The sequence below is a fragment of the Pseudarthrobacter sp. TAF60_1 genome, assembly GCF_052113505.1.
GTDB lineage: Bacteria > Actinomycetota > Actinomycetes > Actinomycetales > Micrococcaceae > Arthrobacter.
Map to the genome: position 1 here is coordinate 111,287 of NZ_JBFRDI010000007.1, position 115,343 is coordinate 226,629.

Sequence of the window (115,343 nt, forward strand, 5' to 3'; positions counted from 1 at the left end):
CCTGACGGATTCGGCCGTGGCGGCCAAGATCCACTTTGGCGCATTGGACGACGGCGCGGGCTACGGTCTCGCCGCAGAGCTGGAGATCGCCGTTCCCGCCCTGGACTTCGCGACGGCGGAGGCCCTTGTGGCCAAGGCACACCAAATCTGCCCCTATTCCAACGCCACCCGCGGAAACATGACCGTAGACATCAAGATCCTGGAGTTCGCCGCATGAGCACAGCAACAACACTTCCAACATCCACCCGTGAAATCCGCCTCGCGTCGCGTCCGGTAGGGCGCCCGGTTCCGGAGAACTTCCGCGTGGCCGAGTCACCGCTGCCCGAGCTCGGCGACGGCCAGATCCTGGTCCGCAACCTCTACATCTCGGTGGACCCCTACATGCGCGGCCGCATGAATGACGTGAAATCGTACTCAGCGCCGTTCGCGCTGGATGCAGCGCTCGACGGCGGCGCCGTGGGTGAGGTCATCGCGTCCAGGTCCGAGGCACGGACGGTGGGGGACGTCGTCGTGCACCAGCTGGGGTGGCGCGAATACGCCGTTCTGGACGCGGACGCAACGTCGGTTGCCCGCACGGACCTCGCACCGGCGTCGGCCTTTCTTGGCGCGCTGGGCATGACCGGCCTGACGGCATATGCCGGATTGCTCAAGGTGGCCGAATTCAAGCCCGGTGATGCCGTGTTCGTTTCAGGTGCCGCCGGCGCCGTGGGTTCGCTGGTGGGCCAGATAGCCAAAGCGATGGGCGCTTCCCGCGTTATCGGCAGTGCCGGAACGCCCGAGAAGGTGGCACGGCTCCTCGAGCTGGGCTTTGACGCCGCCTTCAACTACCGCGACGCGCCGGTCCGTGACCAGCTCAAGGCGGCGACCGGAGGCAAGGGGATTGACGTTTACTTCGACAACGTCGGCGGCGACCACCTGGAAGCGGCCCTGGCGGAGCTCAACGTGGGCGGACACGTGGCCATGTGCGGTGCCATCGCACAGTACAACTCAACCGATGCCACGCCGGCTCCGCGGAACCTCGCGCTCGCCATCGGCAAGCAGCTCACGCTCCGCGGCTTCCTGGTGGGCGGACAGCGCCAGCACCGTGCGGAATTTTTCGAGAAGATGTCGGCCTGGCTTGCGGACGGTTCAGTCCGGTACGACGAGACCGTGGTGGACGGGCTGGAGAACGCACCGCAGGCGTTCATGGATCTGCTTGAAGGTGCCAACACTGGCAAGATGCTGGTGCGCCTCTGACCGCACTCCGTCAGTGACCTTTGAGGACCCGATGTCTGCGATTTCGGGGCCTCGGGCGTGCCCGGACGGGATGGCGTACCGCTTGGTAACAAGTTCTCAACAATCTGGGAAATGGCTGTGAAGTGTGTTACTAGACGTGTTCCGGGCCACTAAAGTGGCTTCCATCCGTGCGCCTCGGCGCAGTGCTGCGGATCCGTCAGTGACAACAGTGTTTCGGAGGAAAACCGGAAGCAGGCTCATTGGACGCGTCGCGGCGCTTATCTCTTTCTTCCTGGAGGAACTTTGAAGAACTCACTGCGCGCAACCCTCAAGCGCGGTTCACTGGCCGGCGTCGCCACCGCGGGTGCGGCTGCCCTGCTCCTCACCGGTTGCGGGGCCGCCCCGACCTCGCCGAGTGGTTCCGGTTCGGCGACGAAATCGGACTACACCGCGTGCATGGTGTCCGACTCCGGCGGATTCGACGACAAGTCGTTCAACCAGTCCGGCTATGAAGGTTTGCAGCAGTCCGTCAAGGACCTCGGCATCCAGGAGAAGCACGTCCAGTCCAAGGCTGACACGGACTACGACCCCAACCTGCGCTCCATGGTGCAGCAGGGCTGCAAGCTCACCGTCACTGTCGGGTTCCTGCTCGGCGACGCCACGAAGTCCATTGCGACGGCCAACCCGGACAGCCACTTCGCGATCATCGACTACAACGACCCCACGTTCCCCAAGAACGTCAAGCCGATCGTTTACGACACGGCCCAGGCTGCGTTCCTGGCCGGCTACCTGGCCGCCGGCACAACCAAGACCGGCAAGGTCGCCACCTTCGGCGGCATCAACATCCCCACCGTCACCATCTTCATGGACGGCTTCGCCGACGGCGTGAAGTACTACAACCAGAAGAAGAGCAAGAACGTCCAGCTCCTCGGCTGGGACAAGGACAAGCAGGACGGCACCTTCGTCGGTGACTTCAAGCAGGTTGACAAGGGCAAGGTCCTGACCCAGGGCTTCCTGGACCAGGGCGCCGACATTGTCCTTCCGGTGGCCGGCCCCGTCGGGTCGGGCGCAGGCAGCGCCATTCTCGAGGCCAAGTCCAAGGGCAAGGATGCGAAGCTGATCTGGGTTGACTCGGACGGCTACCTGACTGCTGCGGATTACAAGTCCGTGATCCTCTCCTCCGTCCAGAAGACTATGTCCACCGCTGTGGAGACGGTCATCAAGGACGACAAGGATGGCAAGTTCGACGCCACACCGTACATCGGAACCCTCGAAAACGGCGGCGTGGCACTGGCTCCGTTCCACGATCTGGATTCCGCTGTGCCGGCAGACCTGAAGAGCGAACTGGACCAGCTCAAGAAGGACATCATCTCCGGCAACGTCAAGGTCGAGTCGAAGTCCAGCCCGACCAAGTAATCCCTAAATCACGGGGCGCGCTGCCCTTCCGCCGTTAGCTCGGCCGAAGGGCGGCGCGTTCTGTTTTGCTGGCAGCGTCCGCCAGCGACTTGCCGGCACTTTTTTCCGGCAGCCTGCCCTGCCCAGGAAGCACCCGTGACACTAGGCTGGGTTTACCCGCTGCCCTGCCGCCACCAGCGTGCCGGTGCAGATCCATACACACACAGATTGGTTGGGGTTTTGAAACTCGAACTGAAAGGGATCACGAAGCGATTCGGGTCCCTGGTAGCCAATGACCACATCGATTTGGTCGTCGAACCGGGGCAGGTGCACTGCCTGCTGGGAGAAAACGGCGCAGGGAAATCCACCCTGATGAACGTGCTCTACGGCCTGTACGACCCGACCGAGGGTGAAATCCTGGTCGACGACAAGCCCGTCGTCTTCAAGGACCCCGGCGAGGCGATGGCTGCCGGGATCGGCATGGTCCACCAGCACTTCATGCTCATCCCGGTTTTCACCGTGGCCGAGAACGTGGCGCTGGGGAACGAGACCACCAAAGCCGGCGGCCTGCTCAACCTGGAAGCCACGCGTGAGAAGATCCGCCGGATCTCGGACCAGTACGGGTTCGACGTCGCCCCCGACGCCATGGTGGAGGATTTGCCCGTCGGCGTCCAGCAGCGCGTCGAGATCATCAAGGCCCTGGTTCGTGATGCCGAGGTGCTCATCCTGGACGAACCCACCGCGGTGCTGACGCCGCAGGAGACCGATGAACTCCTCGACATCATCCGGCAGTTGAAGCGGGACGGTAAGTCGATCGTCTTCATCTCCCACAAACTGCGTGAAGTCAAAGCCATTTCCGACACCATCACGGTCATCCGCCGCGGCAAGGTCGTCGGCCAGGCCGACCCTACGGCCTCTCCCACCGAACTGGCCTCCGCCATGGTGGGCCGCACGGTGAGCCTGACGCTGGACAAGGCGCCGGCGAAAACCGGCGACGTGACCTTCAAGGTCTGCAACCTGACCGTGACGGACCACAATGGCCAGCACGTCGTCGATGACCTGTCATTCGACATCGCCAAGGGTGAAGTGCTCGCCATCGCCGGCGTGCAGGGCAACGGCCAGACGGAACTGACCGAGGCGATCCTGGGTGTGCAGCCGCACGTTGCCGGATCCATCACCCTCGACGGGGAGGAACTGCTGGGCAAGAGCGTCAAGCACGTGCTCGGCGCCGGCGTGGGCTTCGTCCCCGAGGACCGTACCCTCGACGGGCTTGTCGGGACGTTCACCATTTCCGAAAACATGATCCTGGACCTCTACGACAAGGCGCCCTTCGCGCGCGGCGTGGGCATGAAGCCCGGCTTGATTGCGGAGAACGCCGCCAAAAAGGTCGAGGAATTCGACGTCCGCACCCCGTCGGTCTCGGCCGCGGTGGGCACCCTCTCCGGCGGCAACCAGCAAAAGGTCGTCCTGGCCCGCGAGCTCTCGCGTCCCCTGCGCCTGTTCATCGCTTCGCAGCCCACCCGCGGGCTCGACGTCGGCTCGATCGAGTTTGTGCACAAGCGCGTCATCGCCGAACGTGACCATGGAACGCCCGTCATGATCGTCTCGACCGAACTGGACGAAGTGATGCAGTTGGCCGACCGGATCGCGGTGCTCTACCGCGGACGGCTGGTGGGCATCGTTCCCGCCACCACGTCCCGCGACGTGCTGGGCCTGATGATGGCTGGCGTCCCGGCCGCAGAAGCCGAAGCCAGCGCCTCCGCCCACGCCCACAGCGGCACGACGACGGCGGCCGTATCGGAGCCTGCCGGCCACGAAGGAGAAACCCATGTCTGAGAAGGCGACCCCCGAGCCACAGGCCCCGGGCCACCACGACGCGGCAGACCCCGCAGACATCCAGGTACCCGGCGGCAGCACGCCGGAGGCTGTGGCCTCCGACGTCGCTCTCGACACTGCAGGTGGCCAGATGCCGCCGTCCGCCGTCCCGGCAGCGACCCAGCGGCGTAGCCGGGACCGGGACAGCAGCGGTTCAGTGCTGCACCAGATCTTCACCGGCAACGCCATGGTGTCCCTGCTCTCCGTGCTGCTCGCCATCGTGCTAGGCGGCATCCTGATGGCAGTGACCAACCCCAAGGTCGCTGCCGCAGCCGGCTACTTCTTCGCGCAGCCCGGGGACCTGCTGACAGAAGTCATCCGCCCCTACACCGCGCTGGTGCAGGGTTCCATCTTCAACTGGGCCGGCGCCGGCCTGGCCGCACAGCTGTACCCGATCACCGAGACCCTCACCGTCTCCACCCCGCTGATCTGCGCCGGGCTGGGCGTCGCCCTGGCGTTCCGCGCCGGCCTGTTCAACATCGGTGCGCAGGGGCAGATCATCTTCGGCGCGCTCTTCGGCGCCTACGCCGGATTTGCCTGGCACCTGCCGATCGGCCTGCACCTGCTGGTCGTCATCGTGGCCGGCCTTGTCGGCGGCGCGGTCTGGGGCGGCGTCGTCGGGCTGCTGAAGGCACGGACCGGAGCGCATGAGGTGATCGTGACGATCATGCTCAACTACATTGCCAATTTCCTTCTGCTGTTCCTGCTTACCACCCCGGCTTTCCAGCGCAAGGGTTCCACCAACCCGATCTCCCCCTTCCTGGACTCCACCGCGTTGTTCCCCGAAATGCTCGGACCGCAGTTCCGCCTGCATGCAGGTTTCCTGGCCGCGATCGTGGCCACCGCCTTCGTCTGGTGGCTGTTGAACCGCTCCACGATCGGCTTCGAGTTCCGGGCCGTCGGCGCCAACCCTCACGCGGCCCGCACCGCCGGCATCAACGTCGCCCGCAGCACCATCCTGGTGATGGCGGTCGCCGGTGCGCTCGCAGGGCTGGCCGGTGTGGCGCAGGTGTCCGGCACGGAGAAGTACCTTTCCGGCGGCGTCGCCGCCTCCATCGGCTTCGATGCCATTACGGTCGCACTGCTGGGACGCTCGACGCCGTGGGGAACCTTCTTCGCGGGCTTGCTGTTCGGCGCCTTCCGCGCCGGCGGCGTGGCCATGCAGGCCCAGACACAGACGCCGATCGACATTGTGCTGGTCATCCAGTCCCTGATCGTGCTGTTCATCGCGGCACCGCCGCTGGTCCGGGCGATATTCGGACTCAACCCCCGTAAGAAGAAAACCACCACGAGTGGGACCGCCGGTTCGCATACTGGCGGCGTGAAGAGCGGAGCGGCAGTATGAGCGCCACGACACAATCTCCCGCCAGCAAGCAGCCGGGCGCCGGAAAGGGAACCGGCAACACTCCCCGCGACGGTCGGACCGGCGCGCCGGCGGGCACAACGGAACTGGTGAGCTGGAAGGCTGGAATCGGACTGGGCCTGCTGGCAATCCTCGGCACCGTCCTGTTCGGGTTCCTGGCCAACACCAAATCGGCCGGGTTCCGGATCGCCGAGGCACGGGACCCCAACGCCTCCTCCGCGGCGGCCTGGATCACCCTGGCCGTCGCGCTGGCTGCCGCCGCCTACGTGGGTTACCGGTGGATCAACCAGCGGCGCGAGGGTGCGGCAGTGGACCGCTGGATTCCCGCCACCACGATCGCCGCCGTCGTGGTGCTGGGCCTGGCCGCCCTGGGCGTAGCCCGGGTGGAGAAGATCACTGTGCCTTCGACAGCGCTGGGCTGGATCTGCTCCATCGTGCTGCTCGCCCTGGCCGGGTACGCCTGCTTCCTCACCCTGCAGCGGCGGCGCACACCGGGATGGCTGGGCGGCAGCTTCGCCGTGGTCTTCCTGATCGGGTTCATGATCTGGATCGTCGCGGGCGGCCGGGACCCCGAGCCGTCCATTTCCCTCGGCGGGCTCATGGCCGGTGCCGTGACGCTCGCCGTTCCGTTGGTGTTCGGATCGCTCTCCGGCGTGCTCTGCGAACGGGCCGGCGTGGTCAACATCGCCATCGAGGGCCAGCTCCTGCTCGGCGCGTTCTCCGCCGCCGTCGTCGCCACCGTGACGGGCAACGTCTACGTGGGGCTCATCTCCGCGGCCGTCGCCGGGGCCCTCGTGTCCCTGGTCCTGGCCGTGGTGAGCATCAAGTACCTCGTCAACCAGATCATCGTCGGCGTGGTGCTCAACGTCCTGATCAGCGGCCTCACCAGTTTCCTGTTCTCCACCCTGCTCACGGCCGATCCCGAGCACCTCAACAAGCCCGGCCGGCTTCAGGCGGTAGACATCCCCTTCCTCGCCGACATTCCGATCATCGGACCCATCCTGTTCCACCAGTCCCTGGTCGGCTACCTCATGTATGTGGCCGTGATCGTGGTCTACGTCGGGCTGTTCCACACGAAGTGGGGCCTGCGGGTGCGTGCCGTCGGCGAACACCCGCAGGCGGCGGACACCGTGGGCATCAACGTCAACCGGACCCGTTTCATCAACGTCCTCATGGGCGGGGCGATCGCCGGGATCGGCGGTTCATTCTTCACTCTGGTGTCCGTGGACGCGTTCAGTAAGGACATGTCCGGCGGCCGCGGCTACATCGCCCTCGCGGCCATGATCTTCGGCCGCTGGAACCCCATTGGGGCGTTCCTGGCCGCGCTGCTGTTCGGCTTTGCCGACAACCTGCAGAGCATCATCACCATCATCGGCTCGCCCGTACCCAGCCAGTTCATGGCGATGCTGCCCTACGCCCTGACCGTCATCGCGGTGGCAGGGCTGGTGGGACGGTCCAGGCCGCCCGCGGCCGACGGCATACCGTATGTCAAGGGGTGACGAAGGTGACCGAAACCAGTGTTCCCGGCGCTTCCGGTGCTGCCGCAGATGGTAGTTCCGGCGTCGACTGGGCGGCCTTGGAGGCCGCCGCCGTCGCTGCGATGAAAAAGGCCTATGCCCCCTATTCGAAGTTCCCGGTCGGGGCCGCGGCAATCACCGCCGACGGACGGCTGGTCAGCGGCTGCAACGTGGAGAACGCCAGCTATGGGCTCACGCTGTGCGCCGAATGCGCGCTGGTGGGGAACCTGCAGATGACCGGCGGCGGGCAACTGCGGGCCTTCTACTGCGTTGATGGTGCCGGCAATGTGCTGATGCCGTGCGGCCGCTGCCGGCAACTGCTCTACGAGTTCCGTGCTCCGGTCATGGAACTCATGACCACCCAAGGCATTAAGACGATGGACCAGGTGCTGCCCGACGCATTTGGTCCCCAACATCTGGAGGACTCCGGTGACACAGGCAACTGAAGCGTTCGACGCCGTCGACATCATCCGTACCAAGCGGGACCGTGGAGTCCTTAGCCCGGAGCAGATCGACTGGACCATCGACGCCTATACCCGCGGTGCCATCGCGGACGAGCAGATGGCCGCCCTGAACATGGCCATCCTGCTCAACGGGATGGACCGTGCGGAGATTTCCCGTTGGACCGCCGCCATGATCGCCTCCGGCGAGCGGATGGACTTCAGCGGCCTGCGGCGGTCCGACGGCGGCCGGAAGGCTACCAGCGACAAGCATTCCACCGGGGGAGTCGGGGACAAGATCACCCTCCCGCTGGCCCCGCTGGTAGCGGTGTTCGGCGTTGCCGTGCCGCAGCTGTCCGGCCGCGGGCTCGGCCACACCGGCGGCACCCTGGACAAGCTGGAATCGATCCCCGGCTGGCGGGCCGACCTGAGCAACGACGAAATGATGGCACAGCTCCAGGACGTCGGTGCCGTGATTTGCGCCGCCGGCGCCGGACTGGCGCCCGCGGATAAAAAGCTCTACGCCCTGCGGGACGTCACCGGCACGGTGGAGGCCATCCCACTCATTGCCTCCTCGATCATGAGCAAGAAAATTGCCGAAGGGACGGGCTCACTGGTCCTGGACGTCAAAGTTGGCAGCGGGGCGTTCATGAAGGACGAAGCCCGGGCTCGGGAACTGGCGGAAACCATGGTGGCTCTGGGTAAGGATGCGGGAGTCAACACCGTTGCTTTGCTGACCAACATGAGCACGCCGCTCGGCCTGACGGCCGGCAACGCGATCGAGGTCGGGGAGTCGGTGGAAGTCCTGGCCGGCGGCGGCCCGGAGGACGTGGTGGAGCTGACGGTTCGCCTGGCCGAGGAGATGCTGGCCTGCGCCGGCGTCCACGATGCCGATCCCGGCGCCGCATTGAAGGACGGCCGCGCCATGGATGTCTGGAACAGGATGATTGAGGCGCAGGGAGGCGATCCGCGGGCGAAGCTGCCGGTTGCCAGGGAGTCGGAAGTCATTTACGCGCCCGCCGACGGAGTGCTCGTGGAACTCGATGCCCTGGCCGTCGGGGTCGCCGCATGGCGCCTCGGGGCCGGCCGCGCACGCAAGGAGGACGCCGTGCAGCCAGGGGCCGGGATCCGTATGCACGCGAAGCCCGGCGCGGAGGTCCGGGCCGGTGAACCGCTCATGACATTGCTCACCGATACGCCGGAAAAGTTCGCGCGCGCCAAGGAATCCCTGGAACATGCGGTCACGATTGCACCCGAAGGGTCACGACCGGCACAACGGCTCATCATCGACCGAATAGCATAGGGAGAATGCAGGCCATCAATGACTTCATCCTCGCTGCCGCCGGGCAACCGTGGGTGCTATTCCTCGTTTTGGCATGCTGCTTTATTGACGGTTTCTTCCCGCCGATCCCCAGCGAATCCGTGGTGGTGGGCCTGGCTGCCGTTGCGGCCACTGCGGATGTTCCCAACCCGTGGCTGCTGACGGCCATGGCGGCCCTGGGCGCATTCGCGGGCGACAACTTTGCGTACCTCATCGGACGCAGGGTGGGAACCAGGCGCTGGCAATGGATGCGGGGACCGCGGATGCAAAGCGCGTTCCGGTGGGCTGGCAGGGAGCTCAGGAAGCGGCCGGCGTCGTTGATCCTTGTGGCGCGGTTTATCCCCATCGGCCGGGTGGCGGTCAATCTCACGGCCGGTGTGACGCATTATCCGCACCTGCGCTTTGTTGGCCTGACCGTCCTCTCCGCCACCATTTGGGCGGCGTATTCGGTCGGGATCGGGCTGTTTTTCGGCCAGTGGTTTGAGAACAACCATTTCCTCGGCGCGGTCATAGCCATTGTTTGTGCCGTTGGCCTGGGAATCGTGGTGGACCTGGTCATCAACCGCATCCGCGGCAAGGTTCCGGTGGTGGAGCGTCTGAAGGATCCCGACCTGCAGGAATGAAGCCCTGCGGGCGTAGCGGAGGGCATCTCGGCCATGGGACACTAAAGAGCGATTTATCTCACTTTCGGCTGCAGCATTTTCGTCTAGGAGCAACACCCGCGTGGAGTTTATTAATGAGGCCGTGCTCCATGCGGCGGGCCAATGGTGGATCTATCCCGTCCTGCTGGTTTTTTTCTTTGTCGACGGCTTCGCCATGGTGGTTCCCAGCGAGACCCTCATCGTGGCGCTCGCAGCGTTTTCCAGGCACAGTGGGGAACCTAACCTGTGGTTCCTCGGCGTGACAGCACTGGTGGGCGCCATCGCTGGTGACAACATGGCCTTCATGCTGGGCCGGAGGATCGGCCTGGAACGCTGGAAATGGATGCGCCGGCCCAAAATCCAAAAAGCTTTCGGCTGGGCTCGATATGAACTCGACAAGCGCGGCGCCGTCCTGATTTTCACCGCCCGCTACATCCCGTGGGGGCGTGTGGCGGTCAACTACGTGGCCGGCAGCACAGGTTTCGGGCACCGCCGCTTCTTCCTGCTGGATTCCGTTGCCTGCCTCACCTGGGTCGGGTATTCCATCGGCATCGGCCTGCTCGCCAGCTCCTTCCCCTGGCTCCACCACAACCCGCTGCTCAGCGCCGGCATCGCCGTGGTGTTCGCCATTGTGCTGGGCGTCCTCATTGACCACCTGCTGCGGTGGTGGCACAACCATCTGGCCAGCAAGGACGCTAACACAGTGGACGAATGGCTCGACGGCGGCGCGGAAGGGTCCGTGCCCCCACACGCCGGAGCTTCGCCGCTGCTGGCGCCCGCGCCGGCGGAGGCAGAGCCCGGAAAGTAGCGGCTGGCATAAGGCGCCTGCCGACCCTAAGGTTGGAAGGTGACTGAGCCCATTGTTGACGCTGCCCCTGCCATCGATTTCGACCTGAAGAGCCTGCCCAAGGTCTCCCTTCACGACCACCTGGACGGTGGCCTCCGCCCCGCCACCATCATTGAACTGGCCCAGGCTGTTGGCCACACGCTCCCGTCCACAGACCCTGTGGCACTGGGGGAGTGGTTCCGCGAATCGGCCGATTCGGGTTCGCTGGTCCGGTACCTGGAGACCTTCGACCACACTGTTGCCGTGATGCAGACCAAGGAAGGCCTGTTCCGGGTCGCCAAGGAATTCGTGGAGGACCTGGCTGACGACGGCGTGGTGTACGGCGAGGTGCGCTGGGCGCCGGAGCAGCACCTCCAGCAGGGCCTGTCCCTGGACGAGGCAGTGGAGGCAGTGCAGGAAGGCCTCGACGCCGGCGTGGACGCTGTCGCGGAAAGCGGCCGTGAAATCCAGGTGGGCCAGCTGATCACGGCCATGCGCCATGCCGACCGCGGCCAGGAGATCGCCGAACTGGCCGTCCGCCACCGCAACAAGGGCGCCGTGGGCTTTGACATCGCCGGCGCTGAGGACGGCTTCCTGCCGTCCCGGTTCAAGGACGCTTTCACGTACCTGGCAGAGAACAACTTTCCTGCAACCGTTCACGCCGGCGAAGCGGCCGGGCTCGAAAGCATCCAGTCCGCTTTGGTGGACGGCCGGGCCCTGCGCCTGGGCCATGGCGTCCGCATCGCCGAGGACATCCTGGTGGAGTTCGACGACGAAGACGACGCCGAGGGTGCCGAAGGCGGGGAGGACAGCATTGGCCTGGTCACCCTGGGCGACCTCTCCAGCTGGATTCGTGACCGCGGGATCGCCTTGGAGATCTGCCCCTCCTCGAACCTCCAGACCGGGGCCATCGCAGGGTTCGGCGAAGGCATCGAGAGCCACCCGCTGGACATGCTCTACCAACTGGGCTTCAACGTCACCATCAACACGGACAACCGCCTGATGAGCGGCGTGACCCTGACGGACGAATTCGAGCTCCTCGTCGAAACCTTCGACTACGACCTCGATGACCTGCTCGAGCTCACGCTGAATGCCGCCGAGGCATCATTCCTGCCGCTGGAGGAAAAGGAAGCGCTGGTGGAGTACATCAACGACACCTACGCCAACCTTGGCTGACGAGGGTCCCGTCGAACGCTTGGTCACGGTCATAGCCGAGTTGCGGGAGCACTGCCCATGGATGGGTGAGCTGACCCACGCCTCACTGGTGGAGTACCTCCTGGAGGAAGCCTTCGAGGTTGCCGAGACCATCGAGACCGGTGCCGATGACACCGAACTCCGCGGCGAGCTGGGCGACGTGCTGCTCCAGGTGGTGCTGCACGCCCGGCTCGCCGAGGAACGCGGCTCGTTTACGTTCGACGACGTCGCGCGTGGCCTGAGCGCCAAAATGGTCCGCCGCAACCCGCACGTCTTCCGGCCGGACGGAACGCTGCAGGACAGTTTCCCCGCCACGGTGGAGGAGATCGTCCAGAAGTGGGATGCAGTCAAGACCGCGGAGCGGCCCGAACGCAAAACCCCCTTCGAAGGGATCCCGGACGCCCTGCCTGCCTTGGCTAAGGCGCAGAAGTTCCTCGACCGGGCAGATCGCGCAGGCCTGGCGGTTGAACCTGCCGAATCCCATGCGCAGGAGACGTTCAGAACCGAAGAAGACCTCGGCGACCTGCTGCTCGCCGTCGTCGGCTCTGCCCGGGCCCGGGGATTCGACGCAGAGCGCGCACTGCGCGGAGCCATTCGGCGGCGGTTCGGGACGCCATCATGACGTCCGGGTGACGGATAGCGTTCCGTAACGTCCACCACTCTCGACTACGCTAGTCCCTGACGACGACGTCCCAGAGATTCCGCCAATTTTCAGCTGTTAGATCCACCAAAAAATCGCCCCCAAGGAGCAAATCCATGGCGCTTATCGATGCCATCCACGCCCGCGAGATCCTCGATTCCCGAGGCAACCCGACCGTAGAAGTTGAAGTACTGCTCTCCGACGGCCAGATCGGCCGTGCAGCAGTTCCCTCCGGTGCCTCCACCGGCGAGCATGAGGCCGTTGAGCTTCGTGATGGCGACAAGGGCCGTTACCTCGGCAAGGGTGTCCAGAAGGCCGTTGACGCCGTCATCGACCAGATCGCTCCGGCCCTGATCGGCTTCGACGCCACGGACCAGCGCAGCATCGACCAGGCCATGCTGGACCTGGACGGTACCCCCAACAAGGGCAAGCTCGGCGCCAACGCCATCCTGGGTGTTTCCCTCGCCGTGGCCAACGCTGCTGCCGCCTCCGCGGACCTGCCGCTCTACAAGTACCTCGGCGGGCCGAACGCACACGTCCTCCCCGTTCCGCTGATGAACATCCTCAACGGCGGCTCCCACGCGGATTCCGACGTCGACATCCAGGAATTCATGATCGTCCCGATCGGCGCGGAGACCTTCTCCGAGGGCCTGCGCTGGGGCGTTGAGGTCTACCACAACCTCAAGTCCGTCCTGCAGGCCAAGGGCCTTTCCACCGGCCTGGGCGATGAAGGCGGCTTCGCGCCGAACCTGCCGTCCAACCGCGCCGCGCTGGACCTGATCCAGGAAGCCATCAAGAACGCCGGCTACACCCCGGGCAAGGACATCGCCCTGGCCCTGGACGTTGCCTCCTCCGAGTTCTTCAAGGACGGCGCCTACCAGTTCGAGGGCAAGGCCCTCTCCGCCTCCGAGATGAGCGCCTACTACGCCGAGCTCGTTGCCGACTACCCGCTGGTCTCCATCGAGGACCCGCTGGACGAAAACGACTGGGACGGCTGGAAGACCCTCACCGACGCCATCGGCGACAAAGTCCAGCTCGTGGGCGATGACCTCTTTGTCACCAACCCGTCCATCCTGCAGCGCGGCATCGACACCAAGACCGCCAACTCGCTGCTGGTCAAGGTCAACCAGATCGGTTCGCTGACCGAGACGCTGGATGCGGTTTCCCTGGCCCAGCGCGCCGGTTACACCACCATCACCTCGCACCGCTCCGGCGAAACCGAGGACACCACCATCGCTGACATCTCCGTTGCCACCAACGCGGGACAGATCAAGACCGGTGCCCCCGCCCGCTCCGAGCGCGTTGCCAAGTACAACCAGCTGCTGCGCATCGAAGAGGAACTCGACGACGCCGCACGCTACGCCGGCCGCAGCGCGTTCCCGCGTTTCAAGGGCTAGTAGCCGCGTAAACCACTGACCGGTGGCTATGGTTGAAAGACCATAGCCACCGGTTTTTGTTTCGGCCTGCTGCTGGCAGGGCACTTGTACCAGCGCAGGCATATGTACCAGCGCAGAGTTGCCGGCCGAGGCAGGCCGCACGTTTCAGGAGTGTCATGGCTACCCGCCGTCCCAAAGTTCCCAAGGCCGCTTCCACGCATCGCGGCGCAACGGATCGTCCCCAGGAAGCCGCTGCCGACACCGCCGATGTCATCCGCGCCCATTTTGGCGGGACAAAGGACGGCACCGCCCACGGCAAAGCCGGGAAGCCGGCGGGCCCCGCCGCAAAAACGGCAGACTCCCCACAAGCCCCCGCCGCCACTAAGGGCGCCCCTGCAAAAGGCACACCCGGCACGAAAATGCGAGGGAGCGGCGCGTCCGCTGCGGCCGGAACGCCCAAGGGCGAGACGCCGGATGAAACGCAGCCCGTACCGGCCAAGGCCTTTTCCGGGCGCATGCTGGCACTCGCCGTCGTGATGATTGCCATCACCATTATGCTTGCGCCCACGGTCAAGATCTTCTTCGACAAACGTGCCGAACTTACCGCCCTGAACGACGATATCGCCGCCCGCCAGGCCGAGGGGGACAGGCTGCGACAGCAGATCTCGCGCTGGCAGGATCCCAACTACGTGAAACAGCAGGCCCGCGACCGCATTAACATGGTTATGCCGGGCGAAACCGGCTACTGGGTCTTTGGCAGTGATTTGCCCGCAGGATCACGCAGTAGCCAGAACGCCGCAGCAGCGCAAGACCCCGCCGATCTGCCGTGGGTGGATTCCCTGTGGGAGTCCGTCAGGCGTGCGGCCACAGACTGAACCACCAGAGGAAGGATGGCCGCGCCAGTGGAAGCACACACGGCACCTGAGCCGGAGAAATCCCGCCAGCCATCAGCACATGATCTTGAAGTACTCAGCAGGCAACTTGGACGGCCGGTGCGCGACGTCGTCGAAATCCCGGCCCGTTGCGTGTGCGGCAATCCCCTGGTGGCTGCCACGGCACCACGCCTGGGGAACGGCACACCATTCCCCTCCACCTTCTACCTGACGCACCCCGTCATCACCTCGGCAGTCTCCCGGCTCGAAGCTGCCGGACTGATGAACGAGATGAATGAGCGGCTCACCGCGGACGAGCCTCTTGCGGCCGCCTACCGTGCGGCCCACGAGGACTACCTCGCTTCCCGGGCCGGCATCGGCGAACGGGCAGGCATCGGTGCCGTCCCGGAAATTGACGGAATCTCCGCCGGCGGCATGCCCACCCGCGTGAAATGCCTGCACGTGCTGGTGGGACATTCCCTGGCCGCCGGGCCCGGCGTGAACCCGCTGGGAGACGAAGCCATCGCCGGCATCAGCGAATGGTGGACCGCGGACCGCTGCTACTGCGACGGCGCCTGGGACACTGCCGGGGAAGCCCCGTCGCGGGACCTGAGCCGCCACGGACCCCAGGGCCTGCCGGAGCTCGTTGGCCGGCCTGCCCCGGTCCGGAAAACCGCGGGTACCCCGGAAGCCACCCCGTGACCCGCGTCGCTGCGATCGACTGCGGAACCAACTCCATCCGCCTGCTGATTGCGGATGTGGACAGCAGTAACGGCACCCCCCGGCTCACGGACGTGGTCCGGGAGATGCGCGTGGTCCGCCTCGGCCAGGGTGTGGATGCCACCGGCGAACTTGCCCCCGAAGCGCTGGAGCGCACCTTTGCGGCCACTGCGGATTACGCCGCCCTGATCCGCGAACACGGGGCCACGTCGGTGCGCTTTGTGGCCACCTCCGCCAGCCGGGACGCCCGCAACCGCCAGGTGTTCGTGGACGGAGTCCGTGACCTGCTCGGTGTTGCGCCCGAGGTCATCTCGGGGGACGAAGAGGCGGCCCTGTCCTTCGCCGGGGCCAGCAGCGTCCTGCCCATCCGTGACGGGGACCAGGTCCTGGTGGTTGACCTCGGTGGCGGCAGCACTGAATTTGTCCTGGGCACGGCAAACGGCGTCACGGCCGCCAAGTCCGTGGACATCGGCTGCGTCCGCCTGACCGAACGGCACCTTCGCGATGACCCGCCCACGGCGGAACAGATCGCCGCCGCGGAAGCCGACGTCGACGCCGCCATCACCCGTGCAGGCCTCGACGTTCCGCTGGAACGCGCCACCGCCGTCGTCGGCGTTGCCGGTTCGATCACCACTATCACGGCGCACGCCCTGCGGCTGCCGGAATATTCGCCGGCGGCCATCCACGGAGCTGAACTGCCCCTCGGCACAATTACCGAGGCCGCCGCGGACCTCCTGGCGATGACCAGGGCAGCCCGTGCTGAACTGCCCTACATGCACCCGGGCCGGGTGGATGTTATGGGCGCCGGCGGACTGGTGTGGGCCCGGATCCTGGAGCGGCTCCATGACCTCAGCGGCGGCCGGATCGTCACAGCCACTGCCAGCGAACACGATATTCTTGATGGAATTGCCCTGAGCCTCAACTGACGCCGGGCATCAGTGCACCAAGCAGGGGAATCCACATGACCAGAGCAACAGCCCGGCTCCGCCGGACCGCCTCAGCGCTCCTGGCGATGACCCTCGCAGGCGTCAGCCTTGGTGCAGGCCTGGTATTGGCGCCCGCCGCGCAGGCGGACGAGGTGCGGGACAAAGAGTATTGGCTGGGCGAGTCCGGGATCACCAAGGCCTGGGAAGTCTCCAAGGGCGCGGGCGTGAAGGTCGCGGTGATCGACAGCGGCGTGGACGCGGGCCACCCGGACCTGAAGGGTGCAGTGACCGGGGGGTATGACGTCTCGGGGGCAGGCACCGCCAACGGACAGAAGACACTCGGTATCAAACCCGAACACGGCACCCTGGTAGCCACAATGCTTGCCGGCCGCGGCCACCAGCCTGCCACGGCGTCACCGTCACCCAGCGCCGCCCCGTCACCAGGCGCCGCCCCGTCAACGGTGGGCCCGGACGGCATCGTGGGGGTGGCGCCGGAGGCAGAAATCCTCTCGGTTTCCACCTGGCTGGGTTCAGCAAACCCGGCAGGCAAGACCGATCAGGACCAGATCCCCGAGGCCGTCCGCTGGGCCGTGGACAACGGCGCAGGGGTCATCAATATTTCCCTGGGCAGCACCACCCCGCAGTGGCCCCAGAGTTGGGACGCGGCCTTCCTTTATGCCGAGCAGAAAGACGTCGTGATCGTAGCCGCGGCCGGAAACAGGATAGGCGGCAACCTGCAGGTGGGGGCTCCTGCAACCATCCCCGGTGTCCTGACCGTTGCCGGTCTGGACCGCAGGGGGGTTGCGAGTGTCGACTCGTCCTCGCAGGGGATCAGCATCGGCGTGGCCGCGCCCGCGGAGAACCTCCTCGGCGGTCTGCCCGGCAGCGGTTACGCCGAGTGGGCAGGCACCTCAGGCGCCGCTCCGATCGTGGCCGGCGTGGCCGCCTTGGTCAGGTCCAAGTGGCCGGAGATGAGCGCGAAGCAGGTCATTAACCGGATCGTCAGTACGGCAAAGGATGCCGGTCCGCCCGGGAAGGATCCGCTGTACGGTTTTGGCGTGCTGAACGCGGAGGGCGCCCTGAAGGATTCGGTGCCTGAAGCCGCGGCCAACCCCTTGGGTTCCATTTCGGACTGGATCCGGGTGCACCGCCGCGGGAACCTGGCCACGCCGGCCCCGGCTCCCAGCCCTGACGTGGCCAGCGCCGTCCCCACCCTGCCCGATCCGACTGTGCCCGCCGCGGTGGCTCCCTCCCAGCGTGACAGTGCCATCGGCGCCGCCGTCGTGATCGGTTCAGCCTTGCTCTTCGTGGTGATCATCGCCGTGGCCGGCTTCCAGTTGCGCAGGGCCGCCCGCGACCCGCGCCTTGCGCGCGAAGATCCGGACACCGGCGTCTTCGATGCCGTGGATTCGGGTGGCAAGCACAGTTAGTGAAGATTTTCACAAACTACGGTATCCTTGAGCCATGGCAACCACCCCAGAGCTCCAGGACCGTCCCAGGGTACTCGTCGTCGGCGGCGGGTACGTCGGCCTGTACGTAGCACTCAAACTGCAGAAGAAGATCGCGAATGCCGGTGGCATCGTCACCCTCGTGGATCCACTGCCCTACATGACCTACCAGCCTTTCCTGCCCGAAGTTGCCGGCGGCAACATCGAGGCCCGCCACGCAGTGGTCTCCCACCGCCAGCACCTGAAGCAGACTGAACTTATCCAAGGCAGCGTCACCTCGATCGACCACACCAACCGCACCGCCGTCGTGGCACCCGCGGACGGCGGCGCCCACATTGAGGTTCCGTACTTCGACATCGTGGTCGCCGCAGGCGCCATCACCCGCACGTTCCCCATCAAGGGCCTCGCGGACAAGGGCATCGGCCTGAAGACCATCGAAGAGGCCGTGGCCCTGCGCAACAAGGTGCTGGAGCGGATCGAAGCTGCCTCCACCATCACGGACCCCGCCGCCCGCGCCAAGGCCCTGACCTTCGTTGTAGTCGGTGGCGGTTTTGCCGGCATCGAGTGCATCACCGAAATGGAAGACCTGGCCCGCGCCGCAGTCCGGAACAACCCGCGCATTAAGCAGGAGGAAGTCCGCTTCGTCCTGGTTGAGGCCATGGGCCGCATCATGCCCGAGGTCACCGCACCCCAGGCTGAATGGGTTGTGGAGCACCTCCGCAGCCGCGGCATCGAGGTCCTGCTGAACACCTCGCTGGACAGCGCCGAAGGCGCCCTGAAGCTGATCAACCTCCCGGACAAGACCCTGGCCCAGGAATTCGAAGCAGACACGCTGGTCTGGACTGCCGGCGTGCAGGCCAACCCGATGATCCGCTCATCCGACTTCCCACTGGAGCCCCGCGGCCGCGTCCGCGTACTCCCGGACCTCCGCATTTCCGGTGACGAGGGCATCATTGAGAACGCCTGGGCCGCCGGCGACATCGCCGCAGTGCCTGACCTCACCGGCAGCGGCCTGCCGGACGGTACCTGCGTCCCGAACGCCCAGCACGCACTGCGCCAGGCCAAGCGCCTCGCCAAGAACCTGTGGGCTTCCCGCTGGGACAAGCCGCTGAAGGACTACAAGCACAAGAACCTTGGTGCTGTGGCCGGCTTCGGTGAGTGGAAGGGTGTTGCCAACATCAACCTCATCGGCCGCATCGGACTCAAGGGCCCGCTGGCCTGGCTGGCACACCGCGGCTACCACGGCATGGCCATGCCCACGGTGGAGCGCAAGATCCGCGTGATCATGGGCTGGATCCTGGCATTCTTCATGGGCCGTGATACCACGCAGCTGATCGACCTGGACAACCCGCGCGGCGCGTTCGTTGCGGCTGCCACCCCGGCACCCAAGCCGGCTGCAGCGCCCGCCGCCCCTCCGGCAGCCCCCGAGGCCGCAGCCGCCAAGCCTGGCTCCGCGGCTGCCACCAGTGTGGATCCCAAGCAGTCAGTCACAGCGGACGCCAAATAGCGCCTTCTGCGCCGCACTGCAATAACGCCCGACGGCGGCTGTTCCCTCAGGGGGATGGCCGCCGTTTGCGTGTCCCGGCAGGGCGTCCTTTTCGCGCGCGTCTGCCGCATCGGGAGGCATGCCCTTTTAGACTGGCAGGATGACTGGCGAAATGAACCTCCAGGCCCTGCTCGCAACCCTGAACCCGGTGCTCAGGGACGGCGAATACGTCTATGTCCTGTGGCCGCACGGCAGGCCACTGGAGCCGGGAATAGAAGCTGCGGTGCGCGAAGCCGAGGGCCTCACGGTGGTGCTACCCCGGGAATCAGCAGACAGCCTGGGGCTGCACTACGACTTTGTGGCCGCCTGGATTACCTTGCACGTGCACTCGGAACTGGAGGCTGTCGGCCTGACCGCCGCCGTCGGGAAAGCCCTCACTGATGCCAGGATCAGCTGCAACGTGCTGGCGGGCTTCCACCATGACCATATTCTGGTGCCTGTCGCCGATGCACCGCGTGCCCTCGAAGTCCTCCATGAACTGTCGGCTGCAAGCCTGCACCAGCCACGGCCTGAGCTGGTGCTTCGGAATGAGACAACCGCGGACAGGGACAGGATCCTCGCGCTGACAGCCGAGGCGTTCGCCATTTCTCCAGTGACAGGTCTGGCGGTGGAGGGCGAGCCGACTGAAGTTGAGGTGCTCCGGCGGCTCTTCGAATGCGAGGAATACCTGCCTGAATTCAGTGTGGTGGCGGAACTGGGGGGTGAAATCGTAGGCCATGTGATCAGCACCCGGGGCTGGGCGGGCGATTACGGGCTGCTGGGGCTGGGACCTATCGGCGTCACGCCGCGGCTGCAGCGGCACGGGATCGGCACCGCACTGATGAAGGAGACCATCGCCCGGGCCAACGCGGCGGGGGAGGGCGGCATTGCCCTATTGGGCAGCACCGAGTACTACCCCCGGTTCGGGTTCGTCCCGGCGGCCTCTTTCGGCGTGCTGCCGCCTGAAGAGGCCTGGGGCGACAATTTCCAGCTGCTTCCGCTGGCACTCTGGCCCGGCGGGGTCCACGGCACGTTCCGGTATGCCGCACCACTGGCAGGCTGATCACGGGATACCATTGACCGGGCGCCCCAGTAGCCCAATTGGCAGAGGCAGCGGACTTAAAATCCGCGTGTTGTGGGTTCGAGTCCCACCTGGGGTACACATTCCCTCTATCGGTGCGCCTTCCGGGCGTTCTCACCTGCGCTGACCTCGCACTTCTCCACTTGCCGGCATCTCTGCGCCGGGTTGATTCCGTATATGCAACGACTGTTATAAGGATGTGACCTCAGTCACTTATATCCGCGGCGTATATGGATTATTTTGAAGCTAAATCAGGAGCCCCTGATCCATGTTTTCGCCACACCCCAGGGAAGTGTGTTTCACAACACACTTTGGGGGTAGTCTCAGGAAACAATTTCGGAAGTACGCGTAAGCTGCCTCGGTCATCCGCAGCAGTCGAGATTATCCGGTTCGGAAGGTAAATAAATGTACCGAAAGAAAGTCATGACGGCGTGGGCCGCGGCGGCCACCCTCACCCTGGCCCTCTCGGGCTGTGCCAATCAGGCAGGCCCGACCACCACCGAAACCACCTCCGGAACGTCCGGGAAGGTGAACATCCCGGCTATCTCCAAGGTCGATGTGCCCAAGGGCGCTGTCCTGCCGAAGGGCGACGGCAAGGCTACCTGCGCCGCAACAACGACGTTGGCTTATGCAGGGGCCCAGACGGGAGCGAACGCCCAGCTCGGTGTCAACATCTTCAACGGCATCCAGCTCGCCATCAACCAGCACAATGCCGCAAATCCCGGCTGCCAGGTCCAGTTCAAGAAGTTTGACACGGAAGGGGACCCGAACAAGGCCACCGGGCCCGTCACCCAGCTGGTCAGCGAAGCGGAAATTGTAGGCGTCATCGGGCTCCCGTTCTCGGGTGAATCGAAGGCAACCGGCAACATTTTCGAACAAAAGGGCCTGGTTCACATCACGCCTTCGGCTACCAACCCAGGCCTGACGGGGAACGGCTGGACCACCTTCTTCCGCGGTCTGGGTAACGACGCCGTGCAGGGTCCGGCTGCCGCCAAGTTCCTGACCGGAAAGCTGGGCGCCAAAAAGGTTTACCTCGTCCAGGACGACTCCGATTACGGCATCGGACTTGGTACGTCGACCTCCGCAGGGCTCGGCAGCGCACTGGTCGGGACGGAGAAGGTCACCACCGGCCAGAAGGACTTCTCTGCAGTGATCTCCAAGATCATGAACGCGAAGGCCGACGCCGTGTTCTACTCGGGCTACTACGCCGAGGGTGCACCCTTCGACCAGCAGCTCTCAGGCAAGGGCTTCACCGGCACGTTCGTCGCACCTGACGGCGTCAAGGATGACCAGTTCATCAAGCAGGCCGGCGACGCGTCCAACAACGCGTACTTCACCTGCCCGTGCATCCCCGGCGAACTCATTCCTGATTTTGCGACAGCGTACAAAGACGTTTCAAAGGGCACCGAGCCCGGAACCTATTCCATCGAGGGCTACGACGCAGCTACGGTGCTCCTCTCGGGTATCGACGCTGGAAAGCAGTCCCGCGCGGACCTGCTGTCCTGGGTCAAGGCCTACGACAAGGACGGCCTGAGCAAGCATTACAAGTGGGACGCCAAGGGCGAACTGCAGGCACCGACTGTTTACGGTTACAAAGTCGAGAACGGCAAGATCGTTCCGATCGGACCAATCGGCGAGTAACCGTCGCCTTAGAACAACCGGCTGTGGGGGCCAGCAATCGCCGGCCCCCGCAGCCTTTTTCCTGACCTAACGCCTGACAGGAAGTCCCGATGCTCCCACTGCTCGTCCACCTGCCGCTGGAAAATGATTGGATTTCCTTCGACGTCCCGTCCCTCATGGAAAACTTCTGGAGCGCGACGTTTGACGGCCTGACCTTCGGTGCCATCTACGCGCTGGTCGCGCTCGGTTACACCCTCGTCTACGGCGTCCTGAACCTCATTAACTTTGCCCACTCCGAAGTATTCATCGTGGGCTGCTACGCCGTCTTTTTCACGCTCAGCGGACTGGGCTTCGGCCCTTCGGTCCCACGGTTGGACATCTGGGCCATCATCCTGAACCTGATTCTGGCGCTGGTGGTGGCCATGGTCGCCTCCGCACTGACGGCCTTCGTCCTGGAACGCGTGGCCTACAAACCCCTCCGGAAGCGAAATGCTCCCCGCCTCGTCTTCCTGATCACCGCCATCGGCGCATCCTTCACCATCCAGTACCTGATCTACCTGTGGCGCGGTCCCAGCCCGGAACTGGCCCTGACCATGTTCCGGCCGACCCCCATCTTCGATGTCTTCGGAACCATCGTGGATTCCCAGCAGCTGGTCATCATCATCGCCGCGGTGATCATGATGGTTGCCACTGAACGGTTCATCCGAAAATCGCGGACCGGCCGCGGCATCCGTGCGGTGGCCCAGGACCCGGACACGGCCACGCTGATGGGCGTCAACAAAGAACGCATCATCATCACCACCTTTGTCATCGGAGGCCTGCTGGCCGGAGCGGCAGCCCTCTTCTACGTCATGAAGATACCGTCCGGAGTCCAATACAGCGGCGGTTTCGTGCTGGGCATCAAAGCGTTTGCGGCCGCGGTACTCGGCGGCATCGGCAACGTCCGCGGTGCACTCCTGGGCGGCCTCCTCCTGGGTCTCATTGGCAACTATGGCCAGATCCTGCTCGGAAATTCGCAATGGACTGACGTTGTTGCCTTCGTGGTCCTGGTCCTGGTTCTGCTGCTGCGGCCGCAGGGTATTCTCGGCACTGCCTTGGGAAGGAGCAAAGCATGAGCATGACAGATGGACCCACCCCGCTTCCGGAGGCGGCATCTGCCCAGGCTGCGGCCGACCGCGAGGCGTTAGCCACCGGACCGGGGAGCAGCGTTACCCCGGAAAAGCGCGGGCGGGGGATCTTTGGATCATGGAGTGAGCGGTGGAACGCACTCTCCCGCCAGCAGCAGTGGGCCTTCCTGATTGTGGTTGTGGTCCTGGCCTACCTGCTGCCGCTGATCAATCCGCCCATCATCACCACCGAGCCGGGCAACAATTTCGCCCTCGCCTGCTTCGACATGGCACGGTTCGCGCTGATCGCCGTCGGACTGAACGTGGTTGTGGGTTACGCGGGCCTCCTGGACCTCGGGTATGTGGCCTTCTTTGCCGTCGGCTCCTACTGCGCAGCGATGCTGACGAGCCCGGACTCGCCGTTCCTGCACATCCCGTATTTGTGGACCATCCCCATTGCCATGGCTGTGACCATGTTCTTTGGCGTGGTGCTGGGCGTTCCAACCCTTCGGCTCCGCGGGGACTACCTGGCCATCGTTACCCTCGGATTCGGGGAGATCGTCCGGATTCTTGCCACGATTATTCCGGCCATGAAAGGTCAGGTGGGATTTCAAAATGTTGGGCACCCGCCCGGAACCGAGGCGGACGGCACTCCCATCTTCTCCAATTCCAACGGAGTTCCCTGGTACTGGCTGACCCTGACCATCATCATTATCATCACGCTGCTGGTGGGGAACCTTGAGCGGAGCCGGGTGGGCCGGGCCTGGATTGCCATCCGGGAGGACGAAGACGCTGCGGAAATCATGGGCGTGCCCACCTTCAAATACAAAGTGTGGGCGTTTGCCATCGGTGCAGCCATCGGCGGACTCTCGGGGGCCCTGTTTGCCGGACAGGTGGGCTTCGTCAACAACCAGAAGTTCGACGTCACCACCTCCATCCTCTTCCTTGCCGCGGTGGTGCTCGGAGGCGCAGGAAACAAGGTCGGCGCCATCTTAGGTGGTGCCCTGGTGAGCTACATTCCGCTGCGTTTTACCGCAATCGCGGAGTACAAGTACCTCATCTTCGGTATCGCTTTGGTGCTGATCATGATCTTCCGGTCCCAAGGCCTGCTGCCGGCACGCCAGCGCCTGCTCGCCTACGGGCGGACAGCCTACGACAAGGTAGCCAAGAAGGGCGGCGCCGGCCCGTCGTCGCCCGCCGCGCCACCGGCCGCCGGTCCGCGGCTTGGCCCCAACAGTGAGAAAGGAGCGCAGGCATGACCGAGGAAAACGTGACTGCCAGGCGGGCGAAGGCAGGGGAAACGGAGGCGCCGGCCCAGGCCGGCCCGGACGTGGCTGCACTCGCCGAAGCGGGGGTCGAGCCGCAGCTGGCCGAAAAGGTGGCACCGGACCGGGAAATCGCCGTCAAGGTTGGCGAGAACATTGTTGAGGTGAAGAACCTCACCATCAAGTTCGGCGGCCTGGTCGCGTTGGACAACATCAGCTTCAACATCAAGCGTGGCGAAATCCTTGGGCTGATCGGGCCCAACGGAGCCGGGAAGACCACCTGCTTCAACGCCATGACGGGGGTCTACAAACCCACCAGCGGTGAGGTGGTCCTGGAGGGCCAGGTCATTAACGGGCTGAAGCAGCACAAGATCACCCGGCTGGGGCTTTCGCGCACCTTCCAGAACATCCGTCTCTTCGGCGAGATGACGGCCCTCGAAAACGTCGTAGTCGGTTTGGACGCGCGCCACCGCACCAGCGTCGGGGGAGCGCTGCTGAGGCTGCCCACCCACATCCGCGAGGAAAAGTCCGCTATTGAACGCGGAATGGCCCTGCTGGATTTTGTGGGAATTGCCGATCACGCGCATTTCCTGTCCCGGCACCTTCCCTACGGCTATCAGCGGCGCCTGGAGATCGCGCGTGCCCTGGCCACGGACCCGAAGGTGCTGTGCCTGGACGAGCCTGCTGCCGGGTTCAATCCGGCCGAGAAGGAGGAGCTGATGGCCCTGATCCGCACCATCCGCGACGAGGGCTACACAGTGCTGCTGATTGAGCACGATATGAAGCTGGTCATGGGCGTTACGGACCGGATTGTTGTCCTGGAATTTGGCAAGAAGATTGCCGACGGCCTGCCACGGGCCATTCGTGAAGATCCGCGGGTTGTAGCGGCCTACCTGGGGGAGCCCGAAGATGACGTTGCTTGAGGTTGAAGGGATTTCTGTCCACTACGGGCGCATCCGTGCCATCCGGGACATGTCCTTCACGGTCAACGAGGGAGAGGTCGTTTCCCTGATTGGGGCCAACGGGGCCGGCAAGACAACCACCATGAAAACCATCTCCGGGATCCTCAACCCCTCAGCGGGCAAGATTACCTTTGCCGGTGAGGACATCACCCGGATGAAGGCACACATCCGGGTTGTCCGCGGTATTTCCCAGGCTCCGGAAGGGCGGGGCATCTTCCCCGGCATGACGGTCATGGAAAATTTGGACATGGGGACCTTCGGCAGGAAGGACCGAACCGGTGTGCCGCAGGACCTGGGGCGGGTGTTTGACCTATTCCCGCGGTTGAAGGAACGGATCAAGCAATACGGCGGAACCATGTCCGGCGGCGAGCAGCAGATGCTGGCGATCGGACGGGCGCTGATGTCCGGCCCTAAGCTGTTGCTCCTTGACGAGCCGTCGATGGGACTGGCTCCGCAATTCATTCGCCAGATCTTCAAGATCATCAGGGAAATCAATAACCAGGGGACCACCGTGCTCATGGTGGAACAAAATGCCAACCAGGCGCTTGCAGGAGCACACCGCGCCTTCGTCCTCGAGACCGGGGAGATCACCCACAGCGGTACCGGCAAGGAGCTGCTGGCGAATCCGGCGATCAAGGAGGCCTACCTGGGAGTGGGCTGAGAACGCCGACCAGCATCACAGTTGGGTTTCGGCGCCTTCGTGAGGGGAACTTATTGGCGCGTGAGCGCGTGGATGTTGGTAGCGTGGCTTATAGTTCACGACTCTCAAACCTTTACTTGGAGGACACCAGCAATGGCACTTGGCGGAAACCCGATCTTCAACGGAAAGAATTTCCGTGGAGCAACGCAGGCACCGCGTGTCCCGCAGGCGCCCTACGGACAGGCCCAGTACGGCCAGCAGCCTTACGGACAGCAGTCGTATGGCCGCGCGCCCGGCCAGGTCATGGACGGGCAGGGCGGTTGGGGCCAACAGCAGCCCATGACCACTGAGCAGCTTCAGCAGATGTACAACCAGCCGGCCGCAGGCCCCGCCGACACCGGCCGGATGACGTACGACGACGTCATCGTCAAGACCGCTGCCTGCCTCGCCATGGTGGTTGCCGGCGCAGCCGTGACCCTGTTCGTCAGCATGGGCCTTGCCAGCATGCTGATGATCGTGGGTGCACTGGGTGGCTTCGTCCTGGCCATGGTCAACACGTTCAAGAAGCAGCCCTCACCGGCGCTGATCCTTGCCTACGCCGGACTGGAAGGCCTGTTCCTGGGCGGACTAACCCGCATCCTGGACCAGATGTTTCCCGGCGTCGGGCTGCAGGCAGTCATCGGCACGCTGTCCGTGTTTGCCGTGACCCTGGTCCTGTTCAGGAGCGGCAAGGTCCGGGCGACGCCCAAGGCGATGCGCTTCTTTATGATTGCCACCATCGGCTATGCCGTCTTCGCGATCATCAACATGGTCATGATGTGGACCGGTGCCGTGGATTCTCCGTTCGGGCTGCGCAGCAGCGTGCATATTTTCGGTATCCCGCTGGGTGTCTTCATCGGCCTCCTGGCCATCGGCCTGGCCGCGTTCTCCCTGATCATGGACTTCACCAGCATCGAAGCCGGAGTGCAGAGCGGCGCTCCGCAGCGCTTCTCCTGGACCGCGGCCTTCGGCCTGACTGTCACCCTGGTTTGGCTGTACGTGGAGATTATCCGCCTGCTCGCCATTCTGCGCGGCGACGACTAGCACCCAAGCGGCATCCGCCGTCGTACGGTTTGTCTAACTGAAGAGGGCTCCCACCCGTGCAGCGCGCACGCGGGAGCCCTCTTCTGTTGTTCAGCTGTGCCCTGAGCTATGAGATGCGCTTCGCGCCGGCGGCCGGGGTCACGGTGAAGATCTCCGGAGCCGTGTAGCCGGCCTCAGAAAACGCGCGTTCGACGGCGGCTCGCACCCGGGCTTCCGCCTCCACCGGTGTGAGCGCGATGGCTGCCCCGCCGAAACCGCCGCCGGTCATCCGTGCGCCAATGGCGCCGCTGGTACGTGCGGTTTCCACTGCCAGGTCCAGTTCCGGGCAGGAGATCTCGAAGTCGTCCCGCATGGAATCGTGGCTGGCGTCCAGCAGCGCCCCGATGGCGCCGGGGCCGTCACTGACGAGCAGCTCAACGGTCTGCAGGACCCGTTCGTCCTCGGTCACCACGTGGCGAACGCGACGGTAGGTGACATCGTCCAAGAGACTGCTCGCCTTCGGCAGATCCCTGGACCGAACATCCCGGAGCGCCTTCACGCCCAACGCTTCTGCACCCCGCTCGCAGGAAGCCCGGCGTGAGGCGTAGCCGCCGTCGGCATGGGAGTGGGACACCTTGGTGTCGATCACCAGCATGACCAGGCCGGCGGACTCGGCGTCGAAGGGAACCAGTTGGACGCTCTGGTCCCGGCAATCCAAAAACACGGCATGGCCCTTGGACCCGCGAAGCGAGGCCGACTGGTCCATGATGCCTGTGGGGGCACCGACGAAGTCGTTTTCGGCGCGCTGCGTTGCGAGCACCATGTCCTCCGGTCCCAACCCGGCTCCACTCAATTCGTTGAGGGCCGTGATGACGGCGCACTCGATGGCGTGTGAGGAGGACAGGCCGGCTCCCAGCGGCACGTCCGAATCAAGGAGCAGGTCCAGGCCGGGGACCGCGATGCCACGCTGCTGCAGGGCCCAGACCACACCAAGCGGATACTTGGTCCAGCCCTTCGCTGAGCCTGGCGCCAAAGCCGCCAGGTCTGCGGTCACCAGGCCCTGGTCGCCGTACGTGGACAGGAGCCTGACCGTGGAGTCCTGCCTGACTGCAACAGCCACGCGGGCAGTTTTGTCGATGGCGAACGGGAGCACAAAGCCTTCGTTGTAGTCGGTGTGTTCGCCGATCAGGTTAACGCGTCCCGGTGCCTGCCAGACGCCGTCGGGAAGCCTGCCGAACTCCCGCTCAAAGCGTGCCGCAAGGTCCGCTGCGCCGGGCGGTGCCTGTGTGGTCGGCGGGTCAGGGCGCTCGCTCATGCGTGTACTCCTTCGGGTTGGGCGGGCTGCGGGGCAGCGGGGGCAGCAGACTTCGGAACGGTGACTGCACGGAGCCGTTCCGCCACGCTTTCCGGTGTGGTGTCGTTGATGAAAGCCCCCATGGCGGCCTCGGAGCCGGCAAGGTACTTCAGCTTGTCCGCCGCCCGGCGGGGGGAGGTCAGCTGCAGGTGCAGGTAACTGGCCGGGCGCAGCACCTTGTCCAGTGGGGCCTGGTGCCAGGCCGAAATGTAGGGCGTCGGCGTCGGGTAGAAGGCGTCAAGCCGCTTGAGGAGATCCAGGTAAACGTGAGCCAGTTCGTCCTTTTCCTCCCCGCTCAGGGCTGCAAGGTCGGGTACCTGGCGGTGCGGAACAAGGTGGATTTCCAGCGGCCAGCGGGCAGCGAATGGCACGTAGGCGCTAAAGTTCTCGCCTTCCATGACCATCCGGCTCCCGTCTTCGCGTTCCGCCCGCAGCAGCGACCCGGTGAGGGTACGCCGGCCGTCGGACCCATCATAGAATTTCCGCGCCGCAACTCCGAGAGTCCCGGCCCGGGGGGTGATGTACGGGTAGGCATAGATCTGCCCGTGCGGGTGGTGCAGGGTGACGCCGATATCAGCTCCCCGGTTCTCGAACGGAAACACCTGACGGACGCCAGGGAGCTGGCTGAGTGCTTCCGTTCGGTGCGACCAGGCCTCCACTACAGTGCGGGCGCGGGCCTCGCTCAGTCCGCTGAACGATCCCGCGTGTTCGGGCGTAAACGACACCACTTCGCAACGGCCGTACGCCGGCCCCGCGGTGCCCCAGGCCGGATCCTCCGGGATCGGCCCAGCCGCAGGGCCCAGAGAGGGAAAGCGGTTTTCGAACACCACCACGTCGTAGTCTGGCGAGGGAATTTCCGAGGCATTGTGCGCCGTGGTGGGGCACAGGGGGCACTGATCGGCGGGCGGCAGATGGGTACGGGTCTGCCGATGGGCGGCGACGGCCACCCATTCATTCGACAGTGCATCGAAGCGGATTTCTCCGGGCTCCGCGCGCTCAGGAAGCTCCCGTCGATCGGGATTCGTCTCCCGGGTGCGGGACGCGGCAAGGCGGGACCCGGCGTCGTCGAAATAGATAAGCTCCCGGCCGTCGGCGAGCCGGGTGCTGGTCATTCGTGTCATGGCTGAGGTCCTCCGAGTGTGCGGCTTGGATCGATCATGCCAAGGATCTGCTCAAAAAGAAAGATTTTCAAACAAAAAATAACAAAGTGATGATGGCGGGGGCCGTCCGCCACCTGTACGGTGGTGCTCATGACTTCGAGTACAACCCCGGCCGCGAGCGTTCCCTCCGGTTTCCGGACGTATGCCACGGGACGCCAATACGAGCTCCGGAGGGGCGATGCCCTGGCCGTGGTCACGGAGCTGGCAGCCGGCCTCCGGCTCTACAGCCGTGCCGGCGTCCAGCTCACAGAGACGTACGGTGATGCCGACATTTCGCCCGGGGCCGCCGGAATTACGCTGGCGCCGTGGGCGAACAGGGTGGAGGACGGAGTCTGGTACCTCGATGGGAAAAAGCAGCAGCTCGACATCACGGAGGTTTCGCGGAACAACGCCAGCCATGGGCTGCTCCGCAACTCCGCCTACAACCTCGTGGACGAGTCGCAGTATTCGGTGACCCTTGAGGCGACGGTATTCCCCCAGCACGGCTATCCCTTCCTGGTGCGCCACCGGGTGCAGTACCTGCTCGCGGAGGATCTGGGCCTGGAAGTGCGTCAGAGCCTGATTAACGACTCCACCGCCCCGGCGCCCTTCGTGCTGGGCGCCCACCCGTATTTGCGGCTCGGTGACGCGGACGTGGACAACCTGGTCCTGACCGTGGCCGCAGATACCAGCCTCGTGGCGGACGAGCGGCTGATTCCCCGCAGCTCGGAGCCCGTCAGCGGGGACAGCGACTTCCGCGGCGGCCAGCGCATCGGGGACCTTGACATCGATGTGGCCCTGACCGGTCTCAGGTTCGACGGCGGCACGGCCCGCCACACGCTCGCCGCGCCGGACGGCCGCAGTGTGACGTTGTGGCAGGACGAGTCCTGTGGTTACGTCCACGTCTTTGTGACAACCCAGCTGCCGGGCCGGCCCCGGGCGGTGGCCGTCGAACCCATGACCGGTCCCGCGAATGCCTTCAACTCAGGTGAGGGTTTGCGGTGGCTCCCGCCGGGAGAATCCTTCACCATGGCCTGGGGGATCGATGCCGTGTTGGGCGACGCCGGATAGTCGTTTCGCATAAGGGCCTCAGCTGAGGAAGTATTAGGCTATGACGCCAGCTGAGGACGCCACCCTATCCGCTTCAACGCCGGACCGGCAGGTATCGGATTCGGTCCGGCCCGCTGAAAAGCCCCGAACCCCCCGCATCCGGGCGGACCGGGAGCTCGAGCAGGACATCCCGTACGGGGTCCGCATCGCAGCTTCATGGGCCTGGCGGATCGGGCTCATCCTGGTAGTAGGCGGCGCCCTGATCTGGCTGCTGAGCCGGATAAGCTTCCTGATCATTCCGGTTATGGTGGCAGCTCTCCTGGCCGGGCTGCTGAGCCCTGTGGTGCGCTGGCTGCGGAGCAAGCGGCTGCCCAACGGCGCTGCGGTGGCCATCACCGTCCTCGGTTTTATCGGCCTGATCGTTGGTGCCCTCGCCCTTGTTGGGCGCCAGTTGGCTTCAGGTTTTGGCGAACTCTGGTCCCAGGCGCTGGCTGGCGTCAAGCAGGTCCAGGACTGGCTGGCCGAAGGGCCGCTGCACCTGACGGCGGACCAGATTGACCAGTACCTGAAGGATGGCACCGCTGCCCTGCAGAACAACAGCAGCAGCATCCTTAGCGGCGCACTGTCGTTCGGCAGTACTGCAGGCCACTTCGCAGCAGGCCTGGTGCTGGCCCTGTTTATCCTGATTTTCTTCCTTCTTGAGGGCGATAGGATCTGGGCCTTCATGGTCCGCCTGCTACCGAAGAAGGCGCGCGCTGCCACCTTTGGCGCCGGCCGCAAGGGGTGGGCGTCCATGGTCAGCTATGCAAGGATCCAAATGTTTGTCGCCTTCGTGGACGCGGTGGGCATTGGCGTGGGAGCGGCAATCATCGGTGTTCCGCTGGCCCTGCCGCTGAGCGTGCTCGTGTTCATTGGTTCGTTCATTCCGGTGGTCGGCGCACTGGTGACAGGAGCCATCGCCGTTCTTCTGGCGCTCGTGGCAAACGGGCCGATCAACGCCCTCATCATGCTGGCCATCGTGCTCCTGGTTCAGCAGTTGGAGAGCCACATCCTGCAACCACTGGTGATGGGCAAAGCCGTGTCCCTGCATCCGGTGGCGGTCATCCTGAGCGTGGCGGCAGGATCGTACTTGGCAGGTATTCCCGGGGCGCTGTTCTCGGTGCCCATTCTCGCCGTAGCAAACTCCGCAATTCGCTACATCGCTGCCAGAACGTGGGAACATGAAGAAGTGCTGGTAACCCCCGAGGGGCCGGTGACGCTTGGCCCGGACACTGATGACACCATCAGGGAAGTCCGGTTGCCGGGCGGCAGGTCCCTCCGTGGCGAGGACGCCGCAAACAGCACAGACGCATCCAATCCGGAGGGCAAGGCCTGACCCGTCTGCCGGCCACCGGAGCCGAATCCACCCAAGGAGAACAGTCCGTGAACACCCTCGATACCCTTCCCGTCACGCTGGACGATGTCCTGGAGGCGCAGAAGCTGCTCGATGGGATTATTACGCGGACACCGGTGGAATCATCGCGGGCCCTCGGCGGCATGGTGGGCGGCGAGGTCTTTTTCAAGTGCGAAAACCTGCAGCGGGCCGGTTCCTTCAAGGTCCGCGGCGCCTATGTGCGGATGGCAAAGCTGTCCGCGGAAGAGAAAAAGCGCGGCGTTGTGGCTGCGTCGGCGGGTAATCACGCCCAGGGCGTGGCGGTGGCCGCCAAAGCCCTCGGCATCAAGGCCCGCATCTACATGCCGCTGGGCGTAGCGCTTCCCAAATTGGCCGCCACGCGCAGCCACGGTGCCGAGGTGGTACTCCACGGGCACAACGTGGACGAGGCCCTCGCCGAGGCGCAGCGATATGCCGACGAGTCGGGCATGGTTTTTGTGCACCCGTTCGACAATGTGGATGTGGTGTCCGGCCAGGGCACTGTGGGGCTGGAGATCCTGGAACAGATCCCCAACGTGGACACCATCCTGATGGGCGTGGGAGGCGGCGGGCTGCTGGCCGGCGTCGCAGTGGCCGTGAAGGCAAGGGCCCGGGAGCTTGGGCGTGAGATCCGCATCATCGGCGTCCAGGCCGAAAACGCAGCCGCTTATCCGCCGTCGCTGGCCGCCGATGCGCTGGTTCCGCTGAAGAAAGTGTCCACCATGGCTGATGGCATCGCCGTGGGCCGTCCAGGCCAGCTGCCGTTCAGCATCATCCGTGAACTGGTCGATGATGTGGTCACCGTTAGCGAGGATTCGCTGGCGCGTGCGCTGATCTTCCTGCTGGAACGGGCCAAGCTTGTGGTGGAACCCGCCGGAGCTGTGGGGGTTGCCGCGCTGATGGACGGGAAGATTGAAAACCCCGGCACCACCGCCGTGATCCTGTCCGGCGGCAATATTGACCCGATGCTGATGCTCAAGGTCATCCAGCGCGGTCTGTCCGCCGCCGGCCGCTACATGACGGTACGCATGATGCTCGATGACCGGCCGGGCTCGCTGGCAACCATCGCCCGGATCATTGCCGAGAACGACGCCAACGTGACCGGGCTGGACCACACACGTGTTGGCGGCTCAATCAGCATGGGTGACGTCTCCATTACCGTTAACCTCGAAACCAAGGGCCACGAACATTGCGAACAGGTCCTGGGCGCCCTCCGCGCCGAGGGTTTTCAGCCGATTGTGGTGCATTAGGAGCAGCCATGCTGGATGCGATGGGGGACGGAAGGCCAAGGAGCAGGGAAACCACTGCTTCGCGCGCGAAGGGCGGCCTGCTGGTTTCGGGGGGCTTTGTCGTTGTGCTCTTTGTCATTGAAGTGGTCAATATGCTGACCCTCCACGCACTGAACAGGACCTTCGGGCTAAGGCCAAGGTCTCTTGACGGGCTCCTGGACATCTTCACCTTTCCGCTCCTCCACGCCAACATGAACCATCTGCTGTCCAATGCCTTTCCGCTGGTGATTTTCGGGTTCCTGGTCTTCCTGTCAGGCCTGCGGGTGTTCCTGACGGCGCTGGCGTTCAGTTGGCTGGGCTCCGGACTGACCGTCTGGCTGATTGGCGACGGCGGCATCACCGTGGGAGCCTCCGGGCTGGTCTTCGGATTGTTCGCCTTCCTCCTGGTCCGTGGTTTCTTCAACCAGAGTTGGCGGCAGATCCTCCTGGCGGTGGTCCTTTTTATGGTCTATGGGAGCATCCTGCTGGGTGTGCTGCCGATCATGGGAAGCTTCGTCTCCTGGCAGGCGCACCTGGGCGGGGCAGCGGGGGGAGTGGTGGCTGCTCTTCTGCTGCGCCCCAGGGACACCAAAACGCCGGCCCCCTGACGGGGACCGGCGTTGAGGTTGAGGCCAGTAAGTATCAGCCGGTGTACGGCTTGGCAGAGATGAGCTCCACCGTGATGTCCTTGCCGTTCGGAGCGGTGTAGCTGAGGGTCTCGCCCTCTTTGTGCCCGACGATGGCGGCACCAAGGGGCGACTTCTCGCTGAACACATCCAGGTCCGAGTCGCCCGCGATTTCACGGGACCCCAGCAGGAACGTCTCTTCGTCCCCGGCGATCTTGGCGACTACAAGCATGCCGGGTTCGACGATGCCGTCATCGGCCGGGGCTTCCCCCACGTGGGCATCACGCAGAAGCACCGTCAGCTGGCGGATCCGGGCTTCAATCTTTCCCTGTTCCTCTTTGGCCGCGTGGTAACCGCCGTTTTCCTTGAGGTCGCCCTCCTGGCGGGCAGATTCGATCTTCTGGACAATCTCCGCACGGCCTGCGCCGGAAAGGTGGTCCAGCTCTGCCTTCAGGCGGTCAAAAGCTTCCTGGGTGAGCCAGGCTGCAGGCGCGCTGTTGGTGGTAGACACGGACTTCTCCTAATGGTCGTACATGCAAAAGACCCCGCCACGGTGGCCACTTGTGGAACTCAGTAACCAGCTCAGCGGGGTAAAGGTATTGGTCCATTGTAGTCAAAACTCTGGAGATATCCCAAAGGGGATGCGGCGCAGATCACATGAAGTTACTTTCCGCTTTCCGGGGCCCAGCAGTTATCCACCACACCGGAAACGGAAGGCGACTCGGTCCGCAGTGCCACGCGCTGCGCGACGGTTCGGCCGCCGTCGGCCGTTTTGTCCGCTGCTCCCGGTGGGATGTCCACAACTTTCCAGCCCACCACGGCGAACTTGGAATCCAGGGCTTTCACAGCGCACTTTACGGCCGTGCCCGGCTCCCTGGTGACCTGGAAATCAACCTCGGCCTGCGTGGCATCGACAGTACTGAAGCCAATGTCCTTGAACGTTACGCCAGAGGCAGCTGAGGATGTGGAGACCCAGGCCATAAAACCGACGCCGACTGCAAGGCCTGCCACGGCGATGCCGCGTTTGGCCGCCCGCGAAAGGGGCCGCTTTTGACCGCCATAACGATTGGCTAGGCTAGTGTCTGCAGGCGGGGACACGGCGGGCTGATCCTGGGTAGTCACCAGTCCAGTTTAGTTCGGATCCGGACCGTGCCCGTCCCAGCGGATCATGCAGCCGGTCCGTGACCACGCTCTGCCCCCGCATCAATACCGCAGCCGTCATTGTTCCCCAGCCCGTTAAGGCAAGTGGCCGAAATGCCAGCCCCAGAAGAAAAAGGAGCCGTCCTTCGATGACAGCGTCCACTCAAAGCCCGGCTCCGCTCCGTCTGCTCGCCGTTCATGCGCACCCGGATGACGAGTCCAGCAAGGGCGCGGCCACCATGGCCATGTACGCTGCCGCCGGCGTGGACGTCATGGTGGCCACCTGCACGGACGGCTCCCGGGGCGATATCCAGAATCCCGCAGTGGAAGGTGCGCCCCATCCAAAACGGGACATGGCGGGGGCGCGGCGGCTGGAGATGAATCAGGCGGCCAGGATCCTGGGCATCAAACAGCGCTGGCTGGGGTTTATGGATTCGGGCCTGCCCGAGGGCGACCCGTTGCCGCCCCTGCCGGCCGGATCGTTCGCGCTGCAGCCGTTGGAGCACGCCGCTGCGCCCTTGGTGCGGCTGGTCCGGGACTTCAAGCCGCACGTCATGGTGAGCTATGACGAGAACGGGGGATACCCGCATCCCGACCACATCATGGCCCATCGGGTGGCCGTGGAGGCCTTTGCCGCTGCCGGCGATCCGGCCCGCTACCCGGGAACAGGCCCTGCCTGGGAGCCCAGCAAGCTCTACTACGACCGCGCCTTCAACCCTGCCCGATTCCGTGCTTTGCACTTTGCCCTTGAGGAAGCCGGGCTGCGGTCGCCATACGCGGAGCGTCTTGCCGCCTGGCTCGAAGCGGACGCCGAAGGCCATACACCGCCGCCCGGCACCCATACCACCACCACCCAGATTGATTGCGGTGACTACTTTGAGGCCCGCGACGACGCACTGCGGGCACACCGTACCCAAGTGGATCCCCTGGGGTTCTTCTTTGCCGTGTCCGCTGAGATGCAACGCCGGGTGTGGCCGTGGGAAGACTATTCGCTGATCGAGTCCAGGATTCCGGCCACCTTCCCAGAGAAGGATCTGTTCGCCGGGCTAAGATAGATGCGGCAGATTATTCTATGCCGTGTAGAAAAGCGGTGGGATGATCCGGGTCCAGCGGCCCCGGGTGCGGAAACCGTCGCCGGCTGCCCACCAGTTTCCATAGAAGGTTAAACCGTGCATCAGTTGCTCCTGGCTTTGTCCACCACGCCTACGCCCTTGCCCACCCCCGGCCTGCGGGAGGGCATCTCCGAGGACCAGATCACTCCGGGCCTGTGGGGCTTTATCATGACGGCCTTTTTTGTACTGGCCACCGCGGTGCTGATTGTGGACATGGTCCGTCGCATCCGGCGGGTCCGGTACCGGGGCCAGGTGGAAGAGGAACGCCAGGCAGCGGCGGAGGCGGCAGACATTGAAGCCGACGACGTCCGTCATCCCGTGGAGGATGGCATCCAGAGCCGCGCCCAGGACGGCTCAGACATCAACCGGCGAGGCCCGCGGGAGTAGACGGGCACCATTCCCGCGGCCCCACCTCGCTCACCCTGCTTCCGTAGACTGGGACTGGCAGCAACATTCCCTGCCGTGAGTGAACGAAGGGGACACGGATGAACAGCGAGAGCCAGGGCCGTCCTGCACAGGAGGCCGCGCCCGCCACCGCTTCCAACGCCCTGGGCGGTGAACCTTCCGCGTACCTGCGCCAGCACGCGGGTAATCCCGTCCACTGGCAGCCGTTCGGTGATGCGGCTTTCGCCGCCGCCGCCAGCCGGGACATTCCGGTGTTCCTGTCGATCGGCTACGCGGCCTGTCACTGGTGCCACGTCATGGCGCATGAGTCGTTTGAGGACAGGGAAACCGCCGACTATCTGAATGCGCATTTCGTGGCCGTGAAGGTGGACCGGGAAGAGCGTCCCGACGTTGACGCCGTGTACATGGCTGCCACACAGGCCATCAGCGGCGAAGGTGGCTGGCCGATGTCCGTCTTCCTCACCCCGGAAGGCCTTGCCTTCCACGCCGGCACCTACTTCCCGCCCCGCCCGATGCCCGGGAGGCCCTCCTTCCGGCAGGTGCTGGAAGCGGTCAACGACGCGTGGCAGGAACGGCGCGACGCGGTGGAACAAAACGCCACGTCGCTGGCTCAAAGCCTGAGCGACGCGCAGCTCTCGGCCGCCGTGACGGTGTCCGGACCGCCGCCCCTGCTTGACCCGGACCTCCTCCCTGCCGCCGTTGCCTCGCTGGCCCGCTCCGAGGACGTGACCGGCGGCGGTTTTGGCGCCGCCCCGAAATTCCCGCCGTCGGCCGTGCTGGAGTTCCTGATCAGGCACGCCGCGGTGCCCTCGGACACTGCTCTTGCCGCGAGGGACATGGCGGGCCGGACACTGGCGGCCATGGCCCGCTCGGCGCTCTTCGACCACTTGGACGGCGGTTTTGCCCGGTACTCGGTGACCCGGGACTGGTCAGTCCCGCATTTCGAAAAGATGCTGTACGACAACGCCCAGCTACTGCGTGAATACGTGCACTGGGTGCGCCTGGGCGGCAATGAGGTGTTCTCCGCCGAGGAAGCGGCGGACGTGGCCGTTCGTACCGCAGAGTGGATGCTGGAATCCCTCGCCCTCGACCCTGTCGGCGGCTCAGGCGGTGCCGGCTTTGCGCTCGCCTCCTCCCTCGATGCCGACTCCGTAGTGGACGGTGAACATCACGAAGGGGCCGCCTACCTCTGGACCGTTGAAGGCCTGCAGAAAGTGCTGGGCGACGCCGACGGAGGCGCTGTTGGCCGCCTGATGAACGTCGGGCAGGTAGCTACCGTCTCCGAATACGGCTCGCCCCTGCACCCCGCGCGGCGCCTGGACAGTGCCGAGACGGAGTTGTGGGCCAGGGCCCGTCCAACCCTGCTGACCGCCAGGAATCTGCGGCCCCAACCCGCGCGGGACGACAAGGTGGTGGCCGGCTGGAACGGGCTCGCCGTCGCAGCGCTGGCCGAAGCCGGGGCGGTGTTGGGCCGGGACGACTTTACCGGCGCGGCCGAATCGATCGCCGCCTACCTTGAACGCGTCCACTGGCAGGCCGATGCCCGCTCGCTGATCCGGGTCTCCCATGCCGGCACCGCCCGCGGGATGGATGGGTTGCTTGAGGACTATGCCTTCTGCGCAGAGGGCATGTTTGCCCTGTACGCCACCACCGGCCGGACGCACTGGTACCGCTTCGCCGAACGGCTGGTGCACTCGTCCAGCAGCCGCTTCGTGGTGGGCGGCCGCCTGGTCGACACCGCCGGGGGAGATGGCCAAGTACGGGCGGCGCAGGGCGGTCAGGCGGGCCTGGACCCGTTCGACAACGCCACGCCCAGCGGCGCCGCGGCGTTCGCCGGCGTCCTGCTCAGCTACGCCGCGCTTTCCGGGTCCGCGGAGCACCGTGCCCTGGCCGCGCAGGTCCTTGCGCTCGTGCCGCCGCTGGCAGGGCAGGCGCCGCGGGTGGCCGGCTGGCTCCTGGCGACCGCCCAGGCAGCCCTCGCGGGCCCGGTGGAGGCCGCCGTCGTCGGGCCGCCAGGTCCCGAAAGGACGGCACTGCACCTGGAGCTGCTCAAGTCAGCCAGTCCAGGCCTGGTGATCGCGGTGGAGGACGACGGCGGCGCGGAAGTTCCGCCGTCGGACGCTCCTTCCGGAGGGCAGCCAGTCCCGGCCGAACCGGAAGCCGTCCCGCTGCTTGCGGACAGGCCACCCGGGCCGGGCGGATCCCCGTTGGCCTATCTGTGCCGGAACATGGTGTGTGAACGTCCTGTGGCTACGCCCGAGGACCTGCGTGCGCGGCTTGAGCTGATGGTGGGTGCGGGGCCCGTCAGCTGAGGACGGCGATGAGGATAGCCGCGAAATGGGCACCGAAGGCGAACACCGTCAGCGCATGAAAGAGCTCGTGGAAGCCGAAATGGTGGTAGCTGAAGTTGGGCTTCTTGAGCGCATAGAACACGGCGCCGGTGATGTACAGGACGCCGCCCACGCAGATCAGGACGGCCGCAGGGACGCTGGCGGCGAAGAACTCCGGCAGATAGAACAGCGATCCGCAGCCGAGGGCGATGTAGATGGGCACATACAGCCAGCGCGGGGCGTTCGTCCACAGGAGGCGGAACAGGACTCCGAGGATGGCGCCGGACCAGATGACCCAGAGCAGCAGGACGGCCTTGGGCTGTTCAAGCAAGGACCAGGCAAGCGGCGTGTAGCTGCCTGCGATGACCAGCATGATGTTGGTGTGGTCCAGCCGTTTGAGGAGCATCTTGACGCGGGGGGACCAGTTTCCGCGGTGATAGACGGCGCTGACGCCGAAAAGCAGGACGCCGGTGGCGGCGTAGATGGCCGAGGTGATTTTGCGGTCCGTGGTGGGGGCCACGGCCACGAGGATGATGCCTGCGACCAGCGCCAGCGGCGCGGCGACCGTGTGGATCCAGCCACGCCACTTGGGCTTGATCATCAGGAGTTCGGCCAGCCGGACCGCGGCGTCATCCACCGGGCTATGGCCGTCCGCCTCGGGTGCGCGGCCGGCGTCGGGAGTCTGGCTGTTCATGCCTCCAGAATATCCTCCGGCGCCTTAAGTTACTCACCGGTAACTCAATTCGACGGTCCGGATGACGCTCGAGGGCGCGTGCGCACTGCCCGCGGACGGTAGCCTAGGATGTGCAATGCCGTCGAACAGTAACGGAAGTCAGGTGAGTCTCCTCGTGGAATTGGGCGGGTTCCTCTACGGCTTCTACGAGAGACGGCTCCTCCGGGAGTTGGCCGGCGGCCGCATCCCCAAGCACATCGGTGTGATGGTGGACGGCAACCGGCGGTGGGCCAAGCAGTTCAACGCTCCCACCAGCCAGGGCCACCAGGCCGGCGCCGACAAAATCCATGAATTCCTTGGCTGGTGCCAGGAACTCGGCGTCAAAGTGGTCACGCTGTACATGCTGTCCACGGACAACATGAGCCGCTCCAGCGAAGAACTGGATCTCCTGATGGGGATCATCGCCAACACCCTGGACCGGCTCGACGAGGACGCCAACATCTCGGTCAACGCCATGGGAGCCCCCGAACTCCTTCCCGACTACCTGGCCGAGCGGCTCAACAAACTGACGGCCCGGACTCCGGTGCAGGAAAAGATCCACGTCAACGTTGCGGTGGGTTACGGGGGCCGCCGCGAGATCGTCGACGCCGTCCGGGAACTGCTTCACGACGCCGTCGCCAAGGGATCTGACATCTCAGCGCTCGCGGACAGCCTCAGCGTGGACGATATTTCGCGCTTCCTGTACACCCGCGGCCAGCCCGATCCCGACCTGGTCATCAGGACCTCCGGGGAGCAGCGGCTGTCCGGCTTCCTCATGTGGCAGAGCGCCTACAGCGAGTTCTACTTCTGCGAGGCCCTGTGGCCGGCGTTCCGCAAGGTCGATTTCCTGCGGGCACTGCGCGATTATACCGGACGGCAGCGCCGCTTCGGTACCTGAGCAGGGCTTCCCCGCACGGCAGCACCCCGGGCGGGTATCCCGCCGTCGTGCCCGTTCATCTGGGGTTCACAATTTGGCAACAGGAATCGCCGACGGATGATTTCGGAAATTACTGGCCGGGGATTTACGTTGTAACCATCAGCAGGCAAAACCGCCGGCTGTTCGGGGAGGCCAGTACATGGAGCGAATTTTCGCACCGGTTGTATGGGAGGCCGAGTCCGGCCTTCAGGCCGAACCGCCTCACCAATAACAAATCCGGGCATGTGCCCGGGGCTGGAGTCGATGTGGCTACTTCTGAACCACTGCCCGAGGTTGTTTCCGAGGGACAGAAAGCTACCTCTCGCACCACGCGAGCTACCTCAAAAACCGGTGCAGCCGATAAAGCTGCGGCCGGTTTTGCCGTCTCCGGAAGGGAAGCCACCATCAGCAGCTTTGTCATTGACACCTCCGTCCTGCTCTCGGACCCGCGCGCACTGCTGCGCTTCGCAGAGCACGAGGTCATCGTCCCTATCGTGGTCATCAGCGAACTTGAGGGGAAACGGCACGACCCCGAATTGGGCTACTTTGCCCGCAAAGCCCTCCGGCTGCTCGACGATCTCCGGGTCAAGCACGGCGGCCTAAGCCAACCAATTCCCATTGGTGACAGCGGGGGCACCCTGATGGTGGAGCTGAACCACGTCTCCGCTGACGTGCTCCCGCTCGGGTTCCGCAGCGGCGACAACGACAGCCGCATCCTGGCAGTAGCCAAGAACCTGGCCAACGAAGGCCGCAACGTGACCGTGGTGTCAAAGGACCTGCCCATGCGGGTCAAGGCCTCCGCCATGGGGCTCACCGCCGACGAATACCGCAACGAACTGGTGCAGGACTCCGGCTGGACCGGGATTGCCGAGGTGGAAGCCAGCGAAGACGAAATCAACACCCTTTACGGCCACGAGCCGGTCTTCATCCCCGCAGCCGCGGAAATGCCGGTCAACACCGGCTTGGTGCTTCTCTCCAACCGCGGCTCGGCCCTGGGCAGGGTGGGTGCCGACAAGCAGGTCAGGCTGGTCAAGGGTGACCGGGACGTGTTCGGGCTGCACGGCCGCTCGGCCGAGCAGCGGCTGGCCATCGACATGCTGATGGATCCCGCCGTCGGCATCGTTTCCATCGGCGGACGGGCGGGCACCGGCAAGTCCGCCCTGGCCCTCTGCGCGGGCCTCGAAGCGGTGCTGGAACGCCGCGAACACCGCAAGGTGATCGTCTTCCGCCCGCTGTACGCCGTGGGCGGCCAGGAACTCGGCTACCTGCCCGGCTCCGAGTCGGAAAAGATGAACCCCTGGGCGCAGGCCGTGTTCGACACCCTGGGTGCCCTGGTCAGCCAGGAGGTCGTGGAAGAAGTGATGGATCGCGGCATGCTGGAAGTCATGCCGCTGACCCATATCCGCGGCCGCTCCCTGCACGACGCCTTCGTCATCGTGGACGAAGCCCAGTCGCTGGAGAAGAACGTCCTCCTCACCGTGATGAGCCGCATCGGCCAGAACTCGAAGATCGTCCTCACCCACGACGTCGCCCAGCGTGACAACCTGCGGGTCGGCCGGCACGACGGTATTGCCGCCGTCGTCGAAACCCTGAAAGGACACCCGCTCTTCGGCCACATCACCCTCACCCGCTCCGAACGCTCGCCCATCGCAGCACTGGTTACGGAGCTGCTGGAAGGGGCGGAAATCTAGGGTCCGCGCGGGTGCCCCTTCCTCTGCGTGCTGGCTCGTTCCTCGCCTTTGACGCACGCTGCCGGAAGGCGCACCCACGCTCCAGCCGCGTCGCGGCGGACCGGACCCCGGACATCCGCCCTAGCGAGCCCCGAGGAACTTTGCCGCTGCTTCGTGGCCTTCTACTTTGAGGCTCCAGTCGGGGCGCTTGAACGTGTCCGGGGTGAGGCGGACTTTTTGGACGTCCACGGCTTTGTTGCCCCAGGACGTGCGGGTGGTGCCGTTGAGCTTATAGCCGAGGGAACGGGACACGCCCAAGGAAGCGGTGTTCCAGGCAGCGGCCTCCGATTCGGCAACTTCCGCGCCAAGCCAGTCGAAGGCCCAGAGGCAGACGGCGGCGCGCATCTCCTTGCCCAGGCCCTGGCCATGGACGGACTGTTTGAGCCATGAACCGGTGCTGACGGTCTTGAGGGTGGCGAAGCCCTTGGCACCGATGTCCTGGCAGCCGATGAACTCGCCGTCTTGCCAGATGCCGAGGAGCAGGGTCCAGTCTTCGGGGGTGGCCTGGCCGCGGCAGCGCCAGTACCACTGGGCCATGTTGGTGCCCAGCGTGTCCGCCGGAAGTTCCGTCCAAGGGTTACTGAAGGGGTTCCGGCCGGGATCGTGGATGCCGCTCGCCGCCGCTGCGACAGCGGCCGGGATGTCGTCGTCGGCGATGGGGCGTAGCACCAGCCGGGGTGTGGTCAGGGTGAGGCCGAAGAGGGGCCAAACGGAGGTCAGCGCGGTCATCACGGAAGCCTAACCGACCGCAGGAGATGCGGCTTGTCAAGCGTTGGGTTCAGGCCCGGATGTCCCACGTGATGTGGCGGCGCACGTCCGTGAGGTTCATGGACTCGGCGAGGAAGAGGTCGTCCAACATGTACTCGTCAACCGCTATGATCCGGATCCAGTGGCCATGATCCGGCGCGGCGTCCTCCAGCGACGCGCTGGCGACACAAACACCGGTTTCCAGGTCGATCCGAACGCGATTACTGCCCGGCAGGCAGAGCGGCGCATCCGGATCCGCGGGGCGGTACGAGGCAGTGGGCGAAACAGTTGCCTCCAGCGCAGGCCGGCCTTGGTGCTCGACGCGGCGCACCCCCTCCACATCGACCGGGTTCATTCCCGGGAATTCCAACGGCACAGGAGCATTGCCAGCGAGCTCCACGGGATCCAGTGCCGCCGAGAAGCGGCCGTTCCCGAAGCCCGGCTCGCCGTAAGCAGCCTCCGGGCGGCGCCTGACCAGGCCGCCGTTGTCGTAAACGGGCGCCACGAGATGCGGCGGCAACAGCCAGGACTTCCGCGTGGAGCTGACGTACAAGCCGTCCTTCGAGTCATTGATCCCCGTTGTGCTGTGGAGGACCAGACCGTCGGCGGTCTCCAGGCGGAGCGCCCCGGGCCGGCGCAGCCACGCCCGGACCAGCGGCGCCGCCTCCGGGGCATCGGCAAACGGCTCATCCCAGTATTCAAACCGCAGGGACTGCCATTTCCATGGGGAAGAACGGCACAGGTTCCGGAAAGTAGCGGTCAGGTCTGTGGCCGCTCCACTGCTTGCCGGGTCCCGCCGGCGCCTCGTGTCCCAGGTCGACATATCCACAGTTTACGCGTGGACCCTGCGCGGCCACGCCGGAATCCAGTAGCATCCGAGGAGTGATCCGACGACTCGATGGACTGTGGGACGCCACCCCGCTGGCGTTCTGGCTGGTACTTGCTGCGTGTGCATACTTCCTGGTGATGGCCGCCCGGCTGGCGGTCATCGACGTCCGCCACCATCTGCTGCCCAACCGGATTGTTTTCCCGTCCTACGCCGTTGCGGGAGTCCTGCTTCTTGCCGCTGCCATCGCGCACGTTGTTGCCGGTCCAAGTGCCATGCAAGGAACGCCCGACGGCGGCGCCGAACTTTTGGGCGTACCCGCCCTTCGAATTCTGGCCGGCGGAGCAGTTCTCTGGGTGTTTTACTTTGTGCTGCGGCTGGTTTACCCGCCCGGCATGGGCTTTGGCGACGTCAAACTCGCAGGCGTCCTGGGGATGTATTTGGGTTACCTTGGCTGGGCTCATGTGTTTGCGGGCACCTTCGCGGCCTTCCTGCTGGGCGGCCTCTGGTCCCTGGCCCTGCTGGCAGCGCGACGCGGCACCCTAAAGTCAGCCATCCCCTTCGGTCCGTTCATGCTCGCTGGGGCGGCAGCCGCCATGCTGCTGCCGGCCTGACACAGGGAAATGACGGGGCGGTGCGCTTCCCACGGCCGCTAAGCTGGCAGGATGCCTGCACCCGACTACATTCTCAAGCTCCGCGAAAAGATCGGAAATGATCCACTATGGGTGCCCGGTGTCCGGGGCGTGGTCCTCGACGACTCCGGCCGTGTCCTGCTGGCCAGGCGCGCTGACAACGGACACTGGGCGCTGATCAGCGGCATGCTGGATCCCGGGGAGCCTCCCGCGCGCGGACTGGTGCGGGAAATCTTTGAAGAAACAGCGGTGGTTGCCGAGCCGGAACGTGTTGTCTCAGTGGGAACAGTGGGGCCGATTACGTACCCGAACGGGGACGTCTGCGAATTCCTCGACGTGGTGTTCCGGTGCCGCTATGTGTCAGGGACTGCGTGCGTCAACGATGATGAGTCGCTGGACGTCGGCTGGTTCAGCATCGACGACCTCCCGGAGCTGATGCCGGGCCACCTGACGAGCATCCGCCGGGCAGTGGCCCCCGTGGAGGCTGCTTACTTCGAACCGTAACGGAAACAGCAAGGGCGCCGCACCTCCCCCCGGATTGCAGCGCCCGTGCAGGCTTCCGGTCGGTCCGGCGACGGCTCAGCGGTGCTGCGAGACCAGTTCGCCGTCGTCGTCCTTGACGCTGTCCAGCGCGTCGTCCGGGACTGTTGCGGGCGGAGCGCCCTTCCCGCCCTGCCTCCGGGCGTCCAGTCGCTCTGCCTCCAGCCGATCCGCCTCCTCGCCGCCTATGGCCTCACCTCGGGCCACCATGCCGGCCGTGTCGGACAACGGTATTTGCTTAAGCGTTATTGCAAGCAGCAGCGCAGCGGCAATGAAGGGGATGAGGTACCAGAACACCGGGGCCAGCGACTCCGCGTAGGCGTTGACGATTGCATCCCGAAGCTGTTCCGGGAGCTGGTTCAAACCCTGCGGATCCAGTGAGCTGGTGGACTGGGAGGCCTGCGCCGCCGATGCGCCGGCGCCGGTGAACGCGTTCGTCAGGGATTCCGAGAGCCTGTTGGTGAAAATGGCGCCAAAGATTGCCACTCCCATGGCGGCACCGACTTCGCGGAAGTAGTTGTTCGTGCTGGTCGCGGTTCCGATCTGGCCGGCCGGGACAGAGTTCTGCACCACCAGAACCACCACCTGCATGATCAGGCCCAGACCTGCGCCAAAGGTGAACAGCTGGACGCAGATGACCCAAATCGGCGTAGCGGCCGTCAGCGTGGTCATCCACAACATTGCGGCCATCGTGAAGGCTGCGCCGAGGATGGGGAACATCTTGTACTTGCCGGTCTTGGAGATCCGGATTCCTGAGTAGATCGATGTACCCATCAGACCCGCCATCATGGGCAGCATCAACAGGCCGGACTCAGCCGCTGAGGTGCCTGAAGACATCTGCAGGAAGGTGGGCACGAAAGCGATCGCCGAGAACATACCCAGACCCAGGGTGAAGCCGATAGCCGTGGCGTTGACGAAGATCCGGTTCCTGAAAAGACTCAGGGGGATGATGGGGTCTTCGGCCCGGCGTTCCACCATGACGAAGGCCGCGGCGGTGACCAGCAGGCCCGCGCCGAATGCCCAGGTCAGCGGTGAATCCCAGCCCTCGTCCTTCTTGCCGCCGAAGTCGGTGAAAAAGATCAGGCACGTGGTGGCCGCAGACAGGAGGACAACGCCCAGGACATCGATCCGCTTCTCAGCCTTCTTGTTCGGCAGAGTCAGAGTAAACCAGGCGATGGCAAAGGCGGCGACACCGACGGGGATGTTGATATAGAAAGCCCATTCCCAGGTCAAGTGGTCGACAAAGAAGCCGCCAAGCAGCGGACCGGCGACGGCGGACAGTCCGAAGATCGCTCCCAGCGGGCCCATGTACTTACCGCGGTCCTTGGCCGGAACAATGTCAGCAATGATGGCCTGCGAGAGGATCATCAGGCCGCCGCCGCCCAGTCCCTGGATGGCACGGAAGATGACAAAACCCCAGAAATCGGTGGCCAAGGCACAGCCCACCGATGCGAGCGTAAACAGGGCGATGGCAACGAGGAAGAGGTTCCGCCGGCCCAGGATGTCACCGAACTTGCCGTAGATGGGCATCACGATGGTCGTGGCCAGCAGGTAGGCAGTAGTGATCCATGCCTGGTGCTCGACGCCGCCGAGCTTCCCCACGATGGTGGGCATGGCCGTGGAGACGATGGTCTGGTCCAGGCTGGACAGGAGCATCCCGGCAATGAGCGCCGAAAAGATGATCCAGATGCGCTTCTGGGTCAGCAGCAGCGGACCCGTCGCGGCTTTGGAACTGACAGTGGCGCTCATGGTCGTCCTTCTATGGGTTCTGGTTTCACAAAATGCTGGGAGAAGAGTTGGCTGGCGGCGGTGATGTTTTCCATCAGCAGCTCGGAGTAGGGGCGTGTGTTGCCGTCGGAGAAATACGCGATGCTGCTCTTCCGGGCGATGGTTCCCAGCAAAGCGACAGCCATCTGCACCACGGGGTGGTCAGGGGCCACACCCTCTCGCCGCGCAACATCGCGGGCGAACTGTGCCTCCCGGTGCTCGGTCGCGCCGATGATCCGGAGGACCAGTTGGGGTTCTTTTTTGACGACGCCGATCAGTTGCCGCGTCTCCTCTTCGGAAGCTGTCATGTGCTCGGACAGCTTCAACGAGAGTCGGATCAGGTCACGAAACAGGGTGGGGGAGATTACCCCGGGAGGCGACGATGTGCCGCCGGCGACAAACTCCTCCACGACGTCCGCGGGGATCTCATCGTCGGCGTGGCCAATGATGGCGTCTTCCTTGGTGGGGAAGTAGTTGAAGAAGGTCCGGCGGGAAATCTCCGCGCGTTCGCAGACCTCTTCCACCGTGTAGCCGTTCAGGCCGCGCTCAGCAGTGAAGGAACGCGCGACGGCGGTGACGGTTGCCCGGGTCGCGGCACGCTTGCGCTCACGGAGGCCGCCGTCGTAAGCGGGGGTTCTATGCCTTGTGCGGCGGGCGCGTCATGGACATAACGTCCAGCGCGGTGTCCAGCTGCTCTTCGGTCAGTTCGCCGCGCTCCAGGAAGCCCATTGCCACCACGGTCTCACGAATGGTCAGACCCTCGGCCACAGCCTTCTTGGCGATCTTGGCGGCGTTCTCGTAGCCGATGTGCTTGTTCAGCGGCGTGACGATGGAAGGCGATGCCTCGGCCAGGAAACGGGCACGCTCAACGTTGGCGGTGATGCCATCGATCATCTTGTCGGCCATCACACGGCTGGTGTTGGCCAGCAGGCGCACGGACTCGAGCAGGTTTGCGGCCATAACGGGGATGCCGACGTTCAGCTCGAAGGCACCGTTGGTGCCCGACCACGCGATGGCGGTGTCGTTGCCGATGACCTGGGCGCAGACCATGATGGAGGCCTCGCAGATGACGGGGTTGACCTTGCCCGGCATGATCGAGGAGCCCGGCTGCAGGTCCGGGATGGCGATTTCGCCGAGGCCGGTGTTGGGTCCGGATCCCATCCAGCGGAGGTCATTGTTGATCTTCATGAAGGAGATCGCGATGTTGCGGAGCTGGCTGGAGGCTTCGATGAGGCCGTCGCGGTTGGCCTGTGCCTCGAAGTGGTCACGCGCTTCGGTGAGGGGCAGGCCGGTGTCGGTGGCGAGCAGTTCGATGACCCGCTCCGGGAAGCCTGCGGGGGTGTTGATGCCGGTGCCTACTGCCGTGCCGCCGAGGGGAACTTCGGCAACGCGGGGGAGGGAAGCGTTGATGCGCTCGATGCCGTAGCGGACCTGGGCTGCGTAGCCGCCGAATTCCTGGCCCAGGGTCACCGGGGTGGCGTCCATCAGGTGGGTGCGGCCGGACTTGACGACGTCCTTGAACTCAACGGCCTTGCGTTCCAGCGACTCTGCCAGGTAGCCCAGGGCGGGGATGAGGTCGTTGATCAGGGCCGAGGTGGCGGCAACGTGCACGGACGTGGGGAAGACGTCGTTGGAGGACTGCGAAGCGTTGACGTGGTCGTTCGGGTGAACAACTTTGTCGCTGCCGGCCGCCTTAAGGGCACGCGAGGCGAGTTCGGCGATGACCTCGTTGGTGTTCATGTTGGAGGACGTACCGGAGCCGGTCTGGAAGACGTCGATCGGGAAGTCGCCGTCGTACTTGCCCGCAGCGACCTCATCGGCAGCCTCGGCGATCGCCTTGGCCAGCTCGCCGTCGAGCACCCCAAGTTCTGCGTTGGCCTGCGCGGCCGCCTTCTTGACCCGGGCGAGCGCCTCGATGTGGGCGCGCTCCAGGGTTTTGCCGGAGATCGGGAAGTTCTCAACTGCACGCTGGGTCTGGGCGCGGTACAGGGCGTTCACAGGGACGCGGACTTCGCCCATCGTGTCATGTTCAATGCGGAATTCTTCAGTGGAAGTCATGGGGCTAGCTTAGGACGAGGTGCGCCCCGGGCTGAAACCGTGAACCGCATGCTACATACCGGGCTTTGGCCCGGGCTAGAGCTCGCCGATGCCCGAAACCAGCTTGGCCCGGCCCTCGACGAGGCTGTACTTCAAACCGATGACGGCGGCGCGGCCCTCATCGACTGCGTCGGCAATCACGCGGGAGCTGTCCACCAGCCGCTGTGACGTCTGCTTGGTGTGCTCCACCACCATGTCATTGATTTCGTGCTGGTCGTTCCGCAAGGACGTCAGTACGGAGGGAGTGATCCGCTCCACGAGGTCCCGCATGAAGCCGATCGGCATCTCGCCGGTATCCACAGCCGATTTCGTTGCGGTTACGGCACCGCAGCTGTCGTGACCGAGCACCACGATCAGGGGAACCCCCAGCACACTGATGCTGTACTCCAGGGATCCCAGGACGGCGTCGTCAATGACCTGTCCTGCCGTTCGCACCACGAAGGCGTCCCCGAGCCCCAGGTCGAAAATGATCTCGGCGGCCAGTCGTGAATCGGAGCAGCCGAAGATCACGGCAAACGGATGCTGGTTCTCCACCAGCGACGACCGGCGGGACGCATCCTGGTTTGGGTGCGACGATTCGCCGTTGACAAAACGTTCGTTGCCTTCGCGCAGCCGGCGCCAGGCGAGGGCGGGAGTCAGGTAAGTAGCCACTGGCCTACCTTACGGCGTGGGGCTGGCCGACGGTAAAACCGTTAGGGCCGGGTTGCTGTCCATGGACTTCACGACGGCGTTAGCGAGGACGGTGAATTCGTCCAGTTGCGCTGTCCCAGTGAGGATGACGGTGGTTCCGCGGTAGTCCAGGATCATGCTCTTCTCGCCTCTGCCCGCATCCCGGAGCTCCCAGGCCTTGCCGGCGGCGTCGCGGGTTCCGGTGACGGGGGCGCTTTTGGTCTGCTGCAACAGCCAGGTGGGATTGGACTGCCGGGTTTGGACCAGGCCGATGAAGGAATCCTTCGGCGTGATGTACCCCACCTCCCACGTGGGAACGCCGCTGCCGCTCCCCGACTCCCACCGTGCGTAATTTGGCCTGAAGGCGCCGGCCGTATCGGGGGCGGCCGGTGTGAATCCCGCCACATCGGCAGCGTTCCCCGCCACGGCGCTGACGTTGATGTCCGGACGGAACCCCTCGCTCTTGGGAAGCGGATTCATCAGGACGATGGGCAGGAAGGCGGCAATGCTGACCACCAGGGCAACGATCATGCCGATCACGGACGCGTTGGCGCGTTTGGCGGCGGCGGCCGGAATCACGGGCTTCACAGCAGGCTGGTCAGCCTGGGGTGCGTCCTGTACGGCGGGTCCGGAGTCAGAGGGATCTGGGCCGGGGCTGGTCTTTTCCTGCATTTCGCTCACCCCTCTATAGTCGCGCATGTAACGGCCCAACTCACACTCGGGCCGCAACCAGCGCCGAGGGCCATGTTGCGCCCGGGCGTCATGCCACCACCCGTGGGTCGCGCCCGCGACTATGATCAGTACCAGAGGAATCACCGCGTCTGCTGAATCCGGCTGAGCGGGTCCAATGATCGCCACTCGAAGAAGAGGTTCACGTGTCACCAGCGTCCATGACCCAGAAGTACTCCACGCTTTCCCCGTCGCTCGCCGTCGGCATCGACGAGCCGGACCGCAACCTTGCACTCGAGCTTGTCCGTGTCACCGAAGCCGCGGCCATCGCCGGCGGCCACTGGGTGGGCTTCGGCGATAAGAACAAGGCCGACGGCGCCGCCGTCGACGCCATGCGCTCCTTCCTTCAGACCGTCCACTTCAACGGTGTTGTGGTTATCGGCGAAGGCGAAAAAGACGAAGCCCCCATGCTGTTCAACGGCGAGCACGTTGGCGACGGCACCGGGCCCGAGTGTGACGTGGCAGTTGACCCGATCGATGGCACCCGGCTCACGGCCCTCGGCATCAACAATGCCCTCGCCGTCCTCGCCGTGGCCGAACGCGGTTCCATGTTCGACCCCTCCGCCGTGTTCTACATGGAGAAGCTCGTCACCGGGCCGGAAGCTGCCGACATGGTCGACTTGCGCCTCCCGGTGAAGCAGAACCTGCACCTCATCGCCAAGGCCAAGGGCGTGAAGGTCAACCAGCTCAATGTCATGATCCTGGACCGCGACCGTCACCGCCCGCTGGTCGAGGAGATCCGCGAAGCCGGTGCGCGCACCAAGTTCATCATGGACGGCGACGTCGCCGGCGCCATTGCCGCAGCCCGCTCCGGCACCGGCGTTGACGCCCTCATGGGGATCGGCGGTACTCCCGAAGGCATCGTTGCGGCCTGCGCCATCAAGTCCCTCGGCGGCGTCATCCAGGGCCGGCTGTGGCCCACCAGCGATGACGAGAAGCAGAAGGCCATCGACGCCGGCCACGACCTTGACCGCGTCCTGTCCACCAACGACCTCGTGTCCAGCGACAACTGCTACTTCGCGGCCACGGGCATCACCGACGGCGACCTCCTGAGGGGCGTCCGCTACTCCAAGGACAAGGTCCTGACCCAGTCCATCGTGATGCGTTCCAAGTCCGGCACCATCCGCTTCGTTGACGGCGAGCACCAGGCCAGCAAGTGGGAGGGCTACGCCCGCAAGAACTAGTTCCACGGCACAGTGAGAGAAGTGCCCCACCGCATTTGCGGCGGGGCGCTTCTCTGTATCCAGCCTGGCTTCTTGGGCGGTCTGGATGCTGCCGGGCTGCTGTCTGGCTTCACGGGCGGGCCGGGTCGGGGCCGGCCGTTACGGGGCGTTGGTATAGGGTTGAATTCATGAGTCTTGCCGTTGTGCCCTGTACTGACCGCGCCGTCTGGGACGGATATGTTGACCGGTTCCAGGGCCATCCGCAGCAACTGTGGGGCTGGGGTGCAACGAAGGCCATGCATGGCTGGTCCGTGGACCGCGTCCTGGTTACTGACGACGAAGACATCCTCGGCTGCGCCCAGTTGCTGGTCCGGAAGCTGCCGTTCCCGTTCCGGGCGCTGGTCTACGTACCTCGCGGACCCATGGGCTCCGCCGAAAACACCACCGCCGTCCTCGAACAGCTGGCCAGCTATGCTTCCTCCCGCCACCGGGGCGTGGCGCTGAGCATTGAGCCCGATTGGGACGCAGAGTCCCCTTACGAAGGCGCAGTTGCTGCCGCGGGCTTCAAGCCATCCGCCAACACCGTGCTGATCCCGCGCACGCTCATCCTTGATCTGGCCAAGACCGATGATGAGCTCATGGCGGACATGTCCAAGTCCACGCGCGCCAACATCCGCAAAGCGATGCGCAGCGAGGTGGATTTCCGGAAGGTGCAGACCGCTGCGGAGCTTGAGCAGGTACTGGGCATTTACCACGAGACGGCCGCCCGTGCCGGGTTCGGGATCCACGAGGACCAGTACTACCGGGATATCTTCGCCAACATGGGGGAGGGCTCACCCATCATCGGGGCTTTCGACGGCGACCAGTTGCTGGCCTTCGTCTGGCTGTCCCGGAGCGGGGCAACAGCGTTTGAGCTCTACGGCGGTGTCTCGGCCGAGGGCCAGAAACAGCGGGTGAATTACGGCGTGAAGTGGGCCGCGCTGACAGCCATGCGCGAGGACGGCTGCGGGCGCTACGACTTCAACGGCCTGCTCAACGATGGCATCTCCGACTTCAAGAAGCAGTTCGCCAAGCACAAGAACATGCTCATGGGAACGTGGGAGAAGCCGCTCTCACCCCTCTACCCCGTGTACGCGCGGGCCATGCCGGCCGCCCGCAAGGGACTGCAGACAGCCCGAAAGGCTCTGCCGGCCGCCCGCAAGGGACTGCAGAATGCCCTGCCGGCTGCCCGCAGCAAAGGACTGCCGGCCGCGCGCCAGCTGCTGAAACGGGTTACGCGGCGCTAAGAGCGCCGGTGGTGACGGCGAAGGCAACCGCCGTCTCCGTAGCCCCGGCCACAGCATGGACGTTCACCGGGGCCTCAGAGGCGGCCAGGAACGCGCTGCCGCCGCGGGCCAGCTCGAGGTCGCCCTTGGGCGAGTCGAGGTACACCGCTCCCGCCACCACAATCACGACGACGGCGCCTGACTGGGCGAGCGGGACCGGTGCCGCGCCCGGGGCCAGCTCGATCCGCTGAAGCTGGAATTCCCGGAAGGGGGGCCGGTACAGTTCCTGGCCCAGTGCGGAGAACTCCGGCGTGAGCAGCGGAACGTCCACAGGCCGGAACTCGATGGTCTTCAGGAGCTCAGGCACGTCAATGAACTTCGGTGTCAGCCCGCCCCGGAGCACGTTGTCCGAGGAAGCCATGACCTCTACGCCCAAACCGTGGAGGTAGGCATGGACATTTCCGGCCGGCAGATAAACGGCGTCGCCGGGAGCCAGCGAAAGCCTGTTCAGCAGCAATGAAAGCAACACTCCGGGATCCCCGGGATACTTCTCATTCAGGCTGACCACGGTGGACAGCTCCGCTTGGTACGGCGCCAGCGGAGCCCCGGAGATCAGGGCGGCGGCCACCATCGCGGTGGCATGCGAAACCTCTTCGCCACCATTGATCAGCCGTTCGAAGGCGCTCCGCAGGCCCGCGCCCTCATCCGGATTGTCCAGGAACTGCAGCAGGTCGGTCAGCAGCGCCGGGACCTCGTTCTCCACCAGGTCGAAGCAGCCCGCCAGGTGCAGCAGGATCTTCCGGGTGGCCGCCGGCGGCCTGAACCCGCACAGCGCCTCGAACGGGGTCAGCGCAAAAATCATTTCGGGCTTGTGGTTGTCGTCCCGATAGTTCCGGTGTGGCGCATCCGGAGCAACACCGTCAGCATTTTCCCGGGCGAAACCTGCCTTGGCCTGCTCCAGGCTGGGGTGGACCTGCAGGCTCAGGGGCTGGGACGCCGCCAGGATCTTGGTCAGGAAAGGCAGCTTCGGCCCGAACGCGGCCACGGATTCGGCGCTGAGGTAGTGTTCCGGGTCTTCGGCGATGAGGTCGTTGAGAGGCACCGTGGTGCCGTCGGGCCGGCGGGCAACGGACGGGGAGTCCGGGTGTGCGCCTATCCACATTTCGGCTTCCGGCCGGCCGGATTCTGGGCGTCCCAGGAGCCCGGCAATCGCCGTCGTGGATCCCCAGGCGTAGTCGCGGAGGACGTTCTCAATTTCGTACACAGCCGGTGTCCGTTCTTAATTTCAGGTCTTTGGGTCGTCGGGGCCCAGGCGGCCGGGCGGCAGCACGCCTACAGGGGCGCGCACTGACCGTTGGTGGCCACGAGTTGACGGATGGCCTCCTCGTTACCTTCCCGCTTGAGCTGGTTTAGCAGCTCCGCGGTGATCGGTTCGCCGTCGGGCGTTGTGGTCACCGGAGTGAAGTCCGACGACGGCGGCGGCGGCGTTTGCTGCGCAGATCGGCCTGCCGGGCCGGAAGCAGACTGCAACGGTCCGGCGGCCTGCAAATGTCCGCCAGCAGTGGACGGCTGCACGACGCCGTCGACGAACGCCGCAGCCTGGGGGCCCGACGCAGATGCGAGGAGCTGGTCCACCTTGCTGTGGATGACGTCGAAGTCCGGCACCGTGGAGAAGGACGCGTCGAAGTCGGGCGGCCCGATGGTGAGGCGCTTGACCTGCTGACCCTTGGCCTTCATGGCAAGATCCACAAAGCTGCCAAGCTGGGACGAGGAGATGTTGGATTCCACCACCTTGGTGCCTGCGCTGGCGATGTCTTCGAATTTGGACAGCAGGGTGGCCGGGTCCAACTGCTTCAGCATCGCTTGCTGGACGCACTGCTGACGCTGGATCCGGGAGTAGTCGTCAACGTATTCGCGGGACCGTCCGTACCACAGTGCATGTTCGCCATCGAGTGTTTGTTCACCGGCGGGAATCCAACCCAGCGGCATGCCGTGAGTGCGCGTAACCTCGTCGAAGTAGCCGCTCATCGGAACCCAGCCGCCCGCCTTGATTTTGATGCCGCCCATGGCATCAATGAGTTTGGCGAAGCCGGCCATATCCACCAGGACGTAGGCCTGGACCTTGAGTCCGAGGGTTCCGGAGACCGCCTCCAGCGTCGCCTGTGCGCCCGGATCCTCCACCCCGGGGTACAGGTCCTTGTACTTGTTGGTGACCTCAGTGTTGATGGCGTTGACCAGGCACTCGTCACCGCAGTTGTAACCATCCGGGTAGATCTTGCGCATGGGGGATCCCTCGCTGAACTGGGCGTTCTGGAGGTTACGCGGCACGGAGATGATGGCGGTCTGGCCCGTCTTGGCGTCCACACTGAGGACCGAAAGACTGTCCGGGCGCCGGCCCGTGCGGTCATCACCGGCGTCACCGCCCATCATCAGGAAGTTGTAGCGGCCCTCCACCGGATCTATCGCTGGTCCTGCGGAGAAGATATTGCCGATGGCATTGCGCCCCACGTTGAGCAGGTAAGCGGCATAACCCAGGGTGCCGCTGCTCAGGACCAGGGCAATGACAAGCGAAATCACGACGGCGGGGCGCGCCCCCGGTGCCAGCAGCACCGGCCTGATCAGCCGCAGGGTGTTGATAAAGAGGAATGCCCACCCGAGGGCGAGCGCCACCAGGAGCACGATGATCACCAGTGAAGCGAAGGGGTTGGTGATGACATTGATCAGGAGGGTCCGGTTGAGGACCAACAGCAGCACTGCTGCCACCAGCACTACCCAGACGCCCAGGGTTACCCGCAGGGCGGTTCGGCCGAGTTTACGGTCACCGGCCACAATCTGCGCGCTTCCGGGCACCAGAAGCGTCATCAGCAGCAGGACAAAGGCCCGCTTGGTCCGGACAGGGGACGAGGCTCCGGACGGAAACCGAACGGGGTCGGTCATGACCGTGCCGGGGGCGGGGTGCTGCAGTTCGCTTCTGGACATGTTCCCGTTCCTAGCGGCTGCCCCGGAGGACGCCATTGCCGTCAGCGAAGACCTCGCTGACTTTCTGCCTGAGGTTGGCTCCCTTGCGGGTGGCGGCATCGTTGAGCTCCTGCGCGAAGTCCACAAGGTCAGCGCGGAGCGAGGCCGCCAGTGCGTCCGTGCCCGAGGCGAGGATGCGGACGGCCAGCAGGCCGGCGTTGCGGGCGCCGGCAATGGACACGGTGGCGACCGGGACGCCGGCCGGCATCTGCACGATGGACAGGAGGGAATCCATGCCGTCCAGGGTCTTCAGCGGAACCGGCACACCAATAACGGGCAGGGGAGTCACACTGGCGAGCATGCCGGGAAGGTGGGCCGCCCCGCCGGCACCCGCGATGATGACGCGCAGGCCGCGTTCGTGGGCAGTCTGCCCGTACCGGATCATTTCCGTGGGCATCCGGTGAGCGGAAACCACGTCGGCTTCAAAAGGTATGCCGAATTCAGCCAGGGCCTCAGCCGCGGCTTCCATCACCGGCCAGTCCGAATCTGAACCCATAACAAGCCCGACGATGGGTCCCGTTCCCGGGTCGGCAGTTCCGGCGTCGTCGGTCCCGGGGTTGGTTTCGATGCTCATGCGTTCTCCTCGGAAATCCGTGCTGAATCGTCGGCCGGAACCCGGCCGTCCCGGATGATGGCGGCCACTCGGGTGGCGCGTCGCCGGACCGAGTCCACATCGTCGGTGGAGTCTCCTACAAGGTTGACATGGCCGATCTTGCGGCCGGGCCGCACCGACTTGCCATAGCAGTGGACTTTGGCCGCCGGTTCACTGGCGAGGGCAGCCGGGTACGCCGAGAACAGGTCCTGGTTGTCGCCGCCCAGGAAATTCTTCATCACCACCACCGGGCCCAGGACATCGGTAGCGCCCAGCGGAAGGTCCAGGACGGCCCGCAAATGCTGTTCAAACTGGCTGGTGACTGAACCGTCCTGGGTCCAGTGGCCGGTGTTGTGAGGACGCATGGCGAGTTCGTTGATGAGGAAGCCGGTTCCGGTCCCGGGTGTTTCAAAGAGTTCCGCGGCCATCACACCGGTGACGCCTAGTTCATTGGCGATCCGCAGGGCTGCGTCTTCGGCTGCTGCTGCCACCTCCAGCGGGATGCCAAGGGCGGGCGCAATGACTTCATCGCAGACTCCGTCCACCTGGATAGTGTGCACCACCGGCCAGGCCCTCGCTTCGCCACCGGGGGTGCGGGCAACCAGGGCGGAAAGTTCGCGGCTGAACTCAACCTTGGCTTCGGCGAGGAGCGGGCTCATGGCCTCGAACCACGGAGCGGTCCCGGCGGCGTCTTCGGGAGAATCGACTATCTGCACGCCCTTGCCGTCGTACCCGCCGCGGGGCATCTTGAGGACTACAGGCCAGCCGATTTCATTGCCGAAGTTCACCAGCGCGGCGACGTCAGCCACCTCAGCCCATGCCGGGTTTGGGAGGCCGAGCCTGTCAATGGCAGCCCGCATCACCAGTTTGTCCTGCGCGTTGACCAGGGCATCGGGACCGGGCTGGACGTTCACGCCGGCGGCCAGAAGTTCGCGAAGGTGATCGTTGGGGACGTGTTCGTGATCGAACGTCATGACATCCAGGCCGTCCGCGAAGTCGAGGAGCGTCTGGAGATCCTTGTAGTCACCCACTGGCGAAGTGGAGACAGCTGAGACGGCTGAAACGTCCTCAGCTTCGGCCAGCACACGAAGTTCAAAACCAAGGGCGGTGGCGGCTGGGGCCATCATGCGCGCGAGTTGGCCGCCACCAACCACGCCGATTACTGGAAAAGTCACATATGCCAGCCTACAGAAAAGGTCGCCGGATCCCGGCTTTCGGGCGCCACGGGGCCCGCAAACAGTTCCATTCAGCTGCCGCGCAACCCGGCGGGCAGGTTAGTTCCCAGAATTGGGGGCTAAAATAACCTTCTGGCCGTGTGGCCCACAGAATGGACGGCCATGGAGGGTCATGATTAACTCACTCGCAGATCGTATCCGGGGACTAGCCTCGCTGTTTTGGCGCGAGGTAGCCAAATTCGGAGCCGTTGGCGGTGTGGCGTTCGTCATTGACAACGGCCTGACGTATTACCTGATGCACGGACCCATGACGGACAGCGAAGCCAAGGCGCGCTTCGTCGGGGCCAGCATTGCCACGGTCTTTTCCTGGATTGCCAACCGGCTGTGGACCTTCCGGCATCGGCGGCAGGCAAACGTACTTCGCGAATTCGTGATGTTCATCCTCATTAACGGCATTGGGATCGGAATCTCAACGGGGTTCACTGCCTTGGCCAAATATTCGTTCAACGTGACCGACAAGAACATGCTGTTCGCCGCCGGCGTTGTGGGAATCCTGGTGGCTACGGTGGTCCGCTTCTTTGCCTACCGGTTCCTTGTGTTCAACCAGGAACTGGACCAGGAGCCCGAGTTCTCCCACGACCACGAGATCATCGACGTGCACCACCATGACAACGTTGCGGCGGCAACCGTCCAGGGTGGGAAAGCGCCGGTGGCCACCGCCCACAGCTCGGAAGTTCCTGACCAGGACGCGTCGGGAAGTGCCCGGCAGCCCTAGCAGGCGTCCCTTGTTCTCCGGCAGTTTCGGGTATGAGGCAGCCGACGCGGCCCATCCCGGGACGCTACTCTCCGTTGATGCGTTCCGTGGCCAGAAGCTGGTCTGTCAGCTTTACATCCGGGTGGGCCAGAACCACTGAACCCCCGCTGTGCCAGGCGCCAAGGCAGCTGGCAAGGGCTGCTTCCAAACCGTCCCCGGCCGTGACCAGGAGCCTCACACCCGCTTCGTGCCGGGCTGAGAAGCCGGTCAGCAGGTCGGCATGGAGGTGGCGCGTCCCCTCGTGGTCAGTGATGGCGCAGCCGGACGCTGATGGATCTGAGTGGGCCATCAAAATGTCGCCATGTGAGCGCACCTCAGCTGCATAGTCGAGGACTCCGGGGGGCAGGTTTCCCGGCCACCGCATGGCAAGCGCAGGCAGCGCGACGGCGATAACGGCGTCGTACTTTCCCGCCTCGGTTGCGGGCTTGTCGGTAACGAGCAGCTCAGCCGCGCCACCGTCGATGACTGTTTCCATGCCGAGCTGCCAGGCGGCCAGGGCCCAAATGAGTGATTTCCAATGGACGGGAAGGTCAAGGCCCAGACGCATCCCCGGCTCGGCGTCCAGTTCGTCCTGCAGCAGGTTGCCAGTTTTGGCGACCCAGTTGTCCAGGACGCGGCCCGAGAGCTCCACCCGCTCGGAGTCCGGCCCGTACCACGTGAGCCGGGGTGAGGTGGCGTGGCCGGAACGCATGCTGGTCATCAGTTCGATCGCCGGGATAGTCATGGCACCATCTTGTCACGGGCGCTTAGGACACACCTTGGGTGGGGGAAGTAGCCCGTTTCGCCATCCGAAATAGGGCTCCGACCACGTCCACGGCTGTGATGTTAGTCACAGTAAGTTTGTCCTGTAATTTGGCTTATGACGATTGCTTCTGTATTTTCGGCCGAAATTCATGGCAATCGGGCGCTTCGGTGCTCGACTGAGACCATCCCTCATTCGACGCGCCGACCGTTGGGAGAATTCCCGGGCGTGGCGTGACGGCGTTTCGCCGGAAAAGATGATTATTATCCGATCGACGGCTTGACTCTCCGCTAGTTACACACGTGTAATTAGATATCGAAGGCTACTGCGTAATTACGGGCACTCAACCGAGTGTCAACGGGAACCATGCAGTGGCGTCAAACTTTCAGGAGGGTCGCCGTGGGGCAAGCAGAGCGTATCCATGAAGATGCCGTCGCCGGCCAGGCAACGGCTAAATACCGCGCACGGGGAGTGCCCAGCGACTGGTACGTGGATCCCGCCGATCCTGACGCCGCGGACCGCTACAACCGAAACACCAAGGATTCCCTCCAGGACCAGGCCACAGCCTTCCTGGCGGCGCACGAAGCGCTCCTTGACGGCGGCCACGACGAGGACGACCTCGACCCGCCCATGGAACTGCGCACGCCCGGCCCCGAAGCTACCCAGCCGGTATGGATCGGACTGCCGTTCCAACAGGACTTTGATGACGAGGGCGAACTTGGCTGGCAGACCGATGCGTTGTGCGCCCAGACCGACCCGGAAGCATTCTTTCCGGAAAAGGGCGGATCCACGCGGGACGCCAAGAAGGTATGCGGCGCCTGCAACGTGCGCTCACAGTGCCTCGAATACGCGCTGGCTAATGACGAACGGTTCGGCATTTGGGGTGGCCTGTCCGAGCGTGAACGCCGGCGGCTAAGGAAGCGAGCAAGCTAATTCTTCAGGAAGTACATGTCACTGCCGTTGTGGTCTCCCACAACGGCAGTGCCTATCTCCCCAAAACCTTGGCCGCACTCGCGGACCAGACCCGCCCCGCCGATTCCGTCATCGGAGTGGATACCGGCTCGCGGGACGATTCCGCGGTCCTCTTGGAACGGGCGCTGGGCGCAGAGAATGTCATAGGTTTTCCGCACGGCAGGAGCGGGATGGGCGGCGCCGTGCGCGCCGCGCTCAGCGCGCGCTCACCTTGGGAGGGCCAGGCCGAACGGGCCGCCACAGAGTGGATCTGGCTGCTCCATGACGATGCAGCGCCGGCGCCGGAGGCCCTGGCGGAGCTCTTGGGTGCCGTGGAACGCGCACCGTCTGTCACTGTCGCCGGTTGCAAGCAACTGGACTGGCACAACGAACGCCGCCTGATTGACGTAGGACTGTCCACCAGCCGGTGGGCCGAGCGCCTCACCCTTATCGATGCCGACGAACTCGATCAAGGCCAATACAACGGCCGTTCGGACACCTTCGCGGTTAACTCGGCCGGCATGCTGGTGCGCCGTGATATCTGGGAACACCTGACGGGCTTTGACCCCGCCCTCCCGGGCACCGGCGACGACGTGGACTTCTGCTGGCGCAACCGTCTCGCAGGGCACCGTGTTGTAGTTGTGCCCACGGCGCGCATGTTCCATGTTGCCCATCGGCCCCATGCCCAGGGAATCCCCTCCGCGGCCCGCAAAGCGCAGGTTCACCTCCGGCTTAAGCACGCGCCGCTCTGGAAAGTACCTTTCCACGCCGTGGGTGCGCTGCTCGGCAGCATCTTCAAACTCGTCCTCAGCGTTGCCGTCAAGGACCCGGGGCACGGGGTCTCTCAGCTGGTAGCCACGTTCGCGGCACTGGCCCGGCCCGCTGCCTTGGCTAAGTCGCGCCGCACGGCGGCCAGCACCCGCCGGATCCGGCGTTCTGTCATCAGGAAACTTCAGACGCCCCGCCGTGAAGTATGGAACCACCGCCGCTCCCTGATCGAAGCGCTGGGGGCAGACAAGTCCACTGCCGACGGCCTGGTGCAGGATCCGCTCGCCGACCAGCCGACAGGCGACTCCTCAGACGACTTCGCGGCGCTGACCACCACCGAACGCGGCTGGGTGGGGGCCGGCGCGCTCGCTGCCATCGTCGTTGCATCTGCTGCTTCCCTCACGGCGCTCAGCGGCTTGTTCCGGGCCGAAGCCGTTTCCGGTGGCGGACTGATACCGGTTTCGGCATCCTTGGGCGAAATCTGGCATCACGCCTCGAGCTGGTGGATCAGCCTGGGGGCAGGCCTTCCCGGCAAGGGCGACCCCTTTGACTACGTCCTGTGGATCCTCGGCGTTTTCGGCGGCGGCGATGCAAACGCGGCCATGGCCTGGCTGCTTCTGCTCGCTGCTCCGCTGTCCGGCCTGACTGCATGGTTTGCCTCCGGAGGGGTGACAACGCGGCGTCGCTTCCGCTTTATTGCAGCGCTCTTCTGGGCTGCCGCACCGGCCCTGCAGGTGGCCCTCAACCAAGGCCGGGTAGGCGCGTTGGTTGCCCACATGATGGTCCCGCTGCTCGTCCTGGCACTGCTGCGGGCCACAGGCTCCGCTGTGGGCCATGGACGGTTTGCCCTGCCGTCCCCGGGCGAGCGTCGGTTCACCGAAAAGCCGCCTTCACGGCCCGGGATCAACGGGATGCCTTCGTGGACGGCCGCAGCCGCTGCGGGCCTGGCCCTGGCCGTAGTTGCGGCCTCTGCACCCGCGCTGCTGATCCCCGCCGCGGTGCTGATTGTGTTGTGCGGGCTGATGCTCGGCCGGCGTGGCCGCACAGTGTGGTGGGCGCTGCTGCCCAGCGCTGCACTCTTTCTTCCCTTTGGACTCTCCGTCCTAGACAGGCCGCGGGCGCTCCTGGCAGATCCGGGCGTTCCGCTCGGATTTGAGGCGGCACCGTTGTGGCAGCAGCTCCTGGGCCAGCCACTGCTCTTTGCGCCCGGCGGCGGCCTGCACGGCCTTGCGTGGTTTAGCGGGGATGTCATCCCGTGGGCACTTCTCTTGGCGCTGCTCGTGGCCGTCCCGGTCCTGCTGCTTGGAGTGGCCGCCCTGTTTCTTCCCGGCAAACGGAGCGGGACTGCACGCGCCCTGTGGGTCGCGGCACTGATCATCCTGGTGGGCGGCTGGCTGGCCGGACATGTTGCCACGGCAGCCAACGCCGACACGCTGGTTACACCGTTCACCGGCCCGGCTGTTTCAGCCGCCGGCTTCACGTTCCTTGCGGCGGCGCTGATCGGCGCCGAGCGCCTGCTGGATGCAGCGGACCGCTCCGCCTCGCTGAACGTCAGGCGCAGCGTTGCCCTTCGCTCTGCCACCGCCGTCGCCACGGTGATCCTCATGGCCGGTCCGTTGGCCGGCATGGCGGTGTGGTCGGCGCAGAACGTCCTTCGGCCGGCTGCGGCGGCGCAGGCTGCCGACGGTTCCGCCGGACCGGCACTTGGAACGCCGCGGCTCGTAGAGGTAGGGCGTGCGCGGACACTTCCCGCGACGGCGATCGACCGGGGTACCGGGCCGGAGCAAACACGCACCCTGCTGATTAGCACCCACGAGAACGGCACTTTTGACGCCTCGCTGATGCGTGGCGCAGGAACCACTTTGGACAGCCTTTCGGCGATCGCCGCCGCCCGGAACATCATGGGCGCACCCGGCGAGGAAACACTGCGGGAAGATGACGACGTCACAGCGTCGCTCCGCAGCGTTGTGGCTACGCTGGTGGCCGGCCAGGGTGTGGATCCCAGGCCGGAGTTGGAGCGCCTTGGCGCCGGCTTCGTAGTGCTGCGCTCGGCGGACACAGCGGCCCAGCTGACGGCCAGCAGGATGGACGCCGTACCCGGCCTGGTTGCCGTAGGCCAGACGGACGTGGGCTGGCTCTGGCGGATTACCCCGCTCAACCAGCCTGTCCTGCAGCCCGCTGACGTCGCCCACCGGGTGCGGATCGTGGACCCGGCCGGTGCCACGGTGGCCCTGGTGCCTTCAAGATACGACGACGTCGACACCACCGTCTCCGAGGGTCCGGAAGGCAGGCTCGTGGTGCTCGCCGAGCGGGCGGATCCCAGATGGAGCGCTTGGTTCGACGGGCGGAAGCTGACCTCCACCACGTCAGGCTCCGCCCAGGCGTTCACGTTGCCGGCGTCGGCAGGCCAGTTGATTATCCGGTATGACGCCCCGTGGGCCCTGTGGTCCGGAATTGCGCAGGTCACGGTCTTCGCACTCACCGTGATGCTCGCCCTACCCATGCCGGCACGGCGGCCCAACACGGGCCTGTCACGGGACGAGGGATCTTTGCGTAAGGAACACCAGAATGCATAAGGACGCTCCAGACGCCGCCGCGACGGCAGGAAAATCTATGACGGCCACTGTTCAGGAACCGGACGTTTCTGTAAGGGCGCCAGAGGTGGGCGGCACCCGCGGCCCTGACCGGCCTGCGGCCCGAAAAACACCGTCCAGGGAAATGCTGGCCGGACTGGTATCGGCGGTGGCGATTGTCGCTGCGGCAGGCGGTATCGTGGCCGCCGCATCGTTCGCCCCGCAGCCCGGGGGCGGCCGTGGCATCCCGGCCACGCTGGCCTCCGTTCCAGCCGGCGCAAGCGTCGGGGTATGTCCGGGACCGGCGCGCCTGCTCGAAGGAACCGAAGCCGGCACCGACCCCCAATTCAGCCCCGAGTCCGCGACGGCCAAAAGCGCCGTCACCGGCGCCGTGCTAAGCGCCCCGGGTGGGGTCCTGCCCGCCAGCCAGCTCTCCGCCCTCAACGGGACGCCCGCCGTCGAGATCGCCAAAGGTGGCGGCCAGTCAGCCCAGGCGGGTCCCCAGGACCTGAAAGCCGGCGTGCTCAACGGTCACAGCGTGAGTGGTGCCACCGTGCTGGGCGCGGCTGCCATGGGAGGCCAGAAGCCGTCGGCGGCCGGTGTGCTGAAGTACTCGGCCACGGACGGCGACCTGCAAGGTTCAGCGGCAGCCAACTGCACGCCGCCAGCCAACGACCTCTGGCTCGCCGGCGCGAGCACCACGGTGGGGCGCACGTCCGTCCTGGTCCTCAGCAACGCCTCGAGCACGCCCGCCACCGTGAGCCTTGAGCTGTTTGGCAGCAAGGGGCAGATCCAGGCCCCCGGCAGCAGGGGTCTCCTTGTCGCTCCAGGAACCACCCGTTCAATAGTCCTCGCCGGCCTGGCCCCCGGCGAGCCGCAGCTGAGCGTCCATGTCCGCAGCGCCGGCGGTCCCGTAGCGGCAGCCATACAACAAAGCGTCCTGAGGGGACTAACGCCCGGAGGCGTGGACTTCATCGTGCCAGGGGCGGCGCCCGCCGCCCGCCAGGTCATGACCGGCCTGGACATCCAGGACGCGGGCGGGATTTCCTCCATCATCGGAAAGAGTGGCTTCGGCGACGCCGGCCCCGCTCTTAACATCACCGTCCCAGGCCCGTCCGATGCGGTAGTGGAGGTCAAACTCTTCGGCCGGGACGGCCAGAAAGCCCTGCCCGGCGGCGGTGTAGTCACGGCAAAGGCCGGGTCCGTCACCGAGGTTTCACTGGCAGGGGTTCCGGCGGGCCAGTACACGGTATCCACCAGCTCGGACGTGTCGTTCGTGGCGTCGGCACGGGTTACGCGCGGAGTCAATGGCAACAAGGCTTCGGATGTGGCCTGGGCGGCCTCCGGCGTCAGGCTGGGCAGCCAGCACGTTGTTCCGGTGCCGCAGGGCGGTGACCGCACCCTGGTCTTCGGCGTGCTGGAAAACCGGGCCACGATTTCCTACGCACCCGTCACGGCGGACGGCAGGATCCGCCCGGCCGCAACTGCCGACGTCGCCGGCGGAACCACCACCTCCATCAAGCTTCCGGCGACGGTGGAGGAGTCAGCCGTGGTGGCGTACGTCGTCTCTGCGTCCGGCGACGCCGCCTACGGGGCCCTGCTGCTGCAGCAGGAGGGTCGGGAGGATATTTCGACCCTGGCCTTGATGCCGGCCGCCTCGGGACAGGAAAAAGTCGCAGTCGCGCTCGGCTATTAAGGCTGCTTCCGGGTGAAGTTCAGTACCGGTAGTCGGGACAGCAAAATGGGGCTAGCCCCGGCGGCTCAGTACCTGCGGCGGTAGACCGGATCGAGTGTTTCCGGTGCCACTCCGAGCATCTCGGCCGTATGCTCCACCACAACGTCGTGGACCAGGTCCTGGAGTTCATCCCGGCTGCCGCAGCCCTGTTCCACCACCCGCCGATACAGGGTGATCACCGGTCCTTCGCCGTCCGTTGCCGGAGTGTACGCGCCCATGGGCGGCGGCGCGGCGGCGGCCACCAGCTGTTCCAGGTCCGGCGGGATCTCGTCCACGGCAAATCGAACCCCGTCCAGTGTCTTGCCCCAGATGTCGTGGAGCCGCTGTGCGGAGTCCAGCACCATGTCATCAAAACGGTCGGACCGCGTCCGGTACCCGGGATGCGTAGGCAGCACCAATTCCCCTCGCAGGCCACGGCCATGGCGGTTCCTGCGGCGCATAGAAAAGCTTCGGCCCGGTGAGCTCGGGCCCGCTTCTCCGCTTCGGGCGTCCGGGTCAGCCAAACGGACCGAAAAAGCTGAATCATGGTTCGATGACTGCATACATTGACTGTAAACCCGGCCGCAGTTTTACGCGACACTAACCGCAGCCCGGTCCGGGGCGCGGCGAGTGGGGCGCCAAATGCCGGGAAAGGGCGCTCAGGCAGAGTAGTCTGTGATGTCGTGGGAGCTATCCGTCAATGTTCAAGATCGGCCTGCCGTCAGTCAGCGGTAGCCACTTTGACGTACGTTTACGCTGACTCCACCGCCGTCCTCGGACCTCTGGCCACCTATGCCGAGCCGCATTGTTACGATTTGTGCGAGCAGCATGCCGGGTCACTGACGGTTCCCCGCGGTTGGGAAGTGCTTCGCCTGGCGATGCCCACCACTCCGCAGCAGCCTGGCCCGGATGACCTCCTTGCCCTTGCCAACGCGGTCCGGGAAGCGGCGGCGCTGCCGCCCAAGCCGCAGGCAACGCAGGCCCAGCGCGCCGCGCACTCAGCGCTGGAAGCACCGGCCGGTGCCGAGGGCACACGCAGGGGGCATCTCCGTATCCTGCGCGAACCGTCCTGATCGCGAACCTCCCCGGCAGGATCTTCCGCGTGCCCACCGTTCCTTTCCATCCACGCACAGATCTTTCTGATCGTGAATGTCCCAGGACGCACACCTGGCCTGCGCTGATGTGGCGGTACGCTTGAACCTGCTAATTAGTCAGCCACCGGCGTGCGAACGCGCGCCCTTTCGGGAGCATCCACCATGGCAAAGATCAGTCCTGAACTGTTGTCCGTCCTGCGCTGTCCCGTGACCGGCTCGCCGCTGGTCCAGGAAGGCGAAGAGCTTGTATCGACGGCGGCGGGAGAGTCAGCCGTGTTGCTCCGCTATCCGATCCAGGACGGCATCCCGCTCCTCCTGCCGCCGGAACTGCTGCAGGCCGCCACCGCGGCCGGCTCCGACCAGCACGACTCCGCTTAGTCCGAGCCGGACCGAAACCCAACGACACAGAACTAAAGATTTTCACGCTGACGCCTCAACGCCGTCGCCGCTATCGGACAGAGCAAAGGAATCCCATGACAATTGACTACAAGGTCGCCGATATTTCGCTGGCCGAAGCCGGACGCCACCAGATCCGGCTGGCCGAGCACGAGATGCCGGGGCTGATGTCCCTTCGCAAGGAGTTCGGCCCCAGCCAGCCGCTCAAGGGTGCACGGATCGCCGGCTCCCTCCACATGACGGTGCAGACCGCCGTACTCATCGAAACCCTCACCGCGCTTGGCGCCGAGGTCCGCTGGGCCTCCTGCAACATTTTCTCCACCCAGGATGAAGCTGCGGCCGCCGTTGTGGTGGGCACCGGCACAACTGAGGACCCCCAGGGCGTTCCGGTATTCGCCTGGAAGGGCGAAACCCTCGAAGAATACTGGTGGACTGCGCAGCAGATCCTCACCTGGCCGGGCGCAGACGCTGATCCGGAACTCGGGCCGAACATGATCCTGGACGACGGCGGCGATGCCACGATGCTGGTACACAAGGGTGTTGAATTCGAAGCCGCCGGCGCTGTGCCGGACGCAGCGGAGGACGAGTCCGAAGAAGGCCGGATCTTCCTGGACGTGCTCCGCGCCTCCCTCAAGGAGGACAGCCGGCGCTGGACCCGGATCGGTTCCCACCTGCGCGGCGTCACCGAGGAAACCACCACCGGCGTGCACCGCCTCTACCAGCTGGCTGAACAGGGCAAGCTGCTGTTCCCCGCCATCAATGTCAACGACTCCGTTACCAAGAGCAAGTTCGACAACAAGTACGGCATCCGGCACTCCCTGCCCGACGGCATCAACCGGGCTACGGACGTCCTGATGGGCGGCAAGGTCGCCGTCGTCTGCGGCTACGGTGACGTCGGCAAGGGCGCAGCGGAGGCATTCCGCGGCCAAGGCTCACGCGTGATCGTCACCGAAATCGATCCCATCTGCGCCCTCCAGGCAGCCATGGACGGCTACCAGGTGGCGAAGCTTGAGTCCGTCCTCAGCGAAGGCCACATCTTCATCACCACTACGGGCAACAAGGACGTCATTCTCGCGGAGCACATGGCCGGGATGCGCGACAAAGCCATTGTGGGCAACATCGGCCACTTCGACAACGAGATCGACATGGCCGGACTCGCCCGGATCCCGGGTGTCAAGAAGGTCGAGATCAAGCCGCAGGTGCACGAGTGGGTGTTCGACGCCGGAACTGCGGAAGAGCGCTCCATCATCGTCCTGTCCGAGGGGCGCCTGCTGAACCTCGGCAACGCCACCGGCCACCCGTCCTTCGTGATGAGCAACTCCTTCGCCAACCAGACCATTGCCCAGATCGAGCTGTGGACGAAGCGGGACCAGCCCGAGGGCGGCCGCGAGTACGAAAACCAGGTCTACGTCCTGCCCAAGATCCTCGACGAAAAGGTTGCCCGGCTCCACCTGGACGCCCTCGACGTCGAGCTCACCGAACTGTCGAAGGAACAGGCCGAATACCTGGACCTCGACGTCGCCGGCCCCTACAAGCCGGAGCACTATCGTTACTGAGGTGTGACTCCCCGGGCGCGGACCGCGCCCGGGGTTGTTACCTTCAACCATTAAGATCGGACTATGGAGCCTGAAGCAAAGCCACACCGGATGTCGACCGCCAAGAAGATTCTCGTCGTGGCGACCGTCTGCGTTCTGGCTGCAGCAGGCGGTGTGTTCGCCGCCGTCGCTCCGGGCCTGACCCGCGGTGCCCTCGAATCGGAGGCAGCCTCCGCAGTCCGTTCGGCTCCGGGCGTGGCATCGCCCGTCGTGCCTCCGGTCAAGGTGGACATCACCCCTGCCGCCGCCGCCAAACAGGTCAACCCGGCGTCGCCGGTCTCCGTGAAGGTGGGCAACGGCAGGATCGAGAGCGTCACCCTCACCAGCACCTCGGGCGAAGCAATTTCAGGCACCTTCGCGACTGATGGCAGCAGCTGGTCCGCCACGGCGCCGCTGAAATTCAACACCGAATACAGCTACACGTATGTGGTTACCGACGCAGCCGGGCGCGAGACCACCACCACACAGTCGTTCAACACGGTCTCCAGTACTCACGAGGCGGACGCTGCGATCTACCCCCTGGATGGGATGAAGGTGGGAGTGGGGCAGCCCCTGCAGGTCATCTTCAGTGAACCGGTGGTCAACCGGGATGCAGTGGAGAAGGCCATCAAGGTCACCTCCAGTGCCGGCCAGACAGGTGCCTTCCATTGGTTCAGCGACACTATGGTCCGCTACCGGCCGGAAGCCTTCTGGGCGGCCAACTCCACCGTCACCATGGACATGCAGCTCTTCGGAGTGGACCTCGGCAACGGCCAGATCGCCAACTTCAACAAGAAGGTGAACATCCGGTTCGGTGACAAGAAAGTTGCCATCGCCGACGCCGCAGCACACACGTTTACCCTCAGTGTCAATGATCAGGTGGTCAAGACCCTCCCTGTCAGCATGGGAGACAAGCGCTTCCCGTCGGCCCGCGGCTATGCCGTGCTGATGGAGAAGAACCGCCACGACCACTTCCGCGCCGCGAGCATCGGGCTTAAACCGGGGGACCCGGCGTATTACGGTGAGGTGGACGTGGAGTACTCCATCCGGCTTACACTCAGCGGGGCGTATATTCACCAGGCGCTCGAGTCCGCCTACCCTTACATCGGCAACACCAACGTTTCCCACGGCTGCATCGGGTTCGCCCCCGACGGCGCGGCCTGGGTCTTCGACAACATGACCACGGGCGATGTTGTGCAGATCATTAACACCGAAGGCGACTACGCCGCCTTGGATGACGGCTATGGGGACTGGAACATCCCTTGGGCCCAGTATGACAACTAGGCCGCTAGGCTCGAGACCTGACACACTGCGCTGCCCGGACCAGAGCCGGGCGGCACGGACCCCAACGGAAGTGACGCTGCTGTGAACGACAACTCGCCGACCCCTGCCAAGCGCACGGAGCCGCAGCCGGATCCGCACCTTGATACTTCTTCGGACTCGGATGAGCCCGCCTTCGCCTGGATGACGGGTCAGCCCGAGAGCCGCGCCGACCGCAAAGCGGCGGAGGCCGCCGCCGGACCGGCTGAAGCCAGATCCGCGGCCGCGGACGGCGCAGGCCCTGTAAGTGCAGCCGCTGAGCCTGCAACGGCCGAGGGCGCCGGAGCCGAGGGTTCCGGCGCGGAGCCCGCCCGCGACGAACTTTCCCGAGCCGACAGCACGGACGCCGGCCGCACTGGAGCCGGCCACACCGCCGTCGGGTCTTCCCCCGCGGCCGCCGGGAGGGAAACACCCCTCGCCGGTGCGGCACGCCACCAGTCCAGCCCTTATTACGAACCGCTGCCCACGTCGGCACTCCAGGTCCGCCCTCCCGAGGAGGAAGTGGAGCGCCGCAACGCGGAGCGGGAAAGCGCGGCCAACGCAAAACCGGTGGCCCCGCGCATCTGGCAGGTCCTCCTGGCCCTGTTCTACCCCGTGATCCTGTTGGTGCTCGCCGTCCGCGCGGTGACCAGCCCGCTGTTCCTGTGGATCGAGTACAACAGGCCCGGGTTTCCAGGCGACGGGTACGGCTTCAACACTGACGACAGGATGACCTACGGTTCCTACACCGTGGATTATCTCAGCAACTGGGCCGGGCCGCGTTACCTCGGTGACCTGGTGAACCGGAGTGGCGCCAGCCTGTTCAAGGACGGCGAAGTCAGCCACATGGCGGACGTAAAACTGGTCATTCTCTCGGCCTTCGGCGCAGGTGCGATCCTGATCGTGCTGAGTATCGTGGCTATCGCCTACCTGCGCCGCCGCAGCACCGGGGGAGTGCGGCGGGGGCTGTTCGCGGGCTCCATCGTGTCCCTGGCCATCATCCTTGGCCTCGGCGCACTGGCGGTGCTGGGCTGGCAGCAGTTCTTCACAGAGTTCCACCGGCTGTTCTTCGCCAGCGGTACCTGGACTTTCGCACTGGAGGACACCCTGATCCGGCTGTTCCCGGGGCAGTTCTGGATTGACGCGGGCATCGTCATCGGCGGACTTGTCCTCCTGGCCTCACTGGTGACGCTGATTCTCACCTGGCCAACGCGCCGCCGTCGCGGTCTGCTCAAAGACGACGAGGAAGCGGCTGAGGTTCCGGCCTAGCTGCTGTACAGCCCGGCAATCTCCGCTTCAAAATCCCTGACGACGGCGGCCCGCTTGAGTTTGAGTGATGGCGTCAGGTGGCCGGAGTCCTCCGTCAGCGTCGCAGCCAGGATGGTGAAGGTGCGGACGGCTTCAGCCTTGGACACGAGCGTGTTGGCGTGATCCACGGCAGTCTGGATCGCGCTCCGGATGCGGGGGTCCCGGGCTGCTTCGGCCAGGGACAATAGCTTCACACTGTTTTCCTGGCACCAGTGCTCGAGACCGGCGGCGTCCAGGCTGACGAGCGCGGCCACGTAGGGTTTCCCGTCGCCCACTACCACTGCGTGGTCCACCAGCTGATGCGTGCGGATCTTTTCTTCGAGCGGTCCGGGAGCCACGTTCTTCCCTCCGGCGGTCACCAGCAGGTCCTTCTTGCGGCCGGTAATGGTCAGGAAACCTTCAGGGTCGAGTTCGCCGAGGTCCCCGGTGCGGAAGAACCCGTCCACGAAGGCCTCCGCGTTGGCTGCTTGGTTGCCGTGGTATCCCTTGAAGACGCCGATGCCCTTAACCAGCACTTCGCCGTCCTCTGCGACGCGGATGGTGGTTCCTGGCAGGGGGATGCCCACGCTGCCCACCCGGGTGCGGCTTATCGTGTTGGCGGTACAGGGCGCCGTGGTTTCAGTCAGCCCGTAGCCCTCGAGGACCGGGATTCCCGCACCGCGGAAGAAATGCGCGTCGTCGGGTGCCAGGGGGCTGGCGCCGGACACCATGTGGCCCACCCGGCCGCCGAACAGGTGGCGGAGCCGGGCATACACGAGCCGGTCAAAAACTGCATGCTGCAACCGCAACGCGAAGCCCGGCCCTGTGCCTTGACCACGGGCTGCCTTGTCCTGCTCGGTGGAGTAGCGGATGGCCGTTGAGGAGGCCGCCCCGAAGATCCGCGACCTGCCGGCCATGGCCGCCTTGTGCGCGGCACCCGCCCGCACCTTTTCGAAAATCCGGGGCACAGCCAGGAGGAAAGTCGGTTTGAAGGTCCCCAGGTCATCAAGCAGCGCTGCAGCACTGTTGACGTGGCCCAGCGTCGCGCCTGCGTGGAGGCAGGCCACCTGGACAGCGCGGGCCAGCACGTGGGCCAAAGGCAGGAACATCAGGGTACGCGCATGGGGCTGCTTCAGGATCTCGGGCAGGAATGCCGCCACATTGACGGCCACGAGCGCAAAATTGCCGTGGGTGATCTCGCAGCCTTTGGGGCGGCCGGTGGTGCCCGACGTGTAAACCAAGGACGCGACGTCGGCAAGGCCGGCGGCCGTGCGGTGGCGTTCCAGTTCGGCGTCCGTCACCCCCATTCCGGCAGCCGAGAGGCTGGCGAGGTCCGGGGCTTCGCCGTCGAAATCCATCCTGACCACACTGACCAGCCGGTCCCGCAGGACTGCCGAGGTTTCCAGCACATTGGTGATCAGAGCCACCTTGTTTCGGTCCTCGGCGAACACGTGGCGGGCGCCGGCGTCGTGCAAAATCCACTCCACCTGTCCGGGGGAGGAGGTCTCATAGACGGGCACGGTCACGCCGCCGGCGAACCATATGGCGAAGTCAACCAGGGTCCACTCATAGCGGGTTGCGGACATGACCACCACGCTGTCTCCCGGCTCCAGGCCGCCGGCAATCAGCCCCTTGGCGAGGGCGCGGACATCCTGCAGGAATTTGTGCGCCGGTACATCAGTCCAGCCATTTGGGCCCTTTCGGGCGTAAAGCGGGTGGGCGGGGTTGGCAGCTTCCTGCTGGAGCAAAAGGTCAGTGACATTGCTGTCGGGGTCCAGCTCCACCAGGAGGTCTGTGCTTGCTTCTCGCACGGGGGCGTCTCCGTTCCACAGCCGTACCGCGGCGCGCGGCTATTTCGAGGGTCTGATCCATCCTGCCTTAGATCCAGGATGGCATCCACATTCTGTAACGCCATTCCTCGTAGGAAATGGTCTCCGCGGTCCACAGCGGGTAGAAGAACGCGGACAGCAGGAGGGCGGCGGCGACGAACAGCGCCAGCAGGTAGAGGCCCGAGCGCCGACGCCAGAGCGGGTCCCCTTCACGGCCAAGGCCCAGGCCCAGGCAATAGACCAGGGACAGTATCAGGAACGGCTCGAAGGAAACGGCGTAAAAGAAGAACATGGTGCGTTCCGGATACAGGAACCACGGCAGGTACCCCGCACCCATGCCCGCGAGGATTGCCCCTGCCCGCCAGTCCCGGCGGCCGGCCCACCAAAAAAGCAGGACCACCAGCGAGATAGCGGCACTCCACCAGATCAGAGGGTTCCCGACTGACAGGATCGCTGAGGCGCAGCGGGCTGCCTGGCACTCCAGGGTCTCCGGTCCCGGCTGCTGGTAGTAGAACGAGGTTGGCCGGCCCATGACCAGCCAGCTCCAGGCGCTGGCCTCATAGGGGTGCTCCGAGCTCAGGCCCTGGTGGAACTTGTAGGCCTCCAGATGGTAGTGCGCCAGCGAGCGGAGCGGGTCCGGCACCCAGCCCCACCCGGCGGACGGATTTGCCTCGGCCCAGCGGCGGAAGTAGGCATCCTTGGAACGGAACCATCCGGTCCAGGTTGCCGTGTAAACGAGGGCGGCCACGGGAACCATGCTGGCAAAGGCCGGGAGCCCGTCCTTGATGATTCCCCCGCTGATCCAGCCGCGGATTCCCGCCACTCGGCGGGCATTCAGGTCCCACAGGACAGTGAGGATGCCGAACCCGGCAAGGAAGAACAGGCCAGACCATTTGGTGCCTATTGCCAGACCCATACAGACGCCCGCGGCGAGCCGCCACCAGCGGATACCCAGCCAGGGGCCCGCCAGCAGCTGGCCACCCGACGGGCGGCCTGTCGTCGACGCTCCCGCGAGCCGCGCAAGCCTGGCAGCGAGGCGGCGCCGCCCGTCATCGCGGTCCAGCAGTAAGGCCCCGAAGGCGGCCAGGATCCAGAACATCAGGAAGATGTCCAGCAGGGAGGTCCGGGACATGACCAGGTGGTGGCCGTCGACGGCGAGCAGGAGGCCGGCCGCCGCAGCCAGCGGCAGGGAGCGGAACAGTTTCAGCGCGATGAGCGTCAGAAGCAGGATGGACAGGGTGCCCGTCAGTGCGGCGCCGAACCGCCAGCCAAACGGATTATCCGAGCCGAACAGCCACATGCCCCCGGCGATCATCCATTTGCCCACCGGTGGATGGACCACGTATTCCGGACTGTCCAGCAGGATCGCGGGGTTGCCGGCGTTGAAGGAGTCGTTGGCCTTGTCCGGCCACGTGCGCTCGTAGCCACTGACCAGGTAGGAGTAGGCGTCCTTGACGTAGTACGTTTCGTCGAAGACCAGGCTGTGCGGGGTGTCCAGGCGCACAAAACGGAGGATGCCGCCAAGCAGGGTGGTCAGGGCAGGAACCAGCCAGAACCAGATGCGCAGCGACGGCGGGTAATCACGCCAGCTGAGGATGTCGCCGATGAGGCGCTCGCGGAGGCCTTCGGCGGAAAAGGCCTCCGCTGGGCGGGCGATCCACGGGCGGCCGGCACGCGGAATGGTTTCTCTGGCCTCGGCAGGCCGCATCGAGGTCTGCGTCACGAGCCCCATGCTACCTTTTACGGCCTGCTTCCCCTGCCAGCAGTAGGCTGGTGGGGTGGACCCTAACCCCAATACCTTCGCCGAATCCAGCCCTGCCGAATCCAGCACTGCCGAATCCAGCGCGCCCGAATCCTGCCCTGCCGATCGCTCGCCCGAAGCTGAGCCGGATCTGGCCGCTGCTGGTCCGGCCGCTGCCGGGCCCGGACGGATCGTCCTGGCGGCCACGCCGATCGGCAATACCGGCGACGCCTCCGCCCGTCTGATCGAACTGCTGGGCACGGCCGACATCGTGGCAGCCGAGGACACCCGGCGCCTGCACCGCTTGGTCCAGAGCCTTGGCGTGACGGTTGCCGGGCGGGTTATCAGTTATCACGAGCACAATGAGGCCACCAAGACAGCTGAGCTGTTGGACCAGGTACGGGCGGGCAAGACCCTCGTTATGGTGACGGATGCCGGAATGCCGTCCGTGTCGGACCCCGGCTTCCGCCTGGTGGAAGGGGCTGTGACTGCCGGGCTGACAGTGACCGCAGCCCCGGGGCCGTCTGCCGTGCTGACAGCCTTGGCACTGTCCGGCCTTCCCACCGACCGTTTCTGCTTCGAGGGCTTCCTGCCCAGGAAGGCGGGCGAACGCGCGTCGCGCCTTGCCGACCTGGCGGCGGAGCGCCGGACCATGGTTTTCTTCGAGGCGCCGCACCGGCTTGAGCCGATGCTTCGGGCGCTCCGGGAACGCTTCGGATCCGAGCGGCGGATCGCTGTCTGCCGCGAGCTGACCAAGACCTATGAAGAAGTCATCCGCGGCACTGTGGGGGAATTGCTGCTCTGGGCGGAGAACAACGAGGTCCGTGGCGAGATTGCGGTGGTGCTGGGCGGGGCACCAGAGCAGGCACCTGGCACGCCCGAAGACCACGTGGCAGCCGTCAACGAGTTAATGGCCCAGGGCATCCGGCTTAAGGAAGCAGTGGCTGCCGTCGCTGAAGATGTGCGCGTCAGCAAGCGCGAGCTGTACTCGGCGGTGCTGGCGGCGCGCTGAAGGCAGACGGCAGGGCCGGGGCGGACAAAGGACGAGCGGAAAGCAGCCCCCGCCGATACTGGACGCAGCGTTGTGCAGGTGCACACCCCGGGGCTTCGCGGGCGGTGCATTCAGGCGTAGACCCCCGGTCCGGCAGAGCAGTACTGTGAAAGGAATTAGCCGCGAGGCGGGGCACCTACGGCCCCGCAGGGCTCAACCACTCTTACTGACGAGGGAGTCACCGTGACCGTCACTGCACAGACTGCTGTAACTGCGGACCGCGAGAGCGAGCTGCTGGCTTCCGTTCCTACCGGGCTGCTGATCAATGGTGAGTGGCGGCCTGCCGCTTCGGGGAAGACGTTCGACGTCGAGGATCCCGCCACCGGGAAGGTCCTGGTGAGCGTCGCCGATGCCGGCCCCGAGGATGGCATGGCGGCTCTGGATGCTGCCGCTGACGCCCAGGAGTCCTGGGCTAAGGTGCCTGCCCGGGAGCGCGGCGAAATCCTCCGGCGGGCGTTCGATCTGGTCACGGAGCGGGCCGAAGATTTCGCGCTGCTGATGACTTTGGAGATGGGCAAGCCGCTGGCGGAGGCCCGGGGTGAGGTCACCTATGGGTCGGAGTTCCTGCGCTGGTTCTCGGAGGAGGCGGTGCGCGCGTTCGGCCGTTACTCGGTATCGCCGGACGGGAAGTCCCGGCTGCTGGTCACCAAGAAGCCGGTGGGACCATGCCTGCTGATCACACCGTGGAACTTCCCGCTGGCCATGGCCACCCGCAAGATCGCCCCCGCTGTGGCCGCCGGCTGCACCATGGTGCTGAAGTCGGCCAACCTGACGCCGCTCACGTCCCAGCTGTTCGCTGCCGTCATGCTGGAAGCCGGCCTGCCTGCCGGGGTCCTGAATGTTATTCCGACGTCTACTGCCGGCGCCACCACGGGCCCGCTGATCAAGGACCAGCGCCTGCGCAAACTGTCCTTCACCGGCTCCACCGAAGTGGGCCGCCGCCTCTTGGCCGATGCCTCTGAAACCGTGCTGCGGACTTCCATGGAGCTCGGCGGGAACGCCCCGTTTGTGGTGTTCGAGGATGCGGACCTGGACGCCGCCGTTGCCGGGGCCATGGTGGCCAAGCTGCGCAACATGGGTGAGGCCTGCACGGCGGCCAACCGGTTCATTGTGCACGAGTCGGTCGCGGACGAATTCGCCAGGAAGTTCGCCGACAAAATGCGTGGCATGACCACCGCCCGCGGCACTGAGCCCGAGTCCAAGGTGGGCCCGCTGATCGATGCCAAGAGCCGGGACAAGGTCCATGAACTCGTCACCGATGCCGTGGCGTCAGGGGCCACAGCAGTCATCGGCGGCGCCGCAGCGGAGGGCCCGGGCTACTTCTATCAGCCCACCATCCTGACAGGCGTCACCGAAGGGACCCGGATCCTGGCTGAGGAGATTTTCGGGCCCGTCGCACCGATCATCACCTTCGGCACCGAAGAAGAGGCCGTCCGGCTGGCGAACAGCACCGAATACGGGCTTGTGGCCTATGTCTTCACCAAGGACCTGAACCGCGGGATCCGCATGGGTGAACGCCTTGAGACCGGGATGCTGGGCCTCAACGCGGGCGTCATCTCCAATGCCGCAGCACCGTTCGGCGGCGTCAAGCAGTCCGGGCTGGGACGCGAGGGTGGCCTCGAAGGCATTGAGGAATACCTGTATACCCAGTACATCGGGATCGCTGACCCGTACGCCGGCTGAACCGGGAGGAGCTGCCGGCTGGGAGGCACTTTCGCTGCGGTTCCTCCGTGTCAGTGCCCGCGTCGCGCACGGAGTAAGCTGCCGCGTGCCCTTGACCAGATGCGCGCTGACCTGAGGCGCGCTGCGGCCCGCACCGACCGGCGGGCCAGCGTGCTGATCCCGCGGAACGGGGCTGTCAGGAGCCGGGCCCAACGGCCCAAGAGCGAGGCCGGGAGCCAGGCGGCGCGCAGCCGCCGGGGGAGTGAGGCGTTGTCCCGCAGCGACTGCTGCACTGCCGAGATGCGCCGTGCCACCCGGTCAGGTTGCTCTACAGAGACTGCGTAGTTGCCTGGCCGGCCATAGTTCCGACGTTCGAAGTCGGCGGTCAGCGTGAGGACGGCTTGGTGCGCCTCGTCCTCCATCCCGCCTGGCTCCCCGAGTAGTGCGGAACGCCGGAGGCGTGCGGAGTAGGCGCGGGCCGTTTCGCTGGGCTGCGGCGGCAGGCCGTAGTCGGTGCCCAAGTCGCGCAGTTCAGCCCAAGCCAGCGGAACGGCGGCACCCGTGTCCGGATCTGTCCGTTGGAGCCGCCGGGAGCGGATCCCCGTGCGGACCAGCCGGGGTGACGCCAAGATCAGGAGCAGCCCCAGGACACCGGCCGCGCCCGGCAGCCACGGCAGGAGCAGCTGGCCGAGGTCGTCGCCCCCGCCGGCACCCGGGAGGGGCGCCGCCGTCGCGCTCGGCGTCGGTATAGGGGCTGTTGCGTTCGGCAGCAGGTCCTTATTGTTTTCAACGACGTCGGGAGAGCCGGGGCTGACGGGTTCAGTAGCGTAACCAGGCACTACTCCGCGTGATGGGGTGGGCTCGAAGGGCACCCACCCCAATCCCTGGAAGTAGAGTTCGGGCCACGCGTGGGCGTCGCGGGCATCCACCTCGTACTCCGGGAGGGCCCCCTGGCCGGCCACAGAGACGCTGGCTCCTGTAGGCCGGCCCGGCGCGTAGCCGACCGCGATACGGCTGGGGATTCCCTCCAGCCGGGCCATTACTGCCATGGCGGAGGAGAAATGGATGCAGTAGCCGCTCTTCTGGGTGAGGAAGTCGGCCAGTACCGAAAGCCCGTTTCCGTCGTAGCCGCCCTGGACGGGGGACTGCAGGGAGTAGGTGAACTCTCCTGAGCGCAGGTACTTCTGGATGGCCATCGCCTTGGCGTAAGCGTTATTGCTGGAACCGGTCACCGCATCGGCGGTGCGCTGGACTATGTCCGGCACGCCACCGGGAATCCTGGTGAATTCTTCCGGGATTCCGCGCACGTCCTGTGACGACTGCCGGAGTATGGCGGCAGTGAGTGCCGGCTCGGAGGACACCACAATATATTGCTGGGCGCGCGTATTGGTGTTGAGTCCCTTGACGGCGAGGGTGGCGGGGTCCCACGTCCAGGACCCGTTGAGCCCGCGGATTGATTCCGGCGCGTAAGGCAGCGGCAGGTAAGGGCTGGTAAACGTGCCGGTGTCCACCACGGTGACCTGCCGCTGCTGCGGCGCGGTGATGTCGTAGCCGGTCTGGATCTGCCCGGAGACCGGCCGGCGCGCTGCGTCCCGATCGTCGGGCCCCCAGGTCTCGCCGTCGAAATTGTCCACTGTGACGGACCGCAGGTACAGCGGCCCGGACGTGCTGGTGGCATATGTGATCCGGCCCGTGCCGGCGGGGGTTCGAAGGCTGTTGCCCAGGGTGATCATGGGGTTCAGGCCCGTACCGGCGCCCCAGGGGTTCAGGCGGGAACCTTGAGGGAACGTACCTTGATCGAAACCCGGAATTGCCAGCGGAACCGTCAGCGTGGCCACCAGTGCCACGGTTCCCGTCAGTGCGGCCCGCCGCAGTTGCCCGGGGGTCCTCCCGCTCTCTGCCGAGGTCCGGGAATCAGGGGCAAACCATTGGCTGCAGGCCAGGATCAGCAAGTAGCCCGCCGCCGCAGCACCGAATCCCCAAGCCCCTACACTTTGCGGTTTCACCATGGCCGGAACAACCATGATGGCAAGCAGGCCAAGGCCGGTTGTGGCAGGCATGCCGAGAGGGACCGCCAACGCATCAACGAGAATGACGGTCAGGCCCAGGACGGCGCAGGCGACCATCACGATCCCCGCGTTTGGGGCCACCGGTGCACTCTCGGCGAGTACTGTCTCGCTGGCGCGGCGAATGAACCTGTCCAGTTCGGTCATGGTCGCCCCGGAGGGAATGAAGCCGGCAATGCCAGTGCTGCGGAAGAAAGTCAGGGTGAGGATGGCAATCAAGGATGCGAAGCCGCCGGCCGCCACCAGGAGCGGATGGGCACGCACGGCGCGAAGTACGGCGAGGGCCAGGCAAACCACCACCACCGTTGTCAGGACAGGCAGGTACCAGGCCCACCCGCGCAGGACTCCGTTGAGGGACAATGCTGCCCCGGCCACAGACAAGGCGACAGCGCCGGCCATGGCCCATGGGTACGCCCCCACCCGTGCCCGGGCGGGAGCCGGTCCCGGGCTGCCCGAAGCCGTACCCGCGCTTCCGCCAGCAGGCCGCGGTTTACGCGGGGCATTTCGTTCCGGTGCCAGCGTCACCGCCCCACCTCCGCTCCGCGGCGGACGTCGGCTGCTGCTGTGGCCGGCGCCGGCCCTTCCTGGTCGAAGTGGCTCCAGGCCACGGGTACGGCAACCGAGGCCGGTACGGCAACCGCCCGCCAGCCGCCCCGGCGCAGTGTTTCCAGAGCTTCCTCGGAATCCTTGGGCCGGTCCGAAACGATGATGGCGAAGGCGTTTGCCCCATAGCCCGCACCCGGCGCCAAGGCCCGGGCTTCGGCAGGCGAGATCCTGCCGAGCACCGCGATGATGGGCCCACGCATCCGGTGCGCTGACAGCTTGTCCATCAGATGGTCATCGAAAACGTCGGAGTCGTGGCCGCTGTGCTCCCTCGCAGCGTGCCGTTCCCTGCCGGAGTGCAGTTCCCATCCGCCGTGGTGCGGCCCGGACAGCTGGATGGCGGCGAGACTCTCAGCGATCCACTGCAGGCCGGATGTCCCCGAGTACTCCTCTGCATCCGGCTCGGGTGCGGACGGTGAACGGAGGAAAGCCGGCTCGCCACGGGGATCCAGCAGGCGTAGCGCGTAGTTCCGCTCCGCCAGGTGCGTGCAGATGGACATCGCCGCCACCACTGCCCACTCGAACGTGGCGCTGCTGGCCATCTCGTGGCCATCCGCGGCAGGCGTTCCCCCGAAACCCGGGCCGGAGCTGCCGGAAAATGCGCCGAACCGCTGATCCAGGATGATGGTGGCTTCCGGCGTCGTCACGGATTCCTCCTGCCGTACCATGAGTTCGCCGTGGCGGGCGGTGGCCGCCCAGTGGACCCGCCGCATTGGGTCGCCCGGACGGTATTCACGGGTCATCACGTCGTCGTCGCTGGGGTTGGCGCGGATACGGGTGGCGGTGATGCCGTCGTTCCCCCGGGCACCCGCGAGCCCGGTCACAGGAAGCTCGACGGCGGCGGGCGTGACGGTGAGGATGTCGCCGTCGTCGATGGCCTGGCGGTGCAGGGACAGACCGAACGGATCAGTGAACTCGGCGGTCACGGGGCCGATCAAGTACTGCCCGCGTTTGGTGGAGTGCAGGTGATATTCATACCTGCTTGTCCCGCCGGCGGCCGACCGGGCAGGAAAGCGGAAAGCGGGGGACTCGCCTAACCGCGGAGGCAGTTTCTCTTCCATGATGGCCCGTCCGCCGCCCGAGCCGCTCCGGGCTACCCCAAGCCGGACGGTGGTGGCCGCGGAGGTCTCCACCGGGGAGGGGTGGAATTCCCGGTATACCTGGAAGCGCGGCTTCACGAGCCTGATGCCCGCAAGGGCGACTAAAGGCAGGACAATCAGCAGCACACTGAGGCTCAGGAGGTCCCGGCGTCCCATGATCTGCGCCGCCGCCAAGGCGACAGCACCTGCAGCCAGAAGCCCCCACCCGCGCTGGCTGAAGAGATGCCGGGGAAACCGATCAAGCAGCGCCATGGGAATGCCCCGCCTAGTGGTTCCGCCGCAACCCGGCCGGCGCGGCCGAAGACCGGGCGGGGCTGTTCACCGGGTCCTGGCTCACGGGAAGCCGGGACAGGATCCCCCGGATAACGCTGTTCGGCGTTTCACCGGCACCAGAAGCCTTGCGGTCCAGGATGATGCGGTGGGCCAGTACCGATTCCGCCACACCCACAACGTCGTCGGGCAGCACGAAATCACGGCCGTCCAGCGCCGCCGTGGCTTTGGCAGCCCGGAGCAGTTGGAGCATGGAGCGCGGGCTTGCACCCAGCCGGAGCAGGGGACTTTCACGCGTCGCCCTGCCCACGGAGACGGTGTACTCCTTCACTGCCTGGGAGACATAGACCTGCTGTACGGTGGCGATCATTGCGGCCACATCCGCCGCGGTGACAACGGCGGACAACTTGGCCAGCGGCGAGGTGGCCTGATGTGTCTCCAACATTTCGATCTCGGAGTCCTTGTCCGGGTAGCCCATGGAGATGCGCGCCATGAACCGGTCCCGCTGGGCCTCGGGCAGGGGATAGGTCCCTTCCATCTCGATGGGGTTCTGCGTGGCCACCACCATGAACGGCTCTTCGAGCTTGTAGGAATCTCCGTCCACAGTGACCTGGTGCTCCTCCATGCACTCCAGCAGCGCAGACTGGGTCTTGGCGGAGGCGCGGTTGATCTCATCTCCGATGACGATGTTGGCGAAGACCGCCCCGGGCCGGAATTCGAACTGGCGCGTTGCCTGGTTATAGATGGACACGCCCGTCACGTCCGAGGGCAGCAGGTCGGGAGTGAACTGAATCCGGCTCACCGTGCAGTCGATGGTCCGGGCCAGGCTCTTCGCCAGCAAAGTCTTTCCCACGCCGGGCACGTCTTCAAGAAGGAGGTGGCCTTGGGCAAGCAGCACCGTCAGGGCCAGCCTGGCGGCGTCGGATTTACCATCAATCACAGTGTTGATCGAGTCAAGGATACGGCGGCTGGCGGCGTGGAATTCCGCGGCGTCCATGGCGGATGTCCGGTGGCCGTTGAGGTGCCCCACCTGCCCGGAGACCGGGGACAAATTCCTGCCGGGAGGGGCTACCTCGTTGACGGCGGTGCGGCGGTGGGGGTCCATCTGCAACCTTTCAGCCCGGGGATCACCTGGGACGGGACAGCAGGCCTGCCTTCGCCCGGCGTGGGCGTTCGCATCTGTTCGTACCAGACTACTAACACAACTGCCGGTGCTGACAGAGAGTTCCTTGAATTCTGCCGGTATCCGACGGCGCTAGGGTGGAAGGATGTGCAATCCGCTGATTCCCGCCGCATACCGCGCTGCAGGGGCCGTCGCTCCAGCCGGTTCCGGCGAGCAGAAGCGCCCCGATTATCCGCCCGCCCCGGAACCCTTGCCGGTCCCTGTGATGGACAACCACACGCACTTCGATTTCCCCAACGGCGACAGTCCGGTGGCGCTTGCCGCTGCCTTGGACGCAGCTGAGGCAGTCGGTGTGCAGGGTGCCATCCAAGTGGGTACGGACCTCGAGTCTTCCCGGTTCGCAGTCCAGGCCGTTGACCAGGACAGCCGGTTGCTGGGGGCTGTGGCGCTCCACCCGAACGATGCCCCGGACTATGCCAGGCGCGGCGAGCTGGAGGACGCGCTGGCTGAAATTGAACGGCTGGCCGCCCACCCGCGGATCCGGGCCATCGGAGAGACGGGCCTTGACTTCTTCCGCACCGAGGGGGAGGGCCTGGCTCACCAGCGTTATTCATTCCGCCGGCACATTGACATCGCTAAGCGCCTGAATCTGACCCTGCAGATCCATGACCGGGACGCGCACGACGACGTTGTCCAGGTCCTGCGCGACGAGGGGGCTCCGGAGCGGGTAGTGTTCCACTGCTTCTCCGGCGATGAGGAGCTTGCCAGGACCTGCAATGAGGCGGGCTGGAACATGTCCTTCGCGGGAACACTGACGTTCAAGAATGCCGCCAACCTCCGGGCGGCGCTCGCGGTGGCAGATCCGGACCTGGTCCTGGTGGAAACCGACGCTCCCTTCCTGACCCCGCATCCGCACCGGGGCCGCCCCAACGCCAGTTACATGGTGCCGTACACCGTCCGGGCCATGGCCGAATTGACAGGAACCGACCTCGCCGGACTCTGTGCGAGGATCGCCCACAATACCGTGCGGGCATACGGTTCCTGGGCTTAGGAAATCCTTTTTCGTGACACTGCCCACCATACTAAGTATGTGAATTTCTTGGCCGCTTTATAACGCTACGGTTACAGTGGAGAATTATTAGCCGGGGTCGGGGAAGGCCTTCGGATAATTTCACTTCACTCGCAGAAGGCCAGGCACGTCGTTCATGGCGCCTGCCTCGGGAGGGAAGTGTGGCGGCGCAACGATGCCCGGAGCTGTCCCTAAGGGCCTGCGCCGGCTATTTCACTGCGTTTTTCCCCGTGCCCGGATGGATCTAAAGTTACGGGCAATCGTGGTCAAGCTCTTCACAACGGACGGCAAGTTCAGTTTTATCAAAATCGGCACCCAATTGGTCGTGCTCTGCGCTCTGGTCCTAGGCCTCGTCGCCTTCGTCGGAAATAACAAAACCGTTACCCTGAACGTCGACGGGAAAGTGACCTCGGTCCAGTCCTTCGGCGGCACGGTTGGCCAGGTAGTGAAAAGCGCAAACGTGGAACTGAAGCCTTCCGACCGCGTCTCGCCCTCGGCAGACGTCAAAGTGGAGAACGGCACTGTCATCAACGTCAATATGGCCAAGGCCGTGAAGGTCAGCCTGGATGGCGCGGAGAAGACCGTCAGCACCACCGCTCCGGATGTTGCCGGCCTCGTCACCGAGCTCGGCATAGCGAGTGCGTCCTCAGTTTCTGTCCCCAAGGATGCCCAGCTCGCGGTGGATGGTTCCTATGTATCCATCTCCACCCCGAAGACGGTCAGCGTTGTTGCTGACGGCAAGGTATCCACGGCCACCACGACGGCGGGAACCGTCGCCCAGGTGCTCCAAGACGCGGGCATTACCCTCGGCGTCGATGACCGTGCATCCCAGCCCGGCAACGCGCACGTGGTGAACAACATGGTTGTAAAGGTATCCCGCGTGGACACCAGCCAGACAGCCGCGACCACCGAAGAGGTGGCCTTCGACAGCATGAGCACCGAAAGCCCCGAGCTGTTCAAGGGGGAAAAGAAGGTCACCCAGGCCGGCGTCGCCGGCAAGGTCGACAGAACCTTCAAGCTGGTTCTCGTGGACGGACGTGAAGCCTCCCGGACGCTGGTCTCCGAAGCAGTCTCGGTCCAGCCTGTGACGGAAAAGATCACCGTGGGCAGCAAGCCAAAGCCGGCCGCCGCGCCGACACCTGCCGCGGGTGCCAACACCGGTGCTGCGGCCCCGGCCATGATGAACGAAGCCATGTGGGACAAGATCGCCCAGTGCGAGGCCGGCGGAAACTGGGCCATCAACACGGGCAACGGCTACTACGGCGGCCTGCAGTTCAACATCCAGACGTGGATCGGCTCCGGCGGCGGCGCATACGCCCCGAACGCCAGCCTCGCCACCAAGGCCCAGCAGATCGACATCGCCAATAAGGTCTACGCGCAGCGTGGACTGCAGCCGTGGGGCTGTGGCTGGGCCGCTTCAAGCTAGGCACCCTCCGACACCTGTGCCGGCGGCAGCTGACCACAGCCGCCAGGTACACAGGCATCAGTGGCCGGCTCCGGGAAATCCGGGGCCGGCCACCGCCGTTAACCGGGGATCGGGCACCGCCAGGACGACGCAGGAAGGCCACGAAGCGGCAGTACGTCATGGCCGCCGGGATAGGATACCTACGTGACTGAACCGACTGCCGCCGCGCCCGCACCCCTCTTCGGTGCCTCCGACATCCGCCGGCTGGCAGAGGAAATTGGCATCCGGCCCACCAAGACCCTTGGCCAGAACTTCGTCATTGACGGCAACACCATCCGCCGGATTGTGTCAGTGGCCAGCATCGGGACGGATGAGACGGTGCTCGAGGTCGGCCCCGGCCTGGGGTCGCTGACGCTGGGCTTGCTGGATGCGGCGAAGGCAGTGGTCGCCGTCGAAATCGACCCGGTCCTCGCCGCGAAGCTCCCGGAAACGGTGCGGGCGTGGCGCCCCGAGGCCGCCGACTCCTTCCACCTTGTCCAAGCCGACGCGATGAAGGTCACGTCCCTCCCGGTAGCGCCCACCGCCCTCGTGGCCAACCTTCCTTACAACGTGGCCGTGCCGGTGGTCCTGCACCTGCTCCAGCACTTCCCGAGCCTGCAGCACGGACTGGTGATGGTCCAGGACGAAGTAGCAGACAGGCTGGCCGCCGGGCCAGGTTCGAAGACCTACGGAGTGCCGTCCGTCAAAGCCGCCTGGTACAGCAGCATGCGCAAGGCCGGAGTGATCGGCATGAACGTTTTCTGGCCGGCACCGAAGATCCACTCCGGCCTCGTCGCCTTCACCCGCAGGGAAGCGCCCGTCACAACTGCCACCCGGGAGCAGGTGTTCGCCGTGATCGACGCCGCCTTCGCCCAGCGACGCAAGACCCTCCGGGCGGCCCTGGCAGGCTGGGCCGGCGGCGCTGCGGAGGCCGAACGCTGCCTGGTGTCCGCCGGGGTGGACCCGACGGCGCGGGGCGAAGTTATCGACATCAGTGCTTTCGCACGGATCGCCGAGGCCCGCGAGGCAACGGCATGAATGCGTTAGCCGGGCGGTTTCCGGCCCGGACGGTCCGGGTGAAGGCGCCCGGGAAAGTCAACGTCTCCCTGGACGTAGGACCGCTGCGGCCCGATGGATACCACTCGGTGGCCAGTGTCTACCTCGCAGTGTCCCTCTATGAGGAGGTCGCTGCTACCAGTACGCAGACGCCGGGGATCACCATCAGCATCAGCCCGGAGAGCACCCTGGACCTGGACGGGGTGGACATCCCGCTGGATGAAAACAACCTGGCTTACAAGGCCGCGGCCATGATGGCCGATGTGTCGGAGCACGCTACCGGCGTCCACCTGGAGATCACCAAGCGCGTCCCGGTGGCCGGCGGCATGGGCGGCGGCTCGGCCGACGCCGCCGCTACCCTCCTGGCCTGCGACGCCCTATGGAACAGCGGGCTGTCAAAGGACGAACTGGCACACATCGCTGCCGACCTCGGCGCCGACGTCCCGTTTTCCCTGCTCGGAGGCACCGCCGTCGGGCTCGGCGTGGGGGATGAACTCTCACCTGCGCTGGTTAAGGAACAGACGGACTGGGTACTGGTGGCAGCAGATTACGGCCTGGCCACTCCCGAGGTCTTCCGCACGCTGGACCGGCTCCGGGACGCTGAAGGCCACGAAGCAGCCGAACCGACCGCCGTGGACCCCCGAATCCTGCAGGCGCTCCGCGGGGGTGACGCCGTCGCCCTCAGCCGGGTCCTGGTCAACGACCTCCAGCGGGCCTCCATAGAACTTGCCCCCAAGCTCCGCCACACGCTCGGACGGGGGGAGGCACTCGGCGCCCTGGCGGGGATCGTCTCCGGATCGGGTCCCACCGTGGCGCTCCTCACCCGCAGTCCTGCCGCCGCGGACAGCCTCGCCGAGGACCTGCGGCATTACGGTCTGACGGCGTTCCCTGTGCACGGGCCCGTGCACGGGGCACGCATCATGTCCGATACCCTCCTTTAAGCGCCCGATACTTTACCCAGCAGCAGAAAGCAGTCCCCTTTGGCACACCTTCTTGGCGGCGAGAACCTCACAGTTTCGTACGCAACGCGCACCGTCCTGGACGGCATCACCCTTGGACTCGAAGAGGGTGACCGGATCGGTATGGTGGGCCGGAACGGTGACGGCAAATCGACCCTCATGCGCCTGCTGGCCATGCGGTCCACGCCGGACTCCGGGCGGGTGACCAAACGCAGCGAGGTCAACATCGGCTACCTGGACCAAAGCGACGTGCTTGACGGCGACCTGACTGTCGGTGCCGCGATCGTGGGGGACCAGGCCGACTACGAGTGGGCCCGCAACCCGCAGATCCGCGAGGTCATGGGCGGCCTGGTATCCGACGTCGACTGGCACGCCAACGTCCACGCCCTCTCCGGCGGACAGAAGCGGCGTGTGGCACTGGCCAAACTCCTCATCGAGGACCACGACGTCATCATGCTCGATGAGCCCACCAACCACCTCGACGTCGAAGGTGTCGCCTGGCTGTCGAGGCACCTGAAGACCCGGTGGCGGGCCAACCAGGGTGCCTTCCTGGTGGTCACCCACGACCGCTGGTTCCTCGACGAAGTCTGCACCAAGACCTGGGAAATCCACGACGGCATCATGGACCCCTTCGACGGGGGCTACGCTGCCTACGTCCTGGCCCGTGCCGAGCGTGACCGGGCCGCATCGGTGACCGAGAGCAAACGCCAGCAGCTGGTGAAGAAGGAACTCGCCTGGCTCCGCCGCGGCGCCCCGGCCCGCACGGCCAAGCCCAAGTTCCGCATCGAGGCCGCCAACGCCCTGATTGCGGACGTCCCTGAGCCGCGGGACTCGACGGCGCTGAGCAAAATGGCCACCGCCCGGCTCGGCAAGGACGTCCTGGACCTCGAGAACGTGTCCCTGGACTTCCTCGGCGGCGACGCCGGCCAAAAGCTCTTTGACAACATCACCCTGCGCCTTGCTCCGGGGGAGCGGCTGGGCCTGGTGGGCGTCAACGGGGCCGGCAAGACCACCCTGCTGAAGCTCCTGAACGGTGAGATCCAGCCGAGCTCCGGCAACGTCAAGCGCGGCAAGACCGTGGTCACCGCGGTGCTCACCCAGGAAGTCAAAGAGCTCGACGACGTCTCCGACCTGCGCGTCATCGAGGTCATCGAACGCGAAAAGCGGTCCTTCAACGTGGGCGGCAAGGAGTTCACTGCCGGCCAGCTCGTGGAGCAGCTCGGCTTCACCAACGAGAAACAGTGGACACCGGTCAAAGACCTCTCCGGCGGTGAGCGGCGACGCCTCCAGCTGCTGCGCCTGCTCGTGGGGGAGCCCAACGTGCTGATGCTCGATGAGCCCACCAACGACCTCGACACCGACACCCTCGCCGCCGTCGAGGATGTCCTGGACGGCTGGCCCGGCACCCTCGTGGTGGTCAGCCACGACCGTTATCTGCTGGAGCGGGTAACCGACCACCAGATGGCGCTCTTGGGCGACGGCAAGATCCGCGCCCTGCCGCGCGGCGTGGATCAGTACCTTGAACTTCGGGAATCCGCCCTCGCCGGCTCCACGATCACCGGCGGCGGCAACCCCGTGACCGGCGCCAGCGGCAGCTCCACCCCTGCGGCCACCGGCGCCTCCGAAGCCGAAAAGCGGGACGCCCGCAAGGCCAAGAACCGCATCGAACGCCAAATGGGCAAACTGGAACAGGCCGAAAAGAAGATCCACGACCAAATGGTCAAAAGCACAGCCGACTCCGACTTCGACGCCCTCGCCGAACAAAACAAGAAACTCAAGGACCTCGCCGGCGAACGCGAAGCCCTGGAACTCGAATGGCTCGAAGCCCTGGAAGTCCTCGGCGAGTAGCCCTCCTCCACTCGTGGGCTCTTGGCTGGATGCGGAGCTGGCCTTTCGGTGTCGGTGCTGCTTGGGTGCCGGAGCCGGCCCTTCGGCGTCGCTTAGACACATCACATAGGGAGCGCTCCGGTCGCTGGGCGACCTCCGCGCTCCGATGTGCTGCGATGCGCTCCTTCCCGAAGGACCGCCTCCGGCGAGCGGACGTCACCTTCCTGAAGGATCGTCTTCCGACACAGCACCTCACGTCCCCCTGCGGAACAGTACCCGCGCGGAACCTTCGACAGGGGTACTCGTGGAGGGCGCCCAGCGACCGGAGCGTCACCTATGCGCTGTGTCTAAGCGACGGCGAAGGGCTCCTGCGCCGCGATAGCAACCACGGAGCTTGCGAAGGCGAACACACAAGAGCTGACCAGGACTAACCCTCGGACATCAGCTCCGGATCCTTCTTGAGCCCGGTGAGGCCGTTCCAGGCGAGGTTTACCAGGTGGGCGGCTACGGTTTGCTTGTCGGGCTGGCGGCTGTCCTGCCACCACTGGCCGGTCATGGCCACCATGCCTACGAGCATCTGGGCGTACATGGCTCCGTCTTCGGCGCTGAGGCCGCGGCGGTCGAATTCGTCGGACAGGATGTGTTCGACGCGGGCCGTGACGTGGGAAAGCAAGGTGGAGAAGGCCCCTTCGGGCTGGGACGGGGGAGCATCCCGCATGAGGATTCGGAAGCCTTCGGTGTGGTCTTCGATGTAGGTGAGCAGGGCCAGTGCGGCGCGTTCGACGAGGACTCGGGGCTTGGCTTCCTCGGTCAGGGCTGCGGTAATTGCGTCCAGGAGGATCCGGAACTCGAAGTCCACCACCTGGGTGTAGAGGCCTTCCTTGGAGCCGAAGTGCTCGTAGATCACAGGTTTGGAAACGCCTGCACAGGCGGCGATTTCTTCGATGGTGGTGCCGTCGAGTCCTCGTGCGGCGAACAGGCCACGGCCGACGTCGATCAGTTGGCTGCGCCTCTGCACGCCAGTCATCCGTGCGCGGGGTGGGTTGTTACTCACATTTCCATCATGCCTTAGGGCCGTTGGCTGGCGCGGTTGAAACGGCCGGAGGCACCTGAGGGAGGCGACTCGCGGTGCACTGATTCCTGCCCGTGTCGCGGGCTGCCCTGAACCCATGGCAAAATAACTACTTGTGCCTTGGCCTTGCGCCTCTGGCACGGTCCGCCCTGGTGTAATGGCAGCACCCCGGCCTTTGGAGCCGTGGAGTATAGGTTCGAATCCTATGGGCGGAACTGCTGTGCGGAGACTGTCCAGTAGTATGAACTCGGTGCCCCGCAAGGCTTGTGGCCGGCCAGGCACCGCACCCAGCGCCACGCGCAACCAAGCAAGGAGAGCCCGTACGTGATCCCCGAGAAGACCGGCCCAGCCGCCGTCATTGTTCTGGCAGCAGGCGCCGGTACCCGGATGAAATCCCGTACTCCCAAGATCCTGCACGAGATCGGCGGCCGCTCCATGGTGGGCCACGCGCTCCTCGCAGCCCGCAGCATCAACCCGGGCCGGCTGGCCCTGGTGGTCCGGCACGAGCGTGACCTGGTTGCCGGCCATCTGAACGAGCTGGACCCTGACGCCCTGATCGTTGACCAGGACGATGTCCCCGGCACCGGCCGCGCCGTCGAAGTCGCACTGGAGGCCCTTGATGCCCAGGAGAAGCTCGAAGGCACGGTAGTTGTGACTTACGGTGATGTTCCCCTCCTGAGCGGCGTCCTGCTGGCCGATCTGGTGGCAACCCATGAACGCGAAGGCAACGCCGTCACGGTACTCACCGCCCTCCTCGCCGATGCCACGGGATACGGCCGGATCCTCCGCGGCGATGACGGCTCCGTCACCGGCATCCGCGAGCACAAGGACGCCACGGAAGCCGAACGACTGATCCGCGAAGTCAACTCCGGCATCTACGCTTTCGACGCCGCAGTCCTCCGTGACGCGCTGGTGCACGTCACCACGGACAACTCCCAGGGCGAGAAGTACCTCACCGACGTACTGGGCCTCGCGCGGCAGACAGGCGGTCGGGTCGCCGCCGTCGTCACCGAAGACCGCTGGCAGGTGGAGGGCGCCAACGACCGCGTTCAGCTCGCGGCACTCGGCGCGGAACTGAACCGCCGCACGGTCGAAGCCTGGATGCGGGCCGGAGTCACCGTTGTTGACCCCGCCACCACCTGGATCGATTCCACCGTCACCCTGGATGAGGACGTCCGTATCCTCCCCAACACCCAACTGCATGGTGCCACCACCGTGGCGAGGGACGCCGTCGTCGGCCCCGATTCCACCCTGACCGATGTCCGCATCGGCGAGGGCGCCAAAGTGACCCGAACGCACGGTTCCGGTGCCGTCATCGGCGCGGGCGCGTCCGTCGGACCCTTCACCTACCTGCGGCCGGGCACAGTGCTTGGCGATACGGGCAAGATCGGCGCCTTTTACGAAACCAAGAACGTCACCATCGGCCGGGGATCCAAGCTTTCCCACCTCGGCTACGCCGGCGACGCTGAGATCGGCGAGGACACCAATATTGGCTGCGGCAACATCACCGCCAATTACGACGGCGAGAAGAAGCACCGCACGGTGATCGGCTCGGGTGTCCGCACAGGTTCCAACACAGTGTTTGTTGCGCCGGTCACCGTGGGGGACGGTGCCTATAGCGGCGCTGGCGCGGTGATCCGCAAGGACGTCCCTGCCGGCGCGCTCGTCCTGTCGGTTGCTGCCCAGCGCAATGCCGAAGGCTGGGTTGTTGCCAACCGCCCCGGCTCGCGCTCGGCCGAACTGGCCCAGGCTGCCGCGTCAGACTCCTCAAATACCCCAGCATCAACAGAAGAGGGCAAGTAATCATGAGCGAAATTACCGCACACGGCGAGAAGAAGCTGGTGCTTGCCGCCGGGCGGGCGCACCCGGAACTGGCGCGGGAAATCGCCAAGGAGTTGGGGACTGAGCTGCTCCCCATTGACGCCTACGACTTCGCCAACGGGGAGATCTACGTCCGCGCTGGCGAAAGCGTCCGCGGAACCGACGCCTTCGTCATCCAGGCCCACCCCGCCCCGCTGAACAACCACTTGATGGAACAGCTGATCATGATCGATTCGCTGAAGCGTGCTTCCGCCAAGCGGATCACGGTGGTGTCCCCGTTCTACCCCTATGCGCGCCAGGACAAGAAAGGCCGCGGCCGCGAACCCATCTCCGCCCGGCTCGTGGCGGACCTGTACAAGACCGCGGGCGCAGACCGCATCATGAGCGTTGACCTGCACACCTCCCAGATCCAGGGCTTCTTCGATGGCCCCGTTGACCACCTCATGGCCATCCCGCTGCTGGCAGACTACATCCGCACGAAGGTCGGCGCCGACAACGTCACGGTTGTGTCCCCGGACACCGGCCGCGTGCGTGTCGCGGAGCAGTGGGCTGAGCGCCTGGGCGGGGCCCCGTTGGCGTTCGTGCACAAGAGTCGGGACCTCACCGTCCCCAACCAGGCCGTTTCCAAGACGGTCGTGGGTCAGGTTGAAGGCCGGACCTGCGTGCTGATCGATGACATGATCGACACCGGCGGCACCATCTCCGGGGCCGTGCAGGTTCTCATGAATGCCGGCGCCAAGGATGTCATTATCGCGGCCACGCATGCAGTGTTCTCCGACCCCGCCGCGCAGCGGCTGGCCGAATCCGGTGCCCGTGAGGTGGTGGTCACCAACACCCTGCCCATCGCCTCCCACCAGCGCTTCCCGCAGTTGACGGTGCTGTCCATCGCGCCGCTCATCGCCCGCGCCATCCACGAAGTGTTCGACGACGGTTCGGTCACCAGCCTGTTCGACGGCAACGCTTAAGCGCGGCCTACGCCTGGCGCCGGTCCCGTTTTCAGTATTAGGGCCCGGCGCTGGTAGGCTTTTTGACGACACCTTGGCGAGGGAGAGCAGTCTCCGTTATCGACTGGGTCTGAATCTCCCTTCTGGAAGGGTGGCACTTGGCCGCCCGGCGTTGAAGGTCGCAACAGACCTCCGCCCTTGCTGAACACCAGATTTCTAGAGGAGATACCCATGTCTGAGCAGAAGCTCGCAGCAGAAGTACGCACCGAATTCGGCAAGGGCTTTGCCCGTCGCGCCCGTATGGCCAACCTGATCCCCGCCGTCATCTACGGTCACGGCGCCGAGCCGATCCACATCACGCTGCCCGCCAAGGCCACCACCCTGGCGGTCCGCACGGCCAATGCCCTGCTGTCCCTGGACGTCAACGGCGAAGAGCACCTCGCCCTCGTCAAGGACGTCCAGCGCGACCCCATCAAGCAGATCATCGAGCACATCGACCTGCTGACCGTCCGCAAGGGCGAGAAGGTCACCGTGGACATCCCCGTCCACGTTGTTGGCGAGCTGGCTCCGGGCAACGTGTTCAACCAGGAACTCACCGTCATCTCCCTCGAGGCCGAGGCAACGCACCTGCCTACCGCCATCGAGGTAGACATCGAAGGCCGCACCGCCGGGCAGCACATCCACGCTTCCGACCTGGTCCTGCCGAAGGGTTCCGTACTGCTGGCCGACGCCGACGCCCTGGTCATCAACATCTCCGAGGCCACTGAGGTCGAAGAAGAGGGCGAAGCTTCCGAGGAAGCCGCAGCCGAGTAGTACCCACACAGATCACAGCCGTGTCCGGACCACCTTAGGATGGAACAATGACTGACACCTGGCTGATTGTCGGACTCGGCAACCCCGGAGCCGAATACAAAGGCAACAGGCATAACGTCGGCCAGATGGTGCTTGACGAACTCGCCGGCCGGCTGGGCGGAAACTTCAAAACCCATAAAGCCCGGGCCCAGGTCCTCGAAGGGCGGCTGGGGATTGGTGGGCCGCGTGTGGTGCTGGCTAAGCCGCTGACGTACATGAATGTTTCCGGGGGGCCCGTGGCTGCCCTGGCGAATTTCTATGACATTGGACTGGACCGCGTGGTGGCGGTGCATGATGAAATTGATATCCCGTTTAACACCGTTAAGCTCAAGTCCGGCGGTGGCGAGGGCGGCCACAACGGACTCAGGGACATCTCCAAAGTGCTGGGCACCAAGGACTACCTGAGGGTCAGGGTGGGGGTGGGCCGCCCGCCGGGCCGCATGGATACCGCTGACTACGTGCTGCGTGATTTTGGCACCACCGAACGCAAGGACGTGCCGTTCTTACTGGATGAGGCCGCTGATGCCGTGGAGATGCTGGTCAGGGACGGGCTGACCGCGGCGCAGCAGAAGTTCCACCCGGCCAAGACCGACGTGTAGCAATACAACTAAAAATGCCTAATCCCTGTTCAGCCTTCCTTGCCTAGGGGTAGTCTTCTTCCTAAGCGGGGGGCGATGGGGCTTGTTCCCGCTTATGGGACGTAGGGGATAAGTTCATGTCAATCGAGCCACTCAGCTGGGAACGTGGGTCACAGCTCAATGACCCTGATCTGCGGACGGAAACCGTCGGCACGTCAGAGGCGCAACGATGGTCTGCGCCAGCACGCAGTGCCAATCTCGAAGCCGTCCGCACCGCGCTGACCAGCGTCGACTCCCTCGGGGTGGTCATCACCGGCGGACGTGGTGTCGGCAAGTCATCCTTGGCCAGGACTGCCGTCTCCGAGCTCGGTCCCGACGTCTGGACCCTGCAGTTGCGCTGCGGGACCACCACGGGCGACACCCCCTACGGCTGCCTGGCCTTCCTTCTAGCGCGTCTTCCCCAGGCATACATGGGTTCGCCAACCGCCATTCTCCGCGGCATAACGTCACTGATTCGCAGCGACGCCGCCGGCCGCCAATGCGTCATCACCCTGGATACTGCAGGCAGCATTGACGATATGAGCGCCGGTGTCCTGCTGAACATCCTGCTGACTGGAACCGCGCGCATTGTTGCCGTGGCACCGAAGATCAGCGATCTCCCGGCGGACTTCCACTGGCTTCTCACCGACCGCCGGCTGACTGAGGTCAGGCTGGATAACCTTAATGAGCTGCAGACCCGCCAGGTGTTGCTTTCCCTGCTGGGTCACCGGGTCTCCGCCTCCCTGGTCAGTACCTTCCACAAAATGGTGGGAGGAAACCCGCTGCTGCTCAAGGCCTTGGTGGCCGAGCAGCAGCAGTCCGGAAATCTGGTGCTGTCGGACTCAGTCTGGACATTGCGGGACAAAGTAGTGCTCGACGGCGCGGCGAGCCTCGAAGACATTGTGCGGTCGCGATGGTCCCGGCAATCTCCGCAGGAGCAGGAAGTCATCGAAATGCTTTCCTGTGCCCGGCGCGTGGAGCTGTCACGGCTCACAACCGTCTACGGTGCCGGCATCGTAGCGGACATGGAAGATGCAGGGCTGCTGGAGATCGACGCGTCCGAGAGCCGCTGGGTTTCACTCCGCGAAATGTACCTCGGCGACGTTGTGCGCTCCTGGCTGAGCATTACGCGGCGGCGGGAACTGCGGAATATCCTGCTGGCCGGCCAGGAACCCGACCCGGCCGGGATGACGGTGGAAGAGCTGATGGCGTTCGCTGCGTGGACGCACGAGTGTGAGGCCGAGCTGAGTCCGGCCATGGCGCTGGCCGCGGCCGAAGCGGCCGTTCAGCTTTTTGACCCGCGCTTCGCCCTCAAATATGCCGAGGCGTTGAGGCGCAACGATCCCCAATGGGTAGCAGGCCAGCGGCAGAAGGCTGCCGCCTACCTGCTCCTGGATCTTCCGGTCCAGGCGATGGCGGCCCTGGACGACATCTCCCAGCCGCAGCTGAACAGCCTTGATGTCCAGGAATACGCCCAAGTCATCGCCGCGAAGTTACGGGTCATGGTCTGGATGCCCGACCACGCAGGCAGGGTACCGGCACTCCTGGAAACGGCGCGGGAGCGGCTCGAATCTGAAGCTGGGAACGCGAAGGAATGGCCTGATCCTGTTGCCATTGCAGCCAACAGGATCAGCCTCAGCGAATTCGAGTACCAGGTGTTCGTGGGAGATTACGCAGCGGCCCTTCCTGGCTTGGAAGCCGCTGCCGACCCCGCGCTGAACCCCGATCTTTCGTTCCGGATGAATTCCGCAATGATCCTGATGACAGCCTTGGCCATGACCGGGCGGGAGATGGATGCCTTAAGCCTCATGAGGCAGTTGGGCGGCCAGATTTCCGACGCCGGCCAAATCGTGGGTCTGCGGGAGACTTTCACCGAGCGCGCTTATTATGTCCTGTTGACCGCCGGCCAGTGGCACCGTTGCATCGATCTCCTTAGTCCGTCAGCCCGCGAGATCCACCAGCTTCCCTACCGAAGCGCCGCCACTGAGTTGGCGGCCGGTATCGCTTACGTCTTCGCCGGGCGCGGCGCCGTTGCCTTGGATTCGCTCCTGTCAGCGGTGGCCCAACTTGAACTGCGGCCCGCCCAAGGCATCCGCCGAGAAGCTTTCGCAGCTGTTGCATTCGCCTATGCACAGTTGGGCAACGCCGGTCAGTCGCGGAAGTACTTGGACAAGCTGCAGCGGATCGGCGGCGCCGCCGATCATGTCACCCGGAGCATCACTGACTTCTGCGCCGACATGGCCGGCCGGTGGCTGAACGACACAGAGTCCGTCAACCGGCTGAAGGAGTCTGCCCGCCGCGACATCGCGGCAGGGAGGTACACGCTGGCCGGTATCAGCCTGCTGGGGGCTACCGTCCACGGTACAGAGGCTGACTTCCGGCTGCTCGAAGAAGTGGCCGGTCACCGCCAAGGTCCTTTGGCGGAAATCTCGCGTTTGATCGCACTGGGCACCCGGACCCGTGACGCCAAGACCTTGCTCGCAGGCGGGGAGTTGGCCGCCACCCTGGAACTGGATGCTGTTGAGGCACGCTGCATGGCGCTGGCTGTTGACTTCGCCCGCCAGGCGGGCGACCCGGCCGCCGCAAGGACTGCCCAGGCGCGGCTGGACATCCTGGCTTCCACTGTGGCCAGCCTGCCCATCGTGCCCAGCAGCGGCAGCCCTCTTTTGACCAGCAGGGAACGGCAGATTGCCCGCCTCGCGGGCAGGGGCGCTTCCAACCGCGACATTGCGCTGGATATGGGCGTCTCCGTCCGCACTGTGGAAGGCCACCTGTACCAGGTCTTCACCAAACTGGGAGTTACGTCCAGGGGTGATCTGACTGGACTCGTCTAACGGCCACTCGTCGAAACCGGGCCGCCAGCTCACGGGGCGGCGGCAGCCGCTGGATCGGATCTGCAACATCATCCGGACCCGAACCAGTCAGGCCGTGTTCCTGATGGCGGGCCCGGGCATCGGCAAGACCGCATTGGCCGAGGCCATTACCGAGCGGCTGGCCACTGACATGATCGTTGTTCAGATCCATGGAAGTTCCTCGCTCTCACGCGTTCCTTTCGGCATCCTTGCCCCCTACACAGGTGAGCTGACCGCCGAGGATTCAGTGTCACCGGTGGCTGTCCTGAGGTCCGTGTGGAGCTACTTTGAAAAGCTCAAAGCGGGCACGGATGCCCCGCTTCTGCTCGTCATCGATGATGCCCACCACCTGGACGAGGCCACGGCGGGCATCGTAGCGGACATGATCTCCGCCGGCTGGGCCAGCGTCGTGGCCGCAGGCAGACCGCGGCCGGGCCTGCCCCAGCCTCTGGCGCAGCTTTGGTATGACGGCCTTGCCGACCGGGTGGACCTTCGTCCGCTGAACCGGGAACAGATCGAGGAAGTCCTCGCCCACGCCCTGGACGGAACGGTGCCCGCCGGAAGCGTTGACACCATCTGGAGCGCTTCCGGCGGAAATCCACGGATCCTCGATGCCCTGCTCCACGACGCCGCCGAAGGGGGCCAGCTCGCCAAAAGGAACGGGATCTGGATGCTGCTGGGGCAGTTGCCGGCCGACGGGGTGCGGCTGACGAACGTTGTGGTGAAGGACATGCTGCGCCGCACTCCCGGAGAGCAGGAGGCCCTCAAACTTATTGCACTGGCCGGGCCTGTGAGCCGCAAGGTGATCGAGGACATCTGCGGCGCCGAAGTGGTGCGCTCCCTGCTTGACCAGCAGATGGTGGTGGAGAGTCATGGTTCGCCTGCCGATCTTCGGATCTGGAACGCCATGTTCGGCGACGCCCTCCGGTTAACCATTTCTGTTTCCCGGAGCCTGCAACTTCTCGAACGGGTACGCGAGCACCTGGGAACGTCCCCGGCCGGGTCAGAGGGCCGGTTGAGGGCCGTCGAGTGGGCGCTTGAATGCGGAGTGAAAATCGGAGAGCCGGAGCTTCTCGAAGCGGCCGGAACTGCGTTGGCGCACTTCAGGAGCCGGAGCGCCCGGGCCATGGCCGCGAAGATTGTGGACCCGGCCCTCGTGCCCGAGGCCCATGCCATTCAAGCGAGGGCTTTGTACAACGAGGGTGACTACGCCGGTGCGGCAAAGCACCTGGACGGATGCTGGCTGCCGCTGGGAGCCAGCCCCGCGGCCGCCCCCGCCCTGATGCTCAGGGCACTTGTCCATCAAGGTTTGGGAACACCACTGGCAGTGTTCGCGGCCGACTCCCGCGAGGCGCTCCGCAGCGCCGGCGTAGAAACTGCCGGTCCTGAAACTGGCGCAGACACAGGTACGCCCTGGCAAGAGCAGCTGCTGCGCATGCTGGAATTCGGCGAAGCCGGGAACTGGGCGGCCTTGGACAGCGAGGTCCGGGACCTCCGGATCCGGAACCCCGCCAGCGTTACCGACCATGCTCTTCGCACGGTGGGAACCGCCCTGCTGGCACACACCCACGCTGCAGCCGGACGCGCCGTCGAAGGCCTCGATGCCGGGCTGCTGGCGGCTTCGGAACTCGCTGCGCTGGAAACCGGTGTGTTTTTCTTCAATGAGTTCGTCCTGGTCCGTCTGGTGGCCGACTACCTGGCCCTGGGGGACTGGGAGTCGGCAGAGCGTGAGCTGGTGGATTACGTGGCAGGTCAGCCCCGGAATGCAGCAGCTTTCGCCGGCAGCGTCCAAGTGCTGCGCGGGTATTCCTTGCTGCGGCAGGGGCGGATCGAACGCGCTTACCAGACGCTGCTGCCTGCGGTAGAGACCCTGAGGCTCAACGATCCCTTGCAGGTGTTCCGATTCGGATCTGCGCTGGCTTTCTATGTGGCCGCGAGGCTGGGTGACGCTGCCCAATCCAGCAGGCTCGAGCTGGATTACAAGGACGCGCCTCAAGGTTCAGCCAGCCAGGAACTGCTCGCAACGGCCTACGCCGCGGCGGGTTCTGAGTATGTGGCCCGTGATGGGAAGGGACTGGCGTCCCTCCATACCCTGGCCACCACCCCGGAAGTCTCAGCCCGCTGCGGCACGCTGCTGGAACTGTTGGCGCTCTGCTGGGACCTGGGCGATCATTCGGTGGTCCCCTTAGTGCACAACCTGGCAGGCAATGTCCAAGGCCGCTGGGCTGCGGCGATGCACTCCCTCGCGGAGCATTGGGAATCCGCCGACGCCGACGCCCTCATGGAGATGGCGGCCCGGCTGGAAAACGAGGGCTTCGTCAATCTGGCAAGGGAAGCGTACGCGCGGGCAAGCTCCGTTTTCGAAGCAGCCGGTGAACGCCGTCGGTCCCGCCAAGCGGTGGCCCTGCGGGAGAAATGTGACCACGAACTTGGTGAGCGGTTCCGGGAAGGCCAGTTCATCGCCGCGGCGCCCACGGTGCGCCTCACCCGCCGCGAACAGGACATTGTGGAGTTGGCAGTCCAGGGCCTCACGGACCGGGAAATCGCCCAGCGGCTCATGGTCTCCGTACGGACAGTGGAGGGCCATTTGTACCGCACGTACGTGAAACTCGGAGTACGGAGCCGCGACGAACTGTCCACGGCCTTACCCCACTAAGCCCTAGTCAGCCCCACTAAGTCCTCCGCAGCACGTTTCTTTTCGCTCGCTCCGGCGCACGCTCTGGCCTGTTCTGGACGCCCGAGTCCTTTCGGTTTGCTGCCTGCCCCGTTCCAAGCCGGCTTCCCTGCAGTGCGAGGGCTACGTTCGAGTGGACCCCCTTCTGGAATGCGCGTATCAGCCGGGCCTGACCCCGTAGCCATACCGTCGAAGTAGAGTACTGCCTACTCGTGCCGTCCGGGTCGGCGTGCGATTAACTTGAGTCGGGAGGAAGGAGCGGCGAAAGCCCTCCTACTCCCACCATCAGACTTTCCAGGTCCTGTCTTAATGCAAACTTTCCGGCCCCCGGGCCGGACCGAGACTGGGCCGGCGACGTCAGAGTCTTCTGAGACCGAGGCTCTCCCCCCAGCCGTCGCCGGCCCTCTTATCCGCGGGCTGAAGCCCGGAGCCACTGTGGCGGGGGGGGGGGGGGGGGGGGGAACATGCCGTTCCGGCCATGGACAACGCCGAAGTACTCCGAATCAGGAATGACTTCCCGGTGCTGGACCAGCTGGTGAACGGCCAGCCCCTGGTGTATCTGGATTCTGGCGCCACGTCGCAGAATCCTTTGAGCGTTATCGAGGCTGAGCAGGAGTTCTACGAACAGCGCAACGCAGCCGTGCACCGCGGCGCACACCACCTTGCGGTCGAGGCCACCGAAGTCTTCGAAGAGGCCCGTCAGACCATGGCGGACTTCATCGGGGCCGACTACGCGGAAACCGTGTGGACCTCCAACGCCACCGAGGGCCTGAACCTGGTCAGCTATGCACTCTCCAATGCCGCACTGTGGTCCGCCCAAGGCCGCGGCGATGCCAGGCTGCGGGAGCTGGCTGTCGGCCCGGGGGACCAGATCGTGGTCACCGAAATGGAGCACCATGCCAACCTGATCCCCTGGCAGGAACTCGCCTTCCGTACCGGCGCCACGTTGCGGTACATCCCCATCGACGACGCCGGAGCCCTGCGCCTGGACGTCGCGGCTGAGATCCTGGGATGCAAAACCAAGGTCCTCGCCTTCACCCACGCGTCCAATGTTCTGGGAACCATCAATCCTGTCAGCGAGCTTGTGGCACTGGGCCGGGCGGCCGGAGCCCTGGTAGTGCTGGACGCCTGCCAGTCCGCGCCCCACCTGCCGCTGAACGTCAAGGACCTCGACGTCGACTTCGCAGTCTTCTCCGGCCACAAGATGCTCGCACCCACCGGAATCGGGGTGCTGTACGGCAAGCAGGACCTTCTGGATGTGCTGCCGCCGTTCCTCACCGGCGGTTCCATGATCACCACCGTGACCATGGAGCGGGCCGAGTACCTGCCTTCGCCGCAACGCTTCGAAGCCGGTACCCAGCGCATCTCCCAGGCCGTAGCCCTGGCCGCCGCCGCCAGCTACCTCACGGAAACGGGACTGGCGCGCGTGCACCGTTGGGAGATGGAGCTGGGCCAGCGCATGGTGGCCGGTCTGGAAGCCCTTCCCGGAATCCGCGTCCTGGGGCCCGCCGCTGGTCAGGAAAGGATCGGCCTGGCGGCATTCGACGTCGAAGGTGTGCACGCGCACGACGTCGGGCAGTTCCTGGATTCCCGGGGCATCGCCGTCCGGGTGGGTCACCATTGCGCCCAGCCGCTGCACCGCCGCCTGGGCCTGACGGCCACCACCAGGGCCAGTGCCTACCTATACAACACCACCGACGACGTCGATGCGTTCCTCGAGGCCGTTGCCGGCGTCCGCTCCTACTTCCGCGTCTGACGCGGCCACCCGAAGGTATACCGAATATGAGCCTTGACCAGCTGTACCAACAGATCATCCTTGACCATTCGAAGGCCCGCCACGGCAGCGGCCTGGCTGGCGTGGACGCACCCCAGGGCGCGACCACCGGACAGTCGCACCAGCTGAACCCTGTCTGCGGGGATGAAGTCACCCTTCGCGTCGCGGTGGAAGACGGCAAGGTCGCGCAGATTTCCTGGGACGGAGCGGGGTGTTCCATCTCCATGGCGTCAGCCTCCGTCCTCAGCGAGCTGGCGGAGGGGCTGACCGTGGACGAACTCCACGCGATCATCGGCAATTTCCGGGAAGTCCTCCGCTCCCGTGGGAAAGTCCACGCGGATCCGGAGATCCTCGGTGACGCGGCCGCATTCGAGGGTGTGGCCCGCTACGCCGCACGCGTCAAGTGCGCCATGATTTCGTGGGTGGCTGCCGAAGACGCGCTCAACCAAGCAGCATAACCCAGGCCCCACTGGGGGCGTTTTAGACAGAACAGGCCGCTTGGACAGCACAGGCCGCTTAAACAAACAGGCGCTTCCGCTGCCCTCCGGCAGGGGAAGCGCCTGCGTTATCCGCTGCAGACAGCCTGGGAGTCAGCCCAGCAGCCCGACGATGCCGATCACGGCGGTGGCCGCTCCCAACACCATGGAGATGCTGACGAGCACCACGTGGACCGTGAGGAACTTCGTTGCTTTGCCGTTGGCGTCGCGAGCCCGTGGATCCTTCATGACCCGGCGCAGGAACTGCGGCCAGACCACCAGCGACCAGACGCCGGCGATGATCAGCAGTAAGGCGGCAAACAAGGGAAGCTGCATTGACTCAGTGGCTTTCGAGCCAGGCCTGGGCCTGCTGCGACTGGATGTTCAAAGCCTTGGACACCATGGGTTCCGCGGCCTCGGCGATTTTGCCGCCCAGGAACGGCACGGACGAGGTCACGTTGCCCTCGAGCTCCACCCTGGTGGAGCCGCCCTCGGCAATAAGCCGCTGGACCGCGGTCACGTCGAGCGGAGCGCCGGCAATTTTCAGCGTGATGTTGCTCTGGCGGGAGCCATCCGCGGCGGGGGCGTCCCAGTTCTCCACCTGCGTCACCGTGAGCTTTTCGCCGACGAACTTGCGGGCGATTTCGGGCAGACGCGTGGTGGGCAGGGTCCGGACCGAAGTGGTGCTGAAAGCCCCGGCAACGTCACCGTCCACGGCGAAGGATTCGAGCGTGCCGCCGACGTATTCGCTCGTGTGCCGTTGGAAGTCTTCGTTGATGAATACGGCTGCGACGCTGTCAACGGCATGCGGAAGGGTGGTGGTTGCACTCAGTGCCATGGATCCTCCAGTGATACGGGGTCTGTACGCTTTTTGCTCCCAACATCCTACGGGGCGCCGGGCATGTTCATTGAACCGGCCTCTGCCCGCTCGGCGTCGGCGATCTTTTGTGCTGCAGTGGTGATGTTCCGTGCCATTGCCGGAAAAATGAGGCTGTGGAAGGGCAGGACGGCGAGCCAGTAGAGCCTCCCGCTGAGGCCTTTGGGGAAGAAGATGGCGCGCTGCCGGTAGCGGCTCCCGCCGCCGTCGGGCTCTACGGACAACTCAAGCCAGGCACGCCCCGGCGCGCGCATCTCTGCCCGCAGGCGGAGGAGTTTGCCGCGGTCTATCCGCTCCACGCGCCACCAGTCCACCACCTCGCCGGGGGCCAGGTTCCCGGGGTGCCTGCGTCCCCGCAGGAGCCCCGCGCCGCCGGTGAGCTTATCCAGCCAGCCGCGGACCCGCCAGGCCAGCGGCAGGGAATACCAGCCGTTGCGGCCCCCGATTCCCTCGATGACTGTCCACACGTGTGCGGGGTCAACGTCCCCGTGGAAAGTGCGCTCATCCATATAGACCTTATGGCCTGACCAGTCCGGGTCGCTGGGCAGGGGATCGGCGTCCACGCCGGCGCTGGCCCAGGTGGTCTCCACCTGGCCGTCACGCTCCTTGCCCAGGGCCAGGGCCACCGCGCGCCGGTACGTAGTCAGGCCGCCCTCCGGCACGGGAATGACGGAGTCGATGTCGTGCTCCCGGGACACGGCGTCGTGCTGCAGCGATTGGACCAGCGGCAACGACATGGACAGGGGGATGGGTGTTGTGAGGGCCACCCACAGCCCCGCAAGTTTGGGCGCGGGAACCGGCAGTGCCAGGACCACCCGATTCGGCAGTCCGGCTTCGGCCGCGTACTCCTTCATCATGCCCGCGTAGGTCAGGACCTGGCGGCAGCCGATATCGAACGTGCGGTTCACGTGTCCGGTCAGCGAGGCTGCGCTGACCAGGTAGTACAGGACGTCCCGGACGGCAATCGCCTCGATCCTGTTGCGCACCCAACTCGGTGCCGGCATCAGCGGAAGGGTTTCGGAGAGGTGCCGGATCATTTCGAAGGACGCAGAACCGGATCCGATCACCACACCGGCCTGGAAGACCACCGCGTCCACCGGGCTGTCCAGGAACACCTTGCCAACCGCCTCGCGGGACCGCATGTGAGTGGACAGTTCCACATCGGCGGGGTGCAGGCCGCCGAGGTAGACGATCCTGTCCACGCCAGCCTCAGCCGCCGCCTGGGCAGCGGTCTGGGCCATGGCTTTCTCCTTGGACTCAAAGCCCGAACCGGCGGCCATGGAGTGCACCAGGTAGTACAGTACGTCGACGCCGGCAAGCGCGTCGCGGAGGGCCCTGGCGTCGTCCAGGCTGCTCTGAACCACCTCCACGTCCTCCAGCCAGGGCACGCCCGCGATCTTGGCTGGAGTCCGGACCAGGACCTTTACGGTGTGGCCTGCCTCAAGCAGCCGCGGAACAAGCCGGCCGCCGATATAGCCGGTGGCCCCCGTTACCAGGACGGTGCGGGCCTCGGTGCGAGGTAAGGATTCGGTGGTGTCGGGCATGTGACTCCTTTTGTGGGCGGCGATTCGGAGCGCTATCACTTTGGCATTCGGAGCGGCCGTGCGTCCGGACGGCAGTGGATCCTGAAAGCTTAGTCCGGCGCGCAGCGCGGTAGGCTGGGATTACCCGGTATTCGCAGCGAATTTCGGCTTTTCGTGTTGCCTGCGCTTCCCCTGAACACCACAGGCCTTGAACACCACAGGAGTTTCTGCCATGAGCCCGAGCGCCTCCCGCACCGGTCCCTCCCATCCCGGCCCGTCGCTGGCTGGACTCCGCCAAGCACTGACCGAGGACCGGACGTTTGCCCGGGTCAAGGCCGAGGCAGGACGGGGATTCGATGTCCGCGGCCAGGATTACCAGATCAGCGCACCGGCAGGACTCCGCGCCGCCCTGCTCGCAGAAATGGCCGACGGTTTGGCCGCCGCCACCCCCGAAGGAACGCCCGACGGCGGGATCCCCGCGATGGTGCTCGCTGTCACCGCTACCGGACGGGAGGCCGAAGACCTGACGGCTGCCTTGCGCGCCTACCTGCCGGCCGATTCGGTGGCCGAGTTTCCCAGCTGGGAAACGCTGCCGCATGAACGGCTCTCACCCCGTTCGGATACAGTAGGGCGGCGGCTGTCCGTCCTACGGCGGCTGGCGCACCCGGAAAGCTCGCCGGCGGGTCCGCTCCGGGTGGTTGTGGCTCCGGTCCGTGCCGTGGTCCAACCGATCGTGGCCGGGTTGGGGGAACTGGTTCCGGTCACCCTGAAGGTTGGCCAGGACATCCCTTTCACTGACGTTGTGCGCCGGCTGGCCGATGCCGCCTATGCCCGCGTGGACATGGTCACCCACCGCGGCGAGTTTGCCGTCCGCGGCGGCATCATCGACGTCTTTCCGCCCACCGAGGACCACCCCATCCGGGTGGAGTTCTTCGGTGACGAGGTGGACCAGATGCGCTGGTTCGCCGTCGCGGACCAGCGCTCGCTCTCGGCCCCCGGCATCCACCACCCCACTGAACTCCACGCGCCCCCGTGCCGCGAGATCCTGATCACACCGTCGGTGATGTCACGGGCCGCGACGCTGAAGACACAGCTTCCGGCGGCAGCGGACATGTTGGAGAAAATCGCCGGCGGAATCGCCGTGGAAGGCATGGAGTCCCTCGCGCCGGTGCTGGTTGACTCGATGGTTCCCTTCGTCGAGCAGTTGCCTGCAGGGTCGATCTCGGTGGTCATCGAACCCGAAAAGGTCCGTACCCGTGCGCATGATCTTGCAGCCACCAACGAGGAGTTCCTGGAAGCCGCCTGGTCCACCGCGTCCGACGGCGGAACTGCGCCCCTGGATCTGAGCGCCCAGGCTTCAGAGGCCCTGCACTCCGCCAGCTTCCGCTCGCTGGCCGAAACCCGCAGCTCTTCGCTCGAACACGCCGTGTCCTGGTGGTCCATCACGTCACTGGCCACCGACGAGGAGCTGCTGCCGGAAATCGACGTCCTGAACCTGCATGCCCGGGAACCGCGGGGGTACCAGGGCGACGTGGCCGAAATGATGGAATTCATCGGCTCGCACGTCCGGGACCAATGGCGGATTGTGGTGGTCACGGAGGGGCCCGGTCCGGCCCAGCGGCTCGCCGAACTGTTCCACGACGCCGACATCCCCTGTGCCCGCGTGGACACCCTGGACAAGGAACCACAGGCGGGCATCATCGAGGTGACCACCGCCGCCGTCGGACGCGGTTTTGTCCTGGACAGCCTCAAACTGGGGCTGCTCACCGAGGCGGACCTGCTGGGCCGGACCTCCGCTGGTTCCACAAAAGACATGCGGCGCATGCCGTCCAAGCGGCGCAACGCCGTGGACCCGCTGCAACTGGTGGCCGGTGACCACGTGGTGCATGAACAGCACGGCATCGGGCGCTTTGTTGAGCTGATCCAGCGCAAGGTCGCGGGCGGCGGGGACGGCGTGCGGGAGTACCTGGTGCTCGAGTACGCCCCGTCCAAGCGCGGCGCCCCGGGGGACAGGCTCTTTGTCCCCACCGACCAGCTGGACCAGGTGACCCGCTACGTGGGCGGCGATACCCCTGCACTGAGCAAGATGGGCGGCTCGGACTGGGCCAGCACCAAATCCAAGGCCCGCAAGGCCGTCAAGGAAATCGCCGGCGAACTCATCCGGCTCTACTCCGCGCGGATGGCGTCCCGCGGCCACGCCTTCGGCCCGGACACGCCGTGGCAGCGCGAGCTGGAGGAAGCCTTCCCGTACGTGGAAACGCCGGACCAGCTGACCACCATCAACGAGGTCAAAGCGGACATGGAGCGCGAGATCCCCATGGACCGCCTCGTCTCCGGCGACGTGGGCTACGGCAAGACCGAGATCGCCGTGCGTGCCGCGTTCAAGGCCGTCCAGGACGGCAAGCAGGTGGCGGTCCTGGTGCCCACCACACTGCTGGCACAGCAGCACTACGAGACATTTACCGAGCGCTTCTCCGGATTTCCGCTGCGGGTCAAGGCCCTGTCACGCTTCCAGAACGCCAAGGAATCCAAGGAAACCGTGGAGGGCGTCAAGACCGGTTCCGTGGACGTGGTGATCGGCACGCACCGGCTGCTGTCCAAGGACTTCGCGTTCAAGGACCTTGGCCTGGTGATCGTGGACGAGGAGCAGCGCTTCGGCGTGGAGCACAAAGAGGCGCTCAAGAAGATGCGCACCAACGTGGATGTGCTGGCCATGAGTGCCACGCCCATCCCGCGCACGCTGGAGATGTCGCTGACCGGGATCCGCGAAACCTCCACGCTGGCCACCCCGCCGGAGGAACGCCACCCGGTGCTGACCTACGTGGGCCCGTACACGGACAAGCAGACCTCGGCTGCCATCCGGCGTGAGCTGATGCGCGAAGGCCAGGTGTTCCTGGTTCACAACCGTGTGTCCACGATTGAGCGGACGGCGGCCAAGGTCCGTGAACTGGTTCCGGAAGCGCGGGTGGAGGTGGCGCAAGGGCAGATGTCCGAGAGCCGGCTGGAGCAGATCATCGTGGACTTCTGGGAGAAGCGCTTTGACGTGCTGGTGTGCACCACCATCATCGAAACCGGCCTGGACATTTCCAATGCCAACACCTTGATCGTGGACGGCGCGGACAAATACGGGCTGTCCCAGCTGCACCAGCTCCGGGGCCGTGTGGGGCGCGGCCGTGAACGCGCCTACGCCTACTTCCTGTACCCGTCCGAGAAGCCGCTGGGCGAGGTGGCGCTGGAACGCCTCAAGGCCGTGGCTACGCACAACGAGCTCGGTGCCGGCATGCAGCTGGCGATGAAGGACCTCGAGATCCGGGGTGCCGGCAACCTGCTGGGCGGCGAGCAGTCCGGCCACATCCAGGGTGTTGGCTTTGACCTGTACATCCGCCTGGTGGGCGAGGCCGTGGCTGACTACCGCGGCGACGCCGAGGAAAAGGCCGCTGAGATGAAGATCGAGCTGCCGGTGAATGCCCACCTGCCGCACGACTATGTGCCGGGGGAGCGGCTGCGCCTGGAGGCCTACCGCAAGCTGGCTTCGGCCTTGACCACCGAAGCCATCGAAGAAGTCCTGGCCGAGCTGGTGGACCGCTACGGGGAGCCTCCGTTGCCGGTCCAGAACCTGATTGCCGTGGCGCGCTTCCGCGTGGGCGCCCGGGAAGCGGGCCTGTCCGATGTCGCGCTGCAGGGGAACTTCATCAAGTTCTCCCCGGCCCAGCTGCCGGAGTCCAAGCTCATGCGGCTCACACGCATGTATCCGGGCTCCCAGTCCAAGCCGGCCCTGGACGCGGTACTGATTCCGAAACCGAAGACGGCCCGGGTGGGCGGGCGGGACCTGCAGGACGCCGAAATCCTGGAATGGGCCAACGGGGTCATCAGGAACATCTTCTCCGACGCCCCGCTGGCGGTGGGCTGAGCTTTGATGGGAGGACATCACGCCGCGTCTGGAGCCGCGGCGTGGGTAGCTATTGCCTCGACCGGGCCATACACCCTGGGCTGGTATCCGCTGGACGCCACCGGAATCCTGATCGGGGGCATGGCGACGGCGGGCACAGCCCTGGTGTGCGACTGGGACCACCGGCACAGTACGGTGGCGAACTCGCTGCCGCCGCTGTCCAATGTCATCGCCAGGGGGATTGAGAACGCCAGCGGCGGGCACCGGCAGGGAACGCACTCCATTCTTGGGGCGGCCTTCTTCGTAGTGTTGGCCATGATGGCCGGCCAGATCCAGGTGCAGACCGGCTGGGGCCTGCTGTCCGTCGGCGCCGGCCTGCTGTGCATGTTTATGATCAACATTGCGGCCAAGGCGCTGAAGCTGTTCCCCAAGTCCGGTTTCATCAGCAACTGGATCTTCGGCCTGACCATGGCCGGACTGGTGACGTGGTTCGCCCCGCACCAATGGACGTGGCTGCCGGTGTCCATGCTGACCGGTGTTGTGGTCCACATCGTGGGGGACATGATCACCACAGGGGGAGTGCCGCTGCTCTGGCCGATCGTCGTCAAGCCGCCGCGGTTCCTGCGCAAACTCCCGGTGCTCAACGACGTCTGGAGAGCCAACGGGGCGTTTTCCCTGCCGCTGCTGGGCCGCGCCGGGTCACGAAGGGAATGGCTGGTGCTAATCCCCGTGAGCGCCTACGCCATGGTGGGAATGTGCGTTGCCGCCTGGGCAGTGGCCCGGCAGCACGGGCCGGAAGTCCTCGCTGCGGTGGTCAACGTTATCCACCCTTAAACAAACCAACGCGGGGTCACTTAATGCCCAATAATCCCCTGAGGATAGGCAGTAAGTGACCCCGCGTTGGTCTTAAAGCGGTAGGGCTTTATTTCCCGCCGGCTGTGTCGGAGCGGCCTGTGATGGTCTGCGGGATCCAGAACGCCAGGGCGAACAGGATCAGGCAGGCGGCCATCGGCCAGGGGTTGCCCAGCGTGAGGAAGGAGAGCGAGTAGAGGGCGCCGAAGAACAGGGCCATCATGACCACGAACAGGACGATGCTGCCCGCCAGGTTGTTTTCGTTCTCCGGGGTCTGCACCCTGACACTGCCTGACGCTGTGGTCTTGCTGGACATTCGTTCCTCCTCGGCCCCGCGGGGCTCAATCTGTGGCGGCTCCGGGCGGCGTCAGTAGCCGGCTGAACCCTGTTCACCCTTGACGATCGCAATGCCGGAGCTGGCACCAATACGTGTTGCACCTGCAGCAATCATAGCCTGAGCGTCCGCCAGGGAACGCACCCCGCCGGAGGCCTTGACGCCCAGCTCAGGGCCGACAGCCCGGCGCATCAGGGTGATGTCGTCCGCAGTGGCGCCCCCGCCGTTGAACCCCGTGGAGGTCTTAACGAAGTCCGCCCCAGCCTCAACTGCTGCCTGGCAGGCCAGGACCTTCTGGTCGTCGGAGAGAAACACCGTCTCGATGATGACCTTCAGGATGGCGCCGCTCGCGTGGACGGCTTCGGCGACGGCGGAGATATCGTCCACCATGGCGCCCTTGTCCCCGGCCCGCGCGGCTGCGATGTTGATGACCATGTCGATTTCGTCGGCCCCGTCCAGCACGGCACCGCGGGCTTCAAAGGTCTTGACATCGGTAGGAGTCGCCCCCAAGGGAAAGCCGATCACTGAGCACGTCAGCACCCCGGAACCCTTGAGTGCGGTTTTGACCGTCTTGACCCACACGGGGTTCACGCAGACAGACTTGAAGTGATATTCGGCGGCCTCGGCACACACCTTGAGGATATCCGCTTCGCTGGCTTCAGGCTTGAGCAGCGTGTGGTCGATGTAGGACGCGATGTTGCCCGGCGTTGAGTCCGTACCAGCTCCGCGCTGGCCGGCAGAAGTGGCTTCGTTGCTCATGATGGTCCTTCCCTCGTGGCCTTGTGGGCCGCTGGAGCCACGGAGTGCGTGGCCATTCAGATGACCATCTTGTCATAGCGGCACCCGCGATCTGCCAGCAGGGGGGCCGCTCAGGCGGCTGCCTGGAGGACAGCGTCAGAGGACGACGCCGACATCAGCTGGGCAGCGCAGGCACCGGCCGCGGAAGCCGCGGCGACCAGCAGTCCCAGCCTGACGCCGTCGAACGTTGCGGCGTCCCCGACTGCCCAAATCCCGGGCACGGAGGTGCGGAAATCCTGGCTGATGGCGATCCCGCCGCCGGGCGCCGTCCGAAGCCCGGCGCTGGCAGCGAGTCCGTCGAGGGAAACCCGTTCCTCGGCTAGAACCACGAGGTCGCCGTTCATGGTGCTGCCGTCCGGAAAGACAATCCCGGCGGACTGCACCCCCGGGCCGGACGTCCGGGGTGTCACGGCCGCAGGCCGCACGGTGGTCCGGACGGGCCGGACGCCGCCGGAGCGGAGCACTGCCTCGGCCTGCCCGGCCGCCGCACCGGTGCCCACCAGGATTCCCAGCGGACGCCTGCCCAGTTCCTTACCCAGGTCCTTGACAGCTGACCCGATGCGGGCGGCGTCGTCAATGGTGGAGTAGCTCAGGCAGTGGTCCGCACCCTCCACGGGGGCCTGCTCCGGTGCTGAACCTGTGGCGATCACCAGGTGGTCGTAGCCGAATTCCATGCCGTCGGCGGTGGTCACTGTCCGCGTTTCCGGCTCGATGAAGCTGGCGGGCTGGCCGCACCGGAGCGAGACCTGGGGGAGGGTGGCCAGTTCCAGGAGTTCCAAAGTGGCGTCGTCGCGGTTGCTGAGGACCGTGATGGTGCCGGCGAACCGGGCCCGGTCCAGTTGGCTGACGAGTGCCTGGGCAGCGGGCCCTGCGCCTGCGATGACAATGCGGGTAGCGGTGGAGGTGGACATGGAGGATGCCGGAGTGGACATGTGCTGGCCCTTTCGCTGGCGGCCGTTGAACGGCCGGAACTTCGTGATGGTGCCAGCGTAGGCGGCCCTTTTTTCCAACGTGTTTCCCCGTCATTGCCGGTTGAACGGGGTGCGTTCGCCAATGTTTACCCGCCAGTAATGCCGTGGGTCACACCCGAATCCGGTACCCCCGCTTGACCACTGTTTCCACGAGGCGGCCGTCCGGCAAGGAGGAGCGGAGCCGGCTGACGGTCATGTCCAGGGCGTGGACTGAGCCCCGCAGTTCGAGCAGGTCCGAAAGCGCTTCCCGGGACAGTACCGCCCCGCCAGCCCCCAACAGGGCACGCATCAGCAGCAGCGGCGCCGGAGCCAGCTCAACAGGCTGCCCGTCCACGCGCAGGCTCCGGCCGCGCAACTCGATGTTGCCGGACCCGGTGTCCAGGCGGCGGACGTGGTTCAGGGCGAGGTGCTCGCACACCAGCCGGATCAGGGCACCCATCCGAAACCGCTCGGGAATGAGCGGAGTAACGCCGGCGTCAAGGAGTGGCTGCGCTGTCACGGGGCCAACCACAGCGGTGGTGACGTTGGTCTTGAGGCTGTGGATCAGTTCCTTGTAGACGCCCATTTCGTGCGCGGTGCTCCACATGGCGTCAACCGCGGGCGCGCTCGTGAAGGTGAGCACATCAAGGTTCCCGCTGCACGCAGCCTCGATGAGGCGCGGAAGCCGGTCTTCGCCGTCGGGCTTCACCCACCGGTAAGGGGTCACGGTCAGGACGGTGGCACCGGACATGCGCAGGCGTTCCAGCTGCCGCACATCCGTGTAGCCGTGGAGCTGCACGGCTACGGTCTTGCCCCGCACGCCCTCGGTGAGCAGCATGTCCACCAGTGTGGCAGTGGTTTCGTCGCTGCTGATGCCGACGTCGGCGAGGCCGGCTGCGCGGACGGCACCCCGGGCTTTGGGCCCGCGGACGAACATCCGGCATGCGCCCAGCGTCTCCAGCAGCTCCTCCCCGATTCCGAAGGAATCAGCCGCCTCGCACCAGCGGCGCATTCCGTACGCTGTGGTGGCAATGCAGATGTCCGGGCGGGCGGCGATGATGGCCTTGGTGTCCTCGATGAGGCGGATGTCCTCCTGCACGGGCGCAATCTTCAGCGCCGGGGCGTGCAGGACTTCCGCGCCGCGGCGTTCCAACGCCTCGATCAGGTCCCGGGAGCGCCGGTGTGAGGTGACGCCGATGCGGAAGCCCTCCAGCGGGGAGCCTGCGGCGTCGGGTGCTTCTTCAGCCTGCGGAGTTTCTGCCGGTGCCAGTGCGTTCATGGGGGTCAATCCTTTCACGAACCCAGCAGCGAGGCCGCCAGCCTATCGAGGTCTGCGGCTGCTTCAGCATGTCCGCGGTTTGCTTCAGCCACCCGGACCACCTCGCCGATGACCAGCACGGCGGGGTTGCTGCACCCGAGGGCCGCCGAGGTAATGGTGCCCAGGTCAGCGATGGTGGTGCGCTGGCCGGGACGGTAGCCGCGTTCGACGACGGCCATGGGCATATCGGGGCGCATTCCGGCTTTGCGGAGCCCGGCGGCGAGCTGGTGCAGCGTGCCGATGCCCATCAGCACCACGATGGTGCCGCCGAGACCTGCCAGATGCGTGTGTTCCTTTTCGGTCAGCGGCGCGTGGCCGGAGACCACGGTGAACATGTGGCTGACGTCGCGGTGTGTGACCGGGATGCCGGCGGCGGCCGGAACGGAGATTGCGCTGGTGACACCGGAGATGACGCGGACGGGCACGCCGGCTTCAACACAGGAGGCCACCTCTTCGCCGCCGCGGCCGAAGACGTACGGATCGCCGCCCTTGAGCCGGACCACGTTGTTGCCGTCCAGGGCAGAGGCGACCATCAGCTTTTCGATGTCGGCCTGGCTAACCTTGTGGTGGCCGGGCTTCTTGCCCACATCCACCAGCTCGGCCGAGGTCAGGGTTGGCAGGTCCTGGCACGGCGCCAGCCGGTCGTAGAACACCACATCGGCATCGCGGAGGGCGTTGACGGCGGCGACGGTCAGCAGTTCGGTGGTGCCGGGACCGCCACCCACCAGGGTGACATGGCCAACGGGGCCGGCGGCCGGTTCGGCCGCCACCGGGATGCCTGTTGCGTGGCACCTGCCCAGCATGGCTTCCCAGCCCGGCTGGCCGTCGTCGACCGCTGCCACCAGGAAGGGCCGCTCGGGGAGCGGCCCGTCATGCGCGGCACCCTGCGGGGTGCTGAGGCGGTAGACGACGGCGCCCGCGGCTTCGTAGCGGTGCACCGCTTGGCGGGCGGCGTGGTCGGAGCCGGTAACCAGGACGTCACGGCCGGTGAGATCAATGCTGAGCTGCATGGCTATCCCTCGTTCTCGTCGCGGGCACGGACCGGAATGGAAGCGCCGATCAGGACGGGCTGTTGGCTGGCGCGGTCTTTTTCTTCCGGCGTTGCCGGCCGCATCTGGCCACGTTCGTCGGAGACGAAGGTGATGGAGTCGTCCTTCTGGTCCGGGGCGTTGACGAAGGACCGGAACCGGCGGAGGCGTTCGGGGTCCTTCAGGGTGTCCGCCCACTCGTCCACGTAGGTGTCAACGTGCTTGGACATGGCTGCCTCGAGCTCCTCGGCGATGCCCAAGGTGTCCTTGACCACCACATCCTCGACGTGCTTGATGCCGCCGTCGAGCTCTTCCTGCCAGCGCGCGGTGCGCTGGAGGCGGTCGGCAGTGCGGATGTAGTACATGAAGTACCGGTCGATGTATTTGATCAGCGTTTCGTCGTCGAGGTCTTTGGCGAGCAGCTGGGCGTGGGCCGGGGTGGCTCCGCCGTTGCCGCCGACGTACAGGTTCCAGCCGTCGGCGGTGGCGATGACGCCAACATCCTTGCCGCGGGCTTCGGCGCATTCACGGGCACAGCCGGAGACGCCCATCTTGAGCTTGTGCGGGCTGCGGAGGCCGCGGTAGCGGAGTTCGAGCTGGATGGCCATGGCCACCGAGTCCTGCACGCCGAACCGGCACCAGGTGGAACCAACGCAGGACTTCACGGTGCGCAGGCTCTTGCCGTAGGCCTGGCCGGATTCGAAGCCGGCGTCCACCAGTTCCTTCCAGATTTCCGGCAGCTCCTCGAGGCGGGCACCGAACATGTCGATGCGCTGGCCGCCGGTGATCTTGGTGTACAGGTTGTACTTCTCGGCCACGGCGGCGATGACGCCGAGCTTCTTCGGGGTGATCTCGCCGCCGGCGATGCGGGGGACCACCGAGTAGGTGCCGTCCTTCTGCATATTGGCGAGGGCGCGGTCGTTGGTGTCCTGCAGGGTGCCTCGGCCGGCGTCCAGGACGTAGGCGCCGTTCTGGCTGGCCAGGATGTTGGCGATGGTCGGCTTGCAGATGTCGCAGCCGGCCCCGGTGCCGTACTTGGCCATGATCTCCTCGAAGGAGGTCAGTTCCAGGACGCGGATGGCGTCGAACAGTTCCTGGCGGGAGAGCTCGATGTGTTCGCAGAGGGCCTTGGAGACCTCGACGCCGGACTTGGTCAGCTCGGTTTCCAGCAGCTTCTTCAGCATCGGCACACAGGAACCGCAGCTGGTTCCGGCGCGGGTGCAGCCCTTGAGCTCGCCGAGCTCCTGGACGGGAGCGTTGCCGTCGCAGGCGCCGCAGCCGTTGATGGTGTCGCGGATGGTGCCTGCTGCGACGTTGTTGCAGGAGCACAGGATGGCGTCGTCCGGGAGTTCGGTTTCCGGGGCGTCGCCGCCGCCGGCCGCCGTGAGGTAGGCGCCTGGCTCCGCGCTCAGCTCGCGGCCCAGGAGCGGGCGGAGGCTGGTGTAAGGGCTGGCGTCGCCCACGAAGATGCCGCCCAGGAGGGTCTTGGCGTCGTCGGTGGTGACGATCTTCTGGTAGACGCCGCGGGCGGGGTCGGCGTAGACGATCTCGAGTGAGTGCTCGGTCTTGGCGAAGCCGTCACCGAAGCTGGCCACATCCACGCCGGAGAGCTTGAGCTTGGTGGCGGTGTCGAAGCCGGGGAAAGTCGCCGAGCCGCCGTGCAGGCGGTCGGCCACGATCTCGGCCATGGTGTTGGCGGGGGCAACGAGGCCCAGGCACATGCCTTCGAAGTTGGCCACTTCACCGATGGCCCAGATACCGTCCACTTCGGTGGCGCAGTAGTCGTTGATGACCACACCGCCGCGCTGGCCCAGGCTGAAGACCTGTTCTTCGCCGTCGGCGGCTCGGAAGAGTTCGTCGCGGGGCCGGACGCCGATGGCCACGATGACCATGTCTGCCTCGACGATGCGGCCGTCGGCCATGAGGACGCCGGTCACCTGGCCCTCGTCGTCCGACAGGACTTCCGACGGGTAGACGCCGCCGTGGACTTCGAAGCCCTTGGCTTTGATCAGCCGGCCCATGGCCTGGCCCGCGCCTTCGTCGAGCTGGGTGGCCATCAGCCATTTCGAACCGTCGATGACGATCGGAGTGGCGCCGAGCTGTTCGGTGCCGGCAGCCGATTCGAGCCCCAGGAGGCCGCCACCGATGGTGACGGCGTTGACCTTGCGGCCGAGCTTTTCGGTGAGCCCGGCGATGGTCTTGTTGATGGCCCATACGTCTTCAAGCGTGCGGTAGAC

The 115,343-nt window shown here is 65.5% G+C and carries 97 protein-coding genes, 2 tRNA genes and 1 pseudogene (2 of these 100 running past the window's edge); 66 read left to right on the top strand and 34 right to left on the bottom strand.

Annotated features, from left to right (window positions below):
• From AB4Y73_RS10105 to AB4Y73_RS10230, 26 genes are all read left to right on the top strand, one after another.
• A protein-coding gene (locus AB4Y73_RS10105) for an organic hydroperoxide resistance protein (RefSeq protein WP_441871298.1) crosses the window boundary here: on the top strand, nucleotides 1-217 show its 3' portion. It extends 215 nt beyond the left edge of the window; only the last 217 of its 432 coding nucleotides appear in the window; the start codon falls outside the window, past its left edge; it ends in the stop codon at nucleotides 215-217.
• A complete protein-coding gene (locus AB4Y73_RS10110) occupies nucleotides 214-1,236 on the top strand; it encodes an NADP-dependent oxidoreductase (protein WP_441871299.1) in 1,023 nt (340 codons plus the stop codon). The genes AB4Y73_RS10105 and AB4Y73_RS10110 overlap by 4 nt, the downstream gene beginning before the upstream one ends.
• Before the next feature lie 282 nt (nucleotides 1,237-1,518).
• Nucleotides 1,519-2,631 (top strand): BMP family lipoprotein, encoded by a 1,113-nt coding sequence (locus tag AB4Y73_RS10115; RefSeq protein WP_441871300.1) that lies wholly within the window; start codon nucleotides 1,519-1,521, stop codon nucleotides 2,629-2,631.
• 219 nt (nucleotides 2,632-2,850) lie between these two features.
• The gene (locus AB4Y73_RS10120) at nucleotides 2,851-4,446 is read left to right on the top strand and encodes an ABC transporter ATP-binding protein (protein WP_441871301.1); all 1,596 of its coding nucleotides are present in this window, start codon (nucleotides 2,851-2,853) and stop codon (nucleotides 4,444-4,446) included.
• Entirely contained in the window at nucleotides 4,439-5,830 is a 1,392-nt protein-coding gene (locus AB4Y73_RS10125) for an ABC transporter permease (RefSeq protein ID WP_441871302.1), read from the top strand. Before AB4Y73_RS10120 ends, AB4Y73_RS10125 begins: the two co-directional genes overlap by 8 nt.
• The gene (locus AB4Y73_RS10130; protein ID WP_441871303.1) at nucleotides 5,827-7,347 is read left to right on the top strand and encodes an ABC transporter permease; all 1,521 of its coding nucleotides are present in this window, start codon (nucleotides 5,827-5,829) and stop codon (nucleotides 7,345-7,347) included. Before AB4Y73_RS10125 ends, AB4Y73_RS10130 begins: the two co-directional genes overlap by 4 nt.
• A 5-nt stretch (nucleotides 7,348-7,352) precedes the next feature.
• Entirely contained in the window at nucleotides 7,353-7,811 is a 459-nt protein-coding gene (locus tag AB4Y73_RS10135; protein WP_441871304.1) for a cytidine deaminase, read from the top strand.
• Nucleotides 7,795-9,108, top strand: coding sequence for a thymidine phosphorylase (locus AB4Y73_RS10140; RefSeq protein WP_441871305.1), 1,314 nt, complete (start codon nucleotides 7,795-7,797; stop codon nucleotides 9,106-9,108). The genes AB4Y73_RS10135 and AB4Y73_RS10140 overlap by 17 nt, the downstream gene beginning before the upstream one ends.
• 5 nt (nucleotides 9,109-9,113) lie before the next feature.
• A complete protein-coding gene (locus AB4Y73_RS10145) occupies nucleotides 9,114-9,749 on the top strand; it encodes a DedA family protein (RefSeq protein WP_441871306.1) in 636 nt (211 codons plus the stop codon).
• 100 nt (nucleotides 9,750-9,849) lie between these two features.
• Entirely contained in the window at nucleotides 9,850-10,575 is a 726-nt protein-coding gene (locus AB4Y73_RS10150) for a DedA family protein (protein WP_441871307.1), read from the top strand.
• A gap of 39 nt (nucleotides 10,576-10,614) precedes the next feature.
• Nucleotides 10,615-11,769: an adenosine deaminase gene (locus tag AB4Y73_RS10155; RefSeq protein ID WP_441871308.1), complete on the top strand. Its 1,155-nt coding sequence runs from the start codon at nucleotides 10,615-10,617 to the stop codon at nucleotides 11,767-11,769.
• Nucleotides 11,770-11,830: 61 nt separating this feature from the next.
• The gene (locus AB4Y73_RS10160; protein WP_441871418.1) at nucleotides 11,831-12,409 is read left to right on the top strand and encodes a MazG nucleotide pyrophosphohydrolase domain-containing protein; all 579 of its coding nucleotides are present in this window, start codon (nucleotides 11,831-11,833) and stop codon (nucleotides 12,407-12,409) included.
• A 134-nt stretch (nucleotides 12,410-12,543) separates the two neighbouring features.
• A complete protein-coding gene (gene eno / locus AB4Y73_RS10165) occupies nucleotides 12,544-13,824 on the top strand; it encodes a phosphopyruvate hydratase (protein ID WP_441871309.1) in 1,281 nt (426 codons plus the stop codon).
• A gap of 155 nt (nucleotides 13,825-13,979) precedes the next feature.
• The gene (locus tag AB4Y73_RS10170; RefSeq protein ID WP_441871310.1) at nucleotides 13,980-14,678 is read left to right on the top strand and encodes a septum formation initiator family protein; all 699 of its coding nucleotides are present in this window, start codon (nucleotides 13,980-13,982) and stop codon (nucleotides 14,676-14,678) included.
• A 15-nt stretch (nucleotides 14,679-14,693) separates the two neighbouring features.
• Nucleotides 14,694-15,377, top strand: coding sequence for a DUF501 domain-containing protein (locus AB4Y73_RS10175; protein WP_441871311.1), 684 nt, complete (start codon nucleotides 14,694-14,696; stop codon nucleotides 15,375-15,377).
• Complete coding sequence (locus tag AB4Y73_RS10180; RefSeq protein ID WP_441871312.1) at nucleotides 15,374-16,321, top strand: Ppx/GppA phosphatase family protein; 948 nt, start codon at nucleotides 15,374-15,376, stop codon at nucleotides 16,319-16,321. Before AB4Y73_RS10175 ends, AB4Y73_RS10180 begins: the two co-directional genes overlap by 4 nt.
• 35 nt (nucleotides 16,322-16,356) lie before the next feature.
• A complete protein-coding gene (locus AB4Y73_RS10185; protein WP_441871313.1) occupies nucleotides 16,357-17,751 on the top strand; it encodes a S8 family serine peptidase in 1,395 nt (464 codons plus the stop codon).
• Between the two features lie 34 nt (nucleotides 17,752-17,785).
• Entirely contained in the window at nucleotides 17,786-19,276 is a 1,491-nt protein-coding gene (locus AB4Y73_RS10190) for an NAD(P)/FAD-dependent oxidoreductase (RefSeq protein ID WP_441871314.1), read from the top strand.
• A gap of 139 nt (nucleotides 19,277-19,415) precedes the next feature.
• Nucleotides 19,416-20,357 (top strand): N-acetyltransferase, encoded by a 942-nt coding sequence (locus tag AB4Y73_RS10195; protein ID WP_441871315.1) that lies wholly within the window; start codon nucleotides 19,416-19,418, stop codon nucleotides 20,355-20,357.
• Nucleotides 20,358-20,380: 23 nt separating this feature from the next.
• Nucleotides 20,381-20,454, top strand: a tRNA-Leu gene (locus tag AB4Y73_RS10200).
• A gap of 326 nt (nucleotides 20,455-20,780) precedes the next feature.
• Nucleotides 20,781-22,016: a branched-chain amino acid ABC transporter substrate-binding protein gene (locus tag AB4Y73_RS10205; protein WP_441871316.1), complete on the top strand. Its 1,236-nt coding sequence runs from the start codon at nucleotides 20,781-20,783 to the stop codon at nucleotides 22,014-22,016.
• Between the two features lie 89 nt (nucleotides 22,017-22,105).
• On the top strand, nucleotides 22,106-23,110 hold the full coding sequence (locus tag AB4Y73_RS10210) for a branched-chain amino acid ABC transporter permease (RefSeq protein WP_275212684.1): 1,005 nt from the start codon (nucleotides 22,106-22,108) through the stop codon (nucleotides 23,108-23,110).
• Entirely contained in the window at nucleotides 23,107-24,360 is a 1,254-nt protein-coding gene (locus AB4Y73_RS10215) for a branched-chain amino acid ABC transporter permease (RefSeq protein WP_441871317.1), read from the top strand. Before AB4Y73_RS10210 ends, AB4Y73_RS10215 begins: the two co-directional genes overlap by 4 nt.
• Nucleotides 24,357-25,289, top strand: coding sequence for an ABC transporter ATP-binding protein (locus AB4Y73_RS10220; RefSeq protein ID WP_441871318.1), 933 nt, complete (start codon nucleotides 24,357-24,359; stop codon nucleotides 25,287-25,289). The genes AB4Y73_RS10215 and AB4Y73_RS10220 overlap by 4 nt, the downstream gene beginning before the upstream one ends.
• Entirely contained in the window at nucleotides 25,276-25,989 is a 714-nt protein-coding gene (locus AB4Y73_RS10225) for an ABC transporter ATP-binding protein (protein ID WP_441871319.1), read from the top strand. The genes AB4Y73_RS10220 and AB4Y73_RS10225 overlap by 14 nt, the downstream gene beginning before the upstream one ends.
• A gap of 132 nt (nucleotides 25,990-26,121) precedes the next feature.
• The gene (locus AB4Y73_RS10230) at nucleotides 26,122-27,051 is read left to right on the top strand and encodes a Bax inhibitor-1/YccA family protein (RefSeq protein WP_441871320.1); all 930 of its coding nucleotides are present in this window, start codon (nucleotides 26,122-26,124) and stop codon (nucleotides 27,049-27,051) included.
• Nucleotides 27,052-27,157: 106 nt separating this feature from the next.
• On the opposite strand, the gene galK is transcribed toward AB4Y73_RS10230, so the two are convergent.
• The 3 genes from galK to AB4Y73_RS10245 are packed head-to-tail and all read right to left on the bottom strand — an operon-like array spanning nucleotide 27,158 to nucleotide 29,636.
• A complete protein-coding gene (gene galK / locus AB4Y73_RS10235; protein ID WP_441871321.1) occupies nucleotides 27,158-28,345 on the bottom strand; it encodes a galactokinase in 1,188 nt (395 codons plus the stop codon).
• Nucleotides 28,342-29,505, bottom strand: coding sequence for a galactose-1-phosphate uridylyltransferase (gene galT, locus AB4Y73_RS10240; protein ID WP_441871322.1), 1,164 nt, complete (start codon nucleotides 29,503-29,505; stop codon nucleotides 28,342-28,344). Before galT ends, galK begins: the two co-directional genes overlap by 4 nt.
• A complete protein-coding gene (locus tag AB4Y73_RS10245) occupies nucleotides 29,502-29,636 on the bottom strand; it encodes a hypothetical protein (RefSeq protein WP_441871323.1) in 135 nt (44 codons plus the stop codon). Before AB4Y73_RS10245 ends, galT begins: the two co-directional genes overlap by 4 nt.
• Between AB4Y73_RS10245 and AB4Y73_RS10250 the strand changes: the two genes are divergently transcribed.
• From AB4Y73_RS10250 to AB4Y73_RS10265, 4 genes are read left to right on the top strand one after another with little or no spacing between them, the layout of a single operon-like run.
• Nucleotides 29,635-30,594 (top strand): aldose 1-epimerase family protein, encoded by a 960-nt coding sequence (locus tag AB4Y73_RS10250; protein ID WP_441871324.1) that lies wholly within the window; start codon nucleotides 29,635-29,637, stop codon nucleotides 30,592-30,594. The genes AB4Y73_RS10245 and AB4Y73_RS10250 overlap by 2 nt on opposite strands.
• 40 nt (nucleotides 30,595-30,634) lie before the next feature.
• The gene (locus AB4Y73_RS10255; protein ID WP_441871325.1) at nucleotides 30,635-31,948 is read left to right on the top strand and encodes an AI-2E family transporter; all 1,314 of its coding nucleotides are present in this window, start codon (nucleotides 30,635-30,637) and stop codon (nucleotides 31,946-31,948) included.
• A 47-nt stretch (nucleotides 31,949-31,995) separates the two neighbouring features.
• The gene (ilvA, locus tag AB4Y73_RS10260; RefSeq protein ID WP_441871326.1) at nucleotides 31,996-33,234 is read left to right on the top strand and encodes a threonine ammonia-lyase; all 1,239 of its coding nucleotides are present in this window, start codon (nucleotides 31,996-31,998) and stop codon (nucleotides 33,232-33,234) included.
• Between the two features lie 8 nt (nucleotides 33,235-33,242).
• Nucleotides 33,243-33,860 (top strand): rhomboid family intramembrane serine protease, encoded by a 618-nt coding sequence (locus AB4Y73_RS10265; protein WP_441871327.1) that lies wholly within the window; start codon nucleotides 33,243-33,245, stop codon nucleotides 33,858-33,860.
• Nucleotides 33,861-33,894: 34 nt separating this feature from the next.
• On the opposite strand, the gene greA is transcribed toward AB4Y73_RS10265, so the two are convergent.
• Complete coding sequence (gene greA / locus AB4Y73_RS10270; protein WP_441871328.1) at nucleotides 33,895-34,389, bottom strand: transcription elongation factor GreA; 495 nt, start codon at nucleotides 34,387-34,389, stop codon at nucleotides 33,895-33,897.
• Between the two features lie 152 nt (nucleotides 34,390-34,541).
• Nucleotides 34,542-35,000 (bottom strand): DUF4307 domain-containing protein, encoded by a 459-nt coding sequence (locus tag AB4Y73_RS10275; RefSeq protein WP_441871329.1) that lies wholly within the window; start codon nucleotides 34,998-35,000, stop codon nucleotides 34,542-34,544.
• Between the two features lie 167 nt (nucleotides 35,001-35,167).
• Between AB4Y73_RS10275 and mca the strand changes: the two genes are divergently transcribed.
• The 3 genes from mca (at nucleotide 35,168) to AB4Y73_RS10290 (ending at nucleotide 38,847) form a co-directional block, all read left to right on the top strand.
• The gene (gene mca / locus AB4Y73_RS10280; RefSeq protein WP_441871330.1) at nucleotides 35,168-36,073 is read left to right on the top strand and encodes a mycothiol conjugate amidase Mca; all 906 of its coding nucleotides are present in this window, start codon (nucleotides 35,168-35,170) and stop codon (nucleotides 36,071-36,073) included.
• 114 nt (nucleotides 36,074-36,187) lie between these two features.
• A complete protein-coding gene (locus AB4Y73_RS10285; RefSeq protein ID WP_441871331.1) occupies nucleotides 36,188-36,517 on the top strand; it encodes a hypothetical protein in 330 nt (109 codons plus the stop codon).
• A gap of 98 nt (nucleotides 36,518-36,615) precedes the next feature.
• Nucleotides 36,616-38,847, top strand: a complete 2,232-nt coding sequence (locus tag AB4Y73_RS10290) for a thioredoxin domain-containing protein (protein ID WP_441871332.1) — start codon at nucleotides 36,616-36,618, stop codon at nucleotides 38,845-38,847.
• Here the strand turns inward: AB4Y73_RS10290 and trhA are convergent.
• On the bottom strand, nucleotides 38,840-39,559 hold the full coding sequence (trhA, locus tag AB4Y73_RS10295) for a PAQR family membrane homeostasis protein TrhA (protein WP_441871333.1): 720 nt from the start codon (nucleotides 39,557-39,559) through the stop codon (nucleotides 38,840-38,842). The genes AB4Y73_RS10290 and trhA overlap by 8 nt on opposite strands.
• Before the next feature lie 154 nt (nucleotides 39,560-39,713).
• Between trhA and AB4Y73_RS10300 the strand changes: the two genes are divergently transcribed.
• A complete protein-coding gene (locus AB4Y73_RS10300; protein ID WP_441871419.1) occupies nucleotides 39,714-40,475 on the top strand; it encodes an isoprenyl transferase in 762 nt (253 codons plus the stop codon).
• Between the two features lie 284 nt (nucleotides 40,476-40,759).
• Nucleotides 40,760-42,184 carry a PhoH family protein gene (locus AB4Y73_RS10305; RefSeq protein WP_441871334.1) on the top strand — a complete coding sequence of 475 codons (1,425 nt, stop codon included), beginning with the start codon at nucleotides 40,760-40,762 and terminating at the stop codon, nucleotides 42,182-42,184.
• A gap of 120 nt (nucleotides 42,185-42,304) precedes the next feature.
• Here the strand turns inward: AB4Y73_RS10305 and AB4Y73_RS10310 are convergent, their stop codons facing one another.
• Together AB4Y73_RS10310 and AB4Y73_RS10315 are read right to left on the bottom strand one after the other, a co-directional pair.
• Nucleotides 42,305-42,952, bottom strand: coding sequence for a GNAT family N-acetyltransferase (locus AB4Y73_RS10310; protein ID WP_441871335.1), 648 nt, complete (start codon nucleotides 42,950-42,952; stop codon nucleotides 42,305-42,307).
• Nucleotides 42,953-43,001: 49 nt separating this feature from the next.
• Complete coding sequence (locus AB4Y73_RS10315) at nucleotides 43,002-43,793, bottom strand: hypothetical protein (protein ID WP_441871336.1); 792 nt, start codon at nucleotides 43,791-43,793, stop codon at nucleotides 43,002-43,004.
• A gap of 59 nt (nucleotides 43,794-43,852) precedes the next feature.
• Here AB4Y73_RS10315 and AB4Y73_RS10320 point away from each other — a divergent pair, with 59 nt between their 5' ends.
• Both AB4Y73_RS10320 and AB4Y73_RS10325 read left to right on the top strand, forming a co-directional pair.
• On the top strand, nucleotides 43,853-44,410 hold the full coding sequence (locus tag AB4Y73_RS10320) for a prepilin peptidase (protein ID WP_441871337.1): 558 nt from the start codon (nucleotides 43,853-43,855) through the stop codon (nucleotides 44,408-44,410).
• Nucleotides 44,411-44,461: 51 nt separating this feature from the next.
• On the top strand, nucleotides 44,462-44,932 hold the full coding sequence (locus tag AB4Y73_RS10325; protein ID WP_441871338.1) for an NUDIX hydrolase: 471 nt from the start codon (nucleotides 44,462-44,464) through the stop codon (nucleotides 44,930-44,932).
• A 75-nt stretch (nucleotides 44,933-45,007) separates the two neighbouring features.
• Here the strand turns inward: AB4Y73_RS10325 and AB4Y73_RS10330 are convergent, their stop codons facing one another.
• The 5 genes and pseudogenes from AB4Y73_RS10330 to AB4Y73_RS10350 form a co-directional block, all read right to left on the bottom strand.
• On the bottom strand, nucleotides 45,008-46,717 hold the full coding sequence (locus AB4Y73_RS10330) for an MDR family MFS transporter (protein ID WP_441871339.1): 1,710 nt from the start codon (nucleotides 46,715-46,717) through the stop codon (nucleotides 45,008-45,010).
• Nucleotides 46,714-47,358 (bottom strand): annotated as a pseudogene (locus AB4Y73_RS10335) (TetR/AcrR family transcriptional regulator); the annotation flags it as partial. The gene AB4Y73_RS10330 and the pseudogene AB4Y73_RS10335, both read right to left, overlap by 4 nt.
• 13 nt (nucleotides 47,359-47,371) lie before the next feature.
• The gene (locus tag AB4Y73_RS10340; RefSeq protein WP_441871340.1) at nucleotides 47,372-48,793 is read right to left on the bottom strand and encodes a class II fumarate hydratase; all 1,422 of its coding nucleotides are present in this window, start codon (nucleotides 48,791-48,793) and stop codon (nucleotides 47,372-47,374) included.
• Nucleotides 48,794-48,868: 75 nt separating this feature from the next.
• A complete protein-coding gene (locus tag AB4Y73_RS10345; RefSeq protein ID WP_441871341.1) occupies nucleotides 48,869-49,483 on the bottom strand; it encodes a carbonic anhydrase in 615 nt (204 codons plus the stop codon).
• 9 nt (nucleotides 49,484-49,492) lie between these two features.
• Nucleotides 49,493-50,173 carry a DUF4245 domain-containing protein gene (locus tag AB4Y73_RS10350; RefSeq protein WP_441871420.1) on the bottom strand — a complete coding sequence of 227 codons (681 nt, stop codon included), beginning with the start codon at nucleotides 50,171-50,173 and terminating at the stop codon, nucleotides 49,493-49,495.
• Nucleotides 50,174-50,391: 218 nt separating this feature from the next.
• Here AB4Y73_RS10350 and glpX point away from each other — a divergent pair, with 218 nt between their 5' ends.
• Entirely contained in the window at nucleotides 50,392-51,414 is a 1,023-nt protein-coding gene (glpX, locus tag AB4Y73_RS10355) for a class II fructose-bisphosphatase (RefSeq protein WP_441871421.1), read from the top strand.
• A 167-nt stretch (nucleotides 51,415-51,581) separates the two neighbouring features.
• On the top strand, nucleotides 51,582-52,679 hold the full coding sequence (locus AB4Y73_RS10360; RefSeq protein ID WP_441871342.1) for a lipid II:glycine glycyltransferase FemX: 1,098 nt from the start codon (nucleotides 51,582-51,584) through the stop codon (nucleotides 52,677-52,679).
• Here AB4Y73_RS10360 and manA read toward each other — a convergent pair.
• From manA to AB4Y73_RS10380, 4 genes are all read right to left on the bottom strand, one after another.
• Nucleotides 52,666-53,922: a mannose-6-phosphate isomerase, class I gene (gene manA / locus AB4Y73_RS10365; RefSeq protein ID WP_441871343.1), complete on the bottom strand. Its 1,257-nt coding sequence runs from the start codon at nucleotides 53,920-53,922 to the stop codon at nucleotides 52,666-52,668. The two genes, AB4Y73_RS10360 and manA, sit on opposite strands and share 14 nt — an antisense overlap.
• A gap of 68 nt (nucleotides 53,923-53,990) precedes the next feature.
• Nucleotides 53,991-55,637, bottom strand: a complete 1,647-nt coding sequence (locus tag AB4Y73_RS10370; protein ID WP_441871344.1) for an LCP family protein — start codon at nucleotides 55,635-55,637, stop codon at nucleotides 53,991-53,993.
• A gap of 10 nt (nucleotides 55,638-55,647) precedes the next feature.
• On the bottom strand, nucleotides 55,648-56,250 hold the full coding sequence (gene purE, locus AB4Y73_RS10375; RefSeq protein WP_441871345.1) for a 5-(carboxyamino)imidazole ribonucleotide mutase: 603 nt from the start codon (nucleotides 56,248-56,250) through the stop codon (nucleotides 55,648-55,650).
• Nucleotides 56,247-57,443 carry a 5-(carboxyamino)imidazole ribonucleotide synthase gene (locus tag AB4Y73_RS10380; protein ID WP_441871346.1) on the bottom strand — a complete coding sequence of 399 codons (1,197 nt, stop codon included), beginning with the start codon at nucleotides 57,441-57,443 and terminating at the stop codon, nucleotides 56,247-56,249. The genes purE and AB4Y73_RS10380 overlap by 4 nt, the downstream gene beginning before the upstream one ends.
• A gap of 172 nt (nucleotides 57,444-57,615) precedes the next feature.
• Between AB4Y73_RS10380 and AB4Y73_RS10385 the strand changes: the two genes are divergently transcribed.
• Nucleotides 57,616-58,218, top strand: a complete 603-nt coding sequence (locus tag AB4Y73_RS10385; protein WP_441871347.1) for a GtrA family protein — start codon at nucleotides 57,616-57,618, stop codon at nucleotides 58,216-58,218.
• A gap of 64 nt (nucleotides 58,219-58,282) precedes the next feature.
• Here the strand turns inward: AB4Y73_RS10385 and AB4Y73_RS10390 are convergent, their stop codons facing one another.
• The gene (locus tag AB4Y73_RS10390; RefSeq protein ID WP_441871348.1) at nucleotides 58,283-58,981 is read right to left on the bottom strand and encodes a TIGR03089 family protein; all 699 of its coding nucleotides are present in this window, start codon (nucleotides 58,979-58,981) and stop codon (nucleotides 58,283-58,285) included.
• Between the two features lie 417 nt (nucleotides 58,982-59,398).
• Between AB4Y73_RS10390 and AB4Y73_RS10395 the strand changes: the two genes are divergently transcribed.
• Genes AB4Y73_RS10395 through AB4Y73_RS10405 form a run of 3 tightly spaced genes read left to right on the top strand, consistent with a single transcriptional unit; the run spans nucleotide 59,399 to nucleotide 64,987 of the window.
• Nucleotides 59,399-59,932 (top strand): WhiB family transcriptional regulator, encoded by a 534-nt coding sequence (locus AB4Y73_RS10395; protein ID WP_441871349.1) that lies wholly within the window; start codon nucleotides 59,399-59,401, stop codon nucleotides 59,930-59,932.
• 29 nt (nucleotides 59,933-59,961) lie between these two features.
• Nucleotides 59,962-63,294, top strand: a complete 3,333-nt coding sequence (locus AB4Y73_RS10400) for a glycosyltransferase family 2 protein (RefSeq protein ID WP_441871350.1) — start codon at nucleotides 59,962-59,964, stop codon at nucleotides 63,292-63,294.
• A gap of 37 nt (nucleotides 63,295-63,331) precedes the next feature.
• Nucleotides 63,332-64,987 (top strand): DUF5719 family protein, encoded by a 1,656-nt coding sequence (locus tag AB4Y73_RS10405; protein ID WP_441871351.1) that lies wholly within the window; start codon nucleotides 63,332-63,334, stop codon nucleotides 64,985-64,987.
• A 65-nt stretch (nucleotides 64,988-65,052) separates the two neighbouring features.
• Here the strand turns inward: AB4Y73_RS10405 and AB4Y73_RS10410 are convergent, their stop codons facing one another.
• Complete coding sequence (locus AB4Y73_RS10410) at nucleotides 65,053-65,568, bottom strand: metallopeptidase family protein (RefSeq protein ID WP_441871352.1); 516 nt, start codon at nucleotides 65,566-65,568, stop codon at nucleotides 65,053-65,055.
• A 120-nt stretch (nucleotides 65,569-65,688) separates the two neighbouring features.
• Here AB4Y73_RS10410 and AB4Y73_RS10415 point away from each other — a divergent pair, with 120 nt between their 5' ends.
• The 5 genes from AB4Y73_RS10415 to AB4Y73_RS10435 all read left to right on the top strand — a co-directional run bounded on the left by AB4Y73_RS10415 (nucleotide 65,689) and on the right by AB4Y73_RS10435 (nucleotide 70,637).
• Nucleotides 65,689-66,078: a DUF3499 domain-containing protein gene (locus tag AB4Y73_RS10415; RefSeq protein WP_441871353.1), complete on the top strand. Its 390-nt coding sequence runs from the start codon at nucleotides 65,689-65,691 to the stop codon at nucleotides 66,076-66,078.
• Nucleotides 66,079-66,261: 183 nt separating this feature from the next.
• Nucleotides 66,262-66,477 carry a Trm112 family protein gene (locus AB4Y73_RS10420; protein WP_441871354.1) on the top strand — a complete coding sequence of 72 codons (216 nt, stop codon included), beginning with the start codon at nucleotides 66,262-66,264 and terminating at the stop codon, nucleotides 66,475-66,477.
• A 95-nt stretch (nucleotides 66,478-66,572) separates the two neighbouring features.
• A complete protein-coding gene (gene ahcY / locus AB4Y73_RS10425; protein ID WP_441871355.1) occupies nucleotides 66,573-68,051 on the top strand; it encodes an adenosylhomocysteinase in 1,479 nt (492 codons plus the stop codon).
• Nucleotides 68,052-68,114: 63 nt separating this feature from the next.
• A complete protein-coding gene (locus tag AB4Y73_RS10430) occupies nucleotides 68,115-69,353 on the top strand; it encodes a L,D-transpeptidase (protein WP_441871356.1) in 1,239 nt (412 codons plus the stop codon).
• Between the two features lie 81 nt (nucleotides 69,354-69,434).
• Nucleotides 69,435-70,637 carry a TIGR01906 family membrane protein gene (locus AB4Y73_RS10435; protein WP_441871357.1) on the top strand — a complete coding sequence of 401 codons (1,203 nt, stop codon included), beginning with the start codon at nucleotides 69,435-69,437 and terminating at the stop codon, nucleotides 70,635-70,637.
• Here the strand turns inward: AB4Y73_RS10435 and AB4Y73_RS10440 are convergent.
• Both AB4Y73_RS10440 and AB4Y73_RS10445 read right to left on the bottom strand, forming a co-directional pair.
• Nucleotides 70,634-72,466, bottom strand: a complete 1,833-nt coding sequence (locus tag AB4Y73_RS10440) for an AMP-dependent synthetase/ligase (protein ID WP_441871358.1) — start codon at nucleotides 72,464-72,466, stop codon at nucleotides 70,634-70,636. The genes AB4Y73_RS10435 and AB4Y73_RS10440 overlap by 4 nt on opposite strands.
• Nucleotides 72,467-72,533: 67 nt before the next feature.
• The gene (locus AB4Y73_RS10445) at nucleotides 72,534-74,216 is read right to left on the bottom strand and encodes a dolichyl-phosphate-mannose--protein mannosyltransferase (protein WP_441871359.1); all 1,683 of its coding nucleotides are present in this window, start codon (nucleotides 74,214-74,216) and stop codon (nucleotides 72,534-72,536) included.
• A 160-nt stretch (nucleotides 74,217-74,376) separates the two neighbouring features.
• Here AB4Y73_RS10445 and rsmI point away from each other — a divergent pair, with 160 nt between their 5' ends.
• Both rsmI and AB4Y73_RS10455 read left to right on the top strand, forming a co-directional pair.
• A complete protein-coding gene (rsmI, locus tag AB4Y73_RS10450; protein ID WP_441871422.1) occupies nucleotides 74,377-75,237 on the top strand; it encodes a 16S rRNA (cytidine(1402)-2'-O)-methyltransferase in 861 nt (286 codons plus the stop codon).
• Between the two features lie 222 nt (nucleotides 75,238-75,459).
• Nucleotides 75,460-76,959, top strand: a complete 1,500-nt coding sequence (locus AB4Y73_RS10455) for an NAD-dependent succinate-semialdehyde dehydrogenase (protein ID WP_441871360.1) — start codon at nucleotides 75,460-75,462, stop codon at nucleotides 76,957-76,959.
• Between the two features lie 50 nt (nucleotides 76,960-77,009).
• On the opposite strand, the gene AB4Y73_RS10460 is transcribed toward AB4Y73_RS10455, so the two are convergent.
• The 3 genes from AB4Y73_RS10460 to AB4Y73_RS10470 are packed head-to-tail and all read right to left on the bottom strand — an operon-like array spanning nucleotide 77,010 to nucleotide 82,082.
• Complete coding sequence (locus AB4Y73_RS10460; RefSeq protein WP_441871361.1) at nucleotides 77,010-79,529, bottom strand: transglutaminase family protein; 2,520 nt, start codon at nucleotides 79,527-79,529, stop codon at nucleotides 77,010-77,012.
• Complete coding sequence (locus AB4Y73_RS10465) at nucleotides 79,526-80,959, bottom strand: DUF58 domain-containing protein (RefSeq protein ID WP_441871362.1); 1,434 nt, start codon at nucleotides 80,957-80,959, stop codon at nucleotides 79,526-79,528. The genes AB4Y73_RS10460 and AB4Y73_RS10465 overlap by 4 nt, the downstream gene beginning before the upstream one ends.
• A gap of 13 nt (nucleotides 80,960-80,972) precedes the next feature.
• Complete coding sequence (locus tag AB4Y73_RS10470; protein WP_441871363.1) at nucleotides 80,973-82,082, bottom strand: AAA family ATPase; 1,110 nt, start codon at nucleotides 82,080-82,082, stop codon at nucleotides 80,973-80,975.
• 163 nt (nucleotides 82,083-82,245) lie between these two features.
• On the opposite strand from AB4Y73_RS10470, the gene AB4Y73_RS10475 reads away from it, so the two are divergent.
• The 5 genes from AB4Y73_RS10475 (at nucleotide 82,246) to AB4Y73_RS10495 (ending at nucleotide 88,476) form a co-directional block, all read left to right on the top strand.
• On the top strand, nucleotides 82,246-83,151 hold the full coding sequence (locus tag AB4Y73_RS10475; RefSeq protein ID WP_441871364.1) for a TatD family hydrolase: 906 nt from the start codon (nucleotides 82,246-82,248) through the stop codon (nucleotides 83,149-83,151).
• Between the two features lie 256 nt (nucleotides 83,152-83,407).
• On the top strand, nucleotides 83,408-84,595 hold the full coding sequence (locus tag AB4Y73_RS10480; RefSeq protein WP_441871365.1) for a ubiquitin-like domain-containing protein: 1,188 nt from the start codon (nucleotides 83,408-83,410) through the stop codon (nucleotides 84,593-84,595).
• Nucleotides 84,596-84,778: 183 nt separating this feature from the next.
• Nucleotides 84,779-85,651 carry a 16S rRNA (adenine(1518)-N(6)/adenine(1519)-N(6))-dimethyltransferase RsmA gene (gene rsmA, locus AB4Y73_RS10485; RefSeq protein ID WP_441871366.1) on the top strand — a complete coding sequence of 291 codons (873 nt, stop codon included), beginning with the start codon at nucleotides 84,779-84,781 and terminating at the stop codon, nucleotides 85,649-85,651.
• Nucleotides 85,648-86,610 carry a 4-(cytidine 5'-diphospho)-2-C-methyl-D-erythritol kinase gene (locus AB4Y73_RS10490; RefSeq protein WP_441871367.1) on the top strand — a complete coding sequence of 321 codons (963 nt, stop codon included), beginning with the start codon at nucleotides 85,648-85,650 and terminating at the stop codon, nucleotides 86,608-86,610. Before rsmA ends, AB4Y73_RS10490 begins: the two co-directional genes overlap by 4 nt.
• A gap of 39 nt (nucleotides 86,611-86,649) precedes the next feature.
• Nucleotides 86,650-88,476: an ABC-F family ATP-binding cassette domain-containing protein gene (locus AB4Y73_RS10495; protein ID WP_441871368.1), complete on the top strand. Its 1,827-nt coding sequence runs from the start codon at nucleotides 86,650-86,652 to the stop codon at nucleotides 88,474-88,476.
• 406 nt (nucleotides 88,477-88,882) lie between these two features.
• On the opposite strand, the gene AB4Y73_RS10500 is transcribed toward AB4Y73_RS10495, so the two are convergent.
• Nucleotides 88,883-89,509, bottom strand: coding sequence for a TetR/AcrR family transcriptional regulator (locus AB4Y73_RS10500; protein ID WP_441871369.1), 627 nt, complete (start codon nucleotides 89,507-89,509; stop codon nucleotides 88,883-88,885).
• A gap of 161 nt (nucleotides 89,510-89,670) precedes the next feature.
• Here AB4Y73_RS10500 and AB4Y73_RS10505 point away from each other — a divergent pair.
• The 9 genes from AB4Y73_RS10505 to sufU all read left to right on the top strand — a co-directional run bounded on the left by AB4Y73_RS10505 (nucleotide 89,671) and on the right by sufU (nucleotide 101,519).
• Nucleotides 89,671-89,742, top strand: a tRNA-Gln gene (locus AB4Y73_RS10505).
• A gap of 109 nt (nucleotides 89,743-89,851) precedes the next feature.
• Nucleotides 89,852-91,330 carry a bifunctional UDP-N-acetylglucosamine diphosphorylase/glucosamine-1-phosphate N-acetyltransferase GlmU gene (gene glmU, locus AB4Y73_RS10510; RefSeq protein WP_441871370.1) on the top strand — a complete coding sequence of 493 codons (1,479 nt, stop codon included), beginning with the start codon at nucleotides 89,852-89,854 and terminating at the stop codon, nucleotides 91,328-91,330.
• 2 nt (nucleotides 91,331-91,332) lie between these two features.
• The gene (locus tag AB4Y73_RS10515) at nucleotides 91,333-92,313 is read left to right on the top strand and encodes a ribose-phosphate diphosphokinase (RefSeq protein ID WP_190988511.1); all 981 of its coding nucleotides are present in this window, start codon (nucleotides 91,333-91,335) and stop codon (nucleotides 92,311-92,313) included.
• A gap of 210 nt (nucleotides 92,314-92,523) precedes the next feature.
• A complete protein-coding gene (locus tag AB4Y73_RS10520) occupies nucleotides 92,524-93,105 on the top strand; it encodes a 50S ribosomal protein L25/general stress protein Ctc (protein ID WP_441871371.1) in 582 nt (193 codons plus the stop codon).
• A gap of 47 nt (nucleotides 93,106-93,152) precedes the next feature.
• On the top strand, nucleotides 93,153-93,743 hold the full coding sequence (gene pth, locus AB4Y73_RS10525) for an aminoacyl-tRNA hydrolase (RefSeq protein WP_441871372.1): 591 nt from the start codon (nucleotides 93,153-93,155) through the stop codon (nucleotides 93,741-93,743).
• A 116-nt stretch (nucleotides 93,744-93,859) separates the two neighbouring features.
• Nucleotides 93,860-96,595 (top strand): LuxR C-terminal-related transcriptional regulator, encoded by a 2,736-nt coding sequence (locus tag AB4Y73_RS10530; RefSeq protein ID WP_441871373.1) that lies wholly within the window; start codon nucleotides 93,860-93,862, stop codon nucleotides 96,593-96,595.
• Complete coding sequence (locus AB4Y73_RS10535) at nucleotides 96,582-99,269, top strand: LuxR C-terminal-related transcriptional regulator (RefSeq protein ID WP_441871423.1); 2,688 nt, start codon at nucleotides 96,582-96,584, stop codon at nucleotides 99,267-99,269. Before AB4Y73_RS10530 ends, AB4Y73_RS10535 begins: the two co-directional genes overlap by 14 nt.
• Before the next feature lie 496 nt (nucleotides 99,270-99,765).
• Complete coding sequence (locus AB4Y73_RS10540; protein ID WP_441871374.1) at nucleotides 99,766-101,043, top strand: SufS family cysteine desulfurase; 1,278 nt, start codon at nucleotides 99,766-99,768, stop codon at nucleotides 101,041-101,043.
• 26 nt (nucleotides 101,044-101,069) lie between these two features.
• Nucleotides 101,070-101,519 carry a Fe-S cluster assembly sulfur transfer protein SufU gene (sufU, locus tag AB4Y73_RS10545; RefSeq protein ID WP_441871375.1) on the top strand — a complete coding sequence of 150 codons (450 nt, stop codon included), beginning with the start codon at nucleotides 101,070-101,072 and terminating at the stop codon, nucleotides 101,517-101,519.
• A gap of 132 nt (nucleotides 101,520-101,651) precedes the next feature.
• On the opposite strand, the gene AB4Y73_RS10550 is transcribed toward sufU, so the two are convergent.
• The 3 genes from AB4Y73_RS10550 to AB4Y73_RS10560 are packed head-to-tail and all read right to left on the bottom strand — an operon-like array spanning nucleotide 101,652 to nucleotide 103,958.
• On the bottom strand, nucleotides 101,652-101,873 hold the full coding sequence (locus AB4Y73_RS10550; protein ID WP_441871376.1) for an SCO4848 family membrane protein: 222 nt from the start codon (nucleotides 101,871-101,873) through the stop codon (nucleotides 101,652-101,654).
• A gap of 4 nt (nucleotides 101,874-101,877) precedes the next feature.
• Complete coding sequence (locus AB4Y73_RS10555; protein WP_441871377.1) at nucleotides 101,878-102,375, bottom strand: DUF2505 domain-containing protein; 498 nt, start codon at nucleotides 102,373-102,375, stop codon at nucleotides 101,878-101,880.
• A 47-nt stretch (nucleotides 102,376-102,422) separates the two neighbouring features.
• Nucleotides 102,423-103,958 carry an SDR family oxidoreductase gene (locus AB4Y73_RS10560; RefSeq protein WP_441871378.1) on the bottom strand — a complete coding sequence of 512 codons (1,536 nt, stop codon included), beginning with the start codon at nucleotides 103,956-103,958 and terminating at the stop codon, nucleotides 102,423-102,425.
• Nucleotides 103,959-104,169: 211 nt separating this feature from the next.
• On the opposite strand from AB4Y73_RS10560, the gene mfd reads away from it, so the two are divergent.
• Nucleotides 104,170-107,847, top strand: coding sequence for a transcription-repair coupling factor (gene mfd / locus AB4Y73_RS10565; RefSeq protein WP_441871379.1), 3,678 nt, complete (start codon nucleotides 104,170-104,172; stop codon nucleotides 107,845-107,847).
• Between the two features lie 6 nt (nucleotides 107,848-107,853).
• Nucleotides 107,854-108,660, top strand: a complete 807-nt coding sequence (locus AB4Y73_RS10570) for a metal-dependent hydrolase (RefSeq protein ID WP_441871380.1) — start codon at nucleotides 107,854-107,856, stop codon at nucleotides 108,658-108,660.
• Between the two features lie 88 nt (nucleotides 108,661-108,748).
• Here the strand turns inward: AB4Y73_RS10570 and AB4Y73_RS10575 are convergent, their stop codons facing one another.
• The 6 genes from AB4Y73_RS10575 to nirB form a co-directional block, all read right to left on the bottom strand.
• Nucleotides 108,749-108,994, bottom strand: a complete 246-nt coding sequence (locus tag AB4Y73_RS10575) for a hypothetical protein (RefSeq protein WP_441871381.1) — start codon at nucleotides 108,992-108,994, stop codon at nucleotides 108,749-108,751.
• A 51-nt stretch (nucleotides 108,995-109,045) separates the two neighbouring features.
• On the bottom strand, nucleotides 109,046-109,771 hold the full coding sequence (deoC, locus tag AB4Y73_RS10580; protein ID WP_441871382.1) for a deoxyribose-phosphate aldolase: 726 nt from the start codon (nucleotides 109,769-109,771) through the stop codon (nucleotides 109,046-109,048).
• Nucleotides 109,772-109,881: 110 nt separating this feature from the next.
• Nucleotides 109,882-110,742 carry an FAD-dependent oxidoreductase gene (locus AB4Y73_RS10585; RefSeq protein ID WP_441871383.1) on the bottom strand — a complete coding sequence of 287 codons (861 nt, stop codon included), beginning with the start codon at nucleotides 110,740-110,742 and terminating at the stop codon, nucleotides 109,882-109,884.
• A gap of 148 nt (nucleotides 110,743-110,890) precedes the next feature.
• Nucleotides 110,891-112,039, bottom strand: a complete 1,149-nt coding sequence (locus tag AB4Y73_RS10590; protein WP_441871384.1) for a uroporphyrinogen-III synthase — start codon at nucleotides 112,037-112,039, stop codon at nucleotides 110,891-110,893.
• 14 nt (nucleotides 112,040-112,053) lie between these two features.
• Entirely contained in the window at nucleotides 112,054-113,088 is a 1,035-nt protein-coding gene (gene cobA, locus AB4Y73_RS10595) for a uroporphyrinogen-III C-methyltransferase (protein ID WP_441871385.1), read from the bottom strand.
• Nucleotides 113,089-113,090: 2 nt separating this feature from the next.
• Nucleotides 113,091-115,343, bottom strand: the 3' portion of a protein-coding gene (gene nirB / locus AB4Y73_RS10600; protein ID WP_441871386.1) for a nitrite reductase large subunit NirB. It continues 393 nt past the right edge of the window; only the last 2,253 of its 2,646 coding nucleotides appear in the window; the start codon falls outside the window, past its right edge; its stop codon occupies nucleotides 113,091-113,093.

Excerpts from the sequence above, each read along its gene's own strand:
- AB4Y73_RS10110 (WP_441871299.1), top strand. The coding sequence starts at position 214 with ATGAGCACAGCAACAACACTTCCAACATCCACCCGTGAAATCCGCCTC.
- AB4Y73_RS10125 (WP_441871302.1), top strand. The coding sequence starts at position 4,439 with ATGTCTGAGAAGGCGACCCCCGAGCCACAGGCCCCGGGCCACCACGAC.
- AB4Y73_RS10130 (WP_441871303.1), top strand. The coding sequence starts at position 5,827 with ATGAGCGCCACGACACAATCTCCCGCCAGCAAGCAGCCGGGCGCCGGA.
- AB4Y73_RS10145 (WP_441871306.1), top strand. The coding sequence starts at position 9,114 with ATGCAGGCCATCAATGACTTCATCCTCGCTGCCGCCGGGCAACCGTGG.
- AB4Y73_RS10160 (WP_441871418.1), top strand. The coding sequence starts at position 11,831 with ATGGGTGAGCTGACCCACGCCTCACTGGTGGAGTACCTCCTGGAGGAA.
- eno (WP_441871309.1), top strand. The coding sequence starts at position 12,544 with ATGGCGCTTATCGATGCCATCCACGCCCGCGAGATCCTCGATTCCCGA.
- AB4Y73_RS10170 (WP_441871310.1), top strand. The coding sequence starts at position 13,980 with ATGGCTACCCGCCGTCCCAAAGTTCCCAAGGCCGCTTCCACGCATCGC.
- AB4Y73_RS10175 (WP_441871311.1), top strand. The coding sequence starts at position 14,694 with ATGGCCGCGCCAGTGGAAGCACACACGGCACCTGAGCCGGAGAAATCC.
- AB4Y73_RS10185 (WP_441871313.1), top strand. The coding sequence starts at position 16,357 with ATGACCAGAGCAACAGCCCGGCTCCGCCGGACCGCCTCAGCGCTCCTG.
- AB4Y73_RS10190 (WP_441871314.1), top strand. The coding sequence starts at position 17,786 with ATGGCAACCACCCCAGAGCTCCAGGACCGTCCCAGGGTACTCGTCGTC.
- AB4Y73_RS10195 (WP_441871315.1), top strand. The coding sequence starts at position 19,416 with ATGACTGGCGAAATGAACCTCCAGGCCCTGCTCGCAACCCTGAACCCG.
- AB4Y73_RS10205 (WP_441871316.1), top strand. The coding sequence starts at position 20,781 with ATGTACCGAAAGAAAGTCATGACGGCGTGGGCCGCGGCGGCCACCCTC.
- AB4Y73_RS10210 (WP_275212684.1), top strand. The coding sequence starts at position 22,106 with ATGCTCCCACTGCTCGTCCACCTGCCGCTGGAAAATGATTGGATTTCC.
- AB4Y73_RS10215 (WP_441871317.1), top strand. The coding sequence starts at position 23,107 with ATGAGCATGACAGATGGACCCACCCCGCTTCCGGAGGCGGCATCTGCC.
- AB4Y73_RS10220 (WP_441871318.1), top strand. The coding sequence starts at position 24,357 with ATGACCGAGGAAAACGTGACTGCCAGGCGGGCGAAGGCAGGGGAAACG.
- AB4Y73_RS10225 (WP_441871319.1), top strand. The coding sequence starts at position 25,276 with ATGACGTTGCTTGAGGTTGAAGGGATTTCTGTCCACTACGGGCGCATC.
- AB4Y73_RS10230 (WP_441871320.1), top strand. The coding sequence starts at position 26,122 with ATGGCACTTGGCGGAAACCCGATCTTCAACGGAAAGAATTTCCGTGGA.
- galK (WP_441871321.1), bottom strand. The coding sequence starts at position 28,345 with ATGAGCGAGCGCCCTGACCCGCCGACCACACAGGCACCGCCCGGCGCA.
- galT (WP_441871322.1), bottom strand. The coding sequence starts at position 29,505 with ATGACACGAATGACCAGCACCCGGCTCGCCGACGGCCGGGAGCTTATC.
- AB4Y73_RS10250 (WP_441871324.1), top strand. The coding sequence starts at position 29,635 with ATGACTTCGAGTACAACCCCGGCCGCGAGCGTTCCCTCCGGTTTCCGG.
- AB4Y73_RS10245 (WP_441871323.1), bottom strand. The coding sequence starts at position 29,636 with ATGAGCACCACCGTACAGGTGGCGGACGGCCCCCGCCATCATCACTTT.
- AB4Y73_RS10255 (WP_441871325.1), top strand. The coding sequence starts at position 30,635 with ATGACGCCAGCTGAGGACGCCACCCTATCCGCTTCAACGCCGGACCGG.
- AB4Y73_RS10265 (WP_441871327.1), top strand. The coding sequence starts at position 33,243 with ATGCTGGATGCGATGGGGGACGGAAGGCCAAGGAGCAGGGAAACCACT.
- mca (WP_441871330.1), top strand. The coding sequence starts at position 35,168 with ATGACAGCGTCCACTCAAAGCCCGGCTCCGCTCCGTCTGCTCGCCGTT.
- AB4Y73_RS10290 (WP_441871332.1), top strand. The coding sequence starts at position 36,616 with ATGAACAGCGAGAGCCAGGGCCGTCCTGCACAGGAGGCCGCGCCCGCC.
- trhA (WP_441871333.1), bottom strand. The coding sequence starts at position 39,559 with ATGAACAGCCAGACTCCCGACGCCGGCCGCGCACCCGAGGCGGACGGC.
- AB4Y73_RS10310 (WP_441871335.1), bottom strand. The coding sequence starts at position 42,952 with ATGACCGCGCTGACCTCCGTTTGGCCCCTCTTCGGCCTCACCCTGACC.
- AB4Y73_RS10315 (WP_441871336.1), bottom strand. The coding sequence starts at position 43,793 with ATGTCGACCTGGGACACGAGGCGCCGGCGGGACCCGGCAAGCAGTGGA.
- AB4Y73_RS10325 (WP_441871338.1), top strand. The coding sequence starts at position 44,462 with ATGCCTGCACCCGACTACATTCTCAAGCTCCGCGAAAAGATCGGAAAT.
- AB4Y73_RS10330 (WP_441871339.1), bottom strand. The coding sequence starts at position 46,717 with ATGAGCGCCACTGTCAGTTCCAAAGCCGCGACGGGTCCGCTGCTGCTG.
- AB4Y73_RS10340 (WP_441871340.1), bottom strand. The coding sequence starts at position 48,793 with ATGACTTCCACTGAAGAATTCCGCATTGAACATGACACGATGGGCGAA.
- AB4Y73_RS10350 (WP_441871420.1), bottom strand. The coding sequence starts at position 50,173 with ATGCAGGAAAAGACCAGCCCCGGCCCAGATCCCTCTGACTCCGGACCC.
- glpX (WP_441871421.1), top strand. The coding sequence starts at position 50,392 with ATGACCCAGAAGTACTCCACGCTTTCCCCGTCGCTCGCCGTCGGCATC.
- AB4Y73_RS10360 (WP_441871342.1), top strand. The coding sequence starts at position 51,582 with ATGAGTCTTGCCGTTGTGCCCTGTACTGACCGCGCCGTCTGGGACGGA.
- AB4Y73_RS10370 (WP_441871344.1), bottom strand. The coding sequence starts at position 55,637 with ATGTCCAGAAGCGAACTGCAGCACCCCGCCCCCGGCACGGTCATGACC.
- purE (WP_441871345.1), bottom strand. The coding sequence starts at position 56,250 with ATGAGCATCGAAACCAACCCCGGGACCGACGACGCCGGAACTGCCGAC.
- AB4Y73_RS10385 (WP_441871347.1), top strand. The coding sequence starts at position 57,616 with ATGATTAACTCACTCGCAGATCGTATCCGGGGACTAGCCTCGCTGTTT.
- AB4Y73_RS10390 (WP_441871348.1), bottom strand. The coding sequence starts at position 58,981 with ATGACTATCCCGGCGATCGAACTGATGACCAGCATGCGTTCCGGCCAC.
- AB4Y73_RS10405 (WP_441871351.1), top strand. The coding sequence starts at position 63,332 with ATGACGGCCACTGTTCAGGAACCGGACGTTTCTGTAAGGGCGCCAGAG.
- AB4Y73_RS10410 (WP_441871352.1), bottom strand. The coding sequence starts at position 65,568 with ATGCAGTCATCGAACCATGATTCAGCTTTTTCGGTCCGTTTGGCTGAC.
- AB4Y73_RS10420 (WP_441871354.1), top strand. The coding sequence starts at position 66,262 with ATGGCAAAGATCAGTCCTGAACTGTTGTCCGTCCTGCGCTGTCCCGTG.
- ahcY (WP_441871355.1), top strand. The coding sequence starts at position 66,573 with ATGACAATTGACTACAAGGTCGCCGATATTTCGCTGGCCGAAGCCGGA.
- AB4Y73_RS10430 (WP_441871356.1), top strand. The coding sequence starts at position 68,115 with ATGGAGCCTGAAGCAAAGCCACACCGGATGTCGACCGCCAAGAAGATT.
- AB4Y73_RS10445 (WP_441871359.1), bottom strand. The coding sequence starts at position 74,216 with ATGGGGCTCGTGACGCAGACCTCGATGCGGCCTGCCGAGGCCAGAGAA.
- AB4Y73_RS10465 (WP_441871362.1), bottom strand. The coding sequence starts at position 80,959 with ATGGCGCTGCTTGATCGGTTTCCCCGGCATCTCTTCAGCCAGCGCGGG.
- AB4Y73_RS10470 (WP_441871363.1), bottom strand. The coding sequence starts at position 82,082 with ATGGACCCCCACCGCCGCACCGCCGTCAACGAGGTAGCCCCTCCCGGC.
- AB4Y73_RS10475 (WP_441871364.1), top strand. The coding sequence starts at position 82,246 with ATGTGCAATCCGCTGATTCCCGCCGCATACCGCGCTGCAGGGGCCGTC.
- AB4Y73_RS10480 (WP_441871365.1), top strand. The coding sequence starts at position 83,408 with ATGGATCTAAAGTTACGGGCAATCGTGGTCAAGCTCTTCACAACGGAC.
- AB4Y73_RS10490 (WP_441871367.1), top strand. The coding sequence starts at position 85,648 with ATGAATGCGTTAGCCGGGCGGTTTCCGGCCCGGACGGTCCGGGTGAAG.
- AB4Y73_RS10515 (WP_190988511.1), top strand. The coding sequence starts at position 91,333 with ATGAGCGAAATTACCGCACACGGCGAGAAGAAGCTGGTGCTTGCCGCC.
- AB4Y73_RS10520 (WP_441871371.1), top strand. The coding sequence starts at position 92,524 with ATGTCTGAGCAGAAGCTCGCAGCAGAAGTACGCACCGAATTCGGCAAG.
- pth (WP_441871372.1), top strand. The coding sequence starts at position 93,153 with ATGACTGACACCTGGCTGATTGTCGGACTCGGCAACCCCGGAGCCGAA.
- AB4Y73_RS10530 (WP_441871373.1), top strand. The coding sequence starts at position 93,860 with ATGTCAATCGAGCCACTCAGCTGGGAACGTGGGTCACAGCTCAATGAC.
- AB4Y73_RS10540 (WP_441871374.1), top strand. The coding sequence starts at position 99,766 with ATGGACAACGCCGAAGTACTCCGAATCAGGAATGACTTCCCGGTGCTG.
- sufU (WP_441871375.1), top strand. The coding sequence starts at position 101,070 with ATGAGCCTTGACCAGCTGTACCAACAGATCATCCTTGACCATTCGAAG.
- AB4Y73_RS10550 (WP_441871376.1), bottom strand. The coding sequence starts at position 101,873 with ATGCAGCTTCCCTTGTTTGCCGCCTTACTGCTGATCATCGCCGGCGTC.
- AB4Y73_RS10555 (WP_441871377.1), bottom strand. The coding sequence starts at position 102,375 with ATGGCACTGAGTGCAACCACCACCCTTCCGCATGCCGTTGACAGCGTC.
- AB4Y73_RS10560 (WP_441871378.1), bottom strand. The coding sequence starts at position 103,958 with ATGCCCGACACCACCGAATCCTTACCTCGCACCGAGGCCCGCACCGTC.
- mfd (WP_441871379.1), top strand. The coding sequence starts at position 104,170 with ATGAGCCCGAGCGCCTCCCGCACCGGTCCCTCCCATCCCGGCCCGTCG.
- AB4Y73_RS10570 (WP_441871380.1), top strand. The coding sequence starts at position 107,854 with ATGGGAGGACATCACGCCGCGTCTGGAGCCGCGGCGTGGGTAGCTATT.
- AB4Y73_RS10575 (WP_441871381.1), bottom strand. The coding sequence starts at position 108,994 with ATGTCCAGCAAGACCACAGCGTCAGGCAGTGTCAGGGTGCAGACCCCG.
- deoC (WP_441871382.1), bottom strand. The coding sequence starts at position 109,771 with ATGAGCAACGAAGCCACTTCTGCCGGCCAGCGCGGAGCTGGTACGGAC.
- AB4Y73_RS10585 (WP_441871383.1), bottom strand. The coding sequence starts at position 110,742 with ATGTCCACTCCGGCATCCTCCATGTCCACCTCCACCGCTACCCGCATT.
- AB4Y73_RS10590 (WP_441871384.1), bottom strand. The coding sequence starts at position 112,039 with ATGAACGCACTGGCACCGGCAGAAACTCCGCAGGCTGAAGAAGCACCC.
- cobA (WP_441871385.1), bottom strand. The coding sequence starts at position 113,088 with ATGCAGCTCAGCATTGATCTCACCGGCCGTGACGTCCTGGTTACCGGC.